Source organism: Streptococcus halotolerans, from assembly GCF_001598035.1.
In the GTDB taxonomy this organism is placed as follows: domain Bacteria; phylum Bacillota; class Bacilli; order Lactobacillales; family Streptococcaceae; genus Streptococcus; species Streptococcus halotolerans.
Map to the genome: position 1 here is coordinate 1,177,672 of NZ_CP014835.1, position 89,829 is coordinate 1,267,500.

An 89,829-nucleotide genomic window follows, 5' to 3' on the forward strand; every position below is an offset into this window, starting at 1 on the left:
AGTAAGGGCTGGCAAGCCAAAGTAAACTGCCAGAACATAACCTAAAATGATATAAGGAATAAGCTCTTTTTTAGCCATGACAGAGAGAATCATTGCAAATCCAATGGCAGGCAACATTCTACCTGCAAGAGTTAAACCATTAAGAAGTACTGGTGGAATCAATGCGAACATCTTCGTAAGCGTGTCCATAGATAGGGCACCTGTAATTCCAAGTAAGAACCCTACAGCTGCAAAAGCCCAGATAGTACCATTAGCTGCTCGTTTAAAGCCGTTTAAATTACCTTGTTGAAGAGCCTTTTTAGCGGCTTCAGGACTACCAGCAAAAGCAGTATACGTTGCCGTTTGTAAGAATTGAATACCAACAGCAATTGGTGTAGATAATGCCAAAGCAGCTTCTGGGGTGATTTTATCTTTACTTGCTGCTGTGGTGATTGCCATCAATGTTCCAAAAATCCCTGGTCCGATAGGATTAGGCGGTACAGTTCCTCCAGCACCAACACCAAATCCCATATAAGCCAATTCAGAAATGGCACCTGCTGCTAAGGCCGTTGGAATGTCTCCTAAGATAACTCCAACCCCTAATGATAGGACAATACAACGATTGGTATACAAACCAAGCAACATCCCACTAAAGCAAAATGCTGTCCACAAACCAATTAAAATAGCTTGTACAATACTAATATCCATTTTGTTCTCCCTTTATATAGATACTTCTAAGTAAGTATCAAATAATGTAGTCTAATAAGTCAACATCAACACCGCCATCGTTTCCTGCAGGTGTCGACTTTGTATCAAATGTCACCTGATAGTCATGATGTAGTTTTCTTAAACAGTCCTTGTCAGCTGAACCTAAGAAAATAGAACGACTAACCTGTTCTTTACCTTCGGCATTATGAATATTACCAACATTAATATGTTTAATAGGAACGCCACCTTCCACTAAACGATGGGCATCTTTTAAATCTTTCACAATGATAAAAATTGTTTGAGCTGGATTTGCTTTGTGAATAACATCAATCACTTTTTGAATGCTAAAAAATCTCAATGCAATGGATTCTGGAACCACTGTTTTCATCAATGTTTGCTGAATACTATCTTGTGAAACGGCATCGTTAGCCACAATAACGGTATTACAGGACAAAAATTTTACCCATAATTGTCCTTGTCCATGGATTAGTCTCTCGTCGACACGAGTCATTACAATATTCGGTGTTGCCATTTATTCTCCTTTTTCATCCCTTTCAGGGACTTCTTCTTTTTGTTTCTAAGTTTGATAATCACACTAAGATAACGTATTTACCAGTAAAGCTCCCAATCTTTATAAAACCGAATAAGCGCTTCTAAATAATAGTAATCTCCCCAGATATTTCCTTCATCAACTCCTTTTCCCGAATGCCAAGAATAGACGCCATGTAATAACAATGGCCTTCCTGGCTCTATGTCGCGATTTGAGTACTGATCAATGAGACTTCTTAACATTGTATGCATAGCATGCTTGTAGACGTCTTTATCTTGGTCTACTTCTGGTAGGTATTTTAACATCTCATGAATTCCACAAACGGCAATAGCGGTTGCTGATGAATCACGTGAATGATCTGAGCCATCACTAAAGATAAGATCCCAATAAGAGACGTTATCTTTTGGTAGACGATTCAAGAAATAGTTGGTCATACCCTTAAATAAAGGAATTTGTTGGACATCTTTCATTTTTCGATAACTCAATGGAATGCCATAAATTCCCCAAGATTGTCCTCGAGCCCAAGATGAGTCGTCACTATAGCCTTGTCGTGTTACGCCTTTGATAGGTTGACCCGTTTGAGGATCAAAATAATACGTATGAAAGGCAGAAGCATCATCTCGAATGACTGTATTAGCAGAACTATAAAAGTGAGTTTCAGCTATTTCCTTGTACCTCATGTCTCCAGTTTGTTCATAAGCGAAGAAAAGAAGTTGAATATTCAAAAGGCAATCTATAATCAAGCGATAATGATCTTTATGACCTAACTCTCCCCAAGCCTGAATAAAACCACCTTTTTCTTGGTATCGCTCGATTAACTTATCTGCAGCTTTGATAGAAGCCTCAAGTGCTGATTCATCTTGATTGATACGATATTCAGCCATACAAGAAGGAGTATAGAGAAAGCCCAAATCATGATGGTCTAATTCAATTTGCTGATTAACACGTTCCAAAAAGGATAAAACATTAGCGTGAGCCAAATCTTTGATTGTATCATCTTGGCTATACTCAAAAGCTAACCATAAACATCCTGTCCAAAATGCATTCGTCCATTCAGTATTGTCCATTACTTGATATTGATTATCAAAAGTGGCCGGCGTTGGATAATGTTCACCAAAATAGTCAATATTACAACGTAATTGCTCTAACGCTTGATCAATCGCTAACTTAACTTCTTCTTTTGTGAGTAATGGATGGGATAGAAACTCCTCCTTATTCTTGATTTCTTCAATCACAACATTTTTTATAGCTGGCATCACCTAAATCCCTCCCTCGAATTCAACTTGTTCTTCATCTTCTGTCAAACACTTCAAAAACTCCGAAACACCTAATTGGGCAGAACTAAGAACTTTTTCCGTCAATGAATCAAGTTCTTGATAGTTATTGCGTGAAAAAGCTGCTTCAATGAGCATCGCTAGATTTAATCCACTTAACACCTTTATCTCCCGATCTTCTTCCGAAATGGATAATGTCGATGCAATGTTAAAAGGAGTTCCTCCTAGCAAATCAGTTAAAATCAAAACATGTTTGGAATCTCCCAAAGCAGTTAATAATTGATTTCGTAAATCATCCGAAGACATTGAGGCTAGAAAGTTTATCCCAATAATGTCTTCTTGCTTTCCTGCAATCAACTCCAAAGAACTTAAGATACCACTGGGAAAGTTCCCGTGAGCTAAAACAATAATTTTTGTCATATTTTCTCCTTTTGAGTTTACCGGTTTACTACGCAAAATAATTATAGCGCTTTCAAAAAAAGCTGTCAATACTTTTTTGATAAAAAGTTCTCAAAGCATTCTTTTTATTCTCATGACTACCCAACAATCATTGTAATCAAATGAGATAGCTGCTAATGATACTAGAATTCAGTATAGGTAGACTTTAATAATCATTCAATATGACATTATTTAATTTAGCAAAAGATGCCCACTACTCCTTACCTCTCATTTATTAACAACGGTAATCTTATGACTACTTTTCCCAGGGCAAAACCCCATTAAAAGTAAACATGAGTGACTTCCAGATTGATGAAAACCCCCGTTTGATATTCTTTTTAAGTTAAGTGTAGCAAGAAAAAACCGTAAATCAGTTACTAGACTAACCTATCTCATGGCTAGTTTTCGTTACCATTAAGCTTAATGGTTCCATTCGCTATTAATTATTTAAAGCATTTATCCACATTCAGATTGAAGAAAAAGTCTATTTTGGACAATTCTTTTCTTGTTTTCTTATATTGTAAAATAAAAAAATTCTTAGAAATACTAATCTATCAATACTTCAAAAATAGTTGTTATTTAATGATGTAAAGGTCAATTTTTCGATATTTTCATGTTTCAAAAGTTCTATCTACGTTCTGCCTATATTTTAATGCTTTTTAGATTTTCTTGAAACCGATAACATTAAATCATTGACAAAACCGGTTTACCATGTTAGTATTTTTGTAAACAGGTTTACTACTTATTTTTTTTGGAGGTATCTATAATGACAAATAACTTTTCAATGGAGCAGTTTTCACTCAATGGTAAAATTGCTCTAGTAACCGGAGCATCTTATGGCATTGGTTTTTCTATCGCAACTGCATTTGCCAAAGCGGGGGCAACCATTGTTTTCAATGACATTAACCAAGACCTAGTAAATAAGGGACTTGCAGCTTATAGTGAACTTGGCATTACAGCCCACGGCTATGTTTGTGACGTTACCGATGAAGATGGTATTCAAAAATTGGTTCACCAAATCAAAGATGAGGTTGGTATTATCGATATCCTGGTCAATAATGCAGGCATCATTAAACGAACACCAATGTTGGAGATGGAACCAGCTGATTTTCGTCAGGTCATTGATATTGATTTGACGGCACCTTTTATCGTATCTAAAGCTGTTATCCCTGGAATGATCGAAAAAGGACACGGTAAAATCATTAACATCTGTTCTATGATGAGTGAGCTAGGACGAGAAACAGTAGCTGCGTATGCGGCCGCTAAAGGTGGTCTAAAAATGCTAACTAAGAACATTGCTTCTGAGTTTGGCGCTGCCAACATCCAATGTAATGGCATTGGTCCAGGCTATATTGCAACTCCTCAAACAGCACCACTACGTGAACTTCAAGAAGATGGTGCTAGACATCCATTTGATCAATTCATTATCTCGAAAACACCGGCATCTCGTTGGGGAACTCCCGATGATTTAAGCGCTCCAGCTGTCTTTTTAGCAAGTGATGCTTCAAATTTTGTTAACGGACATATTCTCTATGTCGACGGTGGTATCTTAGCATATATTGGTAAACAGCCTGAATAGAAAGGAATACAATCATGAAAATAGCTTTAATTAACGAAAATAGTCAAGCCTCAAAAAATAGTATTATCTTTAATGAATTAAAAAAAGTCGCTGACCAAAAGGGTTACGAAGTCTTTAACTATGGCATGTATGGTGAAGAAGGCGAAAGCCAATTAACCTATGTTCAAAACGGCCTTTTGGCATCTATCTTACTTAATAGTGGTGCTGCAGACTTTGTTATCACAGGCTGCGGAACAGGGGTCGGTGCAATGTTAGCTTGTAACAGTTTTCCTGGAGTAGTCTGTGGTCTAGCTGTAGATCCAGTTGACGCTTACCTTTTTTCTCAAGTAAACGGCGGCAATGCCCTTTCATTACCTTTTGCCAAAGGCTTCGGTTGGGGAGGAGAACTCAATCTCCGCTATATGTTCGAGCGTCTTTTTGAAGAGGAAAAAGGGGGCGGTTATCCAAAAGAGCGTGCTGTCCCAGAACAACGAAACGCCCGTATTTTAAATGAAGTCAAAGCGTTGACATATAAAGATCTGATGACTGTACTAACTGACATTGATCAAGAATTCTTAAAAGAAACCATTTCAGGAAACCACTTTAACGACTATTTCTTTGCTAACTGTCAAAATGACGAGATTGCTGACTACTTAAAAACACTATTAGCCTAAACAGAATGAAAGGAGGCTTTTCCTCTTATGTCTAAAGTACTTCTATTTGGCGAAGCACTCATTCGTATTAGCCCATCAGCATCTCAAGCATTTACAAATCAAGTGCAAACTAATCTGTACTATGGGGGCTCAGAAGTCAACATTGCAAGAGCTCTCCAAGGGTTTAAGCAAGATACTCGGCTATTAACAGCGCTACCTAATAATCAGATTGGTAATACTTTTATGACTTTTTTAAGTTCCAATCATATTGATGTTTCAGCGATTCAACAACTTGATCACCGATTGGGTATCTATTTTGCTCAACCGCCTTATGGTTGCCGACAAGGTGACATTACTTATGATAGAGACTTAAGCTGTCTCCATTATTTAAAGACTAATAACATTGATTTTGACGCACTTTTTGATAACGTTAGTATTTTTCACTTTAGCGGTATCACATTAGCATTAAGCAAAGAGTTAAGAAATATTACTAAATTACTAATCAAAGAAGCTAAAAAAAGAGAGGTACTGCTCTCCTTAGACCTCAATTTTAGAAGCCATCTTATTGACCCCCTCGAAGCAAAGCACGTCTTTTCAGAATTTGCCAAAGACATTGATATTTGCTTTGGCATAGAACCACTGATGCTTTCAGCAAGTGACACAAGCTTTTTCGATCGCTCCATGGCCAGTCTAGATGATATTAAAATGCGAATGGTTGATTTAACAAAGGCATTCGACTTACAAACAATCTTCCACACTAGCCGTCTACAAGACGAATGGGGACGTAACAGTTATCAGGCTTATCTCTACAACAAGTCTACCGAATTTGTCGTATCAAAAAAAATAACAACGCCAATTTTGGAACGTATTGGTAGTGGTGATGCTTTCGTTGCTGGCGCACTTTATCAGCTATTACAAAACAGTCATTCTCAGGATATTGTTGATTTTGCTGTTGCTGCGGCCAGTCTCAAATGTACCATTTCTGGTGATAATATGTTTGAATCCCCAGAAAATGTCAAAAAAGTACTTAATCAAACTAATGATATTGTCCGTTAAGGAAGAATTTTATGATAAAATCTGAAATACTATTAAAACTTGAGCAACAAAAAGTTGTTGTCGTTATAAGAGGAAACACCAAAGAGCAAGCTATCCAAGCTGCTAAAGCGTGCATAGAAGGTGGCATTACTGCTATTGAGGTGGCTTATACTAACTCTGAAGCTAGCCAAGTCATAAAAGCATTGAATGACCTATACCAAACAGAGCAACAGATTATCATCGGAGCTGGAACCGTCCTAGATGCAGAAACTGCCCGATTAGCTATTTTAGCTGGAGCTAAATTTGTTGTATCCCCCTCTTTCAATGCAGATACAGCCAATCTTTGTAATCGCTACACCGTTCCTTATCTCCCTGGTTGTATGACTTTAACTGAAATTACGACCGCCCTTGAAGCTGGGTGTGAAATTGTCAAAATTTTTCCAGGCGGTAGTTTAGGAACAAGTTTTCTTAAATCAATCAAAGGCCCTTTGCCACAGGTTCGCCTTATGGTGACAGGAGGAGTCAGTTTGACCAATGCCCAAGATTGGTTTAATAGCGGAGCTTCTATTATTGGTATCGGAGGCGAATTTAATCAACTAGCAGAAAAACAACAGTTTAGTGACATTACAAAAATAGCTACAGAATTTATACAACTAGCTAAGACTTAGAATAAGTCAGCTTGACGGCCACATACAACTGTATGCATTAATTTATAACAGAAGAAAGAACCGGATCACGACACTTCCTTATAGTAAACAGTAACAAACGAACATTCACTAGAAACTATAAGTAGAGTATAGTAATCCGTACGCACCCCATAAAAGAGTATATTAAGCTAAAAAAGAGACTCACCCAAAACGTGAATCTCTTTTTTTATTATCTGAGAAATGGTTTTGTCTCAGGCTCATTTTCATTTTTTAGTTGAGAAAGAGTGGTATTGAACTCAGTAAACACTAAAAATTTCTGCTGTTCCTTAGCCAAATCTCTTTCATAGTTAGCTAAAACGCCTATGGGCTAAGGACAAAGACTAGATCTTCAGATCACCTAGTCCATTGCTATAAAACTGTTTAGCAATACTAATCCAATAATTTCTGCAATTCTTGTGCTAACAGTTTAAGTGCTACTTGTGGGTTAGCTTGTCCTTTCGTTGCTTTCATAAGGAAGCCTGTGAAAGCCTTGTCAGCATTACGTTTCCCTGATTTGAAATCGGCAACGGCCGCTTCATTATCAGCAAAAACTTGGTGAATAATTGGAATCAATACTTCTGGATCGGAAATCTGAACCAGTCCTGCTTTTTCAACGTATTCGCGTGCTGAACCACCATTTTTAGCCAAGTGAACAAATACTTTCTTAGCTATTTTAGATGAAATCGTACCATCTTCAATCAAGCCTAACATTTCAAGAAGATTTTCAGGTGTCAAACCAATTTCTGGTAATGTTTTGTTCTCAGCATTGAGGAATTGCGCCACCTCACCTTGAAGCCAGTTAGAAATTTGTTTAGCATCGCCGCCCTGAGCTACCGCTGATTCAAAGAAATCTGACGTTGCTTTAGTCGCTGTCAACTGACTAGCATCATAGGCTGTAAGACCATATTCTGATGTGTATTTAGCACGACGTTCTTTTGGAAATTCTGGCAACTCTGTGCGAATCTCTTCAATCCAAGCATCATCAATTTCGTAAAGTGGTAGGTCAGGTTCTGGAAAGTAACGATAGTCCGCAGCTCCTTCTTTAACACGCATAAGAATCGTTTCACCAGTCGATTCATCATAACGACGGGTTTCTTGTTGAATTTGCCCACCAGAGCGCAATAGTTTAGTTTGACGTTCAATCTCATGTTGTAAACCTTTACGAACATAGTTGAATGAGTTAAGATTTTTCAACTCTGTCTTGGTACCAAAAGCTTCTTGACCGTAAGGACGAAGAGAGATATTGGCATCAACACGCATTGACCCCTCTTCCATCTTGACATCTGAAATACCAGTATACTGAATAACTTCTTTCAAGGCCGTCAAATAAGCATAAGCCTCTTCAGGGGAACGCATATCCGCTTCTGAAACAATCTCAATCAAAGGGACACCCTGACGGTTTAGGTCAACATAAGAGTAACCATCTGTTCCATGAGTGTTTTTACCGGCATCTTCTTCAAGGTGAGCCCGCTCAATACGGATTTTCTTGGTTGAGCCATCTTCTAACTCAACATCAATCCAACCATTGTAACCAATCGGCTCATCAAATTGGGAAATTTGATAAGCTTTTGGATTATCAGGATAGAAATAATTTTTACGGTCAAAATGCATTTCTTGATGAATAGCCATGTTTAAAGCTAAGGAAGCTTTAATCCCCGCATCAATAACCCCTTTATTGATAACAGGCAGAACACCTGGGAAAGACCAATCAATGATATTGGTGTTGCTATTGGCTTCTTGTCCAAAATGCGCTGATGATGGTGAAAAGATTTTAGAATTCGTGTTTAATTCAACGTGGACTTCAAGTCCAATGATTGTTTCAAAATTCATTAATTTTCACCTCCAAAAATCTTAGGTTGCTGTTTGTGATAATCCGTTGTTGCTTCAAAAGCTGCAGCTGCTTGATAAATCGTTTCTTCACTGTATTTAGGGCCAATCAACTGCAAGCCAACTGGCAAGCCATCCACAAATCCTGATGGAATTGAAATCCCTGGAAGACCGGCTAAGTTAACTGGAATAGTCAAGAGGTCAGCCAAATACATGGAAACCGGATCTTTGGATTTATCACCAAAACCAAAAGCTACACTAGGTGTCGTTGGGCCTAAAATTAAGTCGTAATTTGCAAAGACATTTTCAAAATCGCGAATAATTAAGGTACGAACTTGACCAGCTTTTTTGTAGTAAGCGTCGTAATAACCCGATGATAAGCTGAAAGTACCAAGCATGATTCGACGTTTTACTTCATCGCCAAACCCTTGACTACGTGTGTTGACATAAATGTCATCAAGATTTTTGGCATCTTCAGCACGGAAGCCATAACGAATGCCATCAAAACGTTGCAAGTTTGACGATGCTTCTGAAGACGCGATAATGTAATAAACAGCCACACCATATTTACTATGGGGAAGACTGACTTCTTCTACGATAGCACCAAGTTTTTCAAACTGCTTAGCTGCTGCTAGGACATTGTCCTTAATTTCAGGATCAATCCCTTCGCCAAGGTATTCCTTCGGAAGTGCGATTTTCATGCCTTTAATCTCTTGACCAATCTTGCTGGTAAAATCAGCTACTTGTTTTTTAGTTGATGTCGCATCCTTAGGATCATAGCTTGAAATGACATTCAACAATTGAGCATTCTCTTTAACTGTCGGTGCAAATGGACCAATTTGGTCAAGCGAGCTACCAAAAGCAATCAATCCAAAACGCGATACCATACCATAAGTCGGTTTCATTCCAACCACACCATTGAAAGCAGCTGGCTGGCGAATGGAACCTCCGGTATCAGAACCAAGTGACAAACGTACCTGCCCAGATGCAACAGCTGCAGCTGAGCCACCAGATGACCCTCCAGGAACTTTTGTATGGTCCCAAGCATTCTTAGTTTGCTTGAAGTAAGATGTTTCAGTTGAGCCACCCATGGCAAATTCATCCATATTTGCTTTACCAATGACAATCATATCTTTGTCATAAGCATTAGCAACGGCTGTTGCATCAAAGATGGGTTCGTAGTTATATAGCATCCTTGATGAAGCTGTTGTCAAAATCCCTTTAGTAGAGATATTGTCTTTAACCGCGAGCGGGATACCACTCATGATATTTTCAGCATCAATCCCTTTAGCATCAATAGCTTGAGCCTGTTTCAAAGCCTCTTCTTCTGCGATAGTTACAAATGATCCCATAAGCTCTTCGCGAGATTTGATGTCTTCTAAAGTCGCCTTAGTTAATTCTGTCGCTGAAATTTCCTTTTTAACAAGGAGGTTGTGCAACTCTTCAATGGTCTTATGAGTAAAAGTCATTAAGCATCTCCTCCTTCTTCAAAGATGGCCGGTACTTTGATAAAATAGTCTTTTTCTTCAGGAACATTTTTAAAAAGCTCTTCTCTTGGCTGACCAGCTTTTGCGATATCTTCACGCATAACATTTTTACGATCTGCCATTGTAGTTGTCACTGGCACACCTTCTGTATCAACTTCATTTAACAATTCAACCATATCAACAATTTTTGTCAAACTTTGAGCAAATTCCCTGGTTTCTTGCTCTGTAAAACTCAGTTTAGACAATTTGGCAACATGACGTACTTCTTCTTCAGAAATTTTCATTGCTTTCTCCTCTATCGTTTTGTAGATTATTTTTAATCAAAAATAAGAGCCACATCCAGTCTATCCGTTAAATTATACCACAAAAATGAAGATAGTCCTATCTCCTAAAAACAAGAAAACACCCCATCCACAATAGACAGGGTGATTAGTTTAATCCGTTATTCTAGCTCTTATGCTACAAGGTCCATTGGTTTCGCTATGACGACAAACGCGCAGCTGATGACTTTAGATATTTCAATTTGAAAAGCAGGCTTATAAGCAGCAACAAATTCTCTAAGAAAGACACAAATAGCTAGCAAAACAGCACCAATACTACAATATGAACACGATAGTCACAACACAACTGTCAAAATCCCTTCCAGCAACAGCTGGATGTTAGCAGTATCCGTGCAAAAAACACTAACCTCTTCTTTTATTGATTTCTAGAAGTAAGCGAGCGCTCCATTAGGTTTCGACCGGGAGCTCCTACAAGTTTAGAAGGTGGAAAAAGCCAGATGTCCAGATGAAAAGTGTTCTTTCTTATGACGATCATTAGCAAACAACGACTCACTTTCTTGAGCACATTTCTCTGCTGTTAGTTACAGTATCAGCCGTAAAGTCGCTCGTCTTAACCATTGAAATGAGGGCTTTTAGGGTTAATTGTATTCCTTAATTTTATCGAAGATACCTTCATTGATAACTTTAAGGTAAGTTCCTTTCATACCAAGTGAACGACTTTCAATAATACCAGCACTCTCAAGTTTGCGAAGGGCATTAACAATAACTGAACGCGTGATGCCAATCCGGTCCGCAATCACTGATGCTGTCAAACGCCCTTCTGTACCGTCTAGTTCACCGAGAATAGCTGCTACAGCTTTCATCTCTGAGTAAGACAGAGTATTGATAGCCATAGTAACAGCCGTTTGTTTACGAATAGTTTCTTCGAGATTCTCAGTTTGAAGATTCAACAACTGGATACCCACAACTGTTGAGGCAATTTCTGCAAGAATCAAGTCTTCATCTTTAAAATCCTTGTCATTGCGCCAAATAATCAATGTTCCAAGACGCATGCCACCGCCGTAAATAGGGGCTAAGGTGGTCAAGCCATCTGGAAACTCCTCTTGAAGCTCTACTGGGAAAATACTAAGATCATGAGTTACAGGTAAGTTAGCTTCTGTATCGTAAACACGACTAGCAGCTTTGACGTACTCATCGATTAACTTTTTCTCTTCGAACATGGCCTCAACGCGGTCATTATTAGTTTTGTATTTAAGGGCAAAACCAAGGATAGTGCCCCCTCCGTTGATGATACACACATTACAGTCAATGATGTCTCCAAGTTGAGTCGCCATTAAGTTATAAGGTAGATCTCCGTCGAGGCTGTCAACCGAACGTTGGAGAATAGACGTAATTTTACGCGTTTGTGATAATAAATTAGGCATGATGACCCTTTCTATACTGAAAAATATATTACGAGTCATTATAACAATTGCAGACAAAAAAAGCAAGTAATTATCTGAAAATTACTTACAATAACGAAAAAAATACGCAATTATCATTTTTTTAATATCTCATTACCATTTTACCAATGTTAACGGCGGTATTGTCTCAGAAAGCGCTCCATTTTTGCTTGAATTTCGGCTAATTCTTCAACTCTCGGTAAATAGACAATGCGAAAATGATCTGGATCTTTCCAGTTAAAGCCTCGACCATGGACCAGCATAATTTTTTCTTGTTTCAAAAAGTCCAATACAAATTGTTCATCATCTGGAACATTGTAGACCGTTTTGTCAATTTTAGGAAAAAGATAGAGTCCAGCTTGCGGTTTAACAGCAGATAAACCTGGGATATCATTGATCGCCTTGGTTACAAATTCTCTTTGTTCGTAAAGTCGTCCACCAGGCATCAAAAGTTCATCTACTGATTGATAACCACCTAAAGAGGTTTGGACTACTTGCTGAGCTAAAACATTGGAGCAAAGGCGCATATTTGAAAGCATATCTAGGCCTTCAATATAACCTTTCACATGATCTTTACATCCTGAAAGAACCATCCAACCAACACGAAAACCACAAATGCGATGTGATTTTGATAAGCCATTCATCGTTACGACAAACAAATCAGGAGCCAACGTTGCAATCGGGATATGTTTTGCGCCATCAAAGACCATGCGGTCATAAATTTCATCGGAAAAAATAAGCAAGTTATGACGGCGTGCTATATCCACAATTCCTTCCAATATTGCTTTAGGATATAAAGCGCCCGTGGGATTATTAGGATTAATGATGACGATAGCTTTCGTTTGTTTAGAAACTTTAGCTTCCATATCATCTAAATCAGGATACCAATTGGCTGCCTCATCACAAATATAATGCACTGCCTTGCCACCAGCTAGACTGACAGCTGCTGTCCACAGTGGATAATCTGGCATAGGGACTAAGATTTCATCACCATCATCAAGCAACCCCTGCATGGACATGGTAATCAATTCTGATACTCCATTGCCGATATAAATATCATCAATATCAACATTTGGAAACTGCTTGATTTGACAATACTGCATAATAGCTTTGCGGGCTGAAAAAATGCCTTTGCTATCAGAATATCCTTCGCTATCACGCGCGTTCATGATCAAATCTCTAATCACTTCATCTGGTGCTGTAAAGCCAAATTCTGCAGGATTCCCCGTATTTAAGCGAAGAATTTTTTCACCGTTTGCTCGCATTCGATTGGCTTCATCAAGGACAGGACCTCTAATATCATAAGCAACATGTTCTAATTTAGATGATTTTTCAAAAGTCTTCATTGTGTACCTCACGTTTTGCTATTATAGCGTAATTTTTAGAAAATAACACGCTTTTTCATTTGTCTTCAAGTGACGTTTTGATAAGATAGTCTTTTCAGAAAATGAATTTGAAACGCTTTCATTTTTTAGATAAATAAGTTATAATAGAGACATAGAAATAAGGAGGTCACTTATATGTCTCATCAATACAAAAAAATCCTAGTCGCAATCGACGGCTCTGCAGAAGCTGAACTTGCCTTTGAGAAAGCTGTTAACGTTGCCAAACGAAATGAGGCTGCACTATTGTTGACCCATGTTATTGATACACGAGCTCTTCAAAGTGTTGCTACATTTGACGCCACCGTTTATGAAAAATTAGAACGTGAAGCACACGAATCACTCACCGAATTGGAAAACAAGGCTAGAGCCGCTGGAATCCAAGATGTCCGTCAGATTGTTGAATTCGGCAATCCGAAATCACTACTAGCTATTGATATTCCTGATAAAGAAGAGGCTGACTTGATTATGCTTGGTGCTACTGGTCTCAATGCCTTCGAGCGTCTTTTGGTTGGGTCATCATCTGAATACATCCTTCGCAACGCTAAGATAGATATCCTAGTGGTTCGCGACAAAGACAAAGTCTTGTAATGCTCATGACACCCCATTCGGTAGGGAACTTAAACCTATAAGCTAAAACTTGATTCTCAATAGAATAAACTTTCGGAAAGGATAATGCAATACTCTTTCTGAGAGTTTTCTTTCCTAAATAAAAAAATTGAAGAAAATAGCCTTTTCTTCAACCGAGACTTCTAGACTCCAGCCTAGAAGTTTTTATTGTGTTCGCTGTAATGATTTTTGGATTTGACGATCTAATTCTTTTTTAATAGCTGGTTCTGGTGCAAACTTTTTCTCCCAACCATCTGGTTTCAGAATTTTATGGGTGCGAGAATCATAGTGAGCTTTACCATCTGGGAATATTTTACCCATATTCGCCTCGTGAACAATGTCAAAGAATGGTTTTGGATCAACCCCCATTAAGACAAAGGATCCATAAGTGAAATAAAGAAGATCTGTCAATGCATCCACTTCTCCCACTAACGGTGTTTCCGGATGGGGTTTACTCTGTACTTTTTGAGCCGCCTTGTCCACATCTGCATGAAGATTCAAAATAGCTTGGGTAAAATCATGATGATCCCCTTGGCTAGCCGCATAGAGAAATTCAACAATCTCTTCTACCTTGAAGTTAGCACGATTGCCACCCTCATTAATATTATAGAGACGAGGGGTATGGTTAACCGAACCATCCATGAGGAGATGAAAATCCTTAGCTTTATTGAAATTGTCATCACGACTTTTAAATCCTTCTTCAGGATCCAAATGAATTAAGCCATGGTGTGCCAGAGCTTTTGAAATCCCGTCTCGGTTATTACTATCTGTCGTGTAGTTAGCGATGGACTTAAGCTTATCCTGACCATTCCCCATAGCAACGCCAATACCAACTCCTGTGAGCATCTCCATGTCATTCTCTGAATCGCCGAATGCCATGACCTCATCTAGGTCAAAATCAAAAATGTCGCCGATTTTCTCAATGCCTTTAATTTTAGATTGTCCCTCAGAGATTAAATCAATGGAGTAAGGACTGGAACGCGTGATTGTAATCTGAGGGAACTTATCGCGCAGCTTTTGACTTTCCCCTTGCGTTGCAACCAATACAATCTGAAAAACTGGCTCTCTCATTATGGTCTTAAGATAGTCAATGTTTTGAGGTTTAATGCGACGAATAATTTTTTTGAAACTGTTTTCGACAGTCTTCGTTAATTTTTTAGGCACCAATCGACTGACAATTTGTCCAAAGGTACTGGTCCCCATTTCAATTAATCCCGAGCCCACTAAACCAGAAGCTGTTCCTAAAGAAATTTCACGTTTTTTATCCCCAGCATAGCGGATAACACGATAAATGAGCGATTTTGGCAACTGATTTTGGTAAAGAATTTTATCTCGCGTAAAAATATATTGACCATTATAGGTTACCGCAAAATCAAGGCCTAAGTTATCCATAAAAGGTTGCACAAAACCAGGGCCTCGTCCAGTTGCCACACCGACAAGAATCCCTTGCTCTTTTAAACTTTTAATGGCTAAGACAGTTGCTTTTTCAACGCGCTTACTGTCATTTAATAGGGTGCCATCAATATCAAAAAAAACTGCCTTGATTGCCAACTTGACTCTCCCATTTTCTGAATTATGTTAAAATAAATTATAACATAATTTTGAAAGAAGTCTTTTTTAATGGTAAAAAATATACTCGTTCTCCACACTGGGGGCACTATTTCCATGACTGCTGATGAAATGGGAAATATCAACTCATCTGCAGATAATCCAATGAACCACGTTGCTGTTGAACTTGATGATTATAACATCACAACTATCGATATTTTTAACGTTCCTAGTCCTCACATCACTGAAAAACACATGTTTGAACTTTATCGCAAAATTAAAGAAATCGGTGATCAATTCGACGGCGTTGTCATTACCCATGGTACTGATACTCTAGAAGAAACAGCCTATTTTCTTGATACCATGAATCTTCCCAACATCCCAATTGTTATTACGGGTGCTATGCGCTCATCCAACGAGCTTGGGAGTGATGGTATTTACAATTACCTTTCTGCCCTTCGAGTTGCAGGAAATCCAAAATCAGTTGGAAAGGGAGTCCTTGTGGTTATGAATGATGACATTCATGCCGCTAAGTATGTTACCAAGACTCACACAACCAATGTTTCCACCTTCCAAACTCCCACTCATGGACCCTTGGGCATTATTATGAAAAATGAAATTCTCTTTTTTCAAATTGCTGAAACACGCGTGCGTTTTGATTTAGATGCCATTGATGGGACAATCCCTATTATCAAATCCTATGCAGGTATGGGAGATGGTATTCTTAGTTTGCTGAGAGCCAGTCATATTGATGGTATCGTCATTGAAGCGCTTGGTGCCGGCAACCTACCTCCCGAAGCCGCCGAGTCGCTAACAACATTAGCTAAAGAAGGTTTACCTGTCGTCCTAGTATCTCGGTGTTTCAATGGTATCGCTGAGCCTGTCTATGCTTATCGAGGTGGTGGCGTGGATCTGGCTAACAATGGCATCATGTTTGTCAAAGAACTTAATAGCCAAAAAGCCCGCCTTAAACTGCTCATTGCTCTCAATGCCCAGCTAAAAGGACAGGCATTGAAAGAATACATCGAAGGGTAACAAGCAATACCTTTTGACAAGCTAAAGGCATCGACCCGTTACACAATAACAGAGACTGAGCAAAAACGCCAATCTCAACCCTTCTTTTTGCAAGACAAGCAATCTAAAAAGCATAGAATGACGTTTTTAAAAACGCCATTCTATGCTTTTTTCTCTATTTTAACATTTTTGCCCAGGCTCTTTTAACAGTCGATTTTTTTCATAGAAAATTTTCAAACGTCCGTTAATAGAAATGATTAGCCACTGCAAGACTGATCCACTAAAATCACCAACTCTAAATTATATTAGACCATAAGAGACAATAGGCAGGATAAAAATACAACCAATAGAAGTATTTTCTACCATCATGTCACGATAAGCGCAAAGACCTTGAGACCTACTGAAAACGGAAACTAAAAGAGGCTAGTTACTATTAAACGAAGAACTGAGAATAAAACTAACTAAAAACATAAGACAATCCAAAAAGAGGACTTTTGAGGATTCTCGTGGTTTTTCATCAATCCCTTTAAGGCAAAATATGACCTGCTTTAGTATAAATGTCATACCACTCAGGACGTGTCAATTCAATCTTCTCAGCTTCTGCGATACGTTTGATACGATCAGGATTCATCGAACCAACAATGGTCTGAATCTTAGCAGGATGACGTAAAATCCAGGCCACAATAATCGCTTCATCAGAGACATCGTACTTATCTGCCAAGGCTGTTATAGTATCGTTTAATTCTTTATAATCAGGATTTCCTGAGAATAGGCCTTTTGAGAGATCAATCTGGAAAGGAGACCAGGCCTGAATAGTCACCTTATTCAAACGGCAATAGTCAATAATGCCCCCATCTCGGTCGTTTGCACCTGGCGTTGTCATATTAACTTCAAGACCTGATGAAATCATCGGAGCATGGACTGGTGATAATTGCAACTGATTGACAGCCAAGGGTTCATCTAAATAGGATTGTAAGAATTCCATTTGGCTACGATTTTGATTGCTAACACCAAAATAACGGACTTTTCCAGCCATTTTCAATTGCGTAAAGGCTTCCGCCACTTCTTCAGGTTCCCACAAAGCATCTGGTCGATGGAGCACTAGAAAATCAAGATATTCTGTCTCTAAACGTTTCAAAATACCATCAACGGCTGTTAGGATATGATCTTTTGAAAAATCAAAGAAGCCTTTGCGAATACCACATTTTGATTGTAATATCACATCTTCACGTTTAACATTAAGATTTTTCATAGCGTTACTAAAACGAATTTCAGATTCTCCACCGCCATAAATATCCGCATGATCAAAAAAGTTGATACCACTCTCCAACGAAGCTGACATAACTTTTTCAGCTTCCTTGACATCAAGAGCGTTCATACGCATAGCACCTAAGGCAATACGTGATCCCTTTACACCTGTTTGTCCAATATCTTGTAACATAGCTACTCCTTTAAAAGACTATTTTATTTTAAGAAAAGTATAGCATTTTTTAGATAGATTTTCATTAGGAAAAATAAGAAAAATCAACTTTAATCGTTTCAAAAAGGCCAAACAGAATTTGAAAGCGATTCAAATGCGTTTGATTTTTTGCTTTTTTTTTAAAAAATTCGCTTTTTCTTTAAAAACCATCTTGAATTTTTACAATTGACATAGTAAACTAACTATGGACACATTTTTAACATTTTCACTAATTAAGGAGTTAGGTTATGATGAAAAAGAAAGTTGCTTTAAAGAGTAGTATTTTGGCTGTTGTAGCTGGCTTTGGGCTTATGGCCGGTAGCGTTTATGCCGATCAAGGAGCGATTCAAATTTTAGGAGTCAATGATTTCCATGGGGCTCTAGATACAACCGGATCTGCCTACATGCCTGATGGCAAAGTTTCTAATGCTGGTACAGCGGCTCAATTAGACGCTTATATGGATGATGCTGAAAAAGAATTTACTGCTGAAAACCCCGATTCTACATCACTTCGTGTCCAAGCTGGTGATATGGTAGGGGCTAGTCCTGCCAATTCTGGATTACTTCAAGACGAACCAACCATTAAAGCCTTCAATAAAATGGGATTTGACTATGGAACAATCGGTAATCACGAATTTGATGAAGGTTTAGATGAGTTTCATCGCATCACAACAGGTAAAGCACCTTCTGCTGATGCCGGCTTTAATGATATTGTCTATGATTACGAACATGTTCGCGCAACACAGGAAACTGTCATTGCCAATGTTATTGACAAAACAACCGGCGAGATTCCACATAACTGGAAGCCATATGCTATCCGAGAAGTGCCAATCAATGACAAAATTGTTAAAGTTGGTTTCATCGGTATTGTGACGAAAGAAATCCCTAACCTAGTATTACGCCAAAATTATGAACAGTATGAATTCTTAGATGAAGCTGAAACCATAGCTGCTTATGCTCTAGAATTGCAGAAAAAAGGGGTAAAAGCTATTGTTGTTCTTGCCCACATCCCAGCTGTCAATAAAGGAGAAGCTGTTGAGGATGAAGCAGCAGATATTATGAAACGTGTTTCTGAGATTTTCCCAGAACACAGTGTTGACATCCTATTTGCAGGCCACAATCACCAGTATACAAACGGCGTTGTTGGCAATACTCGCATCGTTCAAGCTTTATCACAAGGTAAGGCCTACGCTGATGTACGTGGTGTCCTTGACACTGATACACAAGATTTTGTCGCTGTCCCAAATGCTGAAGTCATTGCGGTTGCTCCTGGTGTCAAAACTGGTAGTGAAGATATCCAGGCTATCGTTGACGAAGCCAATGCTATCGTAAAACAAGTAACCGATGCTAAAATCGGTACCGCTGCTACTTCAGAATTGATTAGTCGTGATGTCAATGAATTCAAAGAAAGTCCCGTTGGAAACCTTGTCACAACTGCTCAACTAGCCATTGCTAATCAAGAGTCGGAAACTCCAGTAGACTTTGCGATGACTAATAACGGTGGTATCCGTTCAGACCTACTAGTTGCTGAAGATGGAACCATTACCTGGGGAGCAGCACAAGCCGTGCAACCTTTCGGTAATATCCTTCAAATTGTCCAAATGACTGGTGAAGACATTTACAAAGTTCTTAATGAACAATACGACGAAAAACAAAAATATTTCCTTCAAATGTCTGGTCTTAAATACACCTTTACTGATAACCCTGAAGGTGGGGAAGAAACACCATATAAAGTGGTTAAAGCCTATAAATCTAATGGTGAAGAGATTGATCCAAAGAAAACTTACACCTTAGTGATCAATGACTTCCTCTTTGGTGGTGGTGACGGCTTTGCAAGCTTCCGAAATGCAAAATTAATTGGAGCTATCAATCCTGATACCGAAACCTTTATCAGATACATTCAACAGCAAGAAGCTAAAGGTGAGAAAATTACAACAGGTATCGGAAATGTTAAAACCTACTTAGCTGAAGTTCCTGATGATGCGGTTGATTCAAACGACACAACAACAGGACCTAATACTCCAAACAACCCTTCTACTTCAACAACTCAAACAACTGACTTACCTGGTAATGGAAAAATGATTAACCAATCACCAGCTTCCCATAGTATCCAAAACAAAGCAATCGTCTTAACACTTGGGAATAAAAAAGCCGCAGCCAAATCAGAAAATCATTATGAAAGTAAAGAAGTCAGTCTTCCAGAAACTGGCGAAAATACTTCTGCAAGCTTTATCCTAGCTGGAATCAGCATTTTGGGAATGGCTGGACTAGTTGTTAAACGCAAAAATAATTAGACTATTGATTTAGTCCCATCAAAATACTCCTCCTTAATGATTTAAGGAGGAGTATTTTTCTCTTATTCATCACGATGGCAAGAACATTGGCCGGGAAGGCATTGACAAACAACCTTATCTACCGCTTCAGATTTTTTAGCGTCCAGCAATTTCTCAAGATCTGCGATATCTCGCGAAGTCATCGGTGTATCCAGTAATAACTTTTCAATTAGCAACTTATGATTCGTAACACAAATTTTAGCAAAGGTATCTGAGACACTAGTCCATTGACCCATCTCTTGGGAAATCAAGGCTCTGTACCAAAAACGACGGCCCTCACGACGACTAGCTAACAACTCTTTTTCAACCAACCGGGTTATCATTGTCTTTATAGTTGAATCCGACCAATCATGATTCTGTTGCAAAACATCAATAATAAAAGCACTCGTGGCTTCCTTAGATGCCCAAACAACCTTCATAACCTCCCATTCAGCATTTGAAATCTGTGACATGATAATCTCCTTGTTGACAATTGTAAATAAATTTTACCTTATCTATTTTTTAGTGTCAAATTCCAGACACTAAGTCATTTAATACCGTGAACCAAGCACCTTGATGGTATAATCAACTGAAACAAGAACAGGACAAAAATGTCTCAATAAAAGTATGGCTATTTGACAATACTTTTCTGAGGTGTTTTTTAATGTAAGCCCACGTTTTCTCGATGGGAGTGTACTCAGGTGAGTACGAAGGAAGGGGTAAAACTCTATGCCCCTGCTCTTTAGACAAGACCTTTAATCTGCTCATTCTATGAAACGTTTCATTGTCCATAATGATAACTAATGGCGTCTCCAAAACGAGGAGTAAGAATTTTTGGAACTAAGCTTCGAAAAGATCACTAGTCATAGTATCTTTATAAGTCATTTTACTATAAAACCCAATCCTTAAAATCGTTCTTTCAAATCACCTGAGGTAGACAAATACTTTTTGGACCTGTGTGACTCTCTCAATTTTTGAAAGTCAAAATAAAAAGGTCCAATGGACCTTTCAGAATGCTAATGATCTTTACGGTCTAAATGACGTAACAATTCGTCAATTTTATTGCCGTATTCAATCGACTCATCTTTTTCAAAAGATAAATCAGGAATTTTGTACATGTGTAAGTTTTTACCTAGTTCACGTTTGATAGTTCCTGTGGCTTTTTCTAAACCAATTTGAGCTTTTTGATTATCAGAAGCCAGTTCACTGTGGATTGTATAGTAAACTTTCGCCATTGATAAATCACCCAACATTTGAACATCCGTGATAGTAACATCCTGAACACGAGGGTCACGAACCTTGAGACGCAAGATTTCATTGACTTCGCGTTTGATTTCCATCCCAACGCGATCGACACGATGATTTGCCATAATATGATACCCACTCCATCAAAGGAGCTATTCTAGATAGCTACAAGACTGAAACTATAATTGTGACAACCTCGGCTAGCTTTTGAAATAGTTCCTAAAAGAGAGCCCTTCCTTTCATTTTATTTAGTAAGCCTTCATGAAAAACAAAAACTGATTAACCACGTCTGACCACAATTAGTTTCAAACATAGAAACGATTGTCTTGTTTTTCGGTGAGCATTTAATAGATTATAATGGTTCGGAGTCAACTATTTTCAAGAAAAGCTAGGCTACTCACCTAGCTTTTTTATGATCTATTCACAAAGATAGCTTATTTTCTAGCAATTTCTTCCATGATATAAGCTTCGATGGTATCATCAACTTTAAGATCGTTGAAGTTTTCAATCATGAGACCACCCTCTTGAGCATTTCCAACTTCTTTAACATCATCTTTATAGTGTTTCAAACTAGCTAATTTACCATCAAAGATAACAACACCGTCACGGATGACACGCGCGCTTGAGTCACGTGTAATTTTACCGCTGATGACCATGAATCCACCGATAGTACCAACTTTAGAAACTTTGAAGGTTTCACGGATAATGGCTTCACCAAGAACTTTTTCTTGATATTCAGGATCCAGTTTACCTTTCATCGCTTCTTCAACTTCCTCGATGACCTTATAGATAATGCTATGAAGGCGAATTTCAACTTCATCTGTATCAGCCTGTTGACGTGCTTGAGGTGTCGGACGAACGTTAAAACCAATGATAACAGCGTTAGAAGCTTCTGCTAGGGTGATATCTGATTCGTTAATGGCACCAACTGCTGAGTGAACCACATTAACACGAACACCCTCTACTTCAATTTTAAGAAGTGATGCTGCCAAGGCCTCAACAGAACCTTGAACGTCAGCCTTGATAATAACATTAACAGTCTTAACCTCTCCCGCTTTAAGAGTATCAAAGAGGTTTTCGAGACTAACACGTTGTGTGTTTTGACGTTGTTTCATAAGAGCTCGCTTAGCCCGTTCTTCACCAGCTGCACGAGCGGCTTTTTCATCAGCGTAAACGGCAAAATGATCGCCAGCCATAGGCGTTTCGTTCAAACCAGTAATAGAAACTGGTGTTGATGGCGCAGCTGTTTTAACACGACGACCAAGATCATTGACCATCGCACGAACACGACCGAAGGTGTTACCAACGACGATTGGGTCTTGAACATTAAGAGTCCCTTGTTGAACGAGAAGGGTCGCAACCGCACCTTTACCTTTATCAAGACGAGCTTCGATTACAGTACCAATGGCACGAACAGTTGGGTCGGCTTTTAACTCTTCCATTTCTGCGACAAGGAGAACTGTTTCAAGTAATTCATCGATATTTTGACCGAATTTCGCTGAAATTTCCACAAACTCAGAGTCACCACCCCAAGCTGTTGAAATTACTCCATGTTCAGCCAATTCACCAATAACCCGTTCAGGGTTGGCCCCTGGTTTATCAATCTTGTTAATCGCAACAATGATTGGAACACCTGCAGCTTTCGAGTGATTAATCGCCTCAATAGTCTGAGGCATAACACCATCGTCTGCGGCCACAATTAAGATAGTCACATCAGTTACGGAAGCTCCACGTGCACGCATAGAAGTAAAGGCTGCGTGTCCTGGTGTATCCAAGAAGGTAATTTTTTTACCGCTGGTTTCAATTTGATAAGCACCGATATGCTGAGTGATACCACCAGCTTCTCCAGTCGCCACACGTGAATTACGTAGGGTATCGAGAAGAGTTGTTTTACCGTGGTCAACGTGACCCATGATCGTAACAACTGGTGCACGTTCTACTAATTCATCAGCGTTTAAGTAGTCTTCATCTGCAAAGAAACGTTCGATGTCTGCATCATCCACTTCAATCTTAGCATGAGCTTCAATACCATAATCAACCATCAAAAGTTCAATGGTATCACCATCCAGTGATTGGTTTTGTGTTGCCATAACACCCATCATAAAGAGTTTTTTGACAATTTCAGCAGGCTCACGTTTAATACGTTTTGCAATTTCAGCAACCGTCATTCCTTCAGTATATTCGAATTCCTTAGGTAATTCATGGAATTTACGCTCTGTTACTGGTTTTGGAGCATTATTACCATTACGGTTGTTTTTACCTTTTTTATTGTGTTTATTTTTGTTCCAGTTACTATTTCTTTGATTTCTCACTTGGTTTTGATTCGTCCGATTTTTCTTATTTTTACTTTGCTTAGGACCATCTTCATGCTGACTTGAATAATCACGCGATTTATCAAGACGACCCTGTTTTTTACGACGGTTGTCTGATTGAGTAGAAGCTACTTGTGCTGGAGTAACCGCCACCTTAGGCTGAATAGAATCTGCAGCTAGACGAGCAGTTTCTTTCGCCTTTTGTTCTTTTTCAGCCTCAGCTTGTTTTGCTTTGCGGGCTTGTTCTTGGGCGATTTGAGCCTGACGCTTCGCTTCCTCTTGTTCACGGAAACGCGATTCACTTTGGCGCGAATACTCAGCATTTTGTTCTGCTTTTAGAGCGGCAGCACGTGCTTTGAAATCTATTTTTGGTCCAGGTTGTTGCTGACGATTTTGTTGGCGATTATGACTGAAGCGATTGTCCCGGTCGCGATCATTACGATTTGACTGTTCGAAACGACGGTTATTATTGGAACGATTGTCTTGCTGACGACCACCATTATGCTGGCCTTGTTGGCTACGATTGTCCCGTCGGCGATCATTTGATCGATTATCACGACGGCTTTGACTGTTCCCATTACGATTGTCTCGATTACCGCCATTAGCACGACGCTCTGCTTCAGCCTTGGCTTTAGCTTCACGCTCTGCTTTAAAGTTACGACTTTGTGGACGTGATTTTGCAACAGTTGGTTTTGCAGTTACAGACTTTTGATTAGGTTCTTCAACCTTTGAAGCCGTTTCTTTTGCCTTTTCACCTACCGACGACTGGCTAGCTTCCTGAGATTTCGGTGTGCTTGACACTTTCTTCTCAGTTGCTTTTAGTGCTGCCTTACCTTTAAAAGCAGCTGTAAGGCGTTCAGCGTCACTTGCTTCAACACTTGACGCATGACTTTTAACTGCCAATCCTAATTCTTGAGCCTTGGCCACAACTTCCTTACTTGCGACACCGACTTCTTTCGCAATTTCATATAAGCGTTTTTTTGACACGTGATGTCCTCCTATTCTTTATGCCATAAGAGTCCTCATTTTCTTTGAAAATCCAGCATCAACAATGGCGACTGCCTTTCTCGGCTTACCCATTGCCATGCTTAATTCCAGTGTATTAAACACTGTGGAGACTTCTATTTGATAGTATTTACTTTTATCCGTGATTTTTTTAGTCAAATTATCGCTAGCATCATTAGCTAGGAAAATCAATTGTGCTTCCTGATGTTGAATCGCTTTAATAACTAGTTCTTCACCAGATATGATTTTCCCAGCTCTCTGTGCTAAGCCGATTAAATTGGCTAATCGTTGATGATTATTCAAGACCGAGCTCTCTTCTTTTCACCTTGTGGTCAACGTAAGCAATTAAATCATCATAGAATGCATCAGCAATTGCCACTTTGAAACTACGGTCAAAGACACGTCGTTTTTTAGCTTCCTCTGCTTCTTGATTATCTAATTTGATATAAGCTCCGCGACCGTTCGCTTTTCCAGTTGGATCGATAAAAATATCACCCTCTTTGTTTTTAACAATTCGAAGTAAATCGCGTTTATCAATCGCTTCACCAGAAACAAGCGATTTTCTTAAAGGTATTTTACGTGTTTTAGCCATAAATACCTCTATTATTATTCTTCATTAGGTGCTTCTTCAAGCGGTGTTACATCTATATCTTGTTCTTCTAATGCATCTGCTTCTATCACTGGTGCTTCAACAGAAACAGCCTCTTCGCTCTCAGATGCTAAAGCTTGTCGCGCTTCAATTTCTTCGTACTCAGTAGCAGACTTAATATCGATACGGTAACCAGTCAAATGCGCTGCCAGACGTACGTTTTGACCACGACGACCAATCGCTAACGACAATTTACTGTCTGGAACAATAACTGTCGCACGTTTGCTGTTTTCTTCATCGAAGAGCACCATGTCAACTTCTGCAGGGGCAATAGCATTATAAATGAATTCTGCAGGGTCTTCAACCCATTGGATAACATCGATATTCTCTTCAACCGGTACTTCAATACCTGTTTTAGCATCAAAGCGTGTTGGGTGGAACTTGCTGATAACTTTTTTGATGTTTGATCCTCCGCGACCAACAATCGTACCAATAGCATCAACATTAGGGTTATGACTACGAACCGCAACCTTCGTACGATCACCAGCTTCACGAGAAACGCTCATAATTTCCACTGTGCCATCAAAGACTTCTGGAATTTCCTGCTCCATGATACGTTTGATGAATTCAGGGTGACTACGACTAACGAACACATTGACACCCCGGGGGTTATTTTCTACTTTGTAGACGTAGACTTCAATGCGATCATGTGACTTAAACGTTTCACCTGGAATCTGATCCTGATGCGACAATTGCGCTTCCAAAGAGCCAAGGTTAACGTAGATAAAGCGTTGGTCGAAGCGTTCAACCGTACCAGTCATGATTTCACCTTCATGCTCCTTGTACTCGTTGAAAGTAACTTCACGCATTTGTTTACGCATTTTTTCCATGATTGTTTGTTTAGCTGATTGAGCAGCTACACGACCAAATTCAGCAACTGATTCTTCGAAGCGAATCTTATCACCAAGCTCATAAGCTGAACTAATAGCTAGAGCATCTTTTAAACTAATTTCAAGTCGACTATCAAAGACCTCATCAACAACCTCACGAACTGTATAGACTTGGAAGTCACCTGTTTTTTCATTGAACTCAATAACACAGCTTTCTGACTGCCCATAACGGCGTTTGTAGGCTGATTTTAAGGATTCAGTCACAGCATCAATGATATCCTCTTTATTAATGTGCTTTTCTTCTTCCAAGATACGGAAGGCTTCTAACATTTCTTTGCTCATGTTTTTCTCGCCTTAATACTTAAGGCAATTCCTTTCTTCTCAATGACTAGCGTTACAATTTCACCGCTAAACGGGCTTTAGCAATGGTTTGATAGGGAATTTCAACGGTCTTATGACGCGTCTTATCCAAGTAATCAATGGTCAGGGTTTCACCATCGAAGGAAACCAAGTCGCCTTCAAACAACTTGACTTTATCAATAGCCTTATAAAGACTGACGCTGACGTATGAGCCAACCGCATTCTCCAAAGCTTCCTTGGTTTTCAATGGACGTTCCAATCCAGGGCTAGATACTTCCAAAAAATATTGTTCTGGGAAAGGATCTGGCTTAATGGTATCTAGTAATGGACTAATGATATCCGTTAATGCCGCTGTATCGTCTACCGAAACGCCTCCAGGCTTATCGACAAAAAGACTAAGGACGTAATCGCCACCCATTTTTCCATATTCCACATCAACCAATTCATAAGGATCCTTAATATGAGGTGTAACCAATTCAGTTACCTGTTCGACTATTGTTGCGATAATAATCCCTCCTTGCACAGACAAGAGGCGAAGTTATTACCCCGCCCCTTTCTCATTATTTTAATTAATCATATCATAATAATAAACAACTTGCAAGCCTAAAGAGCCCTTCATCACGCCATACGCATGTAGAAAACGTATGTCACTATTTCTAACTACACACATGTTTCAAAATAATGGCATAAAACTTACGCAGGGACATGACTGGCATCTTATTTTCAGGGACCTTATAACACCTTTTCTATCTAAAAAATGGCATTTAAAACGAAAAACGATTTGCTCAAGAAACGTTCTTTCTACACTTGGCATGCCCCATATTATGGTACTAGCCTCTAATCTTCCTTAGCCAAATCTCCTTTAATATCAAACGTGTACTTGTGACCTTGCGTTAAACTTTGGTAAAATCCTTTACCTTCGTATAATTGGAAAACACGGACATTTTCTCTTTCCTTATGATCGGGATAGACTTGCTCCACAAAGGGATTTCCTGCTAGCACTTCCTCTAATTTTTCTTCACCTAACTCACGAACTTTACCTTCAATGCGAATAACTTGAACCAAATATTCCTCTTGGTACATACCTGTTATAGCTATATGAGGATTCTTTTGCAGTTGATTATAAAAACGAGTTGTGGGACTTGTCATGAAAAAAATCCCTTTTTCATTAGCCAAACCAATATGGATAAAACGAGCATGAGGCTGACCTGATAGATCAGTAGAAGCGATCACAGATGGAGACATTTTGGTTTCCAATAAATTCAAAATTTCCTTAACTTGCATAAAAACCCCTTTCTCTTTTGTAAGCGTTTTTTTGTTATTGTTATTTTATCATATTGGGTACATTTTTTCACATAAATATAGATGGTAGTCTTGGAAAACTAAAAATCCAAAGCCAAAACACTTGCCAAGTATAAGAACATCACCAAAACTGCCAAACGATTACACCATCCGCGAATTTTCCTTAGTGCTTGCTTAAAAATGGCACGAATAACTCTGTTACAGCACTCTTGAATACTAGGGTAAAACGTGTTGACTCTTCACTCGTTTACTCTAGTGATTGACGCATATCGGTTATGACTGTCCTTTGTGCTTTTAGCCTCTTATCCGCTACACAGGCCTTAATATCACGTTTTCTGTTCATAAAGCCACGATTTCACTATCCCTTCTTCTAACGGTTTCAATTTCTAGCGTCAGACTTAAAACAGGCTAGCTCCAGACGATTTTATTCTGCTACCTCACGATAAGCAGTCTTGGGAATCGCTATTAAATTTACCAGTAGCGGCGTCCACAGAGGACTTTCACCTTAGATGAACGACATGTTCGTCATACTAAAAAGAGTGACCAGCAAAAGTTTTTCACCAATCACTCTTTAAGGCACTCATATGCCTCTTATTTGATTTTTAAAGGGATAAATTTAATTTCTATCTCAAAAATTTTAGGGCATGAAAATTTAAACACAACTCTTAAAGTCTACGCTCACCAAATCGAAAGTTTGAAAGAACAAAATGACAATCGTGTTAAGGATATTTTTTCAAAAATCGAATTTGGTGGGGGGAATGGTGGGGGAACACCCTAGAAACAGCATTAAATCAAGGGTTAAAAAGGAGAGGAGGGGATTCGAACCCCCGAGCCCCGTTAAGGACTACACGCTTTCCAAGCGTGCGCACTCAGCCACTATGCGACCTCTCCATAAAAGCGGAAAATTCCGCTACTTTTTTTAAAATTGTGCTTCCACACGGTAAATGACTTGACCTTTCGACGAAAACTTGCGCTCATACTCAGTCATCACATTACCTTCGTAATCGCTGGCATGTAAATCAAGCCAAACCTGCTTCAACGTCATACCATACTGTGAAAAACTGACTAAACTGTACTCAAACAAGCCACGGTTATCTGTCTTGAAATGGATTTCACCATGTTCAGGTAAGATTTGCTTATAGGTATCTAAAAAAGTCTTGTAAGTTAATCGGCGTTTTTCATGCTTAGTCTTGGGCCACGGATCTGAGAAATTCAAATACATCAGAGAGACCTCACCATCCTCAAAATAGTTAGTCAAGCTAGACCCATCTACACGAAGCAAACGAACATTTGGTGCCTGACTCTCGATCACCTTGTCTAAGGCGTAGCTGAGAACAGAGACTTGAATATCGATACCAATGTAGTTAATATCTGGATTCTGCAAAGCCATACCTGTGATAAAAGCCCCTTTTCCAGACCCTACTTCAATATGAATAGGATTGTCATTACCAAATACGTGATGCCATTTTCCTTTAGCATCTTCTGGATTTAAAAGGACATATTGGGGATGATTTTCTAAATAGTCTTCAGCACCTTTGCGCTTACGAACTCTCATTTAAATAACTCTCTAAATTTTCTAAGGGCATAAATTTCGCGGTTAACGCGCTCCATATCACGATTGTCAAAATACTTTTGAATTTGTGATAAATAGGACAACTGACCATACCAATAAACCTTGTCCATCACGGCTTTCGGATTATCATATCCATAATAAATTAGCCAGTCTGACCAAGCCACACGGGGTACATAATGGCTAAGAAGATGCCCAATGTCATACATCGGATCAGTCAGACGAACAGAATCCCAATCAACAAGATAGATCACACCGCTGGTAGTAATAATCCAATTGTTATGACGAACATCACCATGAACAATTGTAGCATCATCTCGGTCGAAATTTGGCAAGCTTTGTTTTAAACCTTTAACAATCGACTGAATAAAGGTATTCTCACGCAACTGAAGTGGCATTTCGCGTTCTAATTTAGCAAGGAGCTCATAAGGATTTTCAATCTGATACTTAAGTTGTAAAAGCTGATTAGCTAGATGTTTTGATTTGTGCAATCGTAACAAAACTTGGACAATCTGTTTGCTCATCATATCTTGTTTAATCAAGGTGCGACCGTTAAGCCACTCCTGCGCACTCATCATATCACCATTGCCTAATCGCTTAGCCCACAGTAACTGAGGGGCAATTTGCTCTTTAGCTAAGGCTGCTAAAATGGGGGTCGTATTTTTTTTGACAAAAACACGTTCTCCAGATGGGTAGGTTCCCATATAGGCTTTATTACTTTTCCCACGCATGGGTGTCAATGTTAAATCATTATCAATAACTGTCACCATACCCTCCTTTTTTGATACCACTTTAGCTTTTATTTTACTTGTTTTTGGGGACTTAGTCAACAAACTTCTTCAGCTTATTTGGCAAATACACCAAGCTTAGAACAAGTATGATAGGCAGAATGGCCAAAAATCGCCAATTTAGAACAACAAGACTCAGTTGAATCAAGCAAAGACCAGAAGAGATTTTCATTAATAGACTTTTAAAAGCTTGCAATTTTGCGTCACTTCCAACTGGGTATAAACGTGTCATAACTTGATAATCGTAAATCCGATATAGTCCAAGGAGCTGAAATAACAAGAGGTAATCGAAAAGTCCGATCATGGCTACTCCCCACCAATTAGGCATTAGAAGCCCAAGAATTAAACTGATAACTAGCAACCTAAGACTAAGCCAGAAGTAATCGCCACTTCTTAAATAAGCACGCGCATATAATCCCATCCAAACATTTTGGTTTTGGGTTTTGGTGAACAATCCTAAAAGTGGGTTGAGGTATTTTCTTGGTTTTGTTGTGCTGGAAATCCCCTTTACCGTTGTAAACAAAGAAAAGAAGGTCAAAATTTCTTGTTGTCTTCGTTTTTCATAACGGATTAATTTTTCAAAATTCAATAAAGAACCTTGATAAAATCCTTTCATCTGACGACGTAGCCGTACTCCTCTGAGAACTAAAAGCAAGATAATATAACTAATGAACTGCCACAATGCCCAACCCGACAGGAGAAAAATAGGCGCTAATAAAAGAGTAACAAATACTTGAAGACTCCCCCAAAGTATAAAGGATTTCTTTGCAGCTTTTTGTAAATTTGCCTGAAACACAGTCTCCTGCGGCAAGAGGAACACCTGATCAGCAGCTTCCATATAGGTTGCTAGCTTACCGAAAAAGGTCATGGCAAGCGTAACCAGGATAGAGAACACTAAGGGTAGAAAGGATCCTTTAGGAAAATGATTGACGAGATTGGTATACTGTACGACCAAAAAGCCTAGAAGGAACATTAGGACCAAAATAAAATGATCGTTAAAAACATAGCGCAGATACTTGGCACAACGCTGATTAAACTCTAATTGACGCTTTTGAATGAGAGTTTCCATCTTAATTCTCCTGTGTCAATTGCATGTAAATCTCGGTTAAATCAGCGTTAGGTAACCGAAACTGCTGACGCAGTTCTTCTAAGCTACCATTGGCTAGGATTTCACCATGATGAAGAATGACAAAACGATCACACATTTTCTCCGCTGAATCAAGGACATGTGTGCTCATAAGTACTGCTGTTCCTTTTAGTTTTTCTTCGGCAATAATATCAGTCAAATCTCTAATAGCTAGAGGATCAAGCCCTAAAAAGGGTTCATCAACAATCAATAAACTTGGCTCAATTAAAAGAGCTGCAATAATCATAACCTTCTGTTTCATCCCTTTTGAAAAATGGATGGGATACCAATCTAGCTTATCTTCCAAACGAAAGAGCTTTAAAAGTTTCTGACGCAGTTCCTTTTGTTCCTCTAAACCATAGGCTAGGGCGACTGTATCCAAATGTTCTTTCAGGGTTAATTCTTCGTACAGGATTGGTGTCTCAGGGATGTAACCAATTTTGCGGCGGTAACCTTCTGGATTCTCCAATAATTGCAAGCCTTCTAAACTCACACTTCCTTGATAGGGCTGCAAAAGGCCAATAATCTCATTGATTGTGGTCGATTTACCAGCACCGTTTAGACCGATTAAACCAACAACTTCCCCAGAAGCAACCTCAAAAGAAATATCTTTTAAAACAGGAATATTAACATAACCACCAACCAAGTGATCTATTTTTAACATGACGATTTTTCCTAACTTTGATATACTAGTTTTAATTATAATATTGGGTATAACATAACGTATTATACCACCACCAAAACGCCTATTTAATAACGTTTCAAACAAAACTGTTACTATATATCATAACATATCATAACCCTAAAAGTTGGTTAAAAGTTGGTTAAAATGTTTACCAACCCATACGAGTTCAATAGGCAAGAATTAGCGTAGTGACTAGCTACGCTTTTTTATTACTGACATTATTATATATCGTCTTACTATCCCTTACAACCCATCAAAAGGCGTTTGATTTTGGGGAGGTTATGCTTTTAGCCTAGCTTTTACTTGTCATGCTTAAGCAAGTATAGTAGAATAAGGATGAATATGATTTGTTCCATGCGTACCTCCTTTCACCTAGTCTTTCACGCAAGCGTGATATTGGCTAGAATTGGAAGGGGTGGCAGGGTGAAGTCACTAATTCTAACTAGTGACTAAAAGCGTAAGAAATTTTTCAACTTACGCTTTTTTTGTTTGCTCAGAAACAGGCGCTTATTTTTTTCTTAAACAGTCTGAAAACGTATGTTTACTTGTTAATAGGTGCGTAAGAAAAGCCAAGCGAAAATGCTAGGCTTGTAATTTCTTATCGGCAATAGCGTCCGTGAGTGTTTGCGAGAAGTTCAATCCTAGGTCACGCCCTAGAGTATCCGCCCAACGTGGAATAGTTAGAGTTTTCTTTACAGGCTCTTGGCTACCTAGATACTCGGCAACATCAACCATAACCATAGAGATAAAAGACTTGCTAGGATCATAGCTTAGCTCTATATCCTTGTCATCACGGAAAGGGTTGTTGTCTGCCAAAGATAGATTGTTAATATCTGATGGTTCAGGAATATCACGCCCATTCTCGATATAATCAGCAAGCATCATCCCTAGCCATTCGCTAGCCATCCTTAAAGCGTCAGCCATATCTTCGCCTTGAGTTGCTGAATGCTCAAAATCTGGAAAAGTCACGAAGTAAGGCACGTTTGTACCGCCTATATCGTCATAATAAAATAAAGCTGGATAAGTGACAAGCATAGTTTACCTCCTGACAGGACAATTATACCATGCATGTAACACGTATCCAACTAAAGAGAGACTCTTTTGCGTATCAAAAAATGCTTTAAAACGTGCCCGAGCTTTACCGTGCAAGTGTATTCTGGTTTAAATTCTTACGGGTAGGGTTTAAACCTTTTTTATTGTCAAAAATCGCATAAGGGCGGGGTTTTATCGTTCGGAAATAGTCTTTCAAAAACTTCAAAAAGGGAACTTTTTGTGAGGAAGAGGCCGGCGTTCTAGGGTTTCCGAACATTCCCACCCCGATAAAAATATAGGGGGGGTATATCCGAACGTTAGTGGTGCGCCGTTTCGATATTGCAACGCAAATGACTATAAAGATTTTCTTGCGATAGTTGTACATTGTATCCTTTAATAGCCCACTTTCCCCCTATTCCACCATGTTAATAGTTTCAGAATGTAACAATCTAACAAGAATTAAATTCTATATTGAATTAGAACATAGATTTTACTACATTCTTTATAGCAGGAACATTAGTTCCATTGATTGTACAATCTCTTATAATTGTTATACATTCCATTAGTTTTACACCATCAAGATTTAACTTGCATTCACAATCAGTTAGATCTGTTACTCTTGCTCAAGGTCTACACACTCCAAACTTTTGTTAAACCAATTCATTCATTTGCATTCAACACTTCATCTAACTTTGCCATCGCTTCACGCTTCAATCTAAAGAATGTTGATCTACTTACATCAAGATGATCTTGTGCTTCAGTCAGCGTCCCGTTATTGATAATGGCAAACAGTACTACAACAAGATTCAAGTCATCAACCTTATGAATATACTCCAGCAAACTTTTGCGCTCTTCATGCAACTGCTCAATCTGTTTCAGCATGTAGTCAGACTGGTCTAAATAAGCTACTGTTCTAGCTTCCTGTGCGTTTGTTTTGCTGGTCTGCACTCTTGTATCAGAATAACTTTGAGAGCCGTAGACAACGCTTAAAGTCGCTTCTCTGTCTTCTTCTAACATTTGGATTAACTTAGGAATAGACTTTAATTGGTTGATTAATTGTTTAGCGTTCATCACTGCCCCCTTGTGGTATAATAATAACAGCTATGTTTATTAACACACGGACTGTCTCGGGTGAGGCGGTCTTTTTTTATGCAGCTTAACTTAAACTTTTTAAAATGTAATGAACTATCACACAATTATCTAAACGAAAATAATTTTGTTTTTTTTGAACTCTTACTTTTTTTCTTGCCTTTATGTTTACTTTTCATTCTCTTGCTATATTCATCATGAAACCCAAGAGGAACTTCAATATAGCTACTCTGATTAAAATAGTTCTTTGTACGATCACTTGGCCGTCTCATTCCTAAAATCTTAGCAGTGTTGTTGTCTGCGACTTTCTCGATAATGTCACTGTATCCAGTCGCTCTAACTTGATTGATTAGCTTATTCAACTTATTTTTTACTAACCTGTTATGGCTAACCAAAATATCTAATAGTTCTTCCTTAGCTTCGTGATACTGTTCTCTTGAATCGATCAACTCTTTATCATTTGCTAATTCACTGTCGATATAACTGTGAACATTGATGTCATAAGCTTCATTAAATAAATCATGATAATAATCAATAGTATAGCCATTGGCTTCGCTAATCATTTCTTGGCGTTTTTTTGTTAACCGACCGATACGCATAGGCCTGCTAGCGCCGTTCGTTTTCTCTAACTCTTCTATCTCGTCATCGATATCCGCAATCTTTTTATCATATACAGAAAACAATTCAAATGATTGCTTCAATCCGTCTACCCCTGTTTGAATATCTTTTAAAGTCGTCATATTACCTCCCTTTTTTAATCATATAATACAAGCACGATAACCCGATTAAGCAGATAGTTCCAACATTTTTCCAGCTTCACGACTCTTTAACACCACATCAAATCTTGTATAAAATAATAGATTTCCGCTATAAGCCGTATTGTTTTCAACCCATTTAATATAATCTTTTCCACGTTCTGTTAAAACAATGGTTTCAAAGAGTGATCCGATAAAGATCTTTTTACTTCCCTTATCTCCCAATAGCTCATCATCCACTACAAAGACACCATCAGAATAAAAGTAATTACTTGTATTTGCTTCTTTATCTATGAATAGATTTTTGTTTTCTGATTGAAGAGATGCCAAAGCAGAAGCAGTCATTACAATGTTCTTATCTACCATATTTGACAGTTTAGCGAGTTCGTTGTTCACTTGATCAATTCCATTGACTGATGTCACATCTAATTCACCAAGTTTCTTACAAATTTCCGCTGTGCGGATTTCATTATATGCTTTCGTTGCCTCTTGTTTAAACAACTCCAAAAAATCAAACTCAGTATAATCTTCAACGTTTTCCCTTGAAACAACAATGCCACCTACAAATGTTCTAATGTTGTATTTTAGTTTTGCAATGGTTAAATAAATTGCGTCTAAACTTTCTAGGTCGTCCGTGATTTCAATCATAGGAATGTGTTTATCTGCCATTCCCACTTCGCCGTAACCATCATCCGCATTAATTATTGTACTAGCGTTAATCAATGGCGAACGCAAGTCATTGACAATTTTTGATAAGTCAAACGATTTTGACGCTTTATCGGTTTGTACTGGCTTCTTAGGTTTGAAAAAGTCTTTTAAAATTTGTTCTGTCATAAAATTCCCTCCGTAAAAAAATAAAGAACCCACTAATACATATATTCAGATCTCTAAATCTGAATAATGTCTGTGAGTTCTTCTCTTTAGACTTCTTTAGTTGTTGAAACGGTCTCTGATTGGTAACATCTACCGTCTCTAAAAGAAAGTGTTATTTTCCCATAATTAACCCTTTCTTTGCTTTTTATTATACCACAATCTGTGTATAATATATAGCCTTTTTCCAGCAATTTCATTACTTCATCTATATTCTGCACTTCATCACCATCCTACTTTTTACTTATCATATTCAACCGCTCTAGCAATCTTCAACAACCTGTTTGACTTGTCAAAATAGCTATCATAAGTTACAAAGACTCCGTAACCCACGCCATGAACTTCTACCACGTCTACCTCACAAGCCCATTGCGTGCCTGTGAAGTAACCTAGAATCGCTAGTCTAATATCTTGCGCCGTGGGTTGAAACAGTGTCTTATAAACCCAGTAATGATTCATGTACTACCTCACTTATTTTCTTCCAACTCATCTAGGCGAGAATTAATAAGATCAATATCAGCTTCAATTTTTGATAATCGGTCATCATGTTCTGCCAATCGTTCATAAATTTCTGTTTGACTTTCGCTGATCATTTCCAACAACTTTGCCCAATTCTCGCTATTCTTTTCCAACATTTCTGGCAAAACATCTTTATTAGCGTATAATGTCATAGCTTCCGCAAAATCTAAAGCTTCTTGAATAATTTTTTGAATATCTGTCATGTTAGTTCTCCTTGTAAATTACTGTTACAGTCAACACTCGTGCTAATGTTGAGGAACTGCTGTTCCCTATTTGACTGACTTGAATATCTTTGATATCCACCTTTTCTGCAAACGCATTAACTTCATTTTCTAACGCTTGACTGTTAAAGCGTTCAAATGATTCAAATATCTTGATTTTCATGTTATTCTCCTTATTTTTAGAAAAGGTAACGAGGTATAAAACTAGGTAACGAGGTGGTTACTTGGTACCTAGTTACCTCAAAACCTTATTATAGCAACGTTTCTAGACACTTTTTAGGGCGGTAACATGGGTAACTAGATTTTCCTATAGGTGCATAAAGTAAGAAAAAACCTTTTATGTTTTTTTCTGTTATACTTCTCTAGTAAAACCTAGTTACCTTGGTTACCTAGTTACCTTATCATCTATAAACCTTTTCATATCAAGCGTTTAGCGATTTTGGCAAATTTACTTAAGCCTAGTTACCACCTAGTAACCCCAGGTTACCCTTGCTTAATTAGCTCAAAAATACCTTCTAGGGAGATATTTCTATCCGCTTCTTCTTCAATTTCCTGCTTGGCATTATTGAACCTTTTATGATTAACAATCCGATAAGCTTGTTTTGGCTTGCCATTGATTTTCTTTTTAAAGGCTTCAACTCCAATACTTTTCATATCGTTTCCAACTTTTGTGCGATTATTCCCATATGCTTGTCCCCTCAAAAATTCCATTGTGTCATCTTTAAGAGCGTACTCATTAAATTCAAGGGCTTCAATCAAATAAAGCAGATAGTCATTTATTTCAATTTCATTCTTGAGTTCAACGTCTCTAAACTCAAATTGACACCCTTGTTCTTTGAAGTATTCCATTGAGGCAATCAGGAAACCGATAGAACCTTCAATATTAGGTGACTTATCGTGGTTAGTGAATGCTTCCCAATAGGGAGCAAAAATATTCTGTCTTTCCAAATCAGTTTCTCCTTTTGGTCTGTCTTGATACTGGATCAGCACCTTACGTCCGTTCATTTCATCAGATAGCAAAACTTTCTTGTTCGTATCAATGCATAAGACACTTGTTAGATCAATTAAGCCATAGTTTTGGCCAACCAACCTTGAAAGGTGCGTTTTTTCGGTAGCAATAATTTTTAGAACACGTTCCATCTTATCACCCATAATATCGCCTTGTTCAGTCGCAAGTGCCATCTCACCACCAGCAAACATCGCCCAAGCATTGCTTGCTTCAAAAGCGCTACCTGTTAAATTGTCTAGTTCCACGTCTACCTTATTGAATAGTCCAGACAAAGCAATATGCCTTAACCCTTTACCTGTTCTAACATCAGATTTTGAAACGAAGAAATTCAATTTAGGATACAGTCCACTAGCAACTTGAGCGATATAATAAGCTTGAAGTTGGGAATTGTGATAGCTGTCTTCATCAGCAATAACATATTCTAGAAACTTAGTTGCTATTTCTACGCTCTCAATAGCTTTGTTGAATGGAACATCATAGTATTTAAAATAGGAACTATGGTTGTCCTCTGAAATTCTAGTCAGCGTATGTTTTTTTAAATCAATGACAAAATCTTGGCCTAAAATCTTGTGGGGTTCTAAACGTCTTTTAGCTTTTATATTTAGGGTTTTATGAATTCCCTCAAGAATTTCAAGTACATATTCCCCTTCATTTTTGAAGTTATACAATTTCCGAATAGTGTAGTCGTCTAAAACGACCACTTGTTTATCATTAACATCATAAAGTTTACTGTTGTAAAATGTTAGTCTACCAAGTAAATAATCAATCACCAACTTTGCAAAAGGTGAAACTGTAGTCCTATAGCTCACTTGAAGACGTGACGTTTTCTTTTGCTTATTCTCAACAATTTTCAGTTCAGCATAAATAAATTTATAAACCTTACCGCTGATTTCAGTCGTGTACATCACTTCGCTTTCAGGGATGAACGCCTCGTGATTTTTATAATGAACCTTGTTAAAATCATCTAATAGAACCAACTGGTGGATCTGTTTCTTATAATCAGCTTTCATTTTGGATTTTCCAAAAACCGCTTCTTTCCAATCAGTATTGACTAAAGTTTTTAAATGGTCAGTTATTGTCAAGCAGTCGCCCCCTCTCTATAATATTTGTTCACCTCATCAAGCAGAAAAGCATTCAAACTTGTTGTTCTCAGGGCTGTCGTTAAGTACAGGTAAACTTTTTCTTGATCAACACCATCACGATAACAACGCCTGATGAAGCTTATCATTTCATCTTTAGTGCTGATTCCATAAGCAAAGGCTCTATCTACAATGCCTGTAAGAGATAGGCCGTAACCGTTCCTATCTGCCTTTACAGTTGCAATTTGAAGAGCATTAACAAAATCAAGCACCTTACCGCTTAAATAAGTTGGTGTCATATCATGTACCGATTGCCAATTGTTAGTTAGATAAGTATCGATGTTATCTGTTTCACTGACGGAAATCTGAACGCCATCTTTGCCAAGATTTTCAAAATAACAGTCCGTCGGCTCAAAATAGGTCATAATACAATAACCCTGCTTGTATAACAGGCGTGTTTTCACGCCATCCAACCCCCTAAAGTCTTTGACCCAATCAGGGGCAATCATAATATCAATATATCGCATTAGCCCACCCCCATAAAAAGCAAGACATCACTAATCTTATAAAAAATCGTCTTACTGCCCTTAACTGGTGGAACATAAGGCCTTAAGCCGTGTTTTTTCCACCTATCTATGGTCGGTTGTGAGATATGCAAATCTTCTCTTAACTCCGTTTGATTGATCAATCCCGTTTTACTTGGTTTGATATATTGCTGGTTTACTATCGTCTCTAAAACAGGAATCAACTTCTCAATCCCCTGAAGCTGGATTGCTGTCATTAGTTCATCTATTTTATCTTCCATCTAACACCCTCCTAAACTCTCGTAAATCAGCATTCAATAAAGCTGTAATAGTTTTGCGTTCCTCATTAACTTGGTTGTCTAAGGCTCTGACACCTTCTAGGCGTTCTGTGTCATTAGCTGGGATATAAAGCCCCTTAGCGCTTGTCCCTCGCTCACCGATAATAGCAACGCCATGCTTTAACCTAAGGCTTCTAACAAGGTTTCTAATTGTTCTGATATCAATATTCAACAAGCCAGCTAATTCCGCTGTCGGAGTTGCGTTTTCTTTACCGACTTTCAAAAGCCTTAACAATCGTTTTTCAAGGTCTGTCAAATTCCCATACCCCCAATAATGTTAGGTTCTCTTTTGCTATGTCGTTAAAAGTCATATAACACTTAGCAGAATCAGTTTTTAACAATGCTTTGAAGTATTCCTCGTTGTGGTCATCGCTTATCACAACTGCATTAGATGAAATATTCACTTCAAATAATGCGTAAGGTGACCAACCATAAAGAACTGCAAACGCCCTAGCTAGTTCGATGTTTTCGGCTAAGAATGTTTCTGGTTTTAAGCCATCTTTTTGAATGGCAACCATGTTTTTAACTGGGGTTACGTGATAGTATTTCATTTTCTCCTCACTTTTCAAATCCACTTTCTTAAATCGTTGACGTGTTTTGTTAAACTATTGATAGCGCCTTGTTGTGTTTCGATAATATCAATCAACACCCCTATCGTCTTGTCCGTCCTTATAAGGTGTTCCACCATCATACTTTCAAGCGTGCCATCATTGATATAGTCTTCTAGCTGTTTAACTTGTTCATTTAATGCTCGTTGGTGTTGTGTTAAATCAATAATATTATCTGTCATTAATATCCCCCAAAAAATGTTCTTTACTGCTAATCATAATCTGACCCCGTTCCCACATGTCAGTAAAATCGCATAGGATTTCAAATAACCTATCATAATCGCCTTGATAGTCTTCTGGATTGATAACGCCATCGTTTGCCAATGCGTCAGCTAGGTCAAAAGCTTCATATAGCCAATTACCGAAGTTCTCCGCTCTTGCTTCCGAAAGATTGAATGGTTTATTGTTCATCTTAGTCTCTCCCTTGCATTTGGATAACAGCACCATATCTTGATAGGTACGTTAGATCAGAATCGTTTTTATGCTCTGTATCGTCTGCTTTAGGCTCTATTTTGCTTGGTGTTTTGACGAGCTGATAGAATACCCATGCGAGAACGAGAAACAGAATAACGTAACCTGTGGGGCTTAAATTAAGTTCTTGGATCATTGGTTCTCCTCTCCTCTAATCTATCTACTAATTGTTCTAGCATCATATTCACGATAGTTAATGTTGCATAGGTACTGTTTCGGTCGTCTACACTCAACGCCAAAGCTGAAATCGCGGAAAGATTGGATAGCGCTACCTTCAATTCATCATAATTGATTATTTCTTTGTCAGTCATGAATTTCTCCTAACATTAACCCATAAAAATCATTTGTCATTTTTTTTACCCTCTCGCTTTGTAATTTTCTATATATGCTATTTGTTCTTCTGATGTCATAGCTAGATAACTTTCAATTTCCTCTTTAGACAATCTGCCCTCGAAATAGTCCGTTATCATTGCAATATCTGTACCGTCTGCGCCGTAAGAACGCAATAAATCAGTTGTTAATTCTTGTGCCATTTTTTTACCTATCTTATTGTTTGATTTTAATTATTTTTTACACCGCTAGAGCAATAGCTCCCTAAGTTGGCAGTCGGTGTGTTAGGACTTGCGCCCTCTCGTCTGGTCAAAACCACTTAAAATGTGGTATAATTAAGATAATAAGTATTACTAAGCCCCATACTTGCCTGTATCTGGTTTTGTAATTTTTTTCAGTTAAAAGACTTGCTTGAATTGCCGTTCGTAAGTCTTTTTTTGTTGTCTTTATCCATAAATTTCATTGAATTCTTTGAAATATCTATCAGGGATAGCAGTCATTGCCTCTTGCTGAAGTTGCATGGCTTTCAGTTTATTGGTATCACTCGCCGTCTCTTTTGCCATGATTTCACGAGCAACAACGACCTGAACATAATATTCTTCAAGTTTAAGCTTGCGCCCCTCGGTGATCTCAGCTTCTTCTTCCTCTTTGATTTTAAGAAATTCAAAATTTGTGATCTCGCCTTTCTCTAACGAGTAGGCAATATTCTTACGAGTTTTCCATGTTCCCAATCGGTGCTTGATTTTATCATCAGCCCAATCTGGAAGCCGTTCTCTTAGTAAATCCATTGTAACCACGCCATTATCATCGTAAACCTGATAAAGTAGTTCTTGGGTAAAGGGTGTTTGTGTCATTTTATCCTCCTATTTTCGGGTACAATAAAAACCCTTATCTAAGCGACAAGAGCGCAAAAATACCCTTGTCAGGTTGACTGAAAAGGGTACACATGATAATATATTTGTGTACCTGTTTTCAGGTCGGAGACTCTGTAACGTTATCGCTTTGGTCGGTTGAGAACGTTTCAGAGTCGTTTTTTTTATTATAGGTTATCAACAGCTTTTCTAATAACCTCTGAGGTCGTAAGATTATTTTTCTGAGAATAGTCTTTTATTTTTTGACTTTGTTCATCATTGAACCTTATCGTCACACGAAGATTTTTAGGATCATTTGTTGGTCTACCTATTTTTCGTTGATTGTCAGCCATAGTCCCTCCTTTCGTCTGACATAATTATTATAACTCTTTTGTCAGACATAAGTCAACCCATAAATCAAACTTTTTATTTTTTTACGTATTTTTATCATTTTGGGTAAAAATATGTTATCATTTACTAAAACACAACTGTAGGAGGTTTTCAAAATGGCTACTAAAACATTTACCCGTGACTTTTCATTTACAGCCGAATCAGCGGACAGCTTACTGAAAGCACTCCGTAAAGATGTAACGCCTAAAACTGTGGATGTTTCTCATATCAAAGAGATACGTGATCCAGATGAAATTAAAGCCTTTTTTGGTGTTAAATAATGGAAATCAAGGTTATGTCACTTACAGAATTGTTGGACAACTTAGAATTAACTATTGTCCAAAATCTTCTAGAAACTTTCAAAGGTTTCACCACCCCTACTTCCACACCTCACGATGTGGAAGTCTTTTTACATTCTAAAGCAATCACTTTTGAAAAATCGGGTGTAGCTTCTACTTATTTGCTTTTCAATCAAGAAACAAAAGAATTAGTTGGCTTCTTCTCACTTGCCAATAAGCCACTTATCTTTTCAAAGAAAGACTTCCAAGCACTTAGTAAGAGTAAACAGAAAGCGTTCAATAAACACGGTAGACGTTTAGAAAGTGGCGGTCACCAAGTGAATAGTTATCTCATCGGACAGCTTGGTAAGAATTTTGGAGTTGATTCTCCTGTATCAGGAGTTGAGTTATTAACTTTTGCTTGTCAAAAAATTCAAGAAGCTGCACGGATTATAAACACACGTTACATCTGGATAGAATGTGACAACAACCCCAAACTCTTACAGTTTTATCAAGGTTTCGGTTTCACCCTCATCGAACCGTTCAATTCAGAAAGTGGATTAAAAGTTCTAGTGCTAAAAATCAAGAAATGATAGTCATGCGACTGTTTTTTCTTTCAAGGTACCCTATTCAGTTTTCAAAGGTCAAAATATGTTATAATGAATATATACAACAACTAAAACCATTCAATGGCTTTTTCTTAATTTCCGTTTTAGTTGTTTTCTCCATGAGGCTTAATAGTTTGGTCGCTAGCAAAGCCTTTCGTCTTTTACACGCCATTTATTGGTGTGTTTTTTGTTACAGCCTGTAACTCCTTTTAGCAAAAGATTATCTCGCTTGCATGTCTTTCAAGAATTCTTCAAGTTCAGATCTCCCGCTAATACCTTTAATAACGTTATTATCATTCGGCGTATCCCAACCAGGCAATCCTTCTTTTAGAAGAGCTAGATCTAAATAGCGACCGCCCTCATTATTGGTTGCACTAACTTTATATCCGTTTGAAAAATGGTATATATGATGGTTAGGTTTTACAATTTCAATAGTTGCTCCCTCGATTGGGATTATTGGTACTTTATAATTTGTCATCTTATCCTCCTGTTTTTAGTACATAAAAGCGTACTCTCTTTCTATAAATCCTCAACAAGCCAGCTCATAACCGACTGATAAATTCGCTTTGGTGCGTCATAGTCGCCAGCTTCGATTTTAGCGAGGGTCTTTCTTGATACACTTAGGCAATCAGAAAGAGCTGTTTTAGTCATATCACGTTTAGCACGTTTGATCTTGACTTTTTGGGCAATATCCTTTGTGATTAGCATTTATTCACCTTCTTTCCGTTCTCTATTTGAGAACAATTTCATTATATGTTATCAAATGGAATACGTCAAGCTTTTTTGTTCTCAAAAACGATATTTTTTAAAAAAATATGCTAACCTATTGATATGAAGGGGTTTTTAAAATGTTAAGACTTAAAGAATTACGTGAAGATAAAGGGATCGCTATAAGAAAACTTAGTGAAAAACTTGAAGATGAATATAACTTAGTCGTTAGTCCTAGCCAGCTATCTTTCTACGAAAATGAAAAAAGACGCCCTCGTGATGAAAGCATCTGGAATGATATTGCTGATTATTTCGGTGTCTCTGTTCCCTACCTATTGGGGTATGACGATGGCACTGTTGGGGGAGTTCTTGAGTTAGCAGCTCTTGTTCAAAGTGGTAAGTTATCTATAGACTCCATAGATGACAAGGATATTAAAAAGGCTGTCAGTAGCCATATCTCAACGTTTCGTAAAGCTTCCTCAATTGTTGAAAACTTAAAAAGTGAATCCGACGAACTGGCGGAACACGCACGAAACAATGATATATCTGACGAAATAAAATCAGCATCGAACAATGAAAACTTGGCTAATTATTATCATGACTTAAAGAAAATCATGTTCCAAATCAGCGTTAAAGAGAATTTTTCAAACGCAGAATTAAGCGAACTGCAAAAACTCAAATCTGAGCTCCTTACTTTGATAGATTTCTTGTACGAGCAAAGACTTATGCTTGATAAAATAGATACGAACAAAAACAAATGATCCATAAATCCGTAACTGTTCGCATGATTAATGGCAAGATAACACGCCTGAAGTAGAATATATTTCTGGTTTTGATCATCAGTATCATGTTGAATGACACGGATTTTTATTTAGTCAAAAATCTTAGAAAGGAAATCATGAACGAACTCCAATTTCTAATCTATACAGCAGACAATGAAAAAGAATCAGCTAGCGTGATTATCCGTGGTGAAACTATCTGGGCTAGTCAGAAAGAGATGGCTAGGCTATTTGATGTCGGCGTTCCTGCTATCAGTAAACACTTGAAAAACATCTTTGACGAGGGCGAACTAGACAAAAAAATGGTTATTTCCAAAATGGAAACAACCACTCAACATGGTGCTATTGCTGGTAAAACACAGACTCAAGAAGTTAGTTATTACAATCTAGACGCTATTATCTCGGTAGGCTATCGTGTTAACTCTCGTAAGGCTACTCGATTCAGACAATGGGCGACTTCTGTACTGCGTGAGTACATGATCAAGGGCTTTGCCATGGATGATGAACGTTTGAAGCAAGGTGAAAATCTCCTAGAAAAAGATTATTTCCGTGAATTGCTTGAACGTGTCCGTTCTATCCGTGCTAGCGAGCGCCGTATCTGGTTACAAATCACTGATATTTTCGCTGAAATCTCTATCGATTATGACCCACAAAACACCTTGACTAAGCAATTCTATGCTGATATTCAGAACAAGTTTCATTATGCAATCACTGGGCAAACAGCAGCCGAGATCATCTATTCTAAAGCGGATCATACAAAAGAAAACATGGGGCTAACCACTTGGAAAAACTCGCCAAACGGTCGTATACTCCAAGCAGATACACAAATAGCCAAGAATTACCTTACAGAAAAAGAAATCCGCTCCTTAGAAAGAAGCATTTCTAGCTATTTTGACTATTTGGAAAGGCAAATAGAACAACGAAAAGCCCAAACTATGCGAGATCTCGCTAAAAGCATTGACCGCTTTCTAACTTTCCAAGAATACGATATTTTAGAGGGTCATGGTACAATTTCATCAAAAACTGCTAAAGACAAAGCTAAATTAGAGTACCAAGAGTTTAACAAGAATCAAAAAATTAACTCAGACTTTGAAAAATCTTTAAAACAGTTAACTGACAGCATATCAGAAACTTAGCATTTTTTTCATGCCTTTTCTAAGCGATAGTTATAGACAAATATACATCACGTTCTCTGAAAAGCTCTTAGAATCGCTGTCTCAGCATACAAAAAAGCTAACACTGTAATGGTGCTAGCTCTTTTTGTGCCATGATATATTTTTTGACAGACGTATGTCTTAAACTCTTAAAAATAAAAAAAGCACGGCCTGGATATTCCACCAGACGGGGCTGACGATTAGAATTGCAAGATCTAACTTCCTATTGTGCTTATTAGGCTTACCGCAAGGAAACAGTTCTTAAGCTCTGCCAAGCCATGCAACGTGCTTACAGTTACATGCCCATAACCAATGGGTTAATTAGAAAGGGGGAGATGAATGGTTACTTCACCGTCTTTCTAACCTTATTTTTTCATATGCTTATGGGAGAGTCAAGAAAAAAATATTTTTTGACCTAAAATCTTTTACAAAACAACTTTTCTACTACCCCTTTAAAACGCTCCTAGAATCGTTCTCTCAACACACAAAAAAAGCTAGCAACACGCTTTAAACAAGTAATACTTTTCCAGCTCCTTGATAACGTCATCAATAGAGTGAGTTACTGGATTTTTATTAAATCTATTCAATGCTTTGATACCAATTTCATAATCTAATTGATCTTCAATCTGTTCCGCTAAAGCATTTCTAAAAAGCTCAGATAATGTTTTACCTGTATGAACAGCATAGAAAAACTTATACTATATTACGATTTCAAAATTAAACATAGTGATATTTGATTATATTTAGCTTTAATTTCCAATACAATAATACTATTCTGTTGTTTTGATTGTATAAAATCCCTAAAAAAGATATAGTATAAGTAACGATAGGAATGTCTCATTAACATACAAAAACCCCTAGCACTGCAATGCTGGGGTTTTTAATTATTATTTAAATTATAAATATCATCATAGGGTGTAACACCTAGTTTTTCAATCAAATAGTTATTGATTTCAGGGACAGAACAATTGAATTTTCTAGCAGTAGATTCTATATCTTCAAACCATAATTTATAATCAATTAATTCAACCGTCATTCTTTCCCCTTACGATAAAGTGGATTTTCTTTAGCTCTCTTTACACGGTTAATCGCCGATTGTGAAACACCCGCCTCTGAGTCAAACACTTCCTTAAATCTAGCAATGTTTTTTATATCAATTTCAATTTTTTTAGTCAATACAGCCATAGTTATCAACTCCTTATCTATCCATATTATCCAATATTGCATATCATTATTCAATCCTAACCCTTGGAAAGTTATCATTTTCTAACCCTCTCAAACGCCATATAAGCCCCATACGTGCGTTTTAAGCCGTACCTATCTATTTACATTCTGGGTTTCTTTTGCTATCCTATACGTGATAATATCCTAATTCTAAGCCCATACTTGCCTGTTGATGTTAGAAAAGGAATTATCATGACAATTAAAGAATACAAAAAACACAATGGCGAGATTGTTTATCGTGCTAAAGTTTATCTTGGTGTTGATGATCAGACAGGTAAGAAAACCATGACGACCATCACGGGGCGAACTCGTAAAGAGGTCAAACTCAAAGCTACCCAAGCCAAAGCAGATTTTATCACCAATGGAAAAACGGCCAAGCCATCACTTAATGTCACTACTTTCGAAGAACTAACGCGACTTTGGTGGCGTTCTTATGAAAGCACGGTCAAGCCAAACACAAGACAATCTATGAAAGGCATGATAGAACTTCATATTTTGCCCCTATTTGGCTCTTATCGCTTGGATAAGCTAAACACCCCTACCGTTCAAGAACACGTCAATAACTGGGCAATACAAGCCAATAACGGCGCTGATGGCGCTTTTAGTAACTATGGTTTACTAGTCAGTACCACGAAACGGATATTACAGTACGGTGTTACCTTGCAACTGATAGATGTTAACCCTGCTCGTGATGTTGTTATCCCAAGAAAACAAGCCAAAGAGCATAAGCCAATCAAGGTCTTTACTAATCAGGAATTAAAACAATTCCTAGATTATCTAAACACTTTGGATCTATCAGAATATCGGAATTTCTTCTCCTATTGCCTATATAAGTCATTACTTGCTACTGGGTGCCGTATTAGCGAGTTATTAGCCCTTGAATGGTCTGACATTGATTTTACAAATCAAACGATCAGTATTTCAAAAACTCTTAACCGCTATAAAGGCGTTAACTCGCCGAAGTCTACCGCTAGTAACCGTGTCATTGATATAGACAAGGCTACTATCCTACTACTCCAGCAACTCAAAAACCGTCAACGGTCTATTACTAGAGAAAGAGGATATACAGAAAAAGTCGTGTTCTCTCCGCTCACTGTTCAGTATATTCGGAGTACTTCTCTTGTTTACAGACTTAAAAAGGATTTCAAGGGCGCTGGGGTGTCTGACATAGGCTTTCACGGCTTTCGCCATACTCACGCAAGTTTGATGATGAATGCTGGTCTAGGTTACAAAGAACTTCAGCACCGCCTCGGACATGCTACTCTAGCCATGACCATGGATACTTATAGCCATCTTTCCAAAGAGAACGCAAAAAAAGCCGTCTCAGTCTTTGAAACGGCCATCAATACTTTATAAATAGATCAAGGGTGTTTTGGATAAATTCACCCCATTTTTATAGAAAAGTTGGTTAAAAGGTTGGTTAAAATGATTTCACCACAAATCACATAACCTATAAACCTTGATATAATGCTTTTCCTAGCACCTTCATCCTATTTTTGATATACTAGTTTTAATTATAACAAATTCAATCGAAAAGGTGGTTTTACATATGGAAAATTGTATTTTCTGTCAAATTATTGCCGGTGACATCCCTTCTTCTAAAGTCTATGAAGACGATAAAGTCATTGCTTTTTTAGATATTACTCAAACAACAACTGGCCACACTTTACTAATCCCTAAAGAACATGTTAGAAATGTGCTCGACATGGATAATACAATCGCTCAAGATGTTTTTTCTCGCCTTCCTAAAGTGGCTCGAGCGATTCAAAAAGCTACCGGAGCGGCTGGTATGAACATTATCAACAACAACGAAAAAATTGCTGGGCAAACTGTTTTCCACGCTCATATTCACCTGGTTCCTCGTTTTAATGAAAATGATGGAATCGACATCAAATACACCACCCACGAACCTGATTTTCAAGTTTTAGGAAAATTGGCAGAACAGATTGCAAAAGAGGTCGTCTAGATGAGACTAAAAAAAGCACTAGCTGCTGGTATGGCAGCCTTTCTGGCATATAAAGCCTTTCAAAAGCGTCGAGAAATAGCCGAAACTTATAGCACTGAAAAAGATCGACTGGCTAGTATGAATAAAGATAAAGAGAATATCCAGAAACAATTAACTATCATTAAATCAGAATTAGCTAAAGTCAATAATTTAAGCGAGGATACCCAACATAAAGTTCGCGTCTTTCAAAAAGATTTAGCACCTCGACTTCAAATTATCAAAGAAAAAACCGAGCATCTACAAAATCATCTCGATACTAACTAATCCATCGAGTGGAGACTAAGCTCTAGTTCCCCTCACACTATCATGCGTGCTAGTCTAGTACACGGTGGTTCACGTAACCTTTAACGTAGACCTTTCTAGGTAGTCATATATGCAAGAAACCAGTCCACGTTCAGCGAGGACTGGTTTTGATATTGCACGCTTTTGGACTAACTTCAGTGCCACTAATTGATAGCGGTCACTCCCATCCAGATGCTCTAACTGCTATCCATGCGTAATACCTAGCTTAAGGAGCCCTCAAAGTCGCTTAGATCTCTTCTTCCATTGTTTCCAGATAATAATTCTAATTCGTGTCCTCAATCTTTCATCAATACTTGTCATGGCAGACTTTATACTACTCATTATCATTGCTGGGGGACTGCAATACACACTGGCCGAATGAGTTTCTCAAGCCATTATCAGCAGCTTATCCTCATGATTACATTTTGCTCGTCATAGATAACGCCGTGTGGCATAAATCCAGTAGATTAGATAACCCTGCCAACATTAGCTTTGAGTTCACTTCCCCTTATACACCTGAAGTGAACCCAATTGAACAAGTATGGACTGAGATTCACAAAAGAAGTTTTCAGAATAAAACGCTTAAAACACTTGATGACGTGATGAAGAAGTTCCAAGAAGTGATTCAAGGATTAGAACAATCACTTAAAAAAACCATCGTCCACAGACAATGGTTACAAAAAGTTAGTTTTTGATTTTTGTTGAATTTTAATAATTATAGACGTGATATCTTAAAGAATGGTAAACCTAGCGCGGTGTCGTCTTTATCTGTACTCCTAGTGTTAAATAGATAGGACATTGCATACCAACCAGATAGAGATTTTGTATAGGGATCAGTTACGTAGACCTTACCATTATTGTATCCTTTTAGGACTAACTCATGCGATCCTCTTGTCACAAAAACATTATTTTGAACAGCAGCCAAGACATGGTGTCCTTCTCTTAAAGCTGTTACAAGGCTAGTATAACTAGATAAATTTGTAGCTTTCACTCCCCATGCATTGGCTGCTTTCACAATACCTGGTGCACGAGTTCCAGGTACAAGGCGATCAAATTCTTTGGTATTGTAATATAACCAATCGGCCACAGTTGTCGGCATCACAGTTTTGCCTGTCAAAGCTGAAAAGACCATGCTTAATGAAGTTGGAACGCAACCAGTGTCTCCCATTGTGTAGCGTCCATAACGTTTAGACGACCAACGAGGATCTCGCTGATTAAAGTATGGCATCGGATAGACTTTTTGAAACTTTTTAGCTACAGCCATTTTCTTCTCAAAAGGCTTAACTGTTGTTCCTGGAGCAGAACCACCTTTTTTCACTAGGGTAACCTCAATGCCTTCAACACCCAAAGAAAAACCCTCTGTCCCAGCACTAGATCCGTTCTTTGCCCAATCTAACCATCCTTTATTCTGACTATGAACACGATAATAAACATCATAGTGTTGACTAATCTCACCTACTAAGGCAATTCTCACTGCCTCGATTTGGCGATTGGAGTTCTCTTGACCACTTGCTTGGCCTTCTCTAACAGCTGGCGTCCAGCCGACATTTTGAATGTGGGTTTGATAGGATAGATGGCCTAGATAATCCGAATGAAGACGAAGTTTCAAAGACTCTAGTTGTTGATTCTGACCTGTACTACCACTCAAATGACCATCAGAAACAGCGCCCTGCCAACCTTTTTTCTCAATATAGGTTTGATAACTAAGCGAAGCTGATTGAGCGTCTTTTGCTATAAAAGACCGGCTCATGGATCCTGTGAAACGAGCACCTTTAGGAAGGATTTGCATTTCAAGGGCTTCCAGACGTTTCGAGAGGCCTTCCGTTCCAGCATTAGCCCCATTCTTCGCCCAACCTAACCATCCGTAATCTTGAACATGAACACGGTAGTAAAGATCAAAATGAGCTGCCAATTCTTGCGTTAATCGAACATTAACTGCCTCAAGACGTTTGCTTTGACCAACTGTACCACTAAGTTCTCCATTTTTGACTGGTCGCTGCCAGCCTATATTTTGAATATGGCTTTGATAAACAATTCCTCCTAAGCTCGACATGTCTTTACCCAAACTGAGCTCGAGAGCTTCTAAACGTTTGCTTTGACCAACCGTACCAATCAATTGTGTTGCATTACTTGGCTTTTGCCAACCTATATTTTCTACGTGCGATCGAATATTAATATCACTATTATCGACTTTCGATAGATTTGATGCTGTTTCTGTAGCAGGTCGACTCTCTATTGTTGGAGGCGGCGCCACTTGGTCACTACTGCTCACCATTGAGGATGCCATCACTGGTGTTGGCGTTTTAGCCATCTTCAATAGGTTGGACGTTTCCGCAGGATTATCAGTCTCTGCAACCGATGATTCATCTCTCAAATCACGACCAGGTTCTTCCAATGAGGAATCAGCCGTCACAGATGTGGTTTTTATACCATTAGTTGGCTGCGGTGTGACATTCTCAGAACCACTCGTTGTTTCGCCAGCAACTACGCCGTTAACAGCTGGTGCAGCCTCCTCTGCCAAAACACCAGGGGCAACCAAAAGACTAGCTGTGGTAACACCGGCAATAACCCATTGCTTTTTAGCCTTGTACATCTTCTTTTTCATGATTTAATCTCCTAAACTAAAACATTTTTAAGTTAGTATAGCAAAAGATTTTTTAATTTTCTACCTGTTTTACAAAACTTTTCCTTATTTCAATTTATCATTTTTGTAAATGTGCACCCTTTCCAAACCTCGAAACTGTTGCTGGCGTAACGCTTCATATACAACCATGCAAACAGCATTAGAAACATTTAAACTTCTAACGTGTTCATCATTCATTGGAATCCTAAGAGCCTTCTCTACATTCTCTCGCATAAACATTTCAGGTAGACCAGTATCTTCGCGCCCAAACATAAAGTATTGATCTAGTTGTTGATCATAATCCACATCAGAATAGGTTTTATCTGCAAACTTAGAAATCAAAAAAACGGGACCGTCAACGCTTTCCATAAACGCTTCTAAAGAGTCATAATAATAAATATCCAATTTATCCCAATAATCGAGACCTGCACGTTTCATTTTTTTATCATCAATAGGAAATCCCATTGGTTTAATAATATGTAAGGGACTATTAGTCGCTGCGCAGGTTCTCGCAATATTTCCAGTATTTTGTGGGATTTGCGGCTGAAAAAGCACGATGTGATTACGACCAGTTGATTGTTTCTCATAATTGTTTTCTACCATAGCTTCATACTCCTTGATTTTGCCCATAAAAATAACCACGCTACCCGGAGTCAAGCTCAGCAGATAGCGTGGTTCGTGTTGACTCGTTACCTTAAATCATAACAGGTTTGATTTAAACCAACGAATAGCTTAATAGTAAGTATAACACTTTCATCACGAGTGTCAACTATTTTCTCTTAAATTTCTTCATAAAATTATCTTTTGGTAGGATGCATTTTTAACAAAAAAAGAGTATGATAGGGTGTAATTATTTATGGAGGAAAATCATGCAAATAATTCTAGTCGGCGGTGGTAAGGTCGGAGCTGCGCTTTGCCGATCACTCGTCGAAGAAAATCACGATGTCGTATTGATTGAACAAAAAGAAAGTGTTTTAAAACATCTCACTAAACGCTACGATATCATTGGACTTCTTGGAAACGGCGCCAACCATAAGATTTTAGAACAAGCTGATATTCAAGATTGTGATATTTTTATTGCCATGACCGATAAAGATGAAGTCAATATGATTGCAGCAGTTCTTGCTAAGCAAATGGGAGCTAAAGAAACCATCGTCCGCGTTCGTAACCCAGAATACTCTAACGCTTACTTTAAAGAACGCAATTTCTTAGGGTTTTCCTTGGTGATTAATCCTGAACTTTTGACAGCACGCTATATTGCTAATAGTATCGACTTTCCTAATGCTAAATCTGTCGAACACTTTGTCAATGGACGCGTCATGCTTATGGAATTTTCGGTATCCGATCAGAGCGTGCTCAGTCATATGTCTCTCTCAGAATTCCGCAGAAAATTTGGAAATATCGTTATCTGCGCTATTCAAAGACAAGATACTATCCTCATTCCTGATGGTAACGACACCATCCTTCCTAAAGACCGTATTTTTGTAACAGGTAGTCGTGTTGAAATGGTTCTTTTTCATAATTTTGTTAAGCACAAACTCATCAAAAATATGATGATTATTGGTGCGGGACGCATCGCCTACTACCTCCTCTCGTTACTTCGCAATAACAAAATCAATTTAAAAGTTATTGAACGAGATGAAAAACACGCACAATGGCTTAGTCAAGAGTTCCCCCATCTTAACATTGTTGTTGGTGACGGAACTGCCAAGGATGTTCTCTTAGAAGAAAGTGCTGCTAATTATGATGCTGTAGCTACCTTAACAGGTGTTGATGAAGAAAACATCATTGCCTCTCTTTTCTTGGAAAAAGTCGGTGTGCCAAAAAACATTACCAAGGTCAACCGTACTAGTCTCCTCGAAATTATCGACCATAATTTTGTATCGTCTAGTATTATTACCCCTAAAAGTATCGCTGCCGATACCGTCATGCATTTTGTCCGTGGACGTGACAATGCTCAAGATTCTAATTTGGATGCCATGCATCATGTGGCCAATGGCCGTATCGAAACGCTTCAGTTTGAAATTCGCGAGAAGAATAAAATGGCTGGACAACAGCTCTCCAATATCAAACTTAAAGATAATGTCTTGATTGCTGCTATTATCCGTAAAGGCAGAACGATTTACCCCACTGGTGAGGACATTCTTGAAGTCGGGGATAAAATCGTTATCATCACCCTACTTAAAAACATTACAAAAATCTATGATTTGATGAAGAGGTCGCGTAATGAATAGAGCAATGGTCCGTTTTTTATTATCAAAACTCCTTATCATCGAGGCAGGACTGCTACTAGTCCCTCTTTTGGTATCCTTCATCTATCAAGAGGATTGGACTATTAAACGCAGTATCATCTATACGATTGGGCTGCTACTAGTCCTCGGCGGGCTGGGCAGCTGGGTAAAACCGAAAAACCACCACATTTACACTAAAGAAGGCATGCTGATCGTCGCACTCTGCTGGGTCCTGTGGTCCTTCTTTGGTGCCCTTCCCTTCGTGTTTTCAGGTCAAATCCCAAGTCTTATTGATGCCTTTTTCGAAGTCAGCTCAGGCTTTACGACCACTGGAGCTACTATTTTACCAGATGTTGCTGTTTTATCACACTCTCTCCTTTTCTGGAGAAGTTTCGCTCATCTGATTGGAGGTATGGGGGTACTGGTTTTTGCACTTGCTATTATGAGCAATAGCAAAAATGGTCACCATGAAGTTATGAGAGCTGAAGTTCCTGGACCTGTCTTCGGAAAAGTGGTCGCAAAACTAAAAAGTACCGCTCAAATTCTATACTTCATCTACATGGGAATGTTCCTTATCTTTACTCTCATTTTATGGCTTTGCGGCATGCCATTTTTTGACAGCATCATAACAGCTATGGGAGGTGCTGGTACTGGTGGCTTTGGTGTCTATAACGATTCTATAGCTCACTATAAGAATCCACTTATCACCTATGTCATTTCTTTTGGTGTCACGCTTTTTGGTATTAATTTCAACTTGTACTATTTGATATTGATGCGAAAGTTCAGGCTTTTCTTTAAAGATACTGAATTACGCCTATATCTAGGAATCATTCTCGTAGCGACAATAATGATCAGCTTAAACGTCAGTCACCTATATACCAGCCTAGAGGAGACTATTCGATTCTCTTTCTTCCAGGTAACCAATATCATCACAACAACCGGTTTTGGGATTACTGATCTAACAGTCTGGCCATTATTTGCGCAATTTATGCTTCTCTTATTGATGTTTTTAGGCGGATCTGCTGGCTCCACAGCTGGTGGTTTTAAAGTTATCAGGGCACTTATCATTTCTAAAGTTGTCAAAAACGAAGTTTTAAAGACACTTTATCCTCGTCGCGTAATGTCTCTTCATATTGGGGAAAATGTTATCGATAAGGAAACACAGCATAGTGTTCTAAAATACTTAGCCATCTATGTCATCATGTTTCTTGGGCTGGTCTTTTGTTTAAGTATCGACCATCAAAAAGATTTTATGGTAGTCATTAGCGCAGCTGCGTCTACCTTTAATAATATCGGGCCGATGTTGGGAACGGCTGAAACTTTTGACATCTTCAGTCCCTTCTCAAAACTGCTCATGAGTTTTGCCATGATTGCCGGTCGTCTGGAAATCTATCCTATGCTCTTACTTTTCTTAAGACGCACCTGGTCCAAGTATTAATACAATGAAAAAACGGTTCACTTTTGTGAATCGTTTTTGGTATGTCTTTTGAGTGAGAAATGGTCAGGAACAGGATCAAATCCCGTTTTTGACCAAGGATGGCAACGCAGAATTCGGGCTATTCCCATTAGCATTCCCTTAAAGCCATGTTTATCAATGGCTTCAATCATATACTGAGAGCAGGTTGGCCGAAAACGGCAGGTTCCTTGAGATATGGGAGACAGGTATTTTTGATAAAAGCGAACGATTGCTATTAATCCTTTTCTCATTTGGTTTTGTTAACCGCCAAATTATGAAGCTGGCTAACCTCTTTCTTGTTAAGTCGACGGGATTCCCCTGGACGAAGCCCAGTCAAATCAAGGGTACCAAACTGAGTGCGTGATAATTTATCAACGAGTAAACCAACAGCTTCAAACATCTTCTTAACCTGGTGATGACGTCCTTCATGGATAACCAATTCAACAATTGAACGATTTTTATCTGCTTCAACTTTGATGATATTGTAACGAGCAGGCTTCGTTTTCTTGCCATCAATAACAACACCACGCGTCAGCGGTCGAAGATTTTCTTTAGTTGCAAGACCCTTCACACGCGCCACGTAGACTTTGTCAATCTCATTACGAGGGTGAATCATTTTATCAGTAAAATCACCATCATTCGTCAACAGGAGAAGCCCAGAAGTATCCCAATCCAAGCGACCAACAGGGTAAATCCGTTCCTTAACTTGTGGCAGTAAATCCACTACCGTTTGACGCCCTTTTTCGTCCGACACACTGGAAATCACTCCACGGGGTTTATTTAACAGATAATAAACTTTTTCTTCGTTATAAATAGGGCTACCTTCAACTTCAACAACATCACCTGACTTGACGGTTGTCGCCAACTCAGTCACTTTCTCTCCGTTAATGGTCACCAGACCCTTTTTAATCAATTCTTCTGCCTTACGACGACTTGCCACACCTGCGTGGGCAATGTATTTGTTAATTCTCATCATCTTGTTTCCTTATTCTTCTAGAGAGGGAACTTCCGCAAATAATGCGACCTCTTCTTCCTTGATGTCAATAGCTGAAACATCAACCAACTCGTCTAAGCTATTGATGCCCATGTAATCTAAAAAATAATCCGTAGTCGCGTAAAGATTGGGACGACCAAGAACTTCCTTCTTTCCAATTTCCTGAACCAATCCGAATGCTTGCAGCTTACTAATAGCTCCACTTGAATTGACCCCACGAATCCCATCCACTTCAATCCGGGTAATAGGTTGCTTATAAGCAATAATAGACAAGGTTTCAAGGCTTGCGCGAGACAGACTTTGATTGATTGGAGTATGTGCATATGACTTCAACAGTTCTGCATGGTCATCTTTGGTTACTAATTTATAGGTATTGGCAGATTCTAAAATGGTCAGAGCAGAATCCTTATCTTGTTGATACTTCTCTACTAATTTGTCCATAGACTGTTGTAAGCCTGAGGGTGGTAGTTCTAATAATTCTGCCAATTGACGGATTGATAACCCTTCTTCTCCAGCCACGAAGAGAAGCGCTTCAATTTGCGATAAGGTTGTCATGTCGCCTCCCTTCTTAAGGTAACATCTGAAAAATTCTGCACTTGCTCAACCCTTAGCGTTTGACGTTTGACCAATTCTAAAATAGCCAAAAAGATGGTAATCATCTGCTCTTTGCTTTCCACTTTTTGAAACAATGCTTGCATTGATTTAGGTTGACCAGGCTCAAGCTGATCCTCAACAAATACCATCATATCCTCAATACGGTAATCATCTGCTGCAATGGTCGTATGCTCTTGGTTAAAAGCGACCTGTCTTTGAGCCATGATTTTTGAAAAAGCTAAATAGAGATCTAAGGTCGTCTTATCCTCTTTTAAGGTCACATCCTCTGAAACAATTTCTGTCTTTGGCTTTGAAAATAACTTGGCACGCTCTTGATGCTGTTGATCCAGTTCCTGTGAAATAGCTTTGAAACGTTTGTACTCTTCGATTTGCGAAAGGAGTTCCATCTCAAGATCTTCTTCAAATGGTACTTCTTCCACAAGTTTTGGTAAGAGTTTACGGCTTTTAATCAGCATGAGCTGACTAGCCATTACCATATATTCTCCAGCAACTTCCAACTTCATCACTTGAAGAGTTGCCAGATAGGCTAAATATTGTTCGATGACCTCAACCAAGGGCACATCATAGATATCCACCTCATACTTTGACACCAAGTGCAAAAGTAAATCAAGGGGACCTTCAAAATCTTTTAATTTGATATCCATTATTTGAAATATTTCTCGAGAGTTTGACTGGATTTTAGTCCCAACTGTTTAGCAATCTCTGTCGCTGATTTTCCTAAAACGATCTGACTAAGAATATACTGCTGTCTCAATTTTTGAGCAGTCAAGTGACTCAGATTGAGACTGTCTAAATAGGCCTTGAGTTGTAAGAAAAACCACTGACGAGAATAAGCTTTCCCTTTATTATCAAAGAGATATGAATCCTCAGACACTTGTGGTAGTTGTTGCAAGATAGTCTTTGGCAGGTGAAGAATCCTGACTTGATCATCTTTCTTAACCTTCAAAACCTTAAACTCAACATCAAGCCTATCGCCTTTTATCTCTGCCATTTCTTTCAGAGTCAAGCCCATGAGTGCTAGAAATGAAGCAATTAAACGACCTTGCCACCATTTACTGTCTTCAGTTAAAAAGTCCAAATCAACCTTTTTGAAAGAGCCCTTTGGTGCAGGCAGACCTGCTTTTACCTTTTTTAAACGGTAGTCATAGTCTACATGGCCTTCTTCGTAGAGATAGTGTAAAAATTGATTGACCGATGATTGTTTGCGCTTTTGGACACTGACTTTTAAGGATTTTAAAAATTCTTGGTAATAAAGAAGACTGGTGTCACTAATATGTCCTTCTACTAAATCCATAAACTGCTCTAAGTCATAGGAGTAGGATTTTTGAGAGGCGGCTGAGATGTTTTTCTCAGCTAAAAAGGACGTAATCGTCTCTTTAGTTATCATGTTTTTCTTTTGGTGTGATGTCATAATCCTCAGTAAAATCATGTAGCAAGGCATTGACAGCCTTTAGTATCGATTTCCGCGTGATAATCCCCATAAAATGCTTATCGCTGTCCAAAACTGGCAAGAAAGGATTATCCACGAGTTTGTGCATAATTTCTGTCAGTGGGGCATCTGCCAAGATCGTTTCCACCTTATCATTAACGGCCACAGCGACATCAGTTTGGGAAAGCTCCCAAGCGGCTAAATTATTGTCAGCCTGATAGCTCATAATATCAGAAATCGAGACTGTTCCACAATAGATTTTCTCTTTTGAGATAACTGGGATACGAGAATAACCGTTACTCGTGATTAAGAGCAGCACATGATCCATATTATGGGTATCCACCACGATAGCAAGGTCTTTCGAAGGAATTAAATAGTGCTCAGTGTAATTTAATAAAAAATCTTCAAATTCTTTGGCAATCATCTGCTAAATTCCTGTGATAAACTTGGGTAAACTTGGTGATTGAGGTCTAAGAAGTCAACTATTATTGAAGTATCAGTGACCTTGATCAAGGCGTAGAGTTTTTCATTGATGTCACCTCGGGGTTGTAAGACAGAGCCTGGGTTAACAAAAACAATTCCTTCCTCCTGCCAAGCTGCCGCACGATGTAAATGACCATACAAGCAAATATCAGCTTGTGCTTCTTGGGCAAAATAGACCAAACGATCCCACATAAAATTGATGTGGTAAAGATGTCCATGTGTCTGAGCAACAGTCAATCCTGGTAAGGTGACAATATTGTCATCTTGATAGTCTGAATCATAATCACAATTTCCTCGAACCACATGGATTCCTTGCCATACAGGATCATTTGCAGATAATTCAGAATCCCCATTGTGGAAAATGGCGTCAACCTTTCCCTGATAATGAGCCTTTATCTTTTCAACTACAGCTTTGTCAGTGTGAGAGTCACTCATGACGATTAGTGTTTGTTCTGCCATGCTGGAAATGCCTCCATTAGTTTTTTCATTGCTAATCCTCGGTGAGAAATGTCATTCTTTTGTTCTGGACTGAGCTGAGCAGCTGTTTGCCCTGTTTCACCAACCAGAAAAAGTGGATCATAGCCAAAGCCACCTTCGCCTTTTGCTTCATAAGCAATATAACCTGGCCAATCAGCTGCGACAACCAGACTTTCTTTATTGGGTGCTGCCACAACTAGAGTCGAATGAAATTGGGCGCTACGATCTTTTTGTTCAAAAACCATAGCTAATTCATGCAAGAGTTTAGCATTGTTTTTGGCATCTGTTGGATTTGGTGCTGAAAAGCGTGCCGACCAGACACCGGGTAAGCCACCTAGGGCATCGACTTTCAAGCCTGAATCATCAGCTAAAACCATACGACCTGTTAATTTAGAAATGGTCTCTGCCTTGAGTCGAGCATTTTCTTCAAAAGTCATTCCTGTTTCTTCAACTTCTGGTAAATCAGGATAGTCGGCTAGACTTTCCACTTCAATTCCAAGCGAAGCAAACATTTTACGGAATTCCTTGACCTTGCCTTCATTGTGTGTGGCAATGAGCAGTTTATCACCGAAAGTCGACTGGTTTTTACCGAAGAAATCAGAAGCACTAACACCACCTTGTGGGAGATGGACAGCCAGCAGTCTATCATCTTCTAGAAGCAGAATAGCCCCTTGATGTTGGCGTGTTTCTAAGCGTCGTCCAAACTGCTGGTTGACCATATCAAAGACAAAATTAATCAACTTCATTTCAGAAGTCCACTTAACCACAGTCACACGGTAACCCCGAGGATGGCGCCATTCTTCCTCAGACAAAACATCTATTTCTAGTAAGCCATCTAAAAGACGATTTAAGTTAAATAACGAATCATCTATTCCATGCTCATCTCCAAGATAGCTCAACGAGTTATGCCCTGACATATCTCCAATAAACCAGTCATTCTCATCTTTATACTCATAAATCTTGTCAGCCATTCAAAGTCTCCTCTAAACTCACGTGCTCAACAGTAATGGTGGTGCCCAACCAATTTTCGGCAATATCTTGAAAGCTAGTGACGCCAGCTGTGGTGTAGAAACGGTCGCTTTTTTCTTGCGCTTCACGGTTACGGTTGATTTCAAAATAATTAAGTAAAACCGAAATATCGCGCACCGTCTCGGCACCACTATCGATCAACTTAACCTCAGGTCCCATAACGTTTTGGATAATAGGACGAAGCAAGGGATAATGAGTACAGCCCAAAATCAAGGTATCAACTTTTCCAACCAAAGGAGCCAAGGTCTCATAAACAACTTTTTTGGCCACACTCGAGGTCGTTTCATTGGATTCGACCAAGGGCACGAACCTAGGACAAGCCAAAGACGTCACCTCAACCTGAGGATCTAACAGTTGTACTTTGGTTTTATAGATGTCAGATTGAACTGTCATTTGGGTGGCAATCACACCAATCTTCTTTTCCTTGGTTGCCTTAATCGCTGCACCTGACCCTGGTAAAATCACTCCCAATACAGGAATGTCAAGGGATTTTTTGATTTCTTCCCAGGCTACTGCTGTCGCTGTATTGCAAGCAAATACAATCATTTTAACATTTTTGGTCAAGAGAAAATTAACCAGTTGCCATGTGTATTCTCGGATTTGGTCAGCTGGTCGTGGTCCATAGGGAGCTCTAGCTGAATCACCGATGTAAACAATTTCTTCATGAGGGAGTTGTCGCATTAATTCCCTAACAACCGTCAAGCCACCGACTCCTGAATCTAAAAAACCAATCGGACGATTATCCATAGTCTCTTCTTTCTAAAAAGGGTTGAGAACTCTGCTCCCAACCCCTCTTAATCTTATTTTTTCTTTTTAGCAGCGGCTGCTTTTGATTGTTTAACGATATTGCGGTAAGTTTGTTGAACTTTCGCTTCGTTTGGTTTTTGACCCATCTGGCTCATCATTTCACGAATAGCATCTGGTGTCAAACGTGGGTATTGACCGATTTCTTTTTCGATTTGTTTACGGGCAATGAAAATACCACCAAATACACCTGCCATTGCTGCTAATACAACGATTAAAATCCATAATGCTGTTGACATGTTTTTTGAGTTCTCCTAGTCTTATTTACCGTCCTATTATAGCAGAAAAGTCACAGCTTTACAAATTTGAAAATACCTAAAATAAGCCATGGGAACTGCCACAAATAAAACTAGCAACACATTAGCTACTCTGATGTTTTATCCAAAAATAGCGTTTAGCCCATATCCCAAAAATCAGTACTAAGCTGACTAAGCTGGAGTAAACAAGTATCATATCCATTATTAAGACTTTGATGAATGGTGCCCAAAACATAATAAACCTTTTGAAAATGAAGGACTGACATGGCTAACAGTTCCACGTGCCTACCTAGAGCGCTACATAGCCCCGACATTGTCAGATTTCTTTCAAAGCTAACGTCTCAAAGCGCTCAAAGTTGTCTTCTCTATCTGAGTAAGTACAGGCTCTATGTAACACCTCACATTTTCTTAAATACTATGCTAATTCTGCTGCAACTTTCAGTGTTCTTGCTTAAGATGATGAGCAAAGAACTACTGCTAATACCAGCAAGAACAGTATTTCCGCTGTTGAGAGTTGTCCTAATCCGAATAGCAAATCTCTCTTAACATGAGAAGGGCTGGATCTTAATCCAACCCCTTCACACACTATTAGTCAAAGTCAAATCCTATAATAGTCGCAAAATAATCCTCTGGTGTCTCTGCACGACGGATAAGGCGGGCGCTACCATCTGTTTGATAGAGAATTTCAGCCGAACGAAGACGGGCATTATACTGATACCCCATTGAAAATCCGTGTGCGCCTGTGTCATGAATGACCAAAGTATCTCCTACACGCGCCTCAGGCAACTCACGCCGTTTAGCAAACTTATCGTTATTCTCACAGAGTGAACCAACTACATCTACTACCTCTACAGCACCAGCAGGATTACTGATATTCGTAATGTGATGATAAGAACCATACATTGCTGGGCGCAAAAGATTGACAGCCGATGCATCCACACCTACGTAATCACGATAAGTTTTCTTGCGGTGTAACACTTTTGTGACCAAGAGGCCATGAGGAGCCAGCATAAAGCGACCTAGTTCTGTAAAAATCTTAATCTCCCCAAGTCCAGCTGGGATAAGCACTTCTTCGTAAACCTTGCGAACACCGTCTCCAATAGCTGCAATATCATTAGCTTTGTCTTCAGGACGATAGTCAACCCCGATACCACCGGACAAGTTGATAAAGCTAAGTTCAACGCCTGCTTCTTCTCGAATGTCCACAGCTAGAGTAAAGAGTTGACGAGCCAACTCTGGATAGTAATCATTGGTAACCGTATTAGAAGCCAAGAAAGAATGAATCCCAAACTCCTTGACACCTTCCGTTTTTAAATCCTTAAAACCTTGGATGAGTTGCTCACGCGTCATCCCGAACTTAGATTCTTCAGGATTATCCATGATAGCTGTCCCCAGAGCGAAAACGCCACCTGGATTATAGCGAAGTGACACTGTTTCTGGTAGACCAATTGTTTCTTTAACGAAAGCAATCATTTCATAGGCATCGAGGTTGATAGTTGCTCCAATTTCTTTAGCATACTGATACTCCGAAGCGGGTGTGTTATTAGATGAGAACATGATATCTTTGAACCCCAACTTATGGCTCATTAAAAGTTCCACACCTGTCGCACAATCCACACCGCAGTTTTCTTCTTGTAAAATCTTTAGGATAGCTGGGGTTGGCGTCGCCTTCACCGCAAAATATTCTTTGAACCCCTTGTTCCACGAAAAGGCCTTATTTAAGGCACGCGCTTTCTCACGAATTCCCTTCTCATCATAAAGATGGAAAGGTGTAGGGAATTGTTCAGTAATCTTATCCAACTCTTGACGAGAAATAAAAGGTGTCTTCATAAGAATCTCCAAATCTTCAAAATATTAGGATTATTATAGCATAAAAGAGCCTGAGACAAAATAATTCTCAGTCATAAACTAAAAGGACTTAGTCCTGTCCAGTACAGAACTAAATCCTTGCAATAATTCATTGTCCAACTTTTTGGGGTCAGTACAAATCAATGGCTTTTCTAGTGGTCACACTCTGCTTTTTACATCTCTCCTTATATCGCTAATTAATTTTATCTTCCCAAGATGTTGCCGTGTTCTCCAGAACCTTGTTGAGGTCATCGATGTTCTTTAAACCTTCTGTACGAAGCCATTCGCGAGCGGCATCTGGACCATCTGTGATATAAACCGGTACCGCACCTGCCCATGTGGCACGACCACATAGCACACCGTTAAATTTAGCCCCTGATTCCGCTGCAAACTCGAGGGTTTCTTGAAAGAGTTTGGCTGACACACCCGCACTTAAATAGATATATGGTAAATGGCTCGCCTCTTCTTGGTTACGGAAAGCTTGAGCTGCCTCCTCTTTGGTGTAAAGAACCTCTCCTTTAGCAAATCCTTCCACAAAATTCATATTAACAGGCACTTCCACTTTCAACACATCTACGCCAAAGCGGTCTTCTGAAAAAACAGCCATCGCACCATTAACTTTATGAGGTTTGACTTGAGCAAACGCCATACTGCTATTATCAGAAATAGTCTCATCATAGGTTAAGATTTCAAGGTAGAAAGGAATGTCTTCTGCTTGACATTCTGAACCAATACGTTCAATATAGGCTTGCTTCTGCTCATTAACAGCTTCGTCACCATCGACATCATAGTAAAGCAAAAACTTCACGGCGTCAGCGCCAGCTTCCTTGATGCGTTTGGCTGACCAGACATCAAGACAGTCTGGTAAACGACTAGTCGTTGTCGCATCGTAGCCTGTTTTTTCATAGGCAAGGAGTAAACCTGCCTCTTTATGACGGACTTTTGTCGCCGGAAGCCCGTATTCAGGATCAAGTAGGATGGAAGAAGCATATGGTGTCAATTCTTCTGAAACCAGACTTTTCAGTTCTTCTATTTGTTCAACCGTTGGCTCCTCGGCTTGATGTTTGGCCATCATGCGTTTTAAAGCGCCACGTTGATCAAAAGCAAGGGCTGAGATGATGCCATTCTTGCTTAATCGTTTCATTGATTTGTGTTTATTTTCAGTAAGTGTAAGTGTCATCATTAAACCTCTCTGACTATTAGTCGGTCATATAATTCATTATAATTGCTCATATTGACATGTCCTGTCGTCTTTTCTTGTGCATTGAGCATTCCCAAAACATTTGCCTTAGTTAGTAAAGCCTCATCATCTTCGTCATTTGCTAATCCTGAAGCTATTCCTGCGACAGTAGAATCTCCTGAACCGACTGGATTGACCACTTCTATTTTGGGGATATCAACCTTGTAAAAAGTAGAACCATGTTTAGCAAAAACACCGTCGGCACCTAATGAAACAATAATCCATTCGATACCATCGAATAATGGTTGTTTGAGTACTGCTTTCAGTTCCTCTAGATTGAGACCAACATCCTGTCCTAAAAGCTGTGCTAATTCTTCTGTATTTGGCTTAATAACAGTAGGCTTGTCATCTCCCTCCAATACTGCTTTTAAAGCATTTCCAGAACAATCTAAAACTGTCTTTTTGCCAAACGTATTACTGATTCTAATCAGACGTTGATAAAAGTCTACAGGCATTCCCCCCGGTAGACTTCCTGACATCGTAATGACATCAACATCACCGAGAATATACTTAAAATGATTGGCAAAACCATCTACTTCATCTTGATCTAGAAATGGACCGTGTTCTAAAATCTCTGTTTGCTTTCCCTCATGTAAGATAGCAATACAGTTCCTTGTATCTCCAGAAATCTTATAAAAACGATTTCGGATGCTTTCTGGAAGGTGATGTAATAAGAACTCACCGTTCTCACCACCGATACAGCCTGTTGCTGTTACCGATTCCTTTAAATCATTTAAAACACGTGCAACATTAAGTCCTTTCCCACCAGGTGTTTTACTAACATCTGATACACGATTAACGGTATCAAGTTTAAACTCTTCCAAGGGATAAGAAATATCTATCGAAGGATTTAAGGTCACTGTTAAAATCATGAAATTGGTTCCTTTCACTCCAAAGAGAAACTGATCAAGGTTCAAAATTCAAGGAAATCTAATTCCTGATTCATCTCTCTCATCCTAATTATTTATTCTTAAAGCATCCACTCCCTCATGATGAGGTGAGAGATAAATTAATCATGATAGTCACCACGGTCCCATTTTTCTAGGAATTCGTCAAAGAAATGCGGATCTTCCTGTCCATCATGCTGGCTCTCAACGTGAGCAATCTTCGCTATCAACTTTTTATTTTCTTCGGTTTCTTGATATTCCGCATTAATGAAAGCATCAATAATGTCATTCATTAGAAGACCGCCAACAATTTTTCCACCAAAGCCAATAACATTAGCATTAAGTTCTTCTTTAGCATAAAGAGCCGTCGTTAGATCACGAACTAAAGCTGAACGAATACCATTCACCTTATTGACTGCATTATTAATCCCCACACCTGTACCGCAAATACATACGCCTAAATCCGCCTCGCCAGATGCTACTGCCTCACCAACTTTTTTTCCGAAAATTGGGTAGTGAGTTCGAGTGTTATCATAAGTTCCAAAGTCTAACACCTCGTGTCCTTTTGATTTCAAAAAATCTGAAACTTCCATTTTTTCACGAGTAACAATATGGTCGCAACCAATAGCAATTTTCATGTCAAACTCCTTTCTTAAGACATTTTATTAAGCATATCAACGCGGATTTGATGGCGGCCACCATCATAATCTGCAGAGATAAACGATTGTGCAATATTTTTCGCTAAAGTTTCACCAACGAGCTCTGCACCTACAGTAATGATGCGAGCATTGTTGTGTCCTCGCGTCATATACGCAGAACGTTCATCTGATACTTCTGCAGCTACCATGCCTTTAATTTTAGTAGCAACCATAAAAGGTCCTGCTCCGAATGCATCAAAGACAATGCCTAAATTATCATCTGCTTTATTAACCTCTGTTACTACAGCCAAAGTATTATCTACAAAATCTTTATTAGTATCTGTCGTGTCAATAACTTCGTTACCAAGCTCAATCAGATAAGATTTAACAATATCTTTTAACTTATTACCATGTGCATCTGCACCGAGAATAACTGACATACAAGCCTCTTTCTAATCATTAATTGTTGCTCTTACTTTCATAAACAGCATTACGTTTTTTCATTTCCTTAGCATACCAAGCGAAAATACCAATATAAAATACTGTAAAGAATAAAAATGTAATAATTGCTGAAATTTGTCCTGTCGTTGCTTGCCCAATAACATAGCCAAATAATTTCTCCATTGGTCCTTCAAGAGTTGAGTGAGTAATCATCGAGCCAGCCTGCGCTCCATCAGGAAATGCTCCTACCTTCTTAGCTAACTCTGTTGCAAAAGGAGCAATCATTGTTCCTGATAATAAGAATAACGGAAGTAATAGTGACCCAAAGATAATCATGCGCAACAGTCTTCCTCTAGTTACAACAAGAAGAGCTGGTGTCAATCCCATTGCAATTATACCAGCCAGCGGTAAAATACCATTACCAACTTTTGATAATAATACAGCTTCAATTAACATAATAGGTGCCAAAATATTTGCGCACGCCCAAATTTCGGCACGTCCTGCAATAAATGGCCAGTCTAACCCAATATTAAAACGACGACCTGACATTTTAGAATTTGCAAAATTGGTAATCCCTTGCGACAAAGGCTCAACAGCGGCAATAAACCACGAACCAATCAATGAAAACAATTCTAAACAAGCCCCTGCAGTAAAACCAAGTCCAAACCAATTTTTAATTGAATCGATACCGAGATGTGGGTCGCCCATAATACCGATAACAAAACCAAGAATCATACCAATAAAAAATTTAGAACCCCAAAAACCAATAGCTTTATTTAATTTTGCCGCATCAAAGTCATACTTATCTAACCCTGGGAAAAATTTATCAAAAATCTTATCAAATACCATAATAATAGGATTCAACATATAGTTCATATGTGTCGAGGTCATCGGAGAACTAGAACCTGTTCCCATTAAATCATCAAAGGTGGGTTTCATCAAATCAGAATTAATTATCTTTAGAACGCCCACCAAAATAACAGCAAATGTAGCAACAATTATAGAGAAAACAATTGGTAATCCATTTTTATCTGCATACCACATAATCAGTAATCCTGTAATAGACAAATGCCAAATATCAAAAATGTCAACATCTAAAGTATTGGTTTTATTAAGTACAATCATAACAATATTAACAATTAACATCACCAATAAGAAGTATAGGGTGTAAGGCGATCCCCATGTAATAGTTGCCAAAGGTGCCCATCCCACATCTATAATATTCAAACTTATCCCTGTATTTTCAACAAATGACTGCAATGATTCAGAAAAGGCACCTGTCAAAATGTTTATAATCGCCCCGATACCTGTCAATGCAATCGCTAGCTTTATACCTCCTTCAAGCGCTTTTGAAAACTTCACTCCAAAAGCCATGGCAAGAACTGTCATTACAATCAACATGACAACACCGGAACCCATATCAATAATCGGCTTGAATGTGTTATTTATTATATCTAATATGACTTGCATAATCAGAAATCCCTTCATTTATTCCATTAGCTTAGTGCATTCTCTTTGATAACACGCTCCAGTTCTTCAAACACCGGCTCACTCATCGTCGGAATGCGATATAAAATCGGACCAGCTTCTACGATAGGAATAGGAATCGAGAATCCAAGATCAGTCTTAGCAATCGGAGTAAAGATATCGTACTTGCTAACCATTTCTTCCGTGATATCTTTTACCATAACAGCATCACAACTCACCTCGTAGCCTTTTTCAGACATTTTTGATTCAATAGCATCTTTAATTTGATGACTGGAATTTACACCTGCGCCACATGCTGCTAAAATTTTAATCATTTTGAAATACTCCTTTTTCTGTTAAATAATTGGCAATAGATTCTTTATCTCTATCACATTCATGCAAATAGTCTAAATTACCTTTAGTAATAAAAAATGTAATTAAATTTGAAAGAATATCGGTCTGACTTTCTTTATTATTGTTAATAATAAAGAAAAAATCTTGAACAAAACATTCCTCAGAAGGATTAATCATATGTTTAAAAAGAATAGGATTTTCATTTTTAACATAAACTACCGTCTCAACTAAACAGTATTGTGGTTCAGTGTGCGGAATGGCAGCAAACAGAGTATCTGTTCCATCTTTCAAATCTATTTTTAAACCCGTTGGAAATTCCTCCTCTCTTGATTTAACCGATTGCTTATAATCTTTCGTAACATAAGCAATTGATTCCATGTAATCTGCCACCACATCGAAGAGCTCTTCCTGACTAGTAGCATCTGTGAATAAAATATTTTTCAATAGGGATACCTCCTTGTACAAGTAACCGTTTACACTTTAATGATAGCGCTTTTGTTTTATTTTGTCAATATTTTATTTATATTTTTTTTATTTGTTTGTTTTTGTTCGTTTTTATATGTTATAATATTGTTGTAAATTATTATATAAATTAATCTTTTGAGATTTTACTCTATAAAAAATGTTAAGTAATTGATTTTAAATTATTACTTAAATGTTGGGAAAGTTGACTCAACCACTGTAACAAACTAAACTAAAAACAATGAAGGAGATTACTCATGTTAAAAAAAGAACGCCTAATGCGTATACTAGACCAAGTTAACCGTAAAGGAATTATTACTATCAATGATTTAACAGAGAAACTCAATGTCTCTGATATGACAATCAGACGCGATTTAGACCAACTCAATACGGAAGGTAAGTTAACGAGGATACATGGTGGAGCACAAGCTATCAGTAAAAATAATAAAAAAGAGCTCTCCAACATCGAAAAACAAACCGTTCATATACTTGAAAAGGAAGAAATTGCAAAACTAGCAGTTGATCTGGTTGACGATGGAGATAGTATTTTTATAGGACCAGGTACAACCCTAGAAGCATTAGCTAAGGTCATACATAATAAACATCTTCGTATTGTTACCAACAGCCTACCTGTCTTTGATATATTAAAAAATAAAGCAGACATTGATTTAATTCTTCTCGGAGGTGAATTTCGTTCAATAACAGGGGCGTTTGTGGGACCACTCACGCAAAAATGTTTTGAAAATATGTTTTTTTCAAAAACATTTGTTAGTGCAAATGGTATCAATAACCAACAAATTGCGACTTATAGCGATAGCGAAGGAATCATTCAACAACTAGCTTTGGACAATGCTGAGAAAAAATTTTTGTTAGCTGATAGCACCAAATTCAATAAATTCGATTTTTATGATTTTTATAATTTGGAGCAACTAGATTTGATCATTACCGATTCACATTTAAGCAAAGAAAATTATAGCAAATTTAGTGCTTACGTCCCGATTCATCATTCATAAAGAAAAAAATCCCTGATTCCTCAAGGATTTTTTTCTTGCTCAATACTTCCTAAACCTCTCATATCTTTTTTCTAACAATTCTTCTATCGGCAATTGTTTAAGAGATGCTAGTTCTTGAATCAAATTTGCTTTTAGCATATCAGCTATTTCACTTGAAAAATAACCATGCTCGGGAATGACTTTATCAACTACTCCCATATTGAGTAATTCTCCAGCTGTGATTTTCATCAATTCCGCCGCTTCTGGAGCTCGGCTGCCGTCTTTCCATAAGATCGAGGCAAAGCCTTCCGGACTCAAAACAGCATACGTGGTATGTTCTAACATCCAAACGCGATCAGCAACTGCTAAAGCTAGAGCTCCACCAGAACCACCTTCACCGATGATAATAGCGATAAGCGGCACCCTCAGGTCACTCATTTCAAGTAGGTTTCTGGCGATCGCTTCTCCCTGACCACGCTCCTCTGCTTCCACCCCAGGATAAGCACCGGCTGTATTAATAAAAGTAATGACAGGACGACCAAACTTCTCAGCCTGTTTCATAAAGCGCAAGGCTTTACGATAGCCCTCAGGATGAGGTTGTCCAAAATTACGATGAAGATTATCTTGTAAATTCTTGCCTTTTTGGATCCCAATAATCGTCACTGGCTGACCGTCCAAACGAGCAAGTCCAGCAACTACTGCTCCATCATCAGCGAACTGACGATCGCCATGTAGCTGAATAAAATCCTCAAATAGCGTTTCAGCATAATCCAAAGTCGTCATGCGATGCTGATCACGCGCTTCTTTTAAAATTCTTGACACATCACTCACGGCATACCTCCATGAAAAGCCAGCAGGCTCCCAATCACTTGAGGCAAATCTATACGTTTGACAATCTTATCCACAAAACCATGCTCCAAAAGAAATTCTGACTTCTGAAAATCCTCCGGCAGATCTTCTTTCACTGTCGTTTCAATAACGCGACGTCCCGCAAATCCGACGAGTGTTTGAGGCTCAGCTAAAATAATATCCCCTTGCATGGCAAAACTAGCTGTCACTCCCCCAGTTGTCGGATCAGTCAAAACAGTCAAATAAAAGAGCCCAGCTTTGGAATGACGTTTTACAGCCGCAGAAACCTTAGCCATCTGCATAAGACTCATAATCCCCTCTTGCATTCTAGCACCACCAGAAGCAGTGAAAATAACCACCGGAAGTTTCTTCTTTGTTGCCAGCTCAAACAAAAGAGTAATCTTCTCACCAACAACAGTCCCCATCGAGGCCATGATAAAATTAGCATCCATGATAGCTAGAGCTGTTTTTTGCCCTTTAATTTCAGCCAATCCTGTCAAAACAGCCTCATCAAGACCAGTTTTTTCACGTGCCTGAGTAAGCTTTTCCTGATATTTTGGAAAACGCAAGGGATCCTTGGTCTCAATACCAGAAAATAATTCCTCAAAGGTACCCTCATCAGCTGTAATCGCCAGACGCTCTAAACCTGAAATTCTAAAATTATAAGAACAAGTCGGACAAATTTTAGCTAACCCCAAATCTTTTTGGTAAATCAAGTGCTTACAGGCAGGACACTTAGCAAACAGTTCATCAGGAACTTCAGGCCTAGGCGCATTGTCCCCCTTAAAAGAACGATTTGGATTAATTCTAAAGTACTTATTCTTTTGATCAAATAAGCCCATACATCACCTTTCTAATCAGTCGACCTCTTTTCGTTTCTGATAAACCGGTAAAAATGTCTCCGTCAAAAATGAGGTATCGTAATCACCAGCAATCACATGCTGATCTGAAATCAAATCCAACTGGAAGTCCGCATTCGTTACCAAACCCTCTATTTCAAATTCATAAAGAGCACGTTGCATCTTCATAAGCGCATCAAAGCGGTTTTCCCCATGCACAATGATCTTAGCAATCATATTATCGTAGTAAGGAGGAATAGCATAACCATTGTAAACGGCAGAATCAACACGAAGTCCCAAACTCCCTCCTGGTATATGCACATTGGTAATCTTACCTGGACTTGGTGCAAAGTTTAAGTCAGGATTTTCAGCGTTAATCCGACACTCGATAGCGTGACCACGAATAGCCACCTCATCTTGTGTCATCAATAGTTTGTGACCTGCAGCAATCTTAATCTGTTCCTTAACAATATCAGTACCCGTTACAAATTCCGTCACAGGATGCTCTACTTGAATACGAGTATTCATTTCCATGAAGTAAAAGTCTCCTGACTGCTCATTCAAGAGAAACTCGATAGTGCCAGCATTAACATAAGAGACCGCTTTAGCCGCGCGAACAGCAGCATCGCCCAAGGCTTGGCGAAGGGTTTTCCCGATAGCAACTGATGGACTTTCTTCTAAAACTTTTTGATTGTTCCGCTGTAAAGAGCAATCACGTTCTCCTAGATGGATGATATTCCCAGAATGATCCCCCAAAATCTGAACTTCAATATGACGAGCAGGGTAAATGACTTTCTCAACATACATGGCACTATTACCAAAGGCAACTAAGGCTTCTTTTGAAGCTGACTCAAACGCTTCAGCTAGCTCACACTCTTGCTCAACCTTACGAATCCCTCTTCCGCCACCGCCAGCCGAAGCCTTTAACATCACTGGATAACCAATTTGCTTAGCGATGGCCATAGCCTCGTCAGCTGTATGAACCTCACCATCAGACCCTGGGATAACCGGAACACCTGCTGCTATCATCTCACGGCGTGCATTGATTTTGTCACCCATCTTGTTCATAACCTGTGCAGAAGGACCAACAAAACTGATGTTCATCTCCTCACACATAGTAGCAAACTTAGCGTTCTCACTTAAAAAGCCAAAGCCTGGGTGAATGGCTTCAGCTCCAGTAACAATGGCAGCCGATAGTACAGAGCTCATATTTAAATACGAGTCTGCTGAGCGTGCCGGCCCAATACAGATAGCCTCATCGGCCAAAATGGTATGAAGGGCATCCTTGTCAGCTTCCGAATAAACGGCAACCGTGGCAATACCTAATTCACGCGCTGCCCGAATAATACGTACTGCAATTTCACCACGATTAGCAATCAGTAGCTTCTTAAACATTTGAGTTCTCCTTACCACAAGCCTGTGCAAATAGACTTGTCAACAGTTCTAGTCACGAATAGCAAAAGTAAGTATGCCACTGGCAGCCAATTGACCTTCAACTTCGGCCTTTGCTTCCACAACAGCAATACTACCGCGACGTTTGATGAACTTTGCTGTCATGACCAACTGATCTCCAGGCACCACTTGCTTTTTAAATTTAACCTTATCCATGCCTGCATAAAAAACCAACTTACGCTTGTTTTCGTCTTTCGACAATTCCAAAACACCCGCTGTTTGAGCTAAAGCTTCCATAATCAAAACACCTGGCATTACTGGGTAATCTGGGAAGTGTCCATTGAAAAAGGGTTCATTGATCGTCACATTTTTAATAGCAACAATCTCATCATCACTCGTTTCTAAAACACGGTCAACCAAAAGCATGGGATAGCGGTGTGGTAAAGCTTCACGAATAGCTTTAATATCAATCATTTAATCCGCACCAACCCTTGTCCATACTCTACCACATCTTCATCAGAAACTAAAATGTCCACCACCATTCCATCACGCGGCGCAGGCACTTCATTCATAACTTTCATAGCTTCAATAATCATCAGGGTTTGCCCTTTTTTAACGGAATCACCCACTGAGACAAACCTAGCTTTCTCAGGTGTCGGTGACAAATAAGCCACACCAACCAAGGGGCTTTCCACAAGTTCTCCTTCTGCAGCTTGAGCTGACAGCAATTCAGTCTGATCCAAAGCCGATGCCAGTTTAAGCTCTGAAGAGTCCACTGCATGATGAGCTAACTCTGAAACAGCACTAGCTTGCGCTAACATTGGCACATCTTGCCACTCATTCTTACTAAAGCGCAACTCGTTACCATTTTGTTTAAACGAAAATTCGCGAAGACTAGATTCATCAAATTGACGCATCAAGTCCTTAATTTCTGAAAGATTCACCTTTAATCCTCCCAACGTTTGAAGGCAAGAACCGCATTATGTCCACCAAATCCAAAGGTATTGGAAATGGCATAGCGGATATCTGCTTTAAGCCCTTGCCCCATCACCACATTGGCTTCTATATCTTCTGATAATTCTCTTGTACCAGCAGTCATATGAATAAAACCATGACGCATGCTCTCAATGGTAGCAATTGCTTCAACGGCACCAGTTGCCCCTAATAAATGCCCAGTAAATGACTTAGTTGACGACACAGGCACATCTTTGCCTAAGAGAGCAACGATTGCTTGACTTTCACCCTGTTCATTAGCTTGTGTAGAAGTACCATGTGCATTAACGTAATCCACATCGCTCGGCTCAATCCCTGCTTCTGAGATTGCTAGTGCCATTGCTTTAGCAGCACCTGACCCGTCTGGAGATGGACTGGTTTGATGATAAGCATCACAGGTATTACCGTAGCCGACAATCTCAGCTAAGACAGTCGCCCCGCGTTTTTGGGCATGCTCTAAACTTTCCACCACTAGCACTCCTGAGCCCTCTCCCATCACAAAACCATTACGGTCCTTGTCAAATGGAATAGCTGAGCGAGCAGGATCTTCTGTTGTCGAGAGAGCCGTCAAAGCATTAAAACCACCAATACCAATTTCATTAATGGCACTTTCAGACCCGCCAGCTAGAACCACATCTTGATAGCCGAATTTAATTTCACGGAAAGCTTCTCCGATAGCATCGTTAGCTGACGCACAGGCTGTCGTAATCGACTTACAAACACCATTAGCACCGATACGAAGCGAAATATTTCCAGCACCCATATTAGAAAGAGCTTTAGGAATAAACATAGGCTTAATGCGTCTCATACCTTTTTCATGCATACGGATAATTTGCTCTTGCATCTCTTCAAGACCACCAATACCGGAAGAAACGATAACCCCAACGCGATCACGATCAACCGTATCCATATCAAGACCAGCATTTTCCAAAGCTTCTAGCGTCGCATAGATAGCATAAAGTGAATACAAATCCATCCGATTCCTATCCTTATGAACAAAATACTTATCAAATGGAAAATCCCGAATCTCTCCAGCATTATACACAGGAATTTCTGAAGTATCAAATTTTGTAATTGGTTTTATACCAATTGTACCAGATTCTAAGCTTTTCCAAAACTCTTTAGGTGTATTTCCGATAGGTGATGTCACACCATATCCTGTAATAACGACACGATTCGTTGACATAAATTCTCCTTTATTTCATTTATAGATGGGATTGTAGTCATTCAGACCACTCTTAGCTAGTCGATAGAAGAGATTTAAATCATGGTCATACCACCATCAATAGCGATGATTTGACCGGTTAAATACTCTTGCTCTGCTAAAAAGACCGCTACTTGAGCAACTTCTTTTGGCTTACCGATACGCTTCATTGGAATCTGTCCTAAAATAATATCTTTCATTTTGTCAGGAATAGCATCCGTCATATCCGATGCTATAAAACCAGGTGCAATAACATTTACCCTTACCCCACGAGCAGCAACTTCTCTCGCTACTGATTTTGAGAATCCTATTAAGCCAGCTTTTGACGCTGCATAGTTAGCTTGACCAACATTACCCGTCAAACCAACCACAGATGATATGTTAATAATGGCGCCTTGACGAGCTTTAGTCATCGTTTTTAAAACAGCCTGAGTCATATTAAAGGTGCCTGTCAAATTGATCTTTAAAACCTGCTCAAAATCAGCTTCAGTCATTTTTAATACCAATTTATCATTAGTGATACCAGCATTATTAACCAAAACGTCAAGACCACCAAACTCTGAAATAGCTTCTTTAACCATACGTTTGGCATCTGCTTCCTGGGAAATATCACCTGAAATACCGATAATTTTACCATCGTAGTCGGAAAATTGATTCAACACTTCCTCTGAAATCTCTGAACGGCCATTTAAGACTACATTGGCTCCGCAACGGGCAAATTCATGAGCAATGCCTAAACCAATCCCACGAGTCGATCCTGTTACAAACACATTTTTAGCTTTAATTTCCATTTTTCCCTCACTTATGATTTAAGTAATTGTTCCAAACTAGCGAGATCATTGACCGATATGGTTGGAAGACTCCGATCGATTTTTTTGACAAATCCTGATAAAACCTTCCCAGGACCAATTTCAATTACTCGGTCAACACCAAGTGCCTGAATTTCAGCTATTGAGTCATAAAACCTAACAGGTTCCATCACTTGACGTGCTAACAAAGATTTAACGTCATCCTTTTCCATCATTTTAGCTTCTGTATTGCCAACCAGGGGAATCTTGAAGTCATTAAAAGTCACCTTTTCTAGAACGTCTGCTAAACCTTGGCTAGCTTTTTGAAGCAAAGCTGTATGGAAAGGGCCTGAAACTTTAAGTGGAATCATACGTTTGACACCCGCTTCTTTTAAGATAGCAAGAGCCTTATCGACAGCAGCAACCTCACCACCAATAACGATTTGCTGAGGAGTATTATAATTAGCAGGACTAACGATACCTATGTCAGAAGCTTTTTGACAAGCGTCTTCAATAAGCGAAGCATCTGTACTCATGATAGCAACCATTTTTCCGATACCAGCAGGAGCTGCTGCTTCCATCAATTGACCTCTCTTTGCAACCACTCTTAAAGCCGTTTCAAACTCTAATGCGCCCGCAGCAACAAGGGCTGAATATTCTCCCAAAGACAAGCCCGCCACAATATCTGGACGAATCCCTTTTTCTACTAAAAGCCTGTAAATAGCTACAGAAGTCGTCAAGATAGCAGGTTGGGTATAGCTCGTCTGATCCAACTTATCTTGATTGTCATCAATCAAAGAACGAATATCATAGCCTAAAATCTGACTGGCTTGATCAAACGTTTTCTTCACCATTTCAAAATGCTCATACAGGTCACGTCCCATACCTCGGGTTTGTGCCCCTTGACCCGCAAATAAAAAAGCCGTTTTTGTCATCTTTTCTCCCTAATTTAATCTATAAGATTTGTCCAACGGTTAGCTTCCTCAGCAATGACTGCTTTAGCCCCTAAATACAAATCTTCTAAAATATCAGTACACGTTTCTTCTTTATTAACTAAACCAGCAATTTGCCCAGCCATCACAGAACCATTAATCACGTCACCGTCGACAACAGCATTGCGAAGAGCTCCCGCACCCAATGCTTCAATTTCTTCAATTGATTGTTTACCAGCAAGAAAATCTTTTTCAGCTTGGCTATAAGCAATTACTAATTTATTCTTAATAGCACGAACAGGATGTCCAGTAATGGAAGCCGAAACCACCGTATCGATATCTTTTGCCTTCAAGACTTTGTTTTTGAAAGCCTGGTGAGCATTAGATTCCTTGGCTACGATAAAGCGTGTTCCGACTTGAACAGCCTCTGCTCCCAACATAAAGCTAGCTGCCATACCGCGACCATCTGCAATACCGCCTGCCGCAATAACAGGAATATCAACGGCCTCAACCACTTGACGAACCAAAGTCATTGTTGTCAATTTCCCAATATGACCACCTGCTTCCATCCCCTCAGCAATCACAGCATCTACACCTAATTTCTGCATTCTTTTGGCTAAAGCAACACTAGGCACAACTGGAATGACAATAACACCTGCTGCATGTAGACGCTCTATATACTTACCTGGATTACCAGCACCAGTCGTTACAACCTTAACGCCTTCTTCAATCACTAAATCAACAATGTCATCAACAAAAGGCGATAACAACATGATATTAACACCAAAAGGATTGTCTGTCATTGCCTTAATTTTATCAATATTGGCTTTAACAACCTCTTTAGGCGCATTGCCACCACCGATAATGCCTAAGCCACCTGCTTTAGAGACGGCACCAGCAAGGTCGCCATCGGCAATCCAAGCCATACCACCTTGAAAGATAGGGTATTTGATATTTAAGAGTTCTGTAATACGTGTTTTCATAAACAGTTTGAATAATACTTTCTATTTTAAATGATTTGATAATCAAATTATATAATTAAAATAAGAAGGAGTGGGAGATATACTAGATAGAAATACTCTAATCATTTATCATCCCACTCCCATAAGCCAGTTAGAAGTTAACAGTCAAAATGTCACTTACCAACCTTAGGAGCTGAGTTGTTCTCAACCTCGAACATTTATTTTGTTTTGTCCTCAACATAAGCAACTAAGTCACCCACAGTGTTGAGACCTTCTTCAGTTTCGATTTGAATATCAAACTCATCTTCGATTTCAGAAATGACTTGGAAGACATCCAGTGAATCTGCATCAAGATCATCAAAAGTTGTTTCCATCTTTACTTCTTCTGCTTCTTTGCCAAGTTCTTCTATGATAATCTCTTGTACTTTATCAAATACTGCCATGGTTTTTTCTCCTTAGAAAATAAATAATATATAAATGTGCTATCTGCACAAAGTTAACTAAATTTTAACAATTAGATTTCCCCATGTCAAACCTCCGCCAAAGGCAGAAAGAAAAACTGTTTGAGAACCATCTAATGTGATTAAACCTCGCTCTACACTTTCCGATAATAAGATTGGAATACTTGCACCGCTAGTATTACCATAATCTTGGATATTCGCCAAAAACTTATCTCGATCTACCGATATTTTTCTAGCCATCTTATCCAGAATTCGGACATTAGCTTGATGTAATAAGAAATAATCAATCTTTAAATCATTGTGATTATCTAACAACTGAGCAATACTCTTCGATACTGTTTTGATGGTAAAATCAAAAACCGCTCTTCCATCCATCTTCAAATAAGAAGATTCTTGCTCTATAAGCTGACTAAAAGGAGAGACCAAACTTCTTGTTCCAGATTGTAAACTTTCCCACTGACTTCCCTTGGTATTCAATGATTCTGCCAAAAAATGTCGTTGATCTGAAGTCTCTAAGAGCACTCCTCCAGCTCCATCACCAAATATAACAGCTGTCGATCGATCTGTCCAATCAAGAACCTTAGACATCACTTCCGCTCCGATAACCAATCCTTTGTGATACGCACCCGAAGCAATAAACTTCTCAGCCGTTGCCAGAGCAAATACAAAACCACTACATGCTGCTGTCACATCAAAAGCAAAAGCCTTTCCAGCGCCAATATTACCTTGAACTTTAGCAGCTACAGAAGGCATATTACTATCCGGCGTCATAGTTGCAACGATAATAAAATCTAGCTCTTCAGCATTCAAAGCAGACTTCTCCAGTAAAGATTGGGCTACCTTAGTGGCCAAATCACTCGTTTGCTCAGTTTGAGATAGATGACGCTGCTTGATTCCTGTTCTGCTAGTAATCCATTCATCACTGGTATCTAAGATTTGAGATAACTCGTTGTTGGTGACAATATTTTCAGGAGCATAGTGAGCTACTTGTGAAATTTTTGCAAAACCCATTATTTAAGGTCCTCCAAAAACTGATTCAAATTTTTCAAACCACGACTCATGATTGCAAACTCCTCCTCATCAAAACCATCAGTAATCTGTTTAACCATATTCATATGAAATTTTTGGTGTAAGCGAAACAGAAGACGCCCTTTCTGAGAGAGACTTAAATGCACCACACGACGATCTCTATTAGATCTGGTTCGAATGATATAGCCTTTTTTCTCTAGCTTGTTCAAACTCGTTGTAACCGTTCCTAATGTCACCATTAAAGCCTTAGCAATGTCGCTAGGAGTCGCGTCTGGAGTATTACCGATTTCATCAATAGTATGCATTTCTTTAATTGAAACATCATTGAAACGACTTGTTTTCAAACTAGCTTCTTCAATAACGAGTATATTGTTAAAAATACCTACTAGGTAATCATTGATTTCCTTGTAATCCACCAAAATAACCTCCATAAAGTTTGACTATCAAATTATATCAAAGGTGAAATTATTTTGCAAGGATTTTATAGCACCAACCACTCATCAAGAAGCCACCAATAAACTCAGCCAGGATATGACACATCCCATCTGTAGCTCTTAAAACTTCAAACAGTTAGAAATAGCACTTTTATATCCTCTTACCTTTAGCTACCATCACCTATTACAGAAATGACAGTAGCATTTGTCTATCCCTATTGGTGACACTGTTTTTTATTGCTTAAACTATCAAATAAAGCCATCCTGATTTATATTCTCAAAAAAGCGTAGTAAGGTGTTTAATAATGCAATGATTTTCTAGAAATCCTATTCCTATTATCAGCTATAGCTGATAATAGGTGTTGATACATATGAGTGGAATCCATTTGTTTTGGAAGACCATGACATCTTAACAAGCCCTTGGAATCTTCCTTAAACCCTTTCTGCCCTGAAAAACCAGGATCCGTAAAAAAATGTCAATATCATTCTGATTAGCAATAAATGCCTAGTTAGAAAATTTCTGACTGCAATCAAATACTATAGCCTGAAAGAGATGTTTTGGAAATTAAAACAGTCATTGATTGATAGCACCTTCAATATCAGCAGCTTTTCGTCCTTTAGCTTGGAGACCGACAATGGCTTCTGACTGTTTTTCCATTAGCCTAATCGCGGCACCCTTATACTTCTTATCAGCAATAGTATGCACCCAAATGCCGTTTCAAACATTAGATCTAACTCAACACCTTCACGAATACTCCTTCGAAAAACGTGTTTTCCTCCTACTATTTTCTCTTTCAAAGAGACGATAATGGGTGAGCATAGTACATGGAATCTTATCTGGATAGATTCCTTGGATTACATCGATACTCCAATCAAGTTCCAAATGACTTTAGATAAAGTCTTTCACAAGTTCAGTAAGCTGTACGTTATGACGATCACAACGTGTTTTGTTAGTTTGGCAGCGTTCATAGTAATCGAAAGCTAGATATCCTTCTTTGAAAAAATGGATAACTTTATAGATCGTCTGTTTAGATTTTCACAGCGATTTCACTGTGCCCATGATTATCATACCTTCTTGGCAGTAGGCCTCCATCATAAGAAGATCATTCATTATGTCTAGCTTAATTTTACAAATTGGGTTGATTACGTGACCGCACTATCACCTACCCATCACAGCGATTTCAAATTGCTTCAAAGCAGTTCGACTGGTTCTTATGTATACCAATACAAGTTAAGTTGATAAAAAAATCAACACATTGTAAACTGAACCTGATTCAACTGGTATCACAACTCAAAAAATAGAACAAGCTACTGAGAGCATCGGTTCAAGTGAGAATACTTTTAAAACTGAAGACTGACACTATAGAAGCTGACATTTATAGTACAAGTCATACCTGATGCCTATTCTCTCATACTTGAAATCAACCGAGGTTCATTCAGATTAGTGCTAAGTTACTATCAAGCTAATACTCACTCAGCGCAACGCATATATGAAATTAAATCTTGTAAATTATCTGAAATTTGTTATAATTTTGCTAATACACTTTTCTGAGGGGTAACATTATGAAAGTTACAAAATTTGGCGGAAGCTCACTTGCTTCAGCTGAACAATTACAAAAAGTTCTCAATATTGTCAAAAGTGATCCAGAGCGACGTTTCATCGTTGTGTCTGCTCCAGGTAAACGACATTCCGAAGACATCAAAGTAACAGACGCTCTTATCAATTACTACAATCATTACATTAATCACGAAGAAACGGCTGAAGAAAAAAAGTGGATTGTTGAACGATATCGTGATATAGCAATCGAACTTAATCTTGATTTAACAATCATTGATACGATTCAAAACGCCATCGACCATCTTGCGACACTCCCAATTGAAAACAATCCTTATCTATACGACACTTTTTTAGCTGCTGGAGAGGATAATAATGCCAAATTAATTGCTGCTTACTTTAAAGAAAATGGTTTGAATGCTGTTTACTTACATCCTAGAGAAGCTGGGCTTTTTGTATCAAGTGAACCGCAAAATGCGAGAGTCTTACCAACGAGTTACCATCACATTGAAAAAATAACTCACAGCCCACATATATCTATCATCCCAGGATTTTTTGGAGTAACCATTGATAATCATATTTGCACCTTTTCACGTGGTGGCTCAGATATTACTGGTTCATTAATTGCTGCTGGAACACAGGCTGATCTCTATGAAAACTTCACTGACGTTGATGGTATCTTCGCAGCTCATCCAGGCGTTGTTCATAAACCGCATTCCATTAGTGAATTAACTTACAAAGAAATGCGAGAGTTAGCCTACGCAGGTTTTTCAGTCCTACACGACGAGGCTCTTATTCCTGTCTATCGCGCTAAGATTCCTCTCGTCATTAAAAATACCAATAATCCTGACCATCCAGGCACAAAAGTCATTCTAAAGCATGAACATCTAGACTTACCGGTTGTTGGCATTTCAGGAGACGATCAGTTTGTTAGTATCAATATTTCTAAATACCTAATGAACAGAGAAATCGGATTCGGTCGTAAAGTTTTACAACTTTTAGAAGAGCTTAATATGCGCTGGGAACACATTCCGACAGGAATTGACGACATGTCCATTGTACTCAGAAAACGCGAATTAACGCCAGAAAAAGAAGAAAGAATAATTGATTATCTTCAAAATGAACTCCACGTGGATGAAGTTGACATCGAAAAAGACCTCTCAATCATTATGATCGTAGGAGAAAAAATGAAAAATCATATTGGGATCACAGCTTCCGCAACAAAAGTCTTATCTGAGAAAAATATCAACTTAGAGATGATTTCTCAAGGTTCAAGTGAAGTTTCAATTATGTTTGTCATAAAAACCCAGCAAGAAAAAGAAGCAATCAAAGCCCTCTACTCAGCATTTTTCTAAAATCTAATGAACTAATGCTCCAGATAATACGTAAGCGCTCCATAACAAGGTATCTAGTCATCCTCTTACTCCTCCAGTATACTGTTAATAGAAAACAGAAAGGTATTGCGACCAGCTGTTTGCCTTAGAACAGAGCTGGGTTGATCTCTCTATTGAGGAACGACTGCACAAGCGACAGGTAGAGCTAGCTCCCTTGATGGATGAGTTCTTCGACTGGTGTCGTGAGCAGGCTGTTTTGCCTGGTTCAAAACTAGGTCGTGCTATAGACTATAGCCTCAAGTATGAGGAAATCTTTAAGACAGTTCTGACAGATGGCAGACTAGTCCTTTCCAATAACTTAGCTGAGCGTGCCATCAAATCCTTAGTTATGGGGCGTAAGAACTGGCTTTTTTCTCAGAGTTTTGAGGGAGCCAAATCAACAGCCATCATCATGAGCTTACTAGAAACAGCTAAGCGTCATGATCTCAATACTGAGAAATACATGACCTATCTTCTAGAGCATCTACCTAGCGAGGAAAGTCTCGCCAATAAGGACGTTCTAGAGGCTTATTTACCGTGGGCGGAAAGTATTCAAAACAACTGTCAATAGAAAACATTCCAGAGTCAGTCCAGATTTTGGAATGTTTTTCAATATACCTCGTTATTGGGCGCTTACGATAATACTGCCTATCACTTCGTCAATACCAAACAGCACTCAACTCTAAAAGCTCTATCATTTCTGAAGTGGGTAAAATCACTCTGGAAGCAATAGAGCTTTTTGAGTATATGAAAACAGGCTCATTGTCAACTGTAGTGGGTTGACTTATAGCTAACACCGAGAGAGGACCAGTTTGGTCTTCTCTTTTGTTGTGTTCAAAGCAAGATAAATCCGTTTTTTGAAGTTTTCATCTTCCTAAAGCCAAAAGCATTTCGCTTAATGACTTTAATAAGGTTGTTGGTCGCCTCTAGTTTGGCATTGGAATAAGGTAGTTTCAAGGCATTAATAATCTTCTCTTTGTCTTTTAGAAAGGTTGACAAGACGGTCTTGAAGATGGGATGGACCTGTTTGATGGTATCAGAAATGAGTTCAAAGAAGTGTTTCTCCTGCTTTTCTTGGAAATGAAAGAGCAGGCATTGGAAGAGTTCATAGTGGTGACGTAGCTCATCAGAGTAGCTCAAAAGACGTTGCACAATCTCTTGATTGGTCAAATGCATGCGAAAAGTTGGACGATAAAACCGTTTATCGTTTAGGTTACGACTATCTTGTTGGATTAGTTTCCAGTAACGTTTCAAGGCCTTATATTCGTAAGATTGATGCTCAAATTGGTTCATGATTTGGATACGGAAACGGTTCATGGCACGAGATAAATGTTGAACAATGTGGAACCTATCGAGAACAATCTTCGCCTTAGGAAACAGTTGCTTAGCGATGTCATAATAGGGACTAAACATATCCATGGTGATGACTTTGACACGACTGCGCACCTTGTGAGAATACCGCATGAAATGATTTCTGATGACAGCTTGCGTCCGCCCATCAAGGATAGCGATAATCTTGTTAGCATCGAAATCTTGGGCAATAAAGCTCATCTTTCCCTTCTTGAAAGCATACTCATCCCAGGACATGTTCTCAGGTAACCAGGTTAAGTCGGTCTTGCATTCAAAGCGGTTGAGTTGCCGATAGACAGTTGACACAGAGACAGACAGGTCTTCAGCGATTTTTGTCATTGCTTCACGGCTCATGAGTTTGTCGGTGATTTTGTGGTTAATGATGTTGGGAATCTGATGATTTTCTCTGACTAGAGAGGTCTTAGCGACAGCCATTTTCCCACACGCTTGACATTTAAAGCGACGCTTTTTGAGACGAATCAGTACTTTACAACCCGCCATTTCCAGATAGGGAATTTTGTATGGCTTTTGGAAATCGTACTTTGCCATTTTATCTTGACAAACAGGGCATTGCGGGGGTTCATCATCTAACTTGGCATGATATTCTCTGTGAGTGAAGAACTTGTCAAATGTCTTTTCAAAAGTGATGTTAGGGTCTTTAATGTCAAGCGAATCTTTGATATAATCTAATTGTTCCATATGAGTCTTTCTAATGAGTAGTTTGGTTGCTCTTCATTATAAGTCATATGGGACTTTTTTGCTATATTCAAAAAGACTCCATAATCTCCGAGAAGAATTTACCCACTACAGAAATTATAGAGCCTGAAAACATACTAAGATTAGTAGTGAGGAAATCTCCGACGGGAGAGAGTACTCACTACTTTTTCGTTATGTTAAAGTAGAGGTGTCTTGTTAAGTCGTAGGGCTTTTTGACGCTAGACGTCGTAATAAAAACTGGCAAGACACCTGTTTTAGGGAGAATGTTATCAAAGTATGTGGGACGCTAGACGTCGAGTATTGAAAATGACATCATTAAAACAAGGAATCAAACAAGACAAAGAGGTAATAACAGTATTTGGGATTGATGTGAGTAAAACAAGTTCAGAAGTGGCCATTCTAGTCAACGGTGAGAAGGTTCACGGTTACACCATGCCTAATGATTCTATCGGCTTTAATCAGCTTCTAGGAGACTTGAAAACTGTCCCTAATCCTGAGATTGTCTTTGAAAGCGACAGGTGTCTATTCTCGTCGTCTTCAGGCCTTTCTTGAAGACAACGGCTACGCCTATACTCGACTCAATCCGCTGGAAGCTAAGAAGCAACTGGACAGCCTACGTGTCCGTAAAACCGATAAAATTGACGCTGAAAAGTTAGCACAGTCTCAGTTTGTACTGAATCGTAAACCAACCTATGTCCAAAAGGAAATCTATCAACAGCTACGTGATTTAAGCCGCTTTTATCAGAATCTGACAGAAGATATTGTCCGTGCTAAGAATCGCCTTGCTGCAGGTCACTTTCCCTGAGTTAGAAAACCTCTTATCGACACCAACTGGTGAACAGTACTGGAACTTGGTCATGACTTTCCCGTGCAAAGAGGTTGTATTGAGCTTAACTCAAGGTGAGTTGTTGGACAGCATCCGAAAGTCCACGACCAAACGGATTTCCGAAAAGCGCGTCGCTTATCTGACTGAAAAACTTATTGAACTTGCCAAACAGTCTTATGGTGCGGTCAAGAAAACCTCTCCAGTCATTGAAGAGGTCCGTTACTATGCACAAGAACTGATTAGACTATCTAATCGGAGACAAACTGTTCGGGACGAAATGGTCACATTCGCTCAGCCATTACCAGAATATGAAATCCTTCTCTCTATTCCTGGAATAGCGGAAACCACAGCGACAAGCATTATAGGCGAACTCGGAGACATTCGCCGTTTTCAGTCTGCCAATCAAATCAACGCCTTTATTGGGATTGATCTAAGACACTATGAATCTGGGAACTTCTTAGCCAAAGAACATATCACCAAACGCGGGAACCCTTACGCGAGAAAGATTCTATTAAAGGGCATCCACAACATCGCTACAGCTAGTCACACTAATCCCTGCCATATCGCAAATTTCTATGAGAAACGAAAAAGACAATCGCAGATGACTTCAACTAAGCCACATACGATTGCCTCTTATCAAAAAATTGCCAACATAAGGTGTTGTTTTGGCATGTTCTTTTTTAACTAAATGAGTGACGGAGATGAGTCAGTAATCTCTATACAGTCACTTTATGATCATATTTGTCAAGTTAAACCCTTGATAAACTTGACAAATGGTAGAAAGAGAGAATCAATCTGATTCTCTCTCGTGTTTAATCATAAGTCACCCACTACAGTTGATAACTAGCTCTTTATACTAACTCCGCCAACAGGGCTCGAACCTGTGACATCATGATTAACAGTCATGCGCTCTACCAACTGAGCTATGGCGGATAAAAGCTAAGCAACTACCTTATCTAACAGGGGGCAACCCCCAACTACTTCCGGCGTACTAGGGCTTAACTACTGTGTTCGGCATGGGTACAGGTGTATCTCCTAGGCTATCGTCACTTAACTAATCTGAGTGGATAATCCATTCAAAATTGAATACCTATATTCTAACAAGTTATCCTTTATCTGTCAATATTGTCTTCGGTTTACTTTGGATAAGTCCTCGAGCGATTAGTATTAGTCCGCTACATGTGTCACCACACTTACACTTCTAACCTATCTACCTGATCTTCTCTCAGGGCTCTTACTAACTTAATGTTATGGGAAATCTCATCTTGAGGGGGGCTTCGCACTTAGATGCTTTCAGCGCTTATCCCTTCCCTACATAGCTACCCAGCGATGCCTCTGGCGAGACAACTGGTACACCAGCGGTAAGTCCACTCTGGTCCTCTCGTACTAGGAGCAGATCCTCTCAAATTTCCTACGCCCGCGACGGATAGGGACCGAACTGTCTCACGACGTTCTGAACCCAGCTCGCGTGCCGCTTTAATGGGCGAACAGCCCAACCCTTGGGACCGACTACAGCCCCAGGATGCGACGAGCCGACATCGAGGTGCCAAACCTCCCCGTCGATGTGAACTCTTGGGGGAGATAAGCCTGTTATCCCCAGGGTAGCTTTTATCCGTTGAGCGATGGCCCTTCCATGCGGAACCACCGGATCACTAAGCCCGACTTTCGTCCCTGCTCGAGTTGTTGCTCTCGCAGTCAAGCTCCCTTATACCTTTACACTCTGCGAATGATTTCCAACCATTCTGAGGGAACCTTTGGGCGCCTCCGTTACCTTTTAGGAGGCGACCGCCCCAGTCAAACTGCCCGTCAGACACTGTCTCCGATAGGGATTACCTATCCGGGTTAGAGTAGCCATAACACAAGGGTAGTATCCCAACAGCGCCTCATTTGAAACTGGCGTCCCAAACTCTTCGGCTCCTACCTATCCTGTACATGTGGTACAGATACTCAATATCAAACTGCAGTAAAGCTCCATGGGGTCTTTCCGTCCTGTCGCGGGTAACCTGCATCTTCACAGGTACTAAAATTTCACCGAGTCTCTCGTTGAGACAGTGCCCAAATCATTACGCCTTTCGTGCGGGTCGGAACTTACCCGACAAGGAATTTCGCTACCTTAGGACCGTTATAGTTACGGCCGCCGTTTACTGGGGCTTCAATTCATACCTTCGAGTCTTACTCTAAGCACTCCTCTTAACCTTCCAGCACCGGGCAGGCGTCACCCCCTATACATCATCTTACGATTTAGCAGAGAGCTGTGTTTTTGATAAACAGTTGCTTGGGCCTATTCACTGCGGCTGTCTCTAGACAGCACCCCTTCTCCCGAAGTTACGGGGTCATTTTGCCGAGTTCCTTAACGAGAGTTCTCTCGATCACCTGAGGCTACTCGCCTCGACTACCTGTGTCGGTTTGCGGTACGGGTAGAGTATAATTATCGCTAGAAGCTTTTCTTGGCAGTGTGACATCACTCACTTCGCTACTTAATTTCGCTCCCCATCACAGCTCAATGTTATAGTTAGAAGCATTTGACTCCTAACACACCTCACTGCTTAGCCGGACTCTTCCAATCGTCCGGTTGAGTTAGCCTACTGCGTCCCTCCATCACTATATACTCTAGTACAGGAATATCAACCTGTTGGCCATCGGATACACCTTTCGGTCTCTCCTTAGGTCCCGACTAACCCAGGGCGGACGAGCCTTCCCCTGGAAACCTTAGTCTTACGGTGGACAGGATTCTCACCTGTCTTGCGCTACTCATACCGGCATTCTCACTTCTATGCGTTCCAGCGCTCCTCACGGTACACCTTCTTCACACATAGAACGCTCTCCTACCATGACACTTTGTGTCATCCACAGCTTCGGTAATATGTTTTAGCCCCGGTACATTTTCGGCGCAGGGTCACTCGACTAGTGAGCTATTACGCACTCTTTGAATGAATAGCTGCTTCTAAGCTAACATCCTAGTTGTCTGTGCAACCCCACATCCTTTTCCACTTAACATATATTTGGGGACCTTAGCTGGTGGTCTGGGCTGTTTCCCTTTCGACTACGGATCTTAGCACTCGCAGTCTGACTGCCGATCATATCTCATTGGCATTCGGAGTTTATCTGAGATTGGTAATCCGGGATGGACCCCTCACCCAAACAGTGCTCTACCTCCAAGAGACTTAATATCGACGCTAGCCCTAAAGCTATTTCGGAGAGAACCAGCTATCTCCAAGTTCGTTTGGAATTTCTCCGCTACCCACAAGTCATCCAAGCACTTTTCAACGTGCCCTGGTTCGGTCCTCCAGTGAGTTTTACCTCACCTTCAACCTGCTCATGGGTAGGTCACATGGTTTCGGGTCTACACCATGATACTATTGCGCCCTATTAAGACTCGGTTTCCCTACGGCTCCGTCTCTTCAACTTAACCTCGCATCATAGCGTAACTCGCCGGTTCATTCTACAAAAGGCACGCTCTCACCCATTAACGGGCTCGAACTTGTTGTAGGCACACGGTTTCAGGTTCTATTTCACTCCCCTCCCGGGGTGCTTTTCACCTTTCCCTCACGGTACTGGTTCACTATCGGTCACTAGAGAGTATTTAGGGTTGGGAGATGGTCCTCCCAGATTCCGACGAGATTTCGCGTGTCTCGCCGTACTCAGGATACTGCTAGGGCTGTGCGTCATTTCAAGTACGAGGCTTTTACTCTCTTTGGCTGACCTTCCCAGGTCATTCCTCTATGACTTACAGTCCCACGTTGCAGTCCTACAACCCCGATGAGTAAACTCATCGGTTTGCCCTTCTGCCGTTTCGCTCGCCGCTACTAAGGCAATCGCGTTTGCTTTCTCTTCCTGCAGCTACTTAGATGTTTCAGTTCACTGCGTCTTCCTTCTCATAACCTTAACAGTTATGGATACTAGCCATCAGCTAGTGGGTTCCCCCATTCGGACATCTCTGGATCAGCGCTTACTTACAGCTCCCCAAAGCATTTCGTCGTTAGTCACGTCCTTCTTCGGCTTCTAGTGCCAAGGCATCCACCGTGCGCCCTTATTAACTTAACCTTATTTTTTTGATCTTCTCGATCTAAACTCATTTAATAATGACAGCGTTTCGGTTTATTTTCTTGTTACTTCTTCTACAATCTTTTCTAAAATTGTGGAATTTGATATAGATATTC

97 protein-coding genes, 2 tRNA genes, 2 rRNA genes and 7 pseudogenes (1 of these 108 only partly in view) are annotated in these 89,829 nt (G+C 39.2%); 22 read left to right on the forward strand and 86 right to left on the reverse strand.

Annotated elements, in window-relative coordinates; genetic code table 11:
• From A2G56_RS05155 to A2G56_RS05170, 4 genes are all read right to left on the reverse strand, one after another.
• Nucleotides 1-687 carry the 5' portion of a PTS mannose/fructose/sorbose/N-acetylgalactosamine transporter subunit IIC gene (locus A2G56_RS05155; protein WP_062709972.1) on the reverse strand. The gene continues 180 nt to the left of window position 1, outside the view, so only the first 687 of its 867 coding nucleotides appear in the window; the start codon lies at nucleotides 685-687; its stop codon lies beyond the left edge, outside the window.
• A 37-nt stretch (nucleotides 688-724) separates the two neighbouring features.
• A complete protein-coding gene (locus tag A2G56_RS05160; RefSeq protein ID WP_062709975.1) occupies nucleotides 725-1,219 on the reverse strand; it encodes a PTS sugar transporter subunit IIB in 495 nt (164 codons plus the stop codon).
• 77 nt (nucleotides 1,220-1,296) lie between these two features.
• The gene (locus tag A2G56_RS05165; RefSeq protein WP_062712464.1) at nucleotides 1,297-2,493 is read right to left on the reverse strand and encodes a glycoside hydrolase family 88 protein; all 1,197 of its coding nucleotides are present in this window, start codon (nucleotides 2,491-2,493) and stop codon (nucleotides 1,297-1,299) included.
• A gap of 3 nt (nucleotides 2,494-2,496) precedes the next feature.
• Nucleotides 2,497-2,931 carry a PTS sugar transporter subunit IIA gene (locus A2G56_RS05170; RefSeq protein WP_062709978.1) on the reverse strand — a complete coding sequence of 145 codons (435 nt, stop codon included), beginning with the start codon at nucleotides 2,929-2,931 and terminating at the stop codon, nucleotides 2,497-2,499.
• A 784-nt stretch (nucleotides 2,932-3,715) separates the two neighbouring features.
• On the opposite strand from A2G56_RS05170, the gene A2G56_RS05175 reads away from it, so the two are divergent.
• From A2G56_RS05175 to A2G56_RS05190, 4 genes are read left to right on the forward strand one after another with little or no spacing between them, the layout of a single operon-like run.
• Complete coding sequence (locus tag A2G56_RS05175; protein WP_062709981.1) at nucleotides 3,716-4,528, forward strand: gluconate 5-dehydrogenase; 813 nt, start codon at nucleotides 3,716-3,718, stop codon at nucleotides 4,526-4,528.
• A 14-nt stretch (nucleotides 4,529-4,542) separates the two neighbouring features.
• A complete protein-coding gene (locus tag A2G56_RS05180) occupies nucleotides 4,543-5,181 on the forward strand; it encodes an RpiB/LacA/LacB family sugar-phosphate isomerase (protein ID WP_062709985.1) in 639 nt (212 codons plus the stop codon).
• 27 nt (nucleotides 5,182-5,208) lie between these two features.
• A complete protein-coding gene (locus A2G56_RS05185) occupies nucleotides 5,209-6,216 on the forward strand; it encodes a sugar kinase (RefSeq protein WP_062709987.1) in 1,008 nt (335 codons plus the stop codon).
• 11 nt (nucleotides 6,217-6,227) lie between these two features.
• The gene (locus tag A2G56_RS05190) at nucleotides 6,228-6,863 is read left to right on the forward strand and encodes a bifunctional 2-keto-4-hydroxyglutarate aldolase/2-keto-3-deoxy-6-phosphogluconate aldolase (RefSeq protein ID WP_062709990.1); all 636 of its coding nucleotides are present in this window, start codon (nucleotides 6,228-6,230) and stop codon (nucleotides 6,861-6,863) included.
• Nucleotides 6,864-7,271: 408 nt separating this feature from the next.
• On the opposite strand, the gene gatB is transcribed toward A2G56_RS05190, so the two are convergent.
• The 5 genes from gatB to A2G56_RS05215 all read right to left on the reverse strand — a co-directional run bounded on the left by gatB (nucleotide 7,272) and on the right by A2G56_RS05215 (nucleotide 13,264).
• Nucleotides 7,272-8,711, reverse strand: coding sequence for an Asp-tRNA(Asn)/Glu-tRNA(Gln) amidotransferase subunit GatB (gene gatB, locus A2G56_RS05195; RefSeq protein ID WP_062709995.1), 1,440 nt, complete (start codon nucleotides 8,709-8,711; stop codon nucleotides 7,272-7,274).
• A complete protein-coding gene (gene gatA / locus A2G56_RS05200) occupies nucleotides 8,711-10,177 on the reverse strand; it encodes an Asp-tRNA(Asn)/Glu-tRNA(Gln) amidotransferase subunit GatA (RefSeq protein WP_062709999.1) in 1,467 nt (488 codons plus the stop codon). Before gatA ends, gatB begins: the two co-directional genes overlap by 1 nt.
• A complete protein-coding gene (gene gatC / locus A2G56_RS05205) occupies nucleotides 10,177-10,479 on the reverse strand; it encodes an Asp-tRNA(Asn)/Glu-tRNA(Gln) amidotransferase subunit GatC (protein WP_062710002.1) in 303 nt (100 codons plus the stop codon). Before gatC ends, gatA begins: the two co-directional genes overlap by 1 nt.
• 635 nt (nucleotides 10,480-11,114) lie before the next feature.
• On the reverse strand, nucleotides 11,115-11,900 hold the full coding sequence (codY, locus tag A2G56_RS05210; RefSeq protein WP_062710005.1) for a GTP-sensing pleiotropic transcriptional regulator CodY: 786 nt from the start codon (nucleotides 11,898-11,900) through the stop codon (nucleotides 11,115-11,117).
• Between the two features lie 149 nt (nucleotides 11,901-12,049).
• Nucleotides 12,050-13,264 (reverse strand): pyridoxal phosphate-dependent aminotransferase, encoded by a 1,215-nt coding sequence (locus A2G56_RS05215; RefSeq protein ID WP_062710008.1) that lies wholly within the window; start codon nucleotides 13,262-13,264, stop codon nucleotides 12,050-12,052.
• A 174-nt stretch (nucleotides 13,265-13,438) separates the two neighbouring features.
• On the opposite strand from A2G56_RS05215, the gene A2G56_RS05220 reads away from it, so the two are divergent.
• A complete protein-coding gene (locus tag A2G56_RS05220) occupies nucleotides 13,439-13,891 on the forward strand; it encodes a universal stress protein (protein ID WP_062710011.1) in 453 nt (150 codons plus the stop codon).
• Between the two features lie 183 nt (nucleotides 13,892-14,074).
• On the opposite strand, the gene A2G56_RS05225 is transcribed toward A2G56_RS05220, so the two are convergent.
• Nucleotides 14,075-15,460, reverse strand: coding sequence for a Cof-type HAD-IIB family hydrolase (locus A2G56_RS05225; RefSeq protein WP_062710015.1), 1,386 nt, complete (start codon nucleotides 15,458-15,460; stop codon nucleotides 14,075-14,077).
• A 69-nt stretch (nucleotides 15,461-15,529) separates the two neighbouring features.
• Here A2G56_RS05225 and A2G56_RS05230 point away from each other — a divergent pair, with 69 nt between their 5' ends.
• Entirely contained in the window at nucleotides 15,530-16,492 is a 963-nt protein-coding gene (locus A2G56_RS05230; protein ID WP_062710018.1) for an asparaginase, read from the forward strand.
• A gap of 505 nt (nucleotides 16,493-16,997) precedes the next feature.
• Here the strand turns inward: A2G56_RS05230 and A2G56_RS05235 are convergent.
• On the reverse strand, nucleotides 16,998-17,912 hold the full coding sequence (locus tag A2G56_RS05235) for an aldo/keto reductase (RefSeq protein ID WP_062710022.1): 915 nt from the start codon (nucleotides 17,910-17,912) through the stop codon (nucleotides 16,998-17,000).
• A 269-nt stretch (nucleotides 17,913-18,181) separates the two neighbouring features.
• Between A2G56_RS05235 and A2G56_RS05240 the strand changes: the two genes are divergently transcribed.
• Complete coding sequence (locus tag A2G56_RS05240) at nucleotides 18,182-20,224, forward strand: surface-anchored 5'-nucleotidase (protein WP_062712467.1); 2,043 nt, start codon at nucleotides 18,182-18,184, stop codon at nucleotides 20,222-20,224.
• 62 nt (nucleotides 20,225-20,286) lie between these two features.
• Here the strand turns inward: A2G56_RS05240 and A2G56_RS05245 are convergent, their stop codons facing one another.
• The 9 genes and pseudogenes from A2G56_RS05245 to A2G56_RS05285 form a co-directional block, all read right to left on the reverse strand.
• Nucleotides 20,287-20,715 carry a CopY/TcrY family copper transport repressor gene (locus A2G56_RS05245; protein ID WP_062710024.1) on the reverse strand — a complete coding sequence of 143 codons (429 nt, stop codon included), beginning with the start codon at nucleotides 20,713-20,715 and terminating at the stop codon, nucleotides 20,287-20,289.
• Between the two features lie 112 nt (nucleotides 20,716-20,827).
• A pseudogene (locus A2G56_RS10210) lies at nucleotides 20,828-21,127 on the reverse strand (transposase); the annotation flags it as partial.
• Between the two features lie 131 nt (nucleotides 21,128-21,258).
• Nucleotides 21,259-21,612, reverse strand: a complete 354-nt coding sequence (gene rbfA, locus A2G56_RS05250; RefSeq protein WP_062710027.1) for a 30S ribosome-binding factor RbfA — start codon at nucleotides 21,610-21,612, stop codon at nucleotides 21,259-21,261.
• A gap of 309 nt (nucleotides 21,613-21,921) precedes the next feature.
• Nucleotides 21,922-24,786 (reverse strand): translation initiation factor IF-2, encoded by a 2,865-nt coding sequence (infB, locus tag A2G56_RS05255; RefSeq protein ID WP_062710030.1) that lies wholly within the window; start codon nucleotides 24,784-24,786, stop codon nucleotides 21,922-21,924.
• 18 nt (nucleotides 24,787-24,804) lie between these two features.
• Complete coding sequence (locus tag A2G56_RS05260) at nucleotides 24,805-25,107, reverse strand: YlxQ-related RNA-binding protein (protein ID WP_062710032.1); 303 nt, start codon at nucleotides 25,105-25,107, stop codon at nucleotides 24,805-24,807.
• Nucleotides 25,100-25,396, reverse strand: coding sequence for an RNase P modulator RnpM (gene rnpM, locus A2G56_RS05265; RefSeq protein WP_062710035.1), 297 nt, complete (start codon nucleotides 25,394-25,396; stop codon nucleotides 25,100-25,102). The genes A2G56_RS05260 and rnpM overlap by 8 nt, the downstream gene beginning before the upstream one ends.
• Before the next feature lie 14 nt (nucleotides 25,397-25,410).
• On the reverse strand, nucleotides 25,411-26,625 hold the full coding sequence (gene nusA / locus A2G56_RS05270; protein WP_062710037.1) for a transcription termination factor NusA: 1,215 nt from the start codon (nucleotides 26,623-26,625) through the stop codon (nucleotides 25,411-25,413).
• Between the two features lie 52 nt (nucleotides 26,626-26,677).
• Nucleotides 26,678-27,166 (reverse strand): ribosome maturation factor RimP, encoded by a 489-nt coding sequence (gene rimP / locus A2G56_RS05275; protein WP_082785113.1) that lies wholly within the window; start codon nucleotides 27,164-27,166, stop codon nucleotides 26,678-26,680.
• Nucleotides 27,167-27,480: 314 nt separating this feature from the next.
• Nucleotides 27,481-27,927, reverse strand: a complete 447-nt coding sequence (locus tag A2G56_RS05285; protein WP_062710045.1) for a pyridoxamine 5'-phosphate oxidase family protein — start codon at nucleotides 27,925-27,927, stop codon at nucleotides 27,481-27,483.
• 545 nt (nucleotides 27,928-28,472) lie between these two features.
• Here A2G56_RS05285 and A2G56_RS05290 point away from each other — a divergent pair.
• Nucleotides 28,473-28,723, forward strand: a pseudogene (locus A2G56_RS05290) (tyrosine-type recombinase/integrase); the annotation flags it as partial.
• A gap of 26 nt (nucleotides 28,724-28,749) precedes the next feature.
• On the opposite strand, the gene A2G56_RS05295 reads toward A2G56_RS05290, so the two are convergent.
• The 23 genes from A2G56_RS05295 to A2G56_RS05405 form a co-directional block, all read right to left on the reverse strand.
• Nucleotides 28,750-28,836 (reverse strand) — tRNA-Ser (locus A2G56_RS05295).
• A gap of 28 nt (nucleotides 28,837-28,864) precedes the next feature.
• Nucleotides 28,865-29,500, reverse strand: coding sequence for a tRNA (guanosine(46)-N7)-methyltransferase TrmB (gene trmB / locus A2G56_RS05300; protein WP_062710051.1), 636 nt, complete (start codon nucleotides 29,498-29,500; stop codon nucleotides 28,865-28,867).
• On the reverse strand, nucleotides 29,497-30,246 hold the full coding sequence (gene ccrZ, locus A2G56_RS05305; protein ID WP_418080412.1) for a cell cycle regulator CcrZ: 750 nt from the start codon (nucleotides 30,244-30,246) through the stop codon (nucleotides 29,497-29,499). The genes trmB and ccrZ overlap by 4 nt, the downstream gene beginning before the upstream one ends.
• A gap of 91 nt (nucleotides 30,247-30,337) precedes the next feature.
• Nucleotides 30,338-31,372: an ABC transporter permease gene (locus tag A2G56_RS05310; protein ID WP_062710054.1), complete on the reverse strand. Its 1,035-nt coding sequence runs from the start codon at nucleotides 31,370-31,372 to the stop codon at nucleotides 30,338-30,340.
• Between the two features lies 1 nt (nucleotide 31,373).
• Nucleotides 31,374-32,093, reverse strand: a complete 720-nt coding sequence (locus A2G56_RS05315; RefSeq protein WP_062710057.1) for an ABC transporter ATP-binding protein — start codon at nucleotides 32,091-32,093, stop codon at nucleotides 31,374-31,376.
• 603 nt (nucleotides 32,094-32,696) lie between these two features.
• Nucleotides 32,697-33,149 (reverse strand): type II toxin-antitoxin system HicB family antitoxin, encoded by a 453-nt coding sequence (locus A2G56_RS05320; RefSeq protein WP_062710060.1) that lies wholly within the window; start codon nucleotides 33,147-33,149, stop codon nucleotides 32,697-32,699.
• A 657-nt stretch (nucleotides 33,150-33,806) separates the two neighbouring features.
• Entirely contained in the window at nucleotides 33,807-34,217 is a 411-nt protein-coding gene (locus tag A2G56_RS05325; RefSeq protein ID WP_062710063.1) for a DUF1492 domain-containing protein, read from the reverse strand.
• A gap of 125 nt (nucleotides 34,218-34,342) precedes the next feature.
• On the reverse strand, nucleotides 34,343-34,975 hold the full coding sequence (locus tag A2G56_RS05330) for a hypothetical protein (protein ID WP_062710067.1): 633 nt from the start codon (nucleotides 34,973-34,975) through the stop codon (nucleotides 34,343-34,345).
• Nucleotides 34,976-35,020: 45 nt separating this feature from the next.
• A complete protein-coding gene (locus A2G56_RS05335) occupies nucleotides 35,021-35,824 on the reverse strand; it encodes a hypothetical protein (protein ID WP_062710070.1) in 804 nt (267 codons plus the stop codon).
• Nucleotides 35,825-36,327: 503 nt separating this feature from the next.
• Nucleotides 36,328-36,582, reverse strand: a complete 255-nt coding sequence (locus A2G56_RS05345; RefSeq protein ID WP_062710076.1) for a hypothetical protein — start codon at nucleotides 36,580-36,582, stop codon at nucleotides 36,328-36,330.
• A gap of 1 nt (nucleotide 36,583) precedes the next feature.
• Nucleotides 36,584-36,763 carry a hypothetical protein gene (locus tag A2G56_RS05350; protein ID WP_062710078.1) on the reverse strand — a complete coding sequence of 60 codons (180 nt, stop codon included), beginning with the start codon at nucleotides 36,761-36,763 and terminating at the stop codon, nucleotides 36,584-36,586.
• A gap of 320 nt (nucleotides 36,764-37,083) precedes the next feature.
• Complete coding sequence (locus tag A2G56_RS05355) at nucleotides 37,084-38,691, reverse strand: hypothetical protein (RefSeq protein ID WP_062710081.1); 1,608 nt, start codon at nucleotides 38,689-38,691, stop codon at nucleotides 37,084-37,086.
• Complete coding sequence (locus A2G56_RS05360) at nucleotides 38,688-39,215, reverse strand: hypothetical protein (protein ID WP_062710084.1); 528 nt, start codon at nucleotides 39,213-39,215, stop codon at nucleotides 38,688-38,690. The genes A2G56_RS05355 and A2G56_RS05360 overlap by 4 nt, the downstream gene beginning before the upstream one ends.
• Nucleotides 39,215-39,493, reverse strand: coding sequence for a transcriptional regulator (locus A2G56_RS05365; RefSeq protein WP_099091470.1), 279 nt, complete (start codon nucleotides 39,491-39,493; stop codon nucleotides 39,215-39,217). The genes A2G56_RS05360 and A2G56_RS05365 overlap by 1 nt, the downstream gene beginning before the upstream one ends.
• On the reverse strand, nucleotides 39,483-39,806 hold the full coding sequence (locus tag A2G56_RS05370; protein ID WP_062710087.1) for an HTH domain-containing protein: 324 nt from the start codon (nucleotides 39,804-39,806) through the stop codon (nucleotides 39,483-39,485). The genes A2G56_RS05365 and A2G56_RS05370 overlap by 11 nt, the downstream gene beginning before the upstream one ends.
• Nucleotides 39,793-40,101 carry a hypothetical protein gene (locus A2G56_RS05375; RefSeq protein ID WP_062710090.1) on the reverse strand — a complete coding sequence of 103 codons (309 nt, stop codon included), beginning with the start codon at nucleotides 40,099-40,101 and terminating at the stop codon, nucleotides 39,793-39,795. The genes A2G56_RS05370 and A2G56_RS05375 overlap by 14 nt, the downstream gene beginning before the upstream one ends.
• A gap of 14 nt (nucleotides 40,102-40,115) precedes the next feature.
• Entirely contained in the window at nucleotides 40,116-40,340 is a 225-nt protein-coding gene (locus A2G56_RS05380; RefSeq protein WP_062710093.1) for a hypothetical protein, read from the reverse strand.
• A complete protein-coding gene (locus A2G56_RS05385; RefSeq protein WP_062710096.1) occupies nucleotides 40,330-40,569 on the reverse strand; it encodes a hypothetical protein in 240 nt (79 codons plus the stop codon). Before A2G56_RS05385 ends, A2G56_RS05380 begins: the two co-directional genes overlap by 11 nt.
• Before the next feature lies 1 nt (nucleotide 40,570).
• Nucleotides 40,571-40,765, reverse strand: a complete 195-nt coding sequence (locus A2G56_RS10760) for a hypothetical protein (protein WP_062710099.1) — start codon at nucleotides 40,763-40,765, stop codon at nucleotides 40,571-40,573.
• The gene (locus A2G56_RS05395; RefSeq protein ID WP_062710102.1) at nucleotides 40,749-40,940 is read right to left on the reverse strand and encodes a hypothetical protein; all 192 of its coding nucleotides are present in this window, start codon (nucleotides 40,938-40,940) and stop codon (nucleotides 40,749-40,751) included. Before A2G56_RS05395 ends, A2G56_RS10760 begins: the two co-directional genes overlap by 17 nt.
• Nucleotides 40,941-40,985: 45 nt before the next feature.
• Complete coding sequence (locus A2G56_RS10650) at nucleotides 40,986-41,162, reverse strand: hypothetical protein (RefSeq protein WP_157761196.1); 177 nt, start codon at nucleotides 41,160-41,162, stop codon at nucleotides 40,986-40,988.
• A 243-nt stretch (nucleotides 41,163-41,405) separates the two neighbouring features.
• Nucleotides 41,406-41,813, reverse strand: coding sequence for a hypothetical protein (locus A2G56_RS05400; RefSeq protein ID WP_062710105.1), 408 nt, complete (start codon nucleotides 41,811-41,813; stop codon nucleotides 41,406-41,408).
• Nucleotides 41,814-41,998: 185 nt separating this feature from the next.
• Nucleotides 41,999-42,163 (reverse strand): DUF6290 family protein, encoded by a 165-nt coding sequence (locus A2G56_RS05405; RefSeq protein ID WP_062710108.1) that lies wholly within the window; start codon nucleotides 42,161-42,163, stop codon nucleotides 41,999-42,001.
• Between the two features lie 153 nt (nucleotides 42,164-42,316).
• On the opposite strand from A2G56_RS05405, the gene A2G56_RS10765 reads away from it, so the two are divergent.
• Complete coding sequence (locus A2G56_RS10765) at nucleotides 42,317-42,481, forward strand: hypothetical protein (protein ID WP_172793786.1); 165 nt, start codon at nucleotides 42,317-42,319, stop codon at nucleotides 42,479-42,481.
• 14 nt (nucleotides 42,482-42,495) lie between these two features.
• The gene (locus tag A2G56_RS05410) at nucleotides 42,496-43,071 is read left to right on the forward strand and encodes a GNAT family N-acetyltransferase (protein WP_237334392.1); all 576 of its coding nucleotides are present in this window, start codon (nucleotides 42,496-42,498) and stop codon (nucleotides 43,069-43,071) included.
• Between the two features lie 235 nt (nucleotides 43,072-43,306).
• On the opposite strand, the gene A2G56_RS05415 is transcribed toward A2G56_RS05410, so the two are convergent.
• Together A2G56_RS05415 and A2G56_RS05420 are read right to left on the reverse strand one after the other, a co-directional pair.
• Entirely contained in the window at nucleotides 43,307-43,564 is a 258-nt protein-coding gene (locus A2G56_RS05415) for a hypothetical protein (RefSeq protein WP_062710114.1), read from the reverse strand.
• A gap of 41 nt (nucleotides 43,565-43,605) precedes the next feature.
• The gene (locus tag A2G56_RS05420; RefSeq protein ID WP_062710116.1) at nucleotides 43,606-43,794 is read right to left on the reverse strand and encodes a DNA-binding protein; all 189 of its coding nucleotides are present in this window, start codon (nucleotides 43,792-43,794) and stop codon (nucleotides 43,606-43,608) included.
• 140 nt (nucleotides 43,795-43,934) lie between these two features.
• On the opposite strand from A2G56_RS05420, the gene A2G56_RS05425 reads away from it, so the two are divergent.
• Nucleotides 43,935-44,555, forward strand: coding sequence for a helix-turn-helix domain-containing protein (locus A2G56_RS05425; RefSeq protein ID WP_062710119.1), 621 nt, complete (start codon nucleotides 43,935-43,937; stop codon nucleotides 44,553-44,555).
• Nucleotides 44,556-44,692: 137 nt separating this feature from the next.
• Nucleotides 44,693-45,709, forward strand: a complete 1,017-nt coding sequence (locus A2G56_RS05430) for a virulence RhuM family protein (RefSeq protein ID WP_062710122.1) — start codon at nucleotides 44,693-44,695, stop codon at nucleotides 45,707-45,709.
• Nucleotides 45,710-46,221: 512 nt separating this feature from the next.
• Here A2G56_RS05430 and relB read toward each other — a convergent pair.
• The 3 genes and pseudogenes from relB to A2G56_RS05435 form a co-directional block, all read right to left on the reverse strand.
• A pseudogene (gene relB / locus A2G56_RS10945) lies at nucleotides 46,222-46,413 on the reverse strand (type II toxin-antitoxin system RelB family antitoxin); the annotation flags it as partial.
• A gap of 194 nt (nucleotides 46,414-46,607) precedes the next feature.
• Nucleotides 46,608-46,763: a hypothetical protein gene (locus tag A2G56_RS10655; RefSeq protein WP_157761197.1), complete on the reverse strand. Its 156-nt coding sequence runs from the start codon at nucleotides 46,761-46,763 to the stop codon at nucleotides 46,608-46,610.
• Nucleotides 46,760-46,912, reverse strand: a complete 153-nt coding sequence (locus A2G56_RS05435; RefSeq protein WP_157761198.1) for a hypothetical protein — start codon at nucleotides 46,910-46,912, stop codon at nucleotides 46,760-46,762. The genes A2G56_RS10655 and A2G56_RS05435 overlap by 4 nt, the downstream gene beginning before the upstream one ends.
• Nucleotides 46,913-47,143: 231 nt before the next feature.
• Here A2G56_RS05435 and A2G56_RS05440 point away from each other — a divergent pair, with 231 nt between their 5' ends.
• The 3 genes from A2G56_RS05440 (at nucleotide 47,144) to A2G56_RS05450 (ending at nucleotide 49,220) form a co-directional block, all read left to right on the forward strand.
• Nucleotides 47,144-48,307 (forward strand): tyrosine-type recombinase/integrase, encoded by a 1,164-nt coding sequence (locus A2G56_RS05440; RefSeq protein WP_062710128.1) that lies wholly within the window; start codon nucleotides 47,144-47,146, stop codon nucleotides 48,305-48,307.
• A gap of 193 nt (nucleotides 48,308-48,500) precedes the next feature.
• Nucleotides 48,501-48,917 carry an HIT family protein gene (locus tag A2G56_RS05445; protein ID WP_062710131.1) on the forward strand — a complete coding sequence of 139 codons (417 nt, stop codon included), beginning with the start codon at nucleotides 48,501-48,503 and terminating at the stop codon, nucleotides 48,915-48,917.
• Nucleotides 48,918-49,220: a hypothetical protein gene (locus A2G56_RS05450; protein WP_062710135.1), complete on the forward strand. Its 303-nt coding sequence runs from the start codon at nucleotides 48,918-48,920 to the stop codon at nucleotides 49,218-49,220.
• Between the two features lie 69 nt (nucleotides 49,221-49,289).
• On the opposite strand, the pseudogene A2G56_RS10950 reads toward A2G56_RS05450, so the two are convergent.
• Nucleotides 49,290-49,568, reverse strand: a pseudogene (locus A2G56_RS10950) (group II intron reverse transcriptase/maturase); the annotation flags it as partial.
• Between the two features lie 17 nt (nucleotides 49,569-49,585).
• Between A2G56_RS10950 and A2G56_RS10225 the strand changes: the two are divergent.
• Nucleotides 49,586-49,933 (forward strand): annotated as a pseudogene (locus tag A2G56_RS10225) (transposase); the annotation flags it as partial.
• Nucleotides 49,934-49,953: 20 nt separating this feature from the next.
• Here the strand turns inward: A2G56_RS10225 and A2G56_RS05460 are convergent.
• Both A2G56_RS05460 and trmL read right to left on the reverse strand, forming a co-directional pair.
• On the reverse strand, nucleotides 49,954-51,843 hold the full coding sequence (locus A2G56_RS05460) for a C39 family peptidase (RefSeq protein ID WP_062710137.1): 1,890 nt from the start codon (nucleotides 51,841-51,843) through the stop codon (nucleotides 49,954-49,956).
• A gap of 84 nt (nucleotides 51,844-51,927) precedes the next feature.
• Nucleotides 51,928-52,464 carry a tRNA (uridine(34)/cytosine(34)/5-carboxymethylaminomethyluridine(34)-2'-O)-methyltransferase TrmL gene (gene trmL, locus A2G56_RS05465; protein WP_099091471.1) on the reverse strand — a complete coding sequence of 179 codons (537 nt, stop codon included), beginning with the start codon at nucleotides 52,462-52,464 and terminating at the stop codon, nucleotides 51,928-51,930.
• 266 nt (nucleotides 52,465-52,730) lie between these two features.
• Here trmL and trkA point away from each other — a divergent pair, with 266 nt between their 5' ends.
• Together trkA and A2G56_RS05475 are read left to right on the forward strand one after the other, a co-directional pair.
• Nucleotides 52,731-54,095, forward strand: a complete 1,365-nt coding sequence (trkA, locus tag A2G56_RS05470) for a Trk system potassium transporter TrkA (protein WP_062710141.1) — start codon at nucleotides 52,731-52,733, stop codon at nucleotides 54,093-54,095.
• Nucleotides 54,088-55,530 (forward strand): TrkH family potassium uptake protein, encoded by a 1,443-nt coding sequence (locus tag A2G56_RS05475; protein WP_062710144.1) that lies wholly within the window; start codon nucleotides 54,088-54,090, stop codon nucleotides 55,528-55,530. The genes trkA and A2G56_RS05475 overlap by 8 nt, the downstream gene beginning before the upstream one ends.
• Nucleotides 55,531-55,547: 17 nt before the next feature.
• On the opposite strand, the gene yidD is transcribed toward A2G56_RS05475, so the two are convergent.
• The 18 genes from yidD to A2G56_RS05565 form a co-directional block, all read right to left on the reverse strand.
• On the reverse strand, nucleotides 55,548-55,799 hold the full coding sequence (yidD, locus tag A2G56_RS05480; protein ID WP_062710147.1) for a membrane protein insertion efficiency factor YidD: 252 nt from the start codon (nucleotides 55,797-55,799) through the stop codon (nucleotides 55,548-55,550).
• The gene (locus A2G56_RS05485; protein WP_062712480.1) at nucleotides 55,796-56,521 is read right to left on the reverse strand and encodes a pseudouridine synthase; all 726 of its coding nucleotides are present in this window, start codon (nucleotides 56,519-56,521) and stop codon (nucleotides 55,796-55,798) included. Before A2G56_RS05485 ends, yidD begins: the two co-directional genes overlap by 4 nt.
• Before the next feature lie 12 nt (nucleotides 56,522-56,533).
• The gene (gene scpB, locus A2G56_RS05490; RefSeq protein ID WP_062710150.1) at nucleotides 56,534-57,097 is read right to left on the reverse strand and encodes an SMC-Scp complex subunit ScpB; all 564 of its coding nucleotides are present in this window, start codon (nucleotides 57,095-57,097) and stop codon (nucleotides 56,534-56,536) included.
• On the reverse strand, nucleotides 57,094-57,801 hold the full coding sequence (locus A2G56_RS05495; RefSeq protein ID WP_062710153.1) for a segregation/condensation protein A: 708 nt from the start codon (nucleotides 57,799-57,801) through the stop codon (nucleotides 57,094-57,096). Before A2G56_RS05495 ends, scpB begins: the two co-directional genes overlap by 4 nt.
• Nucleotides 57,801-58,544 carry a site-specific tyrosine recombinase XerD gene (gene xerD / locus A2G56_RS05500; protein ID WP_062710156.1) on the reverse strand — a complete coding sequence of 248 codons (744 nt, stop codon included), beginning with the start codon at nucleotides 58,542-58,544 and terminating at the stop codon, nucleotides 57,801-57,803. Before xerD ends, A2G56_RS05495 begins: the two co-directional genes overlap by 1 nt.
• A complete protein-coding gene (cbpB, locus tag A2G56_RS05505; RefSeq protein ID WP_062710158.1) occupies nucleotides 58,534-59,010 on the reverse strand; it encodes a cyclic-di-AMP-binding protein CbpB in 477 nt (158 codons plus the stop codon). The genes xerD and cbpB overlap by 11 nt, the downstream gene beginning before the upstream one ends.
• On the reverse strand, nucleotides 59,007-59,528 hold the full coding sequence (locus A2G56_RS05510; protein ID WP_062710161.1) for a metallophosphoesterase: 522 nt from the start codon (nucleotides 59,526-59,528) through the stop codon (nucleotides 59,007-59,009). The genes cbpB and A2G56_RS05510 overlap by 4 nt, the downstream gene beginning before the upstream one ends.
• Complete coding sequence (locus A2G56_RS05515) at nucleotides 59,510-60,517, reverse strand: nucleoside-triphosphate diphosphatase (protein ID WP_062710164.1); 1,008 nt, start codon at nucleotides 60,515-60,517, stop codon at nucleotides 59,510-59,512. The genes A2G56_RS05510 and A2G56_RS05515 overlap by 19 nt, the downstream gene beginning before the upstream one ends.
• A complete protein-coding gene (racE, locus tag A2G56_RS05520; protein WP_062710167.1) occupies nucleotides 60,510-61,322 on the reverse strand; it encodes a glutamate racemase in 813 nt (270 codons plus the stop codon). The genes A2G56_RS05515 and racE overlap by 8 nt, the downstream gene beginning before the upstream one ends.
• 53 nt (nucleotides 61,323-61,375) lie before the next feature.
• Nucleotides 61,376-61,618, reverse strand: a complete 243-nt coding sequence (locus A2G56_RS05525) for a YneF family protein (protein ID WP_062710171.1) — start codon at nucleotides 61,616-61,618, stop codon at nucleotides 61,376-61,378.
• A 606-nt stretch (nucleotides 61,619-62,224) separates the two neighbouring features.
• Nucleotides 62,225-63,466, reverse strand: a complete 1,242-nt coding sequence (locus tag A2G56_RS05530) for a diaminopimelate decarboxylase (RefSeq protein ID WP_062710174.1) — start codon at nucleotides 63,464-63,466, stop codon at nucleotides 62,225-62,227.
• Between the two features lie 211 nt (nucleotides 63,467-63,677).
• On the reverse strand, nucleotides 63,678-64,664 hold the full coding sequence (gene lacD / locus A2G56_RS05535) for a tagatose-bisphosphate aldolase (protein WP_062712483.1): 987 nt from the start codon (nucleotides 64,662-64,664) through the stop codon (nucleotides 63,678-63,680).
• A gap of 2 nt (nucleotides 64,665-64,666) precedes the next feature.
• The gene (locus A2G56_RS05540; RefSeq protein WP_062710177.1) at nucleotides 64,667-65,596 is read right to left on the reverse strand and encodes a tagatose-6-phosphate kinase; all 930 of its coding nucleotides are present in this window, start codon (nucleotides 65,594-65,596) and stop codon (nucleotides 64,667-64,669) included.
• Nucleotides 65,597-65,733: 137 nt separating this feature from the next.
• Nucleotides 65,734-66,249 carry a galactose-6-phosphate isomerase subunit LacB gene (gene lacB, locus A2G56_RS05545; RefSeq protein WP_062710180.1) on the reverse strand — a complete coding sequence of 172 codons (516 nt, stop codon included), beginning with the start codon at nucleotides 66,247-66,249 and terminating at the stop codon, nucleotides 65,734-65,736.
• Nucleotides 66,250-66,263: 14 nt separating this feature from the next.
• Complete coding sequence (lacA, locus tag A2G56_RS05550; RefSeq protein WP_062710182.1) at nucleotides 66,264-66,689, reverse strand: galactose-6-phosphate isomerase subunit LacA; 426 nt, start codon at nucleotides 66,687-66,689, stop codon at nucleotides 66,264-66,266.
• Between the two features lie 19 nt (nucleotides 66,690-66,708).
• Nucleotides 66,709-68,160 carry a PTS transporter subunit IIC gene (locus A2G56_RS05555; protein WP_062712486.1) on the reverse strand — a complete coding sequence of 484 codons (1,452 nt, stop codon included), beginning with the start codon at nucleotides 68,158-68,160 and terminating at the stop codon, nucleotides 66,709-66,711.
• 26 nt (nucleotides 68,161-68,186) lie between these two features.
• Nucleotides 68,187-68,492, reverse strand: coding sequence for a PTS sugar transporter subunit IIB (locus A2G56_RS05560; protein ID WP_062710185.1), 306 nt, complete (start codon nucleotides 68,490-68,492; stop codon nucleotides 68,187-68,189).
• Entirely contained in the window at nucleotides 68,485-68,976 is a 492-nt protein-coding gene (locus tag A2G56_RS05565; protein WP_082785114.1) for a PTS sugar transporter subunit IIA, read from the reverse strand. The genes A2G56_RS05560 and A2G56_RS05565 overlap by 8 nt, the downstream gene beginning before the upstream one ends.
• A gap of 254 nt (nucleotides 68,977-69,230) precedes the next feature.
• On the opposite strand from A2G56_RS05565, the gene A2G56_RS05570 reads away from it, so the two are divergent.
• Nucleotides 69,231-69,986 (forward strand): DeoR/GlpR family DNA-binding transcription regulator, encoded by a 756-nt coding sequence (locus tag A2G56_RS05570; RefSeq protein WP_062710190.1) that lies wholly within the window; start codon nucleotides 69,231-69,233, stop codon nucleotides 69,984-69,986.
• Between the two features lie 39 nt (nucleotides 69,987-70,025).
• Here A2G56_RS05570 and A2G56_RS05575 read toward each other — a convergent pair whose 3' ends face one another.
• From A2G56_RS05575 to A2G56_RS11065, 13 genes are all read right to left on the reverse strand, one after another.
• Complete coding sequence (locus tag A2G56_RS05575; RefSeq protein WP_062710193.1) at nucleotides 70,026-70,796, reverse strand: acetyl-CoA carboxylase carboxyl transferase subunit alpha; 771 nt, start codon at nucleotides 70,794-70,796, stop codon at nucleotides 70,026-70,028.
• Nucleotides 70,793-71,656 (reverse strand): acetyl-CoA carboxylase, carboxyltransferase subunit beta, encoded by an 864-nt coding sequence (accD, locus tag A2G56_RS05580; protein WP_062710196.1) that lies wholly within the window; start codon nucleotides 71,654-71,656, stop codon nucleotides 70,793-70,795. The genes A2G56_RS05575 and accD overlap by 4 nt, the downstream gene beginning before the upstream one ends.
• Before the next feature lie 15 nt (nucleotides 71,657-71,671).
• Nucleotides 71,672-73,048 (reverse strand): acetyl-CoA carboxylase biotin carboxylase subunit, encoded by a 1,377-nt coding sequence (accC, locus tag A2G56_RS05585; protein WP_062710198.1) that lies wholly within the window; start codon nucleotides 73,046-73,048, stop codon nucleotides 71,672-71,674.
• A gap of 48 nt (nucleotides 73,049-73,096) precedes the next feature.
• Nucleotides 73,097-73,519 carry a 3-hydroxyacyl-ACP dehydratase FabZ gene (gene fabZ / locus A2G56_RS05590; RefSeq protein ID WP_062710201.1) on the reverse strand — a complete coding sequence of 141 codons (423 nt, stop codon included), beginning with the start codon at nucleotides 73,517-73,519 and terminating at the stop codon, nucleotides 73,097-73,099.
• A complete protein-coding gene (gene accB / locus A2G56_RS05595) occupies nucleotides 73,516-73,989 on the reverse strand; it encodes an acetyl-CoA carboxylase biotin carboxyl carrier protein (protein WP_062710204.1) in 474 nt (157 codons plus the stop codon). The genes fabZ and accB overlap by 4 nt, the downstream gene beginning before the upstream one ends.
• A 2-nt stretch (nucleotides 73,990-73,991) precedes the next feature.
• A complete protein-coding gene (gene fabF, locus A2G56_RS05600; protein ID WP_062710207.1) occupies nucleotides 73,992-75,224 on the reverse strand; it encodes a beta-ketoacyl-ACP synthase II in 1,233 nt (410 codons plus the stop codon).
• Between the two features lie 74 nt (nucleotides 75,225-75,298).
• Nucleotides 75,299-76,033 (reverse strand): 3-oxoacyl-[acyl-carrier-protein] reductase, encoded by a 735-nt coding sequence (fabG, locus tag A2G56_RS05605; RefSeq protein ID WP_062710210.1) that lies wholly within the window; start codon nucleotides 76,031-76,033, stop codon nucleotides 75,299-75,301.
• An 11-nt stretch (nucleotides 76,034-76,044) separates the two neighbouring features.
• A complete protein-coding gene (gene fabD, locus A2G56_RS05610; protein ID WP_062710213.1) occupies nucleotides 76,045-76,965 on the reverse strand; it encodes an ACP S-malonyltransferase in 921 nt (306 codons plus the stop codon).
• A gap of 14 nt (nucleotides 76,966-76,979) precedes the next feature.
• On the reverse strand, nucleotides 76,980-77,945 hold the full coding sequence (gene fabK / locus A2G56_RS05615; protein ID WP_062710216.1) for an enoyl-[acyl-carrier-protein] reductase FabK: 966 nt from the start codon (nucleotides 77,943-77,945) through the stop codon (nucleotides 76,980-76,982).
• Between the two features lie 197 nt (nucleotides 77,946-78,142).
• A complete protein-coding gene (locus A2G56_RS05620) occupies nucleotides 78,143-78,367 on the reverse strand; it encodes an acyl carrier protein (protein WP_062710218.1) in 225 nt (74 codons plus the stop codon).
• Nucleotides 78,368-78,424: 57 nt separating this feature from the next.
• Nucleotides 78,425-79,396, reverse strand: a complete 972-nt coding sequence (locus tag A2G56_RS05625; RefSeq protein ID WP_062710221.1) for a beta-ketoacyl-ACP synthase III — start codon at nucleotides 79,394-79,396, stop codon at nucleotides 78,425-78,427.
• Entirely contained in the window at nucleotides 79,396-79,830 is a 435-nt protein-coding gene (gene fabT / locus A2G56_RS05630) for a fatty acid biosynthesis transcriptional regulator FabT (protein WP_062712490.1), read from the reverse strand. Before fabT ends, A2G56_RS05625 begins: the two co-directional genes overlap by 1 nt.
• 592 nt (nucleotides 79,831-80,422) lie before the next feature.
• Nucleotides 80,423-80,554, reverse strand: coding sequence for a hypothetical protein (locus A2G56_RS11065; protein WP_257721914.1), 132 nt, complete (start codon nucleotides 80,552-80,554; stop codon nucleotides 80,423-80,425).
• An 857-nt stretch (nucleotides 80,555-81,411) separates the two neighbouring features.
• On the opposite strand from A2G56_RS11065, the gene A2G56_RS05635 reads away from it, so the two are divergent.
• Together A2G56_RS05635 and A2G56_RS05640 are read left to right on the forward strand one after the other, a co-directional pair.
• Entirely contained in the window at nucleotides 81,412-82,758 is a 1,347-nt protein-coding gene (locus A2G56_RS05635) for an aspartate kinase (RefSeq protein WP_062710224.1), read from the forward strand.
• A 103-nt stretch (nucleotides 82,759-82,861) separates the two neighbouring features.
• Nucleotides 82,862-83,347, forward strand: a pseudogene (locus tag A2G56_RS05640) (IS66 family transposase); the annotation flags it as partial.
• A gap of 219 nt (nucleotides 83,348-83,566) precedes the next feature.
• Here A2G56_RS05640 and A2G56_RS05645 read toward each other — a convergent pair.
• A protein-coding gene (locus tag A2G56_RS05645) for an ISL3 family transposase (RefSeq protein ID WP_099091472.1) occupies nucleotides 83,567-84,825 on the reverse strand; the annotation gives its coding sequence in 2 pieces (ribosomal slippage) (nucleotides 83,567-83,646 and nucleotides 83,646-84,825; 1,260 coding nt in all).
• 324 nt (nucleotides 84,826-85,149) lie between these two features.
• Between A2G56_RS05645 and A2G56_RS05650 the strand changes: the two are divergent.
• A pseudogene (locus tag A2G56_RS05650) lies at nucleotides 85,150-86,357 on the forward strand (IS110 family RNA-guided transposase).
• A gap of 172 nt (nucleotides 86,358-86,529) precedes the next feature.
• On the opposite strand, the gene A2G56_RS05655 reads toward A2G56_RS05650, so the two are convergent.
• From A2G56_RS05655 to A2G56_RS05665, 3 genes are all read right to left on the reverse strand, one after another.
• Nucleotides 86,530-86,602 (reverse strand) — tRNA-Asn (locus A2G56_RS05655).
• Between the two features lie 5 nt (nucleotides 86,603-86,607).
• Nucleotides 86,608-86,723: ribosomal RNA gene (rrf, locus tag A2G56_RS05660) — 5S ribosomal RNA — on the reverse strand.
• A gap of 87 nt (nucleotides 86,724-86,810) precedes the next feature.
• A 23S ribosomal RNA gene (locus A2G56_RS05665) occupies nucleotides 86,811-89,713 on the reverse strand.
• Nucleotides 89,714-89,829: the final 116 nt, after the last annotated feature.

Bases quoted from the DNA above. Each gene is read 5' to 3' on its own strand.
- A2G56_RS05160 (WP_062709975.1), bottom strand. From the start codon at position 1,219: ATGGCAACACCGAATATTGTAATGACTCGTGTCGACGAGAGACTAATC.
- A2G56_RS05165 (WP_062712464.1), bottom strand. From the start codon at position 2,493: ATGCCAGCTATAAAAAATGTTGTGATTGAAGAAATCAAGAATAAGGAG.
- A2G56_RS05170 (WP_062709978.1), bottom strand. From the start codon at position 2,931: ATGACAAAAATTATTGTTTTAGCTCACGGGAACTTTCCCAGTGGTATC.
- A2G56_RS05175 (WP_062709981.1), top strand. From the start codon at position 3,716: ATGACAAATAACTTTTCAATGGAGCAGTTTTCACTCAATGGTAAAATT.
- A2G56_RS05180 (WP_062709985.1), top strand. From the start codon at position 4,543: ATGAAAATAGCTTTAATTAACGAAAATAGTCAAGCCTCAAAAAATAGT.
- A2G56_RS05185 (WP_062709987.1), top strand. From the start codon at position 5,209: ATGTCTAAAGTACTTCTATTTGGCGAAGCACTCATTCGTATTAGCCCA.
- A2G56_RS05190 (WP_062709990.1), top strand. From the start codon at position 6,228: ATGATAAAATCTGAAATACTATTAAAACTTGAGCAACAAAAAGTTGTT.
- gatB (WP_062709995.1), bottom strand. From the start codon at position 8,711: ATGAATTTTGAAACAATCATTGGACTTGAAGTCCACGTTGAATTAAAC.
- gatA (WP_062709999.1), bottom strand. From the start codon at position 10,177: ATGACTTTTACTCATAAGACCATTGAAGAGTTGCACAACCTCCTTGTT.
- gatC (WP_062710002.1), bottom strand. From the start codon at position 10,479: ATGAAAATTTCTGAAGAAGAAGTACGTCATGTTGCCAAATTGTCTAAA.
- codY (WP_062710005.1), bottom strand. From the start codon at position 11,900: ATGCCTAATTTATTATCACAAACGCGTAAAATTACGTCTATTCTCCAA.
- A2G56_RS05215 (WP_062710008.1), bottom strand. From the start codon at position 13,264: ATGAAGACTTTTGAAAAATCATCTAAATTAGAACATGTTGCTTATGAT.
- A2G56_RS05220 (WP_062710011.1), top strand. From the start codon at position 13,439: ATGTCTCATCAATACAAAAAAATCCTAGTCGCAATCGACGGCTCTGCA.
- A2G56_RS05230 (WP_062710018.1), top strand. From the start codon at position 15,530: ATGGTAAAAAATATACTCGTTCTCCACACTGGGGGCACTATTTCCATG.
- A2G56_RS05235 (WP_062710022.1), bottom strand. From the start codon at position 17,912: ATGTTACAAGATATTGGACAAACAGGTGTAAAGGGATCACGTATTGCC.
- A2G56_RS05240 (WP_062712467.1), top strand. From the start codon at position 18,182: ATGAAAAAGAAAGTTGCTTTAAAGAGTAGTATTTTGGCTGTTGTAGCT.
- A2G56_RS05245 (WP_062710024.1), bottom strand. From the start codon at position 20,715: ATGTCACAGATTTCAAATGCTGAATGGGAGGTTATGAAGGTTGTTTGG.
- rbfA (WP_062710027.1), bottom strand. From the start codon at position 21,612: ATGGCAAATCATCGTGTCGATCGCGTTGGGATGGAAATCAAACGCGAA.
- rnpM (WP_062710035.1), bottom strand. From the start codon at position 25,396: ATGGCTAAAACACGTAAAATACCTTTAAGAAAATCGCTTGTTTCTGGT.
- nusA (WP_062710037.1), bottom strand. From the start codon at position 26,625: ATGAGCAAAGAAATGTTAGAAGCCTTCCGTATCTTGGAAGAAGAAAAG.
- A2G56_RS05285 (WP_062710045.1), bottom strand. From the start codon at position 27,927: ATGCAAGTTAAGGAAATTTTGAATTTATTGGAAACCAAAATGTCTCCA.
- trmB (WP_062710051.1), bottom strand. From the start codon at position 29,500: ATGAGAGTTCGTAAGCGCAAAGGTGCTGAAGACTATTTAGAAAATCAT.
- ccrZ (WP_418080412.1), bottom strand. From the start codon at position 30,246: ATGCGTGGGAAAAGTAATAAAGCCTATATGGGAACCTACCCATCTGGA.
- A2G56_RS05310 (WP_062710054.1), bottom strand. From the start codon at position 31,372: ATGGAAACTCTCATTCAAAAGCGTCAATTAGAGTTTAATCAGCGTTGT.
- A2G56_RS05315 (WP_062710057.1), bottom strand. From the start codon at position 32,093: ATGTTAAAAATAGATCACTTGGTTGGTGGTTATGTTAATATTCCTGTT.
- A2G56_RS05320 (WP_062710060.1), bottom strand. From the start codon at position 33,149: ATGCTTGTCACTTATCCAGCTTTATTTTATTATGACGATATAGGCGGT.
- A2G56_RS05325 (WP_062710063.1), bottom strand. From the start codon at position 34,217: ATGAACGCTAAACAATTAATCAACCAATTAAAGTCTATTCCTAAGTTA.
- A2G56_RS05330 (WP_062710067.1), bottom strand. From the start codon at position 34,975: ATGACGACTTTAAAAGATATTCAAACAGGGGTAGACGGATTGAAGCAA.
- A2G56_RS05335 (WP_062710070.1), bottom strand. From the start codon at position 35,824: ATGACAGAACAAATTTTAAAAGACTTTTTCAAACCTAAGAAGCCAGTA.
- A2G56_RS05345 (WP_062710076.1), bottom strand. From the start codon at position 36,582: ATGACAGATATTCAAAAAATTATTCAAGAAGCTTTAGATTTTGCGGAA.
- A2G56_RS05350 (WP_062710078.1), bottom strand. From the start codon at position 36,763: ATGAAAATCAAGATATTTGAATCATTTGAACGCTTTAACAGTCAAGCG.
- A2G56_RS05360 (WP_062710084.1), bottom strand. From the start codon at position 39,215: ATGCGATATATTGATATTATGATTGCCCCTGATTGGGTCAAAGACTTT.
- A2G56_RS05365 (WP_099091470.1), bottom strand. From the start codon at position 39,493: ATGGAAGATAAAATAGATGAACTAATGACAGCAATCCAGCTTCAGGGG.
- A2G56_RS05375 (WP_062710090.1), bottom strand. From the start codon at position 40,101: ATGAAATACTATCACGTAACCCCAGTTAAAAACATGGTTGCCATTCAA.
- A2G56_RS05380 (WP_062710093.1), bottom strand. From the start codon at position 40,340: ATGACAGATAATATTATTGATTTAACACAACACCAACGAGCATTAAAT.
- A2G56_RS05385 (WP_062710096.1), bottom strand. From the start codon at position 40,569: ATGAACAATAAACCATTCAATCTTTCGGAAGCAAGAGCGGAGAACTTC.
- A2G56_RS10760 (WP_062710099.1), bottom strand. From the start codon at position 40,765: ATGATCCAAGAACTTAATTTAAGCCCCACAGGTTACGTTATTCTGTTT.
- A2G56_RS05395 (WP_062710102.1), bottom strand. From the start codon at position 40,940: ATGACTGACAAAGAAATAATCAATTATGATGAATTGAAGGTAGCGCTA.
- A2G56_RS10650 (WP_157761196.1), bottom strand. From the start codon at position 41,162: ATGGCACAAGAATTAACAACTGATTTATTGCGTTCTTACGGCGCAGAC.
- A2G56_RS05400 (WP_062710105.1), bottom strand. From the start codon at position 41,813: ATGACACAAACACCCTTTACCCAAGAACTACTTTATCAGGTTTACGAT.
- A2G56_RS05405 (WP_062710108.1), bottom strand. From the start codon at position 42,163: ATGGCTGACAATCAACGAAAAATAGGTAGACCAACAAATGATCCTAAA.
- A2G56_RS10765 (WP_172793786.1), top strand. From the start codon at position 42,317: ATGGCTACTAAAACATTTACCCGTGACTTTTCATTTACAGCCGAATCA.
- A2G56_RS05410 (WP_237334392.1), top strand. From the start codon at position 42,496: ATGTCACTTACAGAATTGTTGGACAACTTAGAATTAACTATTGTCCAA.
- A2G56_RS05415 (WP_062710114.1), bottom strand. From the start codon at position 43,564: ATGACAAATTATAAAGTACCAATAATCCCAATCGAGGGAGCAACTATT.
- A2G56_RS05420 (WP_062710116.1), bottom strand. From the start codon at position 43,794: ATGCTAATCACAAAGGATATTGCCCAAAAAGTCAAGATCAAACGTGCT.
- A2G56_RS05425 (WP_062710119.1), top strand. From the start codon at position 43,935: ATGTTAAGACTTAAAGAATTACGTGAAGATAAAGGGATCGCTATAAGA.
- A2G56_RS05430 (WP_062710122.1), top strand. From the start codon at position 44,693: ATGAACGAACTCCAATTTCTAATCTATACAGCAGACAATGAAAAAGAA.
- A2G56_RS10655 (WP_157761197.1), bottom strand. From the start codon at position 46,763: ATGACGGTTGAATTAATTGATTATAAATTATGGTTTGAAGATATAGAA.
- A2G56_RS05435 (WP_157761198.1), bottom strand. From the start codon at position 46,912: ATGGCTGTATTGACTAAAAAAATTGAAATTGATATAAAAAACATTGCT.
- A2G56_RS05440 (WP_062710128.1), top strand. From the start codon at position 47,144: ATGACAATTAAAGAATACAAAAAACACAATGGCGAGATTGTTTATCGT.
- A2G56_RS05445 (WP_062710131.1), top strand. From the start codon at position 48,501: ATGGAAAATTGTATTTTCTGTCAAATTATTGCCGGTGACATCCCTTCT.
- A2G56_RS05450 (WP_062710135.1), top strand. From the start codon at position 48,918: ATGAGACTAAAAAAAGCACTAGCTGCTGGTATGGCAGCCTTTCTGGCA.
- A2G56_RS05460 (WP_062710137.1), bottom strand. From the start codon at position 51,843: ATGAAAAAGAAGATGTACAAGGCTAAAAAGCAATGGGTTATTGCCGGT.
- trmL (WP_099091471.1), bottom strand. From the start codon at position 52,464: ATGGTAGAAAACAATTATGAGAAACAATCAACTGGTCGTAATCACATC.
- trkA (WP_062710141.1), top strand. From the start codon at position 52,731: ATGCAAATAATTCTAGTCGGCGGTGGTAAGGTCGGAGCTGCGCTTTGC.
- A2G56_RS05475 (WP_062710144.1), top strand. From the start codon at position 54,088: ATGAATAGAGCAATGGTCCGTTTTTTATTATCAAAACTCCTTATCATC.
- yidD (WP_062710147.1), bottom strand. From the start codon at position 55,799: ATGAGAAAAGGATTAATAGCAATCGTTCGCTTTTATCAAAAATACCTG.
- A2G56_RS05485 (WP_062712480.1), bottom strand. From the start codon at position 56,521: ATGAGAATTAACAAATACATTGCCCACGCAGGTGTGGCAAGTCGTCGT.
- scpB (WP_062710150.1), bottom strand. From the start codon at position 57,097: ATGACAACCTTATCGCAAATTGAAGCGCTTCTCTTCGTGGCTGGAGAA.
- A2G56_RS05495 (WP_062710153.1), bottom strand. From the start codon at position 57,801: ATGGATATCAAATTAAAAGATTTTGAAGGTCCCCTTGATTTACTTTTG.
- xerD (WP_062710156.1), bottom strand. From the start codon at position 58,544: ATGATAACTAAAGAGACGATTACGTCCTTTTTAGCTGAGAAAAACATC.
- cbpB (WP_062710158.1), bottom strand. From the start codon at position 59,010: ATGATTGCCAAAGAATTTGAAGATTTTTTATTAAATTACACTGAGCAC.
- A2G56_RS05510 (WP_062710161.1), bottom strand. From the start codon at position 59,528: ATGGCAGAACAAACACTAATCGTCATGAGTGACTCTCACACTGACAAA.
- A2G56_RS05515 (WP_062710164.1), bottom strand. From the start codon at position 60,517: ATGGCTGACAAGATTTATGAGTATAAAGATGAGAATGACTGGTTTATT.
- racE (WP_062710167.1), bottom strand. From the start codon at position 61,322: ATGGATAATCGTCCGATTGGTTTTTTAGATTCAGGAGTCGGTGGCTTG.
- A2G56_RS05525 (WP_062710171.1), bottom strand. From the start codon at position 61,618: ATGTCAACAGCATTATGGATTTTAATCGTTGTATTAGCAGCAATGGCA.
- A2G56_RS05530 (WP_062710174.1), bottom strand. From the start codon at position 63,466: ATGAAGACACCTTTTATTTCTCGTCAAGAGTTGGATAAGATTACTGAA.
- lacD (WP_062712483.1), bottom strand. From the start codon at position 64,664: ATGACACTTACACTTACTGAAAATAAACACAAATCAATGAAACGATTA.
- A2G56_RS05540 (WP_062710177.1), bottom strand. From the start codon at position 65,596: ATGATTTTAACAGTGACCTTAAATCCTTCGATAGATATTTCTTATCCC.
- lacB (WP_062710180.1), bottom strand. From the start codon at position 66,249: ATGAAAATTGCTATTGGTTGCGACCATATTGTTACTCGTGAAAAAATG.
- lacA (WP_062710182.1), bottom strand. From the start codon at position 66,689: ATGTCAGTTATTCTCGGTGCAGATGCACATGGTAATAAGTTAAAAGAT.
- A2G56_RS05555 (WP_062712486.1), bottom strand. From the start codon at position 68,160: ATGCAAGTCATATTAGATATAATAAATAACACATTCAAGCCGATTATT.
- A2G56_RS05560 (WP_062710185.1), bottom strand. From the start codon at position 68,492: ATGATTAAAATTTTAGCAGCATGTGGCGCAGGTGTAAATTCCAGTCAT.
- A2G56_RS05570 (WP_062710190.1), top strand. From the start codon at position 69,231: ATGTTAAAAAAAGAACGCCTAATGCGTATACTAGACCAAGTTAACCGT.
- accD (WP_062710196.1), bottom strand. From the start codon at position 71,656: ATGGGCTTATTTGATCAAAAGAATAAGTACTTTAGAATTAATCCAAAT.
- accC (WP_062710198.1), bottom strand. From the start codon at position 73,048: ATGTTTAAGAAGCTACTGATTGCTAATCGTGGTGAAATTGCAGTACGT.
- fabZ (WP_062710201.1), bottom strand. From the start codon at position 73,519: ATGATTGATATTAAAGCTATTCGTGAAGCTTTACCACACCGCTATCCC.
- fabF (WP_062710207.1), bottom strand. From the start codon at position 75,224: ATGTCAACGAATCGTGTCGTTATTACAGGATATGGTGTGACATCACCT.
- fabG (WP_062710210.1), bottom strand. From the start codon at position 76,033: ATGGAAATTAAAGCTAAAAATGTGTTTGTAACAGGATCGACTCGTGGG.
- fabD (WP_062710213.1), bottom strand. From the start codon at position 76,965: ATGACAAAAACGGCTTTTTTATTTGCGGGTCAAGGGGCACAAACCCGA.
- fabK (WP_062710216.1), bottom strand. From the start codon at position 77,945: ATGAAAACACGTATTACAGAACTCTTAAATATCAAATACCCTATCTTT.
- A2G56_RS05620 (WP_062710218.1), bottom strand. From the start codon at position 78,367: ATGGCAGTATTTGATAAAGTACAAGAGATTATCATAGAAGAACTTGGC.
- A2G56_RS05625 (WP_062710221.1), bottom strand. From the start codon at position 79,396: ATGGGTTTTGCAAAAATTTCACAAGTAGCTCACTATGCTCCTGAAAAT.
- A2G56_RS05635 (WP_062710224.1), top strand. From the start codon at position 81,412: ATGAAAGTTACAAAATTTGGCGGAAGCTCACTTGCTTCAGCTGAACAA.